The sequence below is a fragment of the Bifidobacterium goeldii genome, from assembly GCF_003951095.1.
Classification (GTDB): Bacteria; Actinomycetota; Actinomycetes; order Actinomycetales; family Bifidobacteriaceae; genus Bifidobacterium; species Bifidobacterium goeldii.
This window is the reverse complement of record NZ_QXGL01000001.1, coordinates 57,672-173,014: the sequence shown is the minus strand read 5'-3', so window position 1 is coordinate 173,014 and position 115,343 is coordinate 57,672. Positions and strand designations below refer to the sequence as shown.

The following is a 115,343-nucleotide window of genomic DNA, read 5'->3' as shown; positions in this document are numbered from 1 at the left end:
GCGCGGATACTCGGCGTGGACGATGTCACCGGTTCGCTGTCGGTCGGCAAATCCGCTGACCTGCTGGTGTTGGACGGCGATCCGCTGAAGGATCTGCGTGCATTGGAACAGCCGGCGTTGGTGGTGGCTGCGGGGCGACCGGTATTCCGGCCTACGGTGGAGCGTTTCCCCAAGATCGACGAACTGCTTGATGGGGTTTGCGCATGATCGAATAAACACGCGAATAGACACGATGGTGTCTATTCGCGTGTCCGTCAAGCGGCCAATCGTGCGCCAATAAGCGCGATCCACGCGCGGACAGCCGGCTCGATGGCCTCGTCCAGTACGAAATATCTGGCCGAATGATTCGGATACGGCATGCCTTGCGCCTTGTCGCCCGCGCCGAGCAGCAGATAGGCTCCGGGGAAACGGTCGGAGAAGAAACCGAAGTCGTCGGAGAAATTCGCCGGGCCGCTCTCTTGCACCGCATCGGGCCCAAGTGTGGCGGAAAGTTCGGCAAGAAGACGCCGTGTGATCGACTCGTCGTTGACGACCGGGTCGACGGCGCCGTATTCGAAATCAGCGTGGGCGCCATGCGCCTGCGCGATCGTGACCGTGAGCGTCTTCGCCGGTTCGCATAGCCGTTGCAGATCGTCATGCGATTGGGCGCGGATGGTGCCGGTGGCCTGCGCGGCGTCGGGAATCTGATTGGCGGCGTCACCGGCCTTGAGCGTGCCGAATGTGAGGCTCGCCGCATGGGACGGGTCGATCGCGTTCGACGGCAATGCGGCCAGCTGGCCGATGATGTCCGCGAGAATCCGGATCGGGTCGATGCCCAGATGCGGCATCGACCCGTGGGTCGACTTGCCGTGCACGGTGATACGGAACACCGCTACACCGTTCGTGGCACGCTTCGGTGGGATCAGCAGCCGGCCGGCAGGAGCGTTGATGGAATGGAACGCGTACGCCTCGTCGACGCCGTCGAACAGTGGCGAGTCGATCAGATCGACGGCGCCGCCCTCGGTTTCCTCGGCCTCCTGGAACAGAAAGCGGATCTCGCCGGTGAAGTCGCGGTGTGCGGCATACCACAGTATCGCGGCGTACAAGGCGGCCATATGCGCGTCATGGCCGCATGCGTGCATGACTCCGGGATTCTCGGAAGTCCACGGCAGGCCGGTCTCCTCTTGAATCGGCAGCGCATCCAATTCCGCACGGCACAGGAGCGTGCGGCCCGTCCCTGTGTTCTCGGCAGTGTTCTTGGCAGCATTCTTGGTGGCGGCGTTCTTGATGCCGGTGCCGGTCACGCTCGCCAGCAGACTGGTTTTGCCCAAGCGTTGCAATTCCACACCGTCGATGGCGCCGAGCAGCGATTCGAGCAGATCACGCGTTCCGGATTCCCTGTTGGACAGTTCGGGATGGCGATGAAGACGATGGCGCAGATCAATGACCTGCGCCACCAGAGAGTCGAATGATTCGCTCATGCGAGTGCTGTTCCCGCGACTCAGTGCCACACCGGCGGATACGGATCCTCGGGCAGGCGGAGCGTGGGCGCCAGATGGTTCTTGGCGCGTTCGGCCTCGAGCAGGATCGCGACGATGCCGGCGTTGCCCGCAAGATACGAGGTTCGGGCGGACACGTAGGTGGGGTCGACGCGCACGAACGCCTCCTTCCAGACGGCGTGCTCGCCTTCAAGGAACGCGTTGCCGGCCAGATGACGGGCCGAGTCGAGTGCGAATGCGAGATACTTGTCATCCTTCGTGGCGGTCCACAGGTTGACGCCGAAATGGGTGATGGCCGCACTGCCGCAGCACAGCGTATCCGTGTTCCAATAGCCCGCCGAATGCGTATGCGGGGCGCCGGTCGCCTTGAGGCCACGGTAGAGGCTGTCGCGCCAGTCGGCGTGGACCTGATCGCCGGTCACGTCGAACAGGATCTGTGCCAGTCGCGACGTGCCGGCCGGCCCATGGCAGTTGCCGAGATAGAACACATCGTTGCGCAGCGTCGTATACGGTACGAGCGCACCGTCGCCGACGGGCACGCTGATCGCCTGAAGATAGCGTTCGCCTTCAAGCGCGGCGTCGAGATACGTCTGCTTGCCGGTGATCTGGTATGCGCGAGTGAGCAGGTAGCCGACGCCGGCGGTGCCGAACTCGAAACCGGGCCATTCGGCATCCGGATGCGTGGGGTCAAGCGCCAGTCCGCGCCACGACAAGCCGCTGTCATGCTTGACGGCCTGATCGAGGATGTGGCGCGCGGCCTCGTCGATGACATCCGTGTACTTCGCTGTGCCGAAGACGGTGTCGGCCCATGCGAGCAGGACTCCGATGCCGCCGTCGAAGAGGATGCCGGACTGGTTCGACCAGTAGATACCATCCGTGTGGCGGCCGTGGCGGACGATCGCGTCGAGGATATCGAAACCGGCGTCGATCAGCGTCTGGTCTTGGGCGTTGCGGCCGACCTCGAGCAGCACGTAGGCGGGACCGCCGGCGCCGATGTAGTAGCTCCATTCGCCGCCGGAGATCTTCTCCAGTCCGGCCAGACCGGTGTGGGGCAGTTCCGGGGTGAGCGTGCCGTGGCTCCAGCGGTTGGCCAGCGAACGGGCTTGGGAGAGCGCGACGTCGAGATAGTGCTGCTCCTTCGTGTGCTGCCACAGCTGCAGGAAGGTGAGCGCCACACCGCCGTCGCCGGAGAACAGCGAATGACCGCCGGGCTCATGGGTTTCCGGCTCGTATTCCCAGTAGATGCCGTCCTTGTCCTCGCGGGCAACTGACTCAAGCCATGCGGCGCCCGAACGGGCGAGAGGAAGGAAACCGTCCAGATAGTCGAACGGATGCTCGGGATTGATGATGGCGTCTGCGGACATGATAAGGCCTTTCGGAAAAAGATACGGAATGAATGCTCCGATAAAACGGATGCGAAATGACTGATGATCAGTCGAATGATGGCGATCAGTCGTCGTAGATGGACAGGAACTGACGAATGCGCGGATCGTCGGAGTCGAAGAAGGCGTCGGCCGGTCCGTCGAAACGGATGTTGCCGTGCTCGAGAAACACGATCTTATCCGCGGTCTTGCGTGCGAAACGCAGGTTGTGCGTGACGACGACGAGCGAGGCGTCCTCGGCCGACAGTGCGGCCATGACCTTGGTGACCTCGTGCTCGAGTTCCGGGTCGAGGGCCGAGGTCGGCTCATCGAACAGCAGGTAGCGCGGATTCATCGCGAGCGCTCGGGCGATGGCGACGCGTTGCTGCTGGCCGCCGGAAAGCTGCAGCGGGTAGGCGTCGGCCTTGTCGGCCAGACCCACCTTGTCGAGCAGTGATTTCGCCGCGTCCTGCGCCTCCTGTTTGCTTTGCCCGTTGACGCGCACGGGGCCGAGCGTGATGTTGTCGATGACGCTCAGGTTCGGGAACAGATTGAAGCTCTGGAACACCATGGACGAGAGCGCGCGGATTTTGCGGATCTGACCGGCGCTCAGCCTGGCGGGGAAGCCGATGGACTCCTCGTCGATGGTGAGCGTGCCAGAATCGGGCTTTTCGAGCAGGTTCGCGCAACGCAGCAGCGTGGATTTGCCGGAACCGGAGGGTCCGAGGATCACGGTGGTCTGGTTCTGCGGCGCGGTCAGGGTCACGTCGTCCAGGGCGGTGAATCCGTTGAACGTCTTCTTGATGTGAGAAAGGGTGAGCGTCATGCCGCCTGAACCTCCACGTAGGTCGAGCTTGCCTTTTCCAGCCATGATTGGATGACGGTGAGCAGCGAGCAGATGATGATGTAGATCACAGCCGCGGTCACATACAGGATCATGGGCTGGAAGTTGCGGCCGGCGATGGTCTGGGCCGCGAAGAACATGTCGGTCATGGCGATGGTCGACACCAGCGACGTGCCTTTGAGAATGCCGATCAGATCGTTCACCAGCATGGGCAAGGCGACCCTGATGGACTGGGGGAAGAGAACGTAGCGGAACTGGTCGCGTCGGTTCAGTCCGATCACGTCCGCAGCCTCCAGCTGTCCGCGTGGAATGGAGGTGATCGCACTGCGGATGCCTTCGGAGATGAACGCTCCGGCGTTCAGCGAGAACGCGATGATCGCGGTGGTCCACTGATCCAGTTTGACCCCGATGTTGGGCAGGCCGTAGAAGATCACGAACAGGAACACCAGTTCGGGGGTTCCGCGGATGATCCACACATATGCCTCGCACAGCTTCTGCAGGATCCTGATGCCGATCCCGTGCGAGCGGGACAGGCGGATCAATGCGACGATCGTGCCGATGATCAGGCCGAAAACGAATGCGGCGACGGTCAGCGGCAGTGTCACCTGCCAAAGTCCCTGCAACAGGAACGGGAGGGATTCTTGAACGATGGGCCATACTTCCATGGACGATGCACGCCTTCTGTTGAGAGTTCCCGCCAAGAGGCCTTAGCGGGAACTGGAATGTAAACGGTGTGCTACTTGCAGTGCCTGTTACTACTTCGAGCTGGACTCCTCCTCATAGGCGTTGTCTATGACCAGCTCATTGATGGCGCAACGTAGCGGTTCGATGACTGGCCATAGATTTTGCTGATGTGTCCACCATGATGGCAAGAGAACGATGGCGTGCGCCTACAGCAGGGACAGTCCGCCGTCAACAATGACGTACTGCCCCTGTACGTAGTCGGACGCATGAGATGAGAGGTAAAGTACAGTTCCGTTCAGTTCGCCGGGTTGACCGTAACGGCCGGACGGGTTGATTTTCGCGTAGGTTTCACCGAATCCTGGCTCTTCGAAGTTGTTGGCTGTGATGCCCGTCTTGAACAAGCCCGGGCAGATCGCGTTGACTGTTACGCCGTATTTTGCATAGCGCGCAGCCAAGGCTCGGGTTAGTCCTAGGATGGCTGCTTTCGACGAATAGTATGAGTCGCGCACGTAGCGTTCGTCACTATCCACATAGAACGCGTTCACTGATGACACGTTGACGATTTTGCCCCATCCGCGACGTTTAAACCCGTCGATTACGTATTTGGTGGTGTGCAAGATGCTTTTCAAGTTCACGGCGAACACGTGATCCCATTCATCGTCAGAGAATGTTTCAGCACTATCGCGAGCGAATATGCCCGCATCGTTGAACACAATGCTGATCTCGCCGAGCTTGTTGGTCACGGCGGCGATCGCGTCGCGCACCTCGGATTCGGATGATACGTCGGTGCGGATCGCGGTCACGGAGGCACCTTTGGCCTCCAGTTCAGCGCGTACAGCATCAAGTCCATCCTCGTTGACGTCGAGTAGGGCAACGGCTGCGCCGGCGTCAGCGTAGGCACGAGCCGCATCAGCTCCGAGTCCGGATGCGGCGCCGGTCACGACGGCGACTTCGCCAGTGAGATCAAAAAGGGCGGAATGGTTTGGATTGGTCATGAAAGATTCCATTCGAAAAAAACGCGTACGCCATACGAATACGTGGATACGAGGGCGTACAAGTGGAAAAACATATGCGAAGATGCCGGGTATGCCAAAAACCGACGATCCGGTGAAATGACGGAATGAAAATCCGCGGGATGGATGCGCGCCGCATGGCGTGCGGCCGCTGGTGATTAACGCCTGGGCTCCGCGTCGGAGCGCAGGCTAGAACATTCGCGGCGAGAAGCCGAATGGAATCCTCGTCGTCTCGATGATGTGCGCAAGGTTCATGATCTTCCCCTTCGATATGAGCCTGAATGCAGATGACGGTTGATGCTGCCGAGCATACGGCATTATCGACGCTGCCGTGCGCATCCGGTTATACCCGTTGCCGATAACGGCTTATCCGACCCGCCTCGTTCGTACGTGAAAGGAATTCGGGGGTACGTGAGAACATGCAAACGTTGTCGAAACAGTAGGTCTGCGGTATGTGCAATTCTACGCGATCTCTACGCCGCGAAGCAGGGCGTGTGCGTATTCGTGCAGCTGTGCACGAGTGAGTGAATGACCGCGCAGATACGTCCAGTCGAGCACGAGCATCAGCGTGTTCGCGTAATGATCGGCAATTAGGTCGGCTGGCAGGTCGAATCGGTCACGATCGACGCAGCTGAGCATAAGCTGACGGGCATTGCGCTCGATGAACCGGTGCAAGCTGGCGAACAGCGGGCCTTCTGGCGGATTGTGCTCCAGCACCGCACGCAACATATCGGCGTTCGACTCCAGCAGATCGGCCATCGCGTCGAGCGCGACGTCCACGCGGCGTGACGATTCGACCGATGCGAGATCCGCGGAATTCGTTTGCTTGGACAGTGCGATCCAACAGTAGGTGAGCAGGTCATTGCGATCCTCGAAGTAGTTGTAGAACGTGGCGCGCGGATAGCCGGCGCGCTCGCACAGTTCGTTGACGCTGATGTCAGCAAACGACTTGGTCTGCAGCAGTTCCGTCATCGCGTCGAAGAACGCGTCAAGCGTGCGTTGCGTGCCACGCGTGAGCTTGGCGTTGAGATCTTTCTTCATGACCGCCCATCATAGTCTATCGTCCAGAATTTTACAATTGTCTAAGTCTGTGTTATTTTGACAAGTGTAAAAGTATGGACGTTTGGAAAGTTGGATATCATGACGAACGACACGACATCGACTGCGATGATCGCCGAACCACTGACCCTGCCCTGCGGTGTGACGGTGAAGAACCGGTTTTACAAATCCGCGATGAACGAGGCGCTTGCCGGGCGCGACTGCGCGCCGACCGAAGCGCACGTACGCCTGTACCGCACGTGGGCGCAAGGCGGCGCGGGCGTGCTCGTCACCGGCAATGTGATGGTCGACCACACGCAACTGGGGGAGCCCGGCAACGTCGCCGTCGAGGACGAACGCGACCTCGCGATGCTGCGCCGTTGGGCCGAGGCCGGCACCGAGAACGGCGCACATTGCTGGATGCAGATCAACCATCCCGGCAGGCAGTCGCCCATCACCATCAACCAGCACCCGCTCGCGCCGAGCGCCGGCAAAGTCGACGGCGAATACGGTCGCTTCTTCGCCGAGCCGACCGAACTGACCCGAGGCCAGATCCGCGACATCATCCGCCGGTTCGCCAACACCGCGCGCATCGCCAAAAAGGCCGGCTTTACCGGCGTGGAGATTCATGCAGCGCACGGCTACCTCATCAACCAGTTTTTGTCGCCGCTCGACAACCGGCGCACCGATGAATACGGTGGTAGCCTCGCCAATCGCGCCCGCTTCCTGTTCGACGTGTTCGATGCGGTGCGCAAGGCGGTCGGTCCTGATTTTCCGATCGCGGTGAAGCTCAACTCGTCCGACGTACCGATCGCCGTCAAGGTCAACGAGCGCGATGGCGCTCCGGGCGGCTTCAACGAAGAAGAATCCATCTGGGTTATGCGGCAGCTTGAAGCGCGTGGCGTAGACCTCATCGACATCTCCGGCGGCACCTACGCGAAACCGGTTATCCAAACCAATAGTGGCGCGGCTGAAGACCGCCGGCGCGGCGTGTACTTTACTGCCTTCGCGCGTCGTGTCAAAGGCGAATTGACCGTGCCGGTCGCGCTGACCGGCGGCTTCCGCAACGCCGCCGACATGAACCGCGCACTGAACGAAGGCATCACGCAGATGATCGGCATCGCGCGTCCCCTCGCGCTCGTGCCCGACCTGCCGAACCGCATCATCCGCGACGGCTGGCAAGGCTCCGTTGACCTGCCTCGCATCACGACCGGCATCAAGCCGCTCGACAAGACGTTCGGCGGCATTCTCGTCATCAGCTGGTTCGAGCTGCAGATGCACCGCATCGCACGCGGCCATCACCCCGATCCGCGCATCGGCGGTCTGCGCGCGCTTATGTTCGCCATCAAACAACACGGCCCGGCCGCGCTCGCCCCGCGCCGCCGCAAAGGCCGGCAGTGAAGGCGACACACTCTGAGCTGCGGTCGAACTTGCCTCATACCACAATCCGGCGCGGGACACTAGTCTGTTGTGCGATGAATCGATCCCGTAAGCTGGGACGAATGAGCGAACATACGAAGGACGAACGCACTGCGGGAGCGGCTGATATCCCGTCCGTACGCCTGCCGCAAGCCGACCGCGATGCGGAACACATGCAGGGGCATTGGGTGCTGGCCCAGCTTGGCAAACACGTGCTCAGGCCGGTTGGCGAACGGCTCACCAAGCGTATGCTTGCGCAGGTGACGATCGCCGGGCGGCGTGCGGTGGAATTCGCGCCGGGACTGGGGCGCACCACGCGGCTGATCATGGAAGCCGGGCCGGCGTCGTACGTCGGCGTCGACCGGGACGAACGGGTGGTGGACATCATCAGGCCGTTGGTGGCTTCGGTGGGCGGCACCTGTGTGCAGGCCGACGCCGCGCAGACCGGATTGCCGGATTCGTCCGCGGATGTGGTGATCGGCGAGGCGATGCTCACCATGCAGTCCGAACGCGGCAAGCGGGCGATCATCGGCGAAGCGCATCGACTGCTCGCCCCGGGCGGCCTGTACGCGATCCACGAAATGGGCCTCGCGCCGGACGATCTCGACGAATCCGTCAAGGACGCGATCCGCAAGGATCTTGCGCGTGCCATTAAAGTCAACGCCCGTCCGCTGACCGAGGCCGAATGGCGCGAACTGCTCGAATCCGCAGGCTTCGACGTGCTGTGGAGCGGCAGTGAGCCGATGGCGCTGCTGAAGATGCGCCGCAATCTGGCGGACGAGGGCGTGGCTGGTGTGCTGCGCATCATGCGCAACGTGCTGACCCACCGTGATCTGAGGGCGCGCGTCATGCAGATGCGTCGCGTGTTCAACACGTACGGGGATGCGTTGACCGGCGTCGCGTTCGTGGCGCGCCGACGATAGTGCTCGATGCGGCAGCGGATACGCTAGAAGGATGCGTGCGGTGACCGGTCGACCGCCGCATGAAGATTGACCGTATGATCATGCTGATGCCGGCTTTTTGCTGAGTCGACATCGACAGGCAGACGTTGAATATGAAGGAGTTCGATGATGAGCGAACAGACGAATAATGCGAACGAGACGCAGCAGCCCCAGGTGATGGAATTCATCGACGATCTCAAGCCACTGGTCGAAGTACAGCCCGAGGCGACCGTCTCGCGCACCGTGATGCAGGTGGAGGGCGCCAATGTGGTGCTCTTCTCCTTCGACAAGGGCCAGGAATTAAGCGAACACACCGCCGCCATGCCGGTGCTCGTGCAGTGCCTCGAAGGCCACCTTAAGGTGACCGGTGGCAGCAAGACCGTTGACCTTGTGCCGGGCGGCATCCTGCATTTCCCGACCCGGCTGCCGCATGCGGTCTACGCCGCAGAAGCATCCAAGATGATGCTCATCATGATGCGACACTGAATGTCCGTCTGGCGGAATCGTCGTTGCGCCAGACGGGACAACGATTGCCGTCGGTGATCATCCGATCGGATCGATACGTTCCGCAACGTTCCGCAACGTATCGCAATAACTTTTCGGATCGTGACATGGTGTGGTTCGACGATCGATGATCGACATGAGGACAGTATTATGGACGCGGGCTGTGCGCGGGACTAGCGTGAACCGCATGGTCATATGGGATTCCGAACAGTATCTGCGATTCAACAAGGAACACACACAACCGTCGCGCGATCTCGCCGCGCAACTGCCGCCGGACGACGGGACGGTCACGCGCGTGCTCGACATCGGCTGCGGACCGGGCAACAGCACCGCCGTACTGCGCGAACGCTACCCGCACGCGACGATCCTCGGCGTCGACAATTCGCCGGACATGATCGACACGGCGCGCGCCGCCCATCCGGACATCGACTTCGCATTGTGCGACGTGTCGAAGCCGGACGAACTGGCCGCGCTGCCGCACGACTTCGACGTGGTGTTCTCCAACGCATGCATCCAATGGGTGCCCGACCATGAACATCTCATTCCCGCGATGCTCGGCCTCCTGCGCGAAGGCGGTACGCTGGCCGTACAGACGCCGATGAACTACGAGGAGCCGATCCACCGCATCATCGCGGACCTCGTACACTCGCCGGCATACGCGGACCGGCTGCCGCAGAGCCGCGAGTTCTACAACCTCACGCCACCCGAATACTGGGAGCTGCTGCACGCGAACGCCGCGTCCTTCCGCATATGGAAGATCACGTACATGCACACGCTGCCCTCGCACAAGGCCATCATGGACTGGTATCGCGGCACCGGGCTGCGCCCGTACCTGCAGGCGTTCGCGAACGACGATGAGCGCGCGACATTTGAACGTGCGGTGTTCGACCGTGTCCGCGACGCGTATCCGACGCAGTCGGACGGCTGCATCATCTTCCCGTTCCCGAGATTCTTCTTCACCGCTGTTCGCGGGCACGCCCCGCAACAAGATACACGATGACCGCCGCCGGCATGGCGATCATCAGCATCGGATAGAACCACGCCGGATCGACCCGCTCATACAGGACGCCGCCGATGATCGGCCCCAACGCCATGCCTAGATCCAGCCCGATGTAGTACGTGCCGTTGCCGCGCCCGCCATGACCGGACCCGGCCAGACGCACGGCGGCGGACTGGCTGACCGAACTCATGATGCCGTAGGATGCCGCCATGAACACGGCGGCGACCAGCATGACCCCGTTGCCGCGCATGACCGTGAGTGCGCCGAGCGAAACCATCATGCACGCCGCGCACAACCATAGGAACCACCGGAACGAACGTCGGTCGAACAGGTTGCGCATGGCCACGCGCAACACCAGCAACGCGACCGCGTACAGCGGGAAGAACAGGCCGACATCCACCGGCAGCCGCCGTGCCTCCACATAGGTGACGATGTACGACTGCGTGGCGCAGTAGGGGATAGCGAACAACATGAACACGAACGCCACCGGAATTACGCGCACCGAAATCGTCCGTTCGACAAATCCCCGAAGACCGGTATCGGCCTGTGGCATCGCAGCCCCCGCCGTCGATGCCGTTGCCGCGTTGCGCCGCGCCATGTCGTCGTGCGCGAACGACACCAGCACAAGAGCGATGATCATCGCGGCGGCGACGACAGCGAACGTCACATGATATCCGAACTGCGAACGCAGACGGATACCGGCGGCGGGGCCGAGCGCCATGGCCAGAGCGTTGACCATGCCGTAGTACCCCATGCCCTTGCCGATATGATCCAACGGGATCAATGCGGTCAGCCAGGCCGCAAGGCATACGGACAGGCCGGAGAAGCCGATGCCGTTGACGATGCGGGCCGCCAGGATCGACGTCGCATCGGGCGAGGCCGCGTAGCCGGCGTTGGCGACGATCAGCAGCATGATCGCGACCATCGCGAACCGGCGCAGCGGGGCGTGGTCGCTGAGCCGCCCCGCCCACGGCCGGCACAGCAGCGAGACGATGTTCATCGTGCCGGCTATCGTGCCCGCCAACGTTGCGCTCGCACCCAGAGAGTGCGAGTATCCGACGATCAACGTGGTGCCCATCATGGTGCCGGCCATGTAGAAGAATGCCGCGGCCATGATGAGCGCGATGTCGACGGTCATGAATCCACGTTCGTTCGCACGTTCGGTTATGCGCTGTCTCCTTGCCATTGCCGGCATAACGACTTCCCTTCACGATATCGTCCGTCGCGTCGGATGCGATGATCGACGGATGTTTCCGATATCGCATTGTATGGTCGCCGGTTATGCGTCCGGTCTGTATCGTGACGTCTTATGGTGCTTGAGTACGCTCTTTTGGTTATAACTGATGTTGGGAATAATGCGACAGGCGCGCGCGGGACGGAGGCGGCATGTACGACAGGCGATTGGACGCCATCATCGCGGCGGAGGAATGCGGCAGTTTCAGCCGGGCGGCGCAACGGCTGCATCTGTCGGCGACCGCGGTGATCAAACAGATCGCAGGGTTCGAACACGAATACGGATTGACGTTGTTCGACCGGACCAACAACGGCGTGACCCCCACGACGTCCGGACGCGCGTTGATCGAGGACGCGCGCGGCCTGATCCGGCAAAGCGAACGGTCGCTGCAGCATGCGCGGCAACTGGAACGAACGGCGGGGGAGACGGTACGGCTCGCCGTATCCATGCTGCGTCCGGCGACCCCGCTGCTCGAACTGTGGCCGCGCGCATCGGTCTGGCTCGCGAACCAAGGACGTCACGTGAGTCTGGAGCTGGTCTCATTGGCGGACGGCCCCGACGGATTCATGACTGCGCTCGACCATCTCGGCGAGGACGTGGACATGACGGCCAACGGCTTCTCTCCGGGGCGTCGGGAGCATGACTGCAACGTGCTCAAACTGGGCGAGTATCCGCTGCGCATGGGCGTGCCCCTGTCGAATCAGCTGTCGGTCCGCTCCGGCTCGACGCTGCACTTGAGCGATCTGGAAGGCCAGCGCATCCATATTCCCGCGCCCGGCGTCAACGATGCGATGGATCGGGCGCGGGCCGTGCTGTCCGCGGTGCCGGGCGTCACGCTGATCGACATGCGGTCGTATACGTTCGACGATTTCAACGCGTGCGCGGCCAGCGGCGATCTGATCCTCGCCCGCACCTTCGGCACCGGCATCCATCCCATGATCCGCCCCATGCCGGTGGACTGGGATCTGACCATCGCCTACGGGCTGTTCTATCCCAAGGAACCGTCCGCCGCCGTCCAGGCGTTCGTGGACGCGATCGGCGCCGTGCTGCAATAGAAACGCGCCCAATGCGTATGAGGGCACTGGGCGCGTGAAAACATATGTGACGAAAGTGCTGCCGGCTGTGCTATTCGGCCAGCAGCGCCTCGCGATACCGCCGTCCGGCGTCGGCGAGCGCCGCATCGTCCAGTTCCATCGACTCGAACACGACGAACGGCTTCAACCATACGGCGTGCGTGTACCGGGCCATCATGCGGTACGGCGAGAGCACCTCGTCGATCGTCGCACCCTCGTCGACCGGCTGGTATTCGAATTGTGGACCGCCCGCGGTCGTGGCGACCATGATCTGCTTGGCCGTAAGCGCCTCGCCGTCCGTGCCGTACGCCCAGCCGTATTCGAGCACCTTGTCCTCCCACTCCTTGAGCAGCGCGGGCGCGGAGTACCAATACAGCGGAAACTGCAGCACGATGCGGTCGTGCGTCTCGACGAGCTGCTGTTCGGCGGCCACGTCGATCTTGCCGTTCGGGTAGAGCGCGTATTCGTCACGCACGGTGACGTTGCCATCGGCGTCCTGTTGCGCGGCGGCCGTGAGCGCGGCGTTCGCGCGGGAGCAGCTCAGATCGGGATGAAAGACGAGAACCAGCGTTTTCATGATGTCTCCTTCGACTGCGTTGTGGCGGTGGCGATCATATGGTTTGCGCGTATTGCCACTACTGTACCGCATGGGACGATCGATTCGGAGGACTGACGCTCGGTAGGCCCTCACCACGGCAGAGGCTTGCCGTCACGGAAGAAGCCGCCGGTCGGGCCGTCGTCGGGCAGCATGGCCGCCCACGTCACGCTTTTCGCGCTCACTTCGACCGGGCGTCCAAACATGCCCGAGCCGAACGTGTCGGTAACGTCTGGGCAAACCGCGTTGACGAGGATATGGTCGGAGGCGAGTTCCTTGGCGGTTTTGATCGTCAGGCCGTTGAGCGCGAGCTTGGAGATGCCGTAGCCGGATGCGGGGATGCCCATCGCGCCGTGCAGGAAGCCGTACTGCGGGTCGCCGTATGAGCCGGCGCCGCTGGATACGTTGACGATGCGACCGTGCTCCGACTGGCGCAGCAGCGGAATGAACTTCTGCGTCACGATCCATGTTCCGATCACGTTCGTGTCGAGCACGGCGCGCATTTCGGCGATGTCCTGCTGTTCGACGGACGCGCCGGCGCGCATGGACGCCGCATTGTTGATGAGCACGTCGAGCCGACCATATCGACGCTCAACCTCTGCGGCCGCCGCAGCGACGCTCGCCTCGTCGGTGGTGTCCATCACCACATAGCTTGCGGAGATTCCGGAGTCGATGAGCTCCTGCGTGAGATGCGCGAGCTCCGGCCGACGTGCGGCCAGGATGACGTGATAGCCGGCCTCGCCGAGCTGACGGGCGGTCTCATAGCCAAGGCCGCCCTTGCGGCCTGAACCGGTGATCAATGCGATCTGCATATGACGCTCCTTCGTAACGTGTTGTATTGCGCGGTGTTCGACTTAGAATTCGCGGCCGAGCTCGCGTGCCTTGTCGAGATACGGGGTTGCAGCAACCTGTCCGGGGGCGAACACGCCGGCGGCGAGCACGGACCCTTTGATCTTCCAGCCGAGGCTTTCGCCGAAGCACATCGTGTAGTAGCCGAGCATGTTCTTAGCGAGTACTTCCTCGGGGCTGGCGCCGGCGACCAGCAGCGCCGACTCCTTGCCGGCCAGGTCGTCGTGCGCGTCGAACGGCAGGCGATCCATCATCGCCTTGATCTGCGCCGAGAACTGCATCCAATAGGTCGGTGTGGCGATCACGATGCCGTCCGCCGCCTTCATCTGCTCCATCACGGTCGTCATGTCGTCGGCCGGCTGGTCGTAGCCGGTGAACGGCGCTATGTTCATGTCCGCGAGCGTGAGCTTGGTCGCGGTGTTGCCGGCGGCCTCGACGCCTTCGATGAATGCATCGGCGAGCATGTCGGCGTTACCGCCCTTGGTCGGGCTGCCTTGGATGACGAGAATGTGCTTGGCCATATTGACTCCTGTTCCTTTCAACGTTGCGACGGTAGTCCGTCGCGTTCTGATAAGGACAGTATGCATCAGTACATATACTTTTCGTTCTTAGAATAAAAAACTGATTTTTGTGATATGGCAGCGATGTTAGGATGAGAGATCATGAGCAAGCATGTTGAAAACACTGGGGCTGATGGCATCATCTCACCCACATGCGCGATGGGCTACGCATTCAAAGCCATCGAAGGCAAATGGAAGTTGCCAGTCATGTATGTGCTGAGCGAACGAGGCGCCGCGCGCTACAACGAGATCAAACGCGAACTCGGCATCACCAATATGATGCTGACCAACACGTTGCGTGACCTCGAAGAATACGGCCTGGTCAATCGCACTCAGTACAACGAAGTCCCACCGCGCGTCGAATACTCACTGACTGGCAACGGTTACGCGATCATCCCCGCACTCAAAGAATTTGAAAAATGGGGTCAACTCCTGCTTGACGCGCGTGATTCCACCGGCCGATCGGCATGACGCCCGCGGGCGGCTCTCTGTATGCCCGCATGGCGCCCGCACGGCCTCGATGTTCGTGCGGGCAGACCGATAGACGGGGGCGCGAAAGGGGATATCGTCAGCGGGTCGTGTCGCGGGCTGCGATGCGCTCGCAGAAACCGGTCTTGTCCGCTTCGGTGATCGGGCGCAGCACGCGGGCCGGATTGCCCACGGCGACCACACCGGCCGGGATGTCGTGCGTGACGACCGAACCCGCACCGATGACCGAGCCGCGGCCGATGGTCACGCCGCCGAGCACGGTCACATGGCCGCCCAGCCACACGCCGTCCTCGATCACGATCGGCTTGGCCTGGCACGCACCTGCTTTGCGCTCCTCGAAGTCAAGCGCGTGGTTCGTGGCGAACAGGCCGACCATCGGCGCGAGCCACACGTAGTCGCCGATCGTGATCGGCGCGTTGTCGAGCATCACGCAGTCGAAGTTGATGTATGCGTGCGATCCGATCGAGATGTTGCGGCCCATTTCGCAGCGGAAGTTCGGTTCGATGAACACGTCGTCGCCGACCTCGGCGAACAACTGTTCCATGATCACCCGGCGTTCGGTCTCCTGATCGTAGTCGAGCGCGTTGTAGGCGCGGAACAGCTTCTTGGCCTCCACGCGCTTGCGCTCGATCTCCGGGTGCGAGTCCTGATAGACCTCGCCGGCCACCATCAGGTCCCATTCAGCGCGGCCTTCGGGCGTGAGGTCCGCGGTGACGTCGTAGGTGTTCGTGGTCATGGTTGTTCGCTCCTTCGCCGAAGTTGTGTACGGTCGTACATTATAGGTGGCATACTTGATGCATCCGGATCGAATCGGATAAGCCGAACATGACCCGGGAGTTGCGCGGTCACTGTCCGGCGCGCGGATCGGACAGGCGATGGTCGAGGATCTCAAAGTCGGTGAAGGTGCGCGGGCCACCTTCGCCGGTGGGGGACTGGGCCTCGAACCCGACCTTGAGCAGTCGGTCGAACCGCATGGAGCACAGACGCGACATGAACCACTGCATGCCGTCGAAGGAGTAGTGAATCGAAAACACATCGTCAGTGCGGGCGAGCTGCAACCAGACGAAATTGCCGTGAACGGTGACGCCGTAACAGTCGTCCGAAACGCCGTCGGTCGCCACAGTGACCACCGACTTGAACCCGTAATCGCCCTGCTCGAAGCAGGCCTTCACCCAATGAGTGTCATCCTGATAGGCGAACAGTGCGCCGCCGTCGAACTTCGCCTTATGTTCGAGCGAGATCTTGGCGCGGCAGACGAAGTCGCCCGTGACCGGACGGTAGACGAAGGCCGCGTCGGCTACCACGCTGCCGTCCACAGGGTTGACGAAGAAGTCCTTGCCCGGCAGAGCATCGACGGTCAGCACGTTACAGCTGATGTTGAATGTGACGCTGTCTGAGTTTGCACACAGCATGATGGGATTCCTTTCTATCGGCGATCCGGGATTGGTGCCCGTTTACGTATCCCCGTTTGGCTGGGATGATTGATTATGATGATAATTCCGTAAGCTCTCTCAAATTCCGCTTGCTTTGGTAAAATATTGGGATGATGATTCCGAAATATAGAAGGATCATTCCATGATGGATTCACTGCGCGAAGATGTATGGAGGTGACGTGGCATGGCGAACATTGCGGTTCGGGTGAACTCCGACTATCTGGAGGACGTGCAGTACGATGATCCCACTCTGCCGATTCACTTCTGCATGGACTACTTCGACACGCTTGCTGGCCACGAGATCAACGTGCACTGGCATCGCGACTTCGAGTTCGCGATCATGCTGCGTGGCGCCTGCAACTATCATCTGGGCGGCGGCGACGCGATACGGCTCGAACAGGGCGACGGCATCTTCGTCAATTCCGAAGCGCTGCACTCGGCAGACAATCCCACGCCGGGTGCGATCATGAGCTGCGTCACGTTCTCTCCGTTGTTTTTCACCGGGCAGCCGTCCGGCACGATCTACAGCGAACACATACTGCCGGTCGTGAACCGGCCGCTCGCCGGACTACGTCTCGACGCGAGCCGAAACCGTGACATGCTTGCGGAAATACTGACGGTTACGTCGATCGGTAAACGCGAGACAACTGCGCCACTGGAATACGTCGAACATGTGGCGAGACTGTGGCGGCTGACGTTGTCGGCGATCGACAAGGTGCCGGACGAGCGACCAGACGAGATGGAACTGCTTCGCGAACGGCGCATACGCACCATGATGACGTTCATTCAACGGCATTTCGATGCCGGCATCGGTTTGCCCGACATCGCGGCCAGCGCCGGCATCGGTCGCACCGAATGCTTCCGGCTGTTCACACGTCTCGCCGGAGTTAGCCCGGGGGAGTACCTGATCTCCTACCGTCTGCGTCGGGCCGCGGCGATGCTCGTCTCCGGCGACGATTCCGTCGCGCTCATCGCCCATGTCTGCGGGTTCAACGACGCCAGCTATTTCGCCAAACGATTTCGGCAACGCTATGGATGCACGCCAAGGGAATATCGTGCCGTTGCCGGACGGGTTTCGCGGCGTTCTGTGTTGCCGGAGTGAAGATTAGAGCGTGATTGCGAAACTTGCACGTACTATTGCGCCCGCCAGATCATGCCGATGTGCGGGATGCCGTCTTCAAGGAACTCGTCGGAGACTTGCGTGAATCCGAGCTGTTCGTAAAGCCCGCGCGCATAGGTCTGCGCTTCGATATGCACGGTATTAGCGTGCGAACGTTCCTGCGCCACGCGAAGTCCTTCGCGTACGATCCGCGTTCCAAGCCCCTGCCGGCGGCGGGTCGCCAGCACACGCCCAATCGAAGCCTCCGGGAATGTGACGCCCGGATCGATCACGCGGCAATAGGCGGCGATGCCGTCCTTGTCGTGCAGAAACACATGCCAGCAACACCGGTCCGCGTCGTCGACCTCCTGATAGGCGCAATGCTGCTCCACCACGAACACCGCCACGCGCACGCGGTAGATCTCGTACAATTCCGCCGCGCTCAGTTCCTCGAATCGTTTCACCGTCAACTGCATGGCGCCAGTGTACAGGCCGACGCCGCCGTGGTCAGCAATCCCGTCCGTCGGCCGGTATGTCCGTCAATGCTGGACGATGGCAACCCGTGGCAAGCGATCGGAATGTGCATTCACCGGCGGTATGCTCGGCATCAGATGTCAATGTGTCACAGACGTTAGGCGCGGCGGCACAGCGAGGAGAGGTGGACGATCATGATCAACGTATTATGCTTTGGTGATTCCAACACCAACGGTACGAACCCTGCCGGCGGCCGTCACCCGCGCGAGGTGCGCTGGACTGGGCGGCTGCAGCGCCTGCTCGGCGACGAATGGTATGCGATCGAGGAAGGACTTGGCGGGCGCACCACCGTGTTCAACAATCCGATCGAACCGCATCGCAACGGGCTTCAGGCCTTACCGGGCGCGCTCATCACACACCGGCCGCTCGACTATGTCATCATCGCCCTCGGCACCAACGACATGAAGGCCATGTTCCATGCCGACGCTCGCGTGATCGCCGCCGGTATCGACATGCTCGTGCGCGAGGTGAAGATCACCGACAACCGCGGGGCGCCGACGCCGCGCATCGTCATCGTTTCGCCGATTTACATCAAACCCGGTATCTCGACCAGCGGGTTCATCGGCTTCGACGAGGATGCGGTGGAACTGTCGCACCGGCTGGCGGGGGAGTACCGGCAGGTGGCCGAGCGCGAAGACTGCCTGTTCCTTGACGCTGCACAGGTGGCTGAGGCCAGCAACCTCGACCGGCTGCACATGGACGACGAGAATCACGCCAAGTTCGCCGACGCGATGGCACGGATACTGCTCGACGATCGGGACAGGCGCCGCTGACGCTCGGCGCCGGATGGCTGCTGCGGGACAGGCAACGCCGAATTGCCATACGTGCAGGGCATGGCTGGCCATTGGCCAAGGTCATTGGCTTCATCCCGGAACATGCTGTGTAATGGATGGTGGATGTCGTACGGGCACATGCCTAAGACGCATAGCCTTCGAAACGTCAGCAAAGGAGCGGTATGGAATACACCAAACTCGGCAACAGCGATGTGACCGTGTCCCGTATCTGCATGGGGTGCATGGGATTCGGCGACACGACCAAGGGACATCATTCGTGGATACTCGACGCTGACCGGTCGCGCGAGATCATCCAGTACGGATTCGAGCACGGCATCACGTTCTACGACACGGCCATCGGCTATGCGGACGGTACCAGCGAGGAATACGTCGGCCGCGCGCTGCGATCGATCGCCGCCAAACGCGAGGACTATCAGATCGCTACCAAGTTCCTGCCGCGCACGGACGCCGAGCGCGAAGCCGGCGTGACCGGACAGGAGCACGTGGCACGCAACCTTGACGCAAGCCTCAAACACCTCGGCCTCGACTATGTGGACCTGTACATCTGCCACATGTGGGACTACCACACCGACATGGCAGAGATCATGGAAGGCATGAACGAGGCCGTCAAGGCCGGCAAGGCGCGCGCCATCGGCATCTCCAACTGCTACGCCTACCAGCTCGCCAAAATGAACAATCTCGCTCAAACCAACGGCTGGGCCAAGTTCGTGTCCATTCAAAGCCACTACAACCTCATCGCCCGCGAAGACGAACGCGAACTGACCAAACTGTGCCGTGAAGACAACATCGCCATGACCCCGTACAGTGCGCTCGCCGCCGGCCGACTATCTCGTCTGCCCGGTGCGGAGAAAACCAAGCGACTGGTCGAGGATCAGGTGGCGCACTCCAAGTACGACGCCACTGAAGTGCAGGACGACGTGATCATCGAACGCGTGGCTGAAATCGCGCAACGGCACGACACGTCGATGACCGCCGTATCGCTCGCATGGCTGCTCACCAAAGTGGCCGCACCCGTGGTCGGCATGACCAAGCCGCACCATGTCGACGGCGCGCTCGATGCCGTGAACCTCACGCTCACGGACGAGGAAATCGCCTACTTGGAGGAGCCGTATGTGCCGCACAAGCTCGTCGGCGTCATGGCCTTCAACCATTAAGCATTCGCCTGATCTCGCGCAAGCCTCCGATGACACATCGGGGGCTTGTTCGTATTCGTCGCCGAATGCCTGCTCGTGCGACTCATGGCCCAAGACTCGCGAGCCGCGGGCGGAACGCTACCGTTCGTGCGAGAACCGAACGTGTATCTCGGCACGCTGATGATCTCACCAACGAGATCAAACCGGGCGGTCACTGTGACCCGGCGGCGCTCGCCGAATCGATTGATGTGGAGCCGTACGACGTGGTGTTCGTCGGCTACCCGCTGTGGTGGGAGACCGCGCCGCGCGTGGTGCGCACGTTCCTCGAAAGCGCGGACTGGGCTGGCAAGACCATCGTGACGTTCGCCACGTCCGGTTCCAGTACGCGCGGCGCCGACGGCGTGCAGCTGCACGATTCCGCACCCGACGCCCGGTGGGGTGCCGGGCCGTCGCATCGTCGCCTCCGAAAGCGAGACCAAGCTCGCCCAGTGGGTCGACGGTCTGAATCTGTTGTGAATCGGATCAGTCGCGCACGGTGAAGCCGGCGTCTACGATGCGCTCCTGCATGCCCTTGGCGATAGACAGGCAGCGGGCACGTGGGATGGTGATCGAGTCAAGCGTGCGGTTGATCTCAGCCAGTTCATCCGGTGTGAACGTGACGGCCGCGCCGCCGAGGTTCTGCCACAGGCGGTCGATGCGCTTGGTGCCGGGAATTATGAGCGGAACTACAAGATTGAGCTTGATACTTATCACCACAGCACGTCGATTGGGGCAGTGGTTTTGTTTTTTTCGATGATGAGGCATATCTCGTCGGGGGATTCCTTGCAGCCACGGCGCAACCATAGCCAGATGATCGAGGAGACGGCGGAGACGAGGATTTCCATCGCATAGTCAACGGGAATACCGTTATAGCTGGCCTGCGGCTGGGCGCCGAACCGTTTGGCCTGCGCGACAATGAGCTTCTTGAGCACTGCTTTGACTCGATCGTACAGTTGCATGTCGTTGCCGGATTGCGATACCGCGTCGAAGAACGCGTAGTCTTTTTTGATATATCGCAGTGCCTCGGCGATGGCACGGGTTTGGAACGCGTCACAGATTGCCTTGCCAGTGCGCGTCGTAATCCGATCATCCATCTCAGCGTTGGCGATGAGGATCTCGGTTAGATCATCGATAGTGTCGTCGATGAGCTGTTGACGCAGGTCGAACTTATCGACGTAATGCATGTAGAACGTGCCACGGTTAATGTCGGCAGTGCGAGCGATGTCGCTCACGGTCATCGCATCGAAGCCTTTTGTCTTGACGAGCGTGGTGAACGCAGCCTTGATTTTGGCTTCTGTCTTCGTATTGCGCTTGGCCGGCGCGGATGACGGCGCGGCGGTGGATGTCGTTTCGGTTGCCATGGATGCTCCTTGAATTGATATGTCCGGATGATCCGACGAAGGATGATACTGACCGATATTCTATCAACACGTTGTCTGATTAACGACAAAATCAACAGTATTTGATGATCTGTTTAATCTGGACAGATTGTTTAAAACCGTTGATTGACTTGGGTTTTCAGCTGTTCCTACCATTGCGGCAGTTAAATCAACATGTTGTTTATTCAATATGTGGCAAATGACTATATCAAACACATGACTACCCCTCAGCCGGCTATGCCGGCAGCTCCCTGACAAGGGGAGCCAAGAGGCGCGAAAGGAGTATCGAACATGGCCTATATCGAAATGGTGCACAGCTTTAAGCGCTATCACATGGGAGACACGACCATCACCGCTAATAACGACGTGAGCTTCGGCATCGAGAAGGGCGAGCTGGCGATCATCCTCGGTTCATCCGGTGCCGGCAAATCGACGGTGCTCAACATCCTTGGCGGTATGGATACGAATTCCGCCGGACAGGTCATCATTGACGGTAAGGACATCTCGAACTACACCGCTCATCAGCTCACCGACTATCGCCGCTATGACATCGGCTTCGTGTTCCAGTTCTACAATCTTGTCGCCAATCTGACCGCTAAGGAGAACGTCGAACTCGCCTCCGAAATCGTGAAGGACGCGCAGGACCCGGTACAAACGCTCATCGACGTTGGGTTGAAGGACCGCATCAACAACTTCCCGGCACAGCTGTCCGGCGGCGAACAGCAGCGCGTCGCCATTGCACGAGCCGTCGCCAAGAATCCGAAGATCCTGCTGTGTGACGAGCCGACTGGCGCGCTCGACTACAACACCGGCAAACAGGTGCTGCAGATCTTGCAGGATCAAAGCCGCAAAAAGGGCGCGACCGTGGTCATCGTTACCCACAATTCGGCCATCGCGCCGATAGCCGACCGTGTCATCCATATGCACGACGCGCGCGTCAAATCAATCGACATCAACGAACACCCAATGGATATCAAGGACTTGGAGTGGTGACCATGACCGATTTCGCACACTTCGCCGAAACTGACGATGCGCGACACGCGAACACCGCCGCGCATCGCACCGCTAAACGCGAACGCCGCAACGGCGCCGCATCCCGCAAACGCATGTTGTGGAAGGACATACGCGTCACGCTTTCCAAGTCGAAGGGCCGGTTCATCTCGATCGTCAGTCTCATGATGCTCGGTTCGTTCGCGCTCGTCGGCCTGTTCGCAACCGGCCCCGACATGCAGGCGACCGGCACCTCCTTTTACACTACGAATAATCTCGCCGACGTGACCGTGATCAGCGACTATGGCTTAAGCAAGACGGACGAGAAGATCATCCGCGATACCGCTGGCGTGCGCCAGGCGGAATTCGGCTACTTCAAGGACGTAACGATCAAAGGCAGCAATCACAGCCTACGCATCTACTCCAAGCCTGAGGGCGTCTCCGGATACCGAGTGGTCGAAGGGCGGATGCCGGACAAAACCGGCGAAATCGCGCTCGATTCCGCTGAACGCGACCGGTACGCGATCGACAGCACGGTTAAGGTTACCGAATTGCCCGACATTGCCGGCGACACCATTCTTAAGCAGACCGAATACACGGTGGTTGGCTTCGTCGATGCCAGCGAAATCGTCTCCAATCTCAACATGGGCCAGTCCACGGCAGGCACTGGTGAGCTCGACGGCTACGGCGTTGTCGTGCCGGACACGTTCGACTCGGACGTGACGATGATCGGCCGCGTGACCTTCAATGACACGCAGCACGTCGACTATTGGACGAGTGAGTACCGCGACCGTGTGCAAGCGCATAAGGATACGCTCACCAAACGTCTCGCCGGCCAACCCAAGGCGCGCGAGGCCTCGATCCGCGAAGATCGCCGCGAGCAAATCGACAAGGCGCAAACCAAGGTCGACGATGCGAAACAGCAGCTTACGGACGCCGAACAACAGCTTACGGACGCGAAAACACAGATCGAAGCCGCCAAGGACCAGAAAACACAAGGCGAAATCACCGCCGTGGACCAGGCGGCCGCTGCACTGGCCGAACTGTCCGGCGCCACAGCGCAAATCGCTTCGGCCGGCTCACAAATCACCGCCGGTCAGACGCAGCTCACAGCCGGCGCCCAACAGCTCACGCAAGGTCAGGACCAGCTCGACTCATCATGGCAGCAACTCACGCAGGCCAAAACACAGCTCGACATGGCACGTAAAGCGCTTGAAGATGCTCAAACTGTGCTCGATAAAACCGGTGCGATGCTGCAAGCCTGGTCGAACACCGGCATTGCTGGCAACACCTACGAGAGTGTCAAAACGCAATACGATAAGGCGCTCGCCGCTTACAATGATGCCGTCGCGCAATACAACAACCAGCTGAATGCCTACAACAACGCGCTGCAGCAATGGAACAACGGCGCCGCACAACTCGCTCAAGGCACTGAGGAATATCAGAGGAATGCGGCTGCTCTCGCCGACGCCTCCAAGCAGCTCGCCGTCAAGCAGAGCGAGCTCGGTCAGGCCGTTTCCAAGGCGCCATCCGGCACCTCGGGCGGAGGCGTTTCGGATGGCGCCGCGCAGCTCATCCAAGGCCAGCGCGACATCGAGAAGGCCGAAGATGAGTACAACGCCAAACTTCAGGAATTCAACGCCGCGAAACCCGCCGCCGAGCAGAAGATCGCTGCGGCCGAACACGATATCGAGCTCGCCCGCGAAAAGATCGACACACTCGAAGTGCCCGCCTATTCGATCGACGGCCGACGCGAAGGACTCACCTCGAACGGCTACCGCGTGTACGAGATCATCGCGAACATCGTCGGCAAGCTCGCCATGATATTCCCCGTGTTTCTCTACTTCGTCGCCGCACTCGTTACCTTCTCCACGATGGGCCGCATGGTTGACGAGGAACGCGTCAACTCTGGCACGTTGAAGGCACTCGGCTATGGCAACGCAGACATTCTCAAGAAGTTCGTCGTGTACGGTTTCGCAGCCTCCACCGTCGGTACGATTTTGGGTGTTGCCGCTGGGCATACAATTTTGCCGCTCATCGTCTACCACGCGTACAGCGACGGGTTCACGATGCCAGTCATCGAACTGAAGTTCCACCCGGTTGTCACGGTGGTCGCATTCCTGCTCGCCTGGGTGAGCGCTGTCGTACCGGCCATGCTTGCTGCAGCACGCGAACTCAGAGACAAGCCCGCTGCGCTCCTACTGCCCAAGCCACCCGCGAACGGTTCGAAGATCTTCCTCGAACAACTCGGCTTCATCTGGAACCGGCTCAGCTTCACGCGCAAGGTCACCGCCAGGAATCTCTTCCGTTACAAGACGCGCGGATTCATGACGATCTTCGGCGTGATGGGTGCCGTGTCACTACTTGTCGCAGGACTCGGCGTGCAAGGTTCGATCAACCAGATCAGCGAACGCCAGTTCGACGAAGTGATTCACTACGACATGATCGTCGCCGAAAAATCCGACAACAACGACGAACAGCGCGACGCCGTCGCCAAGACAATGACCGACAAGGCCGTGGACCAGTCGATGCCGATCCGCTACGAGGAACTGACTAAAACCGCCGGCAAACAAGGTGATAAGCAGTCGATCACGCTGATCGTCACCGACGATGCGTACAACTTCAACGACTACGTGACCCTGCGCTCGCGCGTGGGGCATAAGCCGCAGATTCTCACCGATCGCGGCGCTGTCATCTCCGAACGCATGGCTTCGATGCTCGGCGCAACAACCGGCGACACGATCCATGTCACCGGAGAGGACGGCGCCGACCGCTCCGTGCGCGTCGACGGTGTGAGCGAGGCGTATATCGGACACTTCATGTACATGTCGTCAGGCGGCTACGAGCACGTGTTCGGCAAGGATTACCAGTCGAATGCTTACCTCGTTAACCTTAAGGATGATTCGATCGAGAACGCCGAGAAGCAGGGCGCTCGGTTCATGAAGAATGACGGCGTGCGCGGCGTGGTGCAGAACACCACGATGAAAAACCAGGTTGCCACGATCGTCGACTCACTCAACCAGATCATGGAGGTGCTTGTGCTTGTGGCTGGCATGCTTGCCGTGGTGATCTTGTACAACCTCACGAATCTGAATGTGTCCGAACGCATCCGCGAACTGTCGACCATCAAGGTGCTCGGCTTCCACTCGAACGAGACAACCATGTATATCTATCGCGAAACGATCGTGCTGTCTGCGATCGGTATCCTCGCCGGCTACGGGTTCGGCGCGGGCCTGCACCGGTACATCATTACCGAGGTGCCGCCGGACGAGGTCATGTTCGACCCGGCGCTTGGCTGGCCGGCGTTCGTAGTGCCCGCTGCGCTCGTTGCCGTTGTACTGGGCGCGCTCGGCGTGGTCGTCTACCAGCAGCTCAAGAACGTAGACATGCTCGCCGCTCTCAAATCAGTCGAGTGATGAATCGTGCACCGCAAAAGAAAGTTCAATTCATGTTGCCAACATGTGACATGAATTGAACTTTCGGTGTTTCTGGTGAATATGCAGTGGTATGGTTTGAACCAATGGTTTTTGAACTTTGAACTTTCCGGGATCGGGGGAGTGACGTGGAAAGTTTCTCAACACGATTAAAGACGGCGATGAGCGCTCGTCATCTCAAACAGGTAGACATCGTTCACGCAGCTCAACAAGCTGGAGTCAAGCTGGGTAAAAGTCACATTAGCCAATATGTTAGCGGCAAGACAATACCGCGCAGTGAAATCCTCAGCTTCTTAGCCAAAACACTAGATGTTGACGAACAATGGCTACTTGGTCACAACCCGTCATTCCACTCAGCATCGCAAACTGCCGCGTCACCAACTGCAGCACAATCAACCTCATCGGCAACCATTCACGAACCATCAACCATCCTGTCGGAAGAAGGAATCCCCATGCGTCAGTTCCACAAATCCACCAAACTCGACAACGTGTTGTACGACGTGCGAGGCCCGGTTGTTGACGAAGCAGCACGCATGGAAGAAGCAGGCATGCACGTGTTGAAACTCAACATCGGCAACCCTGCACCATTTGGCTTCCGCACGCCTGACGAAGTCGTCTACGATATGGCTCGCCAGTTGACCGATACGGAAGGCTATTCCGCATCCAAGGGACTATTCTCTGCGCGCAAAGCCATCATGCAGTACGCGCAGCTGAAAAACATCCCCAACGTTGGCATCGAGGACATTTACACCGGCAATGGCGTGAGCGAGCTGATCAACCTGTCCATGTCCGCCCTGCTCGATGACGGCGACGAGGTGCTCGTGCCCAGCCCGGATTATCCACTGTGGACCGCATGTGTGAATCTCGCCGGCGGCACCGCCGTGCACTACACCTGCGATGAGCAGTCCGAATGGTATCCAGACATCGACGACATGCGCGCGAAAATCACCGATCGCACAGTCGCCATCGTGCTCATCAATCCGAACAACCCAACCGGCGCACTCTACCCGCCGGAGGTGCTTCAGCAGATTGTCGACCTCGCCCGCGAACACCAGCTCATGATCTTCTCCGACGAGATCTACGACCGTCTCGTCATGGACGGCCTCAAACACGTTTCGATCGCTTCAATGGCCCCCGACCTGTTCTGCGTAACCTTCTCCGGCCTGTCGAAATCCCACATGATCGCCGGATACCGCGTCGGCTGGATGATCCTCAGCGGCAACAAGCGCATTGCCAAGGATTACATCGAAGGCATCAACATGCTTACCAATATGCGCATTTGCTCAAACGTGCCTGCACAGTCGATCGTACAAACCGCGCTCGGCGGCCACCAAAGCGTCAACGATTACATTGTGCCCGGCGGCCGCCTATGCGAACAGCGCGACTATATTTACGAGGCGCTCAACTCAATTGATGGCATCACCGCAGTGAAACCAAAAGCCGCATTCTACATCTTCCCGAAAATCGACGTCAAAAAGTTCAATATCACCGACGACGAGCAATTCGCACTCGATTTACTCCACGACGAACGCATCCTGATCACACGAGGCGGCGGATTCAACTGGCAGGAGCCAGACCACTTCCGCATCGTCTACTTGCCGCGCATCGAAGTGCTCAAAGACGCCGTCGACAAGCTCGCCGATTTCCTGCGCTACTACAGGCAGTAGTAAACGGTTTATAACTGCGCAGTCGAACCGTGTTGTCTGTTCATAAAACGGGCAAAATCAACTGATTCTGCGTAACATAAACATGATGCCTGGTTCCCTAATAATCCATAGGGAATCAGGCATCTTTATTAAACGCGTAGATCAAACAATCAATAAGCTGATAGCAGCGTTGAACTCCGTTATTCCTTTACGAGGTATCGATCGTTATCCCTATCTAGTCTCACGCTCGTCAGGAAATAATCATCCGATTCAGCATCGATCGTACTTGGAGCACGCATTCCAGCCGGATACAATGTCCACGTGTGATCGCCATACTCGGTGCTAGTTGTTTTCCAAGTAGCAGTACCATCCGTCCTTGCCGCATAAGACCCAGACACATAAGTGCCATAATCAAAAATCCTATTGACTGCAGGATTACCGTCATAGCCTTTCACTGAACAATCATTTTGAACAATAAACGTAGAAATACCTTGCGGATCATAGTAGCTTCCAGCCAATGCCGTACAACGCGACGCATCCTGCTTCGCCGTATACGTCGAAACCGAATCATTCACCTTCACAATCAACGCAGAAAGATCACCCGTAGCCTGGTCCATAGCCTTAGTGTCCGAACCATCCTTCAACTTCTCAGCCTTATCAACAGCCTGCTGAAGAGCAGTGAGCGTACTTTCATCATCCACCTTGCCCTTCGCACTTTCCAACAAAGCGCTCGCATCCTTAAGCTTGGTTTCCAAAGCCGTTTGTGAATCCTTAAGTTTGACCGTCGTCATTTCCTTGTTCAATTGAGCGGTCAATGTGTCATGCTTAGAACGCCAGTCGCGCAAGCGATCTGTTGTTTGCTTGAGCGTCTCCGCGTCTGTATCTGCAGAGCATTGCAAGTCAGGCAACGGGAGTTGATCGTAAGAGTCGAGCGTATCTCCCAGAGTTTGCAGCGTTGCTTTATCAGCTTCGCTTGATGAATACACTTGTTGAGCACTCTTATAGGTTTTGTCATCCGTTTTGCTGGCCTTGTTAGCGTCAGCAAGCACGCTGGTGCAATCTGCTAGCGCACGCTGTTGCTGTGTATGTCGATACCAGACGAAGCCGGCACAGCCTGCAGCAATGAGTACGGCGACGATGACTGCGATAATAACGACACGCAAACGCTTAGCTTTGCGTTTTGGATCCGATGCCGGTGCCGGCGCGAACGAAGGAGCAGGGGCCGGCATGGGTGGAATAGATTGTGCGGGGTATGCTGGTGCAGCCGGCTGCGGCATGGCTTGCGGCTCTACTGCCGGAGTCTCAGTAGCCATTGGCTGAAGCTGATCTACTGCAACTGGCTGAACTGCTGGCTGGTCGGGGAGACGCTGCCCGCATTTCATACAAAACTTATTGTCATCACTATTCGATGAACCACATGCGGAGCATATCTTCATTGTCTTCTCCTTGCAGGTTTACTAGATCCGTTGTTGATGGTTGCCCGAAAAAGCGCCACACCCCAACGGATGAGAATGACTTAACCTTAAGCCAAACTAGAGCCGGCAAAACGCTCAGTCTCGAAACATCAACAAACACTCTGATCACAATATGTACTCGAACAAGCGACTTGCATAACGTGTACCATCTGACAAATACCAGCGACGAATATAGTTAGTGCACGTGGCTGTTCTTTCATTGATAATTGCGGCGATATTTTTACTGGCTGTAGGTATGGCGATCACCTATCACGTGCATTATGAGTTGATACAACCATGAGTTGGAGCGATCGAAGCAATGGAATGCTCACGTCGCTGTACTGCAACAATTCACCGGGTTATATAGGCCAAAATGTGTGTCTATTTTGGTTTGTTAGGTCTTAGAACTATTGGTTTCGCGCCGGGTTGAATGTGGGTAGCGGGGACTGTAGAGTCAGTCAGAATGTGTGCCAGTCTGGAAGTGTGGGATAGCTTTTCGGCACGCGATGGCATTTTGGGGGATTTTGCCATCGCGTGCGAGGCGTTTTGTGCACGCGATGGATATTGATCGATATATTGCCATCTCATGCGGTAAAAACAAGGGCATGGGATGGTATTTGAGGGTTGTTTTGCCATCTCGTGCAGATCGGCATCGCATGCGATGGCATACGAACTGATATTTCCATCCTGTGCGGTAAGGAAGCGAACGCAAGCGGCCGCAACATGCAATAGGGGTGGAGCAGCTTCGATACCTAGTTGCGCAGACGCTCAAAACGGTAGTGCGGTCATCGGGTAAAATCAGGTAAAGTCGGGCGAGTGGTCCGATACCGGCGTGTCGATCTTGAAAATTGGATCGCAGAAAACACTGTCATACCGACCCGCTAACTGCCACCTTGGTGCAGTCATGTCCCCCGATAGTCCCCCGAAACGCAGAAAACGGAATTCGAAGGTCTTGAAAACCTTGGAATTCCGCCGTTCTGGTCGGACCAGCGGGATTTGAACCCGCGACCCCTTGACCCCCAGTCAAGTGCGCTACCAAACTGCGCTATGGTCCGATGTTGCAATAAACAACACTGGAATAAACTACCAGACGAATAAAAAAACGCAAATCGGCGTGTTCTTCATCGCAACCAGCTCATCGACACTTGCTGTCAATACACACGTCTCGCATGCGTCGTTGCCCATCATGGCAACGACGATTACACTGGGAGCCATTGTTGACATGCACCCCCGTATGGAAAGGGATACTGGTTCCGTGAGCGACGTTTTCGAGCATTCAGCGCGTAAGATGCGCGAGAAGGGCATGAGCGAGGTGTCCATTGCACAGTTCCATCATCTGTACGATGTGTGGTCTAACAATAGCGACAACACGTGGATTCGTGAACGCGATGTAGAGCCGCTAACTGGCGTGCCTAGCTTCCACGATGTCTATCAGACTATTGATCATGATCAAGCGGTTCACGCGTTTTCTAAAACGGCCTTCCTTAAGCTCAATGGTGGTCTCGGTACATCCATGGGTTTGCAGCGAGCCAAATCGTTACTACCGGTTCGTCGTCATAAAGCACGCCAAATGCGGTTTATCGACATCATTCTTGGCCAGGTGCTTACTGCGCGCACGCGTCTAGATGTCAAGCTTCCAGTCACGTTTATGAACTCGTTCCGTACATCGGCGGATACGATGAAAGTACTGAAGCATCACCGTAAATTCCATCAGAGTGATGTGCCGCTGGAAATCATCCAGCATCAAGAGCCGAAAATCGATGTCGCAACTGGTGAACCAGTGTCGTGGCCAGCTGACCCTGAGCTGGAGTGGTGCCCGCCCGGGCATGGCGACCTGTTCTCCACGCTGTGGGAGTCTGGTTTGCTGGATACGTTGCAAGAACGTGGTTTTGAATATCTGTTTATTTCCAATTCAGATAATCTTGGCGCGCGTCCTTCGCGTACGCTTGCTCAATATTTTGAAAACACTGGCGCACCGTTCATGGTGGAAGTGGCCACGCGTACGTATGCAGACCGTAAGGGTGGTCATATTGTGCGCGATCGGCATACGGGTAGGCTGATTTTGCGCGAGATGTCGCAGGTTCATCCTGACGATAAACGCGATGCGCAAGATATTGCTCGTCACCCGTATTTCAACACGAATAATATTTGGGTGCGTATTGATGCGCTTCGAGACATGCTTGCTCAGTATGATGGCGTGCTGCCATTGCCAGTAATTATCAATGCAAAGACTGTGGATCCTACCAATCCTGATTCAACGCCAGTGGTCCAATTAGAGACTGCGATGGGAGCAGCGATTGGTTTATTTGACGGTGCGATCTGCGTGCAAGTAGATCGTATGCGCTTCTTGCCAGTGAAAACCACTAATGATTTGTTCATTATGCGTTCGGATCGGTTCCATTTAACGGACTCGTATGAGATGGAGGATGGCAACTATATCTTCCCGAATGTTGATCTTGATCAGCGCTACTACAAGAATATTGAGGACTTCAACGAGCGATTCCCGTATGGTGTTCCATCGCTGGCTGCTGCAAACTCGGTAACTATTAAGGGCGACTGGACGTTCGGCAGGGATGTTGTCATGTTTGCTGACGCCACTCTAGAAGATCGCGAAGAGCCTAGTTACGTACCAAACGGTGAATACGTAGGCCCACTGGGCATTGAACCTGACGAGTGGGTGTGAGGCATTTAGCTCACAGAACATTGCGCCGTATTGATTGCTAAGTAATCAATGTAATCACTACGGCGCAAATCACCGTAAATACAATGCCCCCTACGCCGCAATGTCCAAAAGAAAAAAGAATTTACGGATGATTTTTGGCGAAATACCGTTTATCGCCGCAAAAAACCTCTATCATAGAGGTTGGCGCACGTGAGCGTGCACACTTGATATTGAATGTTAACGATACGTGAGGACTAATGGCAGAGGGAACCAACGGAAGGCGACGCTTCTCCGACAAATGGGGAAAGCATGAGTTGGACGTGCTGGCTGTATTATCGTCAGCGTTCCCACAATGGTTAACTTCCCGTCAGATTGCGCAACGCGTAAAGGCTTACGCAGATTCTTACGGTGAGCTTGCAGATCAGGCTGCAAAGGCTGCATTCGCTAAGCAATTCCAACGCGACCGCGCTAAGCTCGCGGCAATGGGTATTGCTATTGAGTCGCGTCAACCTGAGTACTCTTCAAAATCTGAAGGTCAGGATTTCGCTTCTTATCGTCTTCAACTTGGCGATGAACCGCGCATCCGTCTGCGTTTCGAACAGGATGATTTGCCGGTACTAGCTGCTGCGAACTATTTGGCACGTTCTATTTCCGTGTCTTCAACGCAGGCTCAGCCGGTTCCTCAGCACACGTCGCGTACATCGCCGCGCGTGCCGCAAACGCCAATTCCTGGACTTGGCTTGGACTCAATCGCGCCTGGATTGGGAACTCAAACTATCCCGCCGACACTGATGAAGGTTATTGATTCGCGCCGTTTTGCTGCGACTGTAGATGTTGATGGCGAGAACATCAACGTGGCTTACACCGATTCTGATGATCTGGCGATGTTCGTTCTTGAACATCCTGGTGCAACGATTGTCAGCCCGCAAGAAGCTGTTGACGCGTTTAATCGCCGTCTTGATGCAGCAACCAAGCTGGTGTTAGCTGACGAGTCAGCAAGCGCGAATAGTGCCACCGTGGTGTCGCCGACGATCTCCAGTAAAACGCCTGAGCCTGATGAAGCGGATGCGAAAAAGAGCCATCCGAAGAAGTCTGGCCCCTCATTCCAGACAGGCAGCGAAGTAGACCGTCGACTGCGCCTGATGCTGTTCCTTTCGGCGCATCTTGGTGAAGAGTTTTCTCTGGCTGAACTGGCTGAGCGGTTTATTGGCAAGCCTAAGTCTGACGATGAGTTGAAGAAGTTCGTCAACATCATTCACAAGGACATCAATACGCTGACCACAGTGTCTGATGATGGTGAAATGGCAGGAAGCCAGTTCTTCGATATTGACTGGTCTCTGCTTGACGCTGAAGGCATTGTTTCCGCTACGAACTCGCTGGGCTTGGAGCGTTTGGCGGGTATTTCGCCGCAGTATTTGAGCATGTTGACCGCGTCGGTAAGCTATTTGGCTCATTCGCCATTGTTGCCGGACACGCAGCGTGCGAAAGCCGCATCACTGTATCAGCGGTTGCGTCAGCTGGTGAAGCCTGGTGAAACTCCTTGGCTGAGTTTGACTGGCTATGAGTTGGAGCCGCACAGTTTCTCTGTGGTAAAGCGTGCAATTTCTACCGAGTCTCTGTTGGATATGGAATATACCGACGGCGCTGGTAGGACTCGCCGCAAGATTGTTGCGCCTTCTAAGATCTTTGTGGATGAGGGCGTGTATTACGCAGCCGTGTGGACTGATGTGCTTGATGCCACTCCAGCTGATCGTCGGAAGTTTGTTTCGCGCGATCATCTCATTAACAAGGCCAATGGAAAGCCTCGTACATGGCAGGTGCTGCGTTTGGCGCGCATTGAACATGCTGAGGTTGTTGAGCCTATCAAGCATGTTGATGTTCCTGATATGCCCGTAGGGGAGTTGCGCAAGTGGAGCTTTGACAATGGTACGCCCGCCGTGTTTATCACTGACGAGCCGGATTTGTCGTTTGTTCGCTCGCTGCCGGGGGCAACGGTTGAGCCTTGTCAATCAGGCGAAAAAGTGCATCTTATTGTCTCGTCTGACTCTTGGTTCGTGGCGTTCTGTATTGCACACGCTCGTCATATCACTGCTGTTGCGCCGGATACACTGCGTACGATGATCAACGCTCGTGCTACGCGTGAGCTCAGTGTTGGGCAGCATGACGATACTGGCACTCAAACTGCGTAAGGAGCGTAACCATGCCTTGGTGGATTTGGCTCTTGCTTGCGCTCTTTATGCTGACAATGATCGTCATTGGATGCGTTTACGTCGTTATGCGCGGGGTAAAGGCTCTGCATGTTATTGGTGACGTTGGTGCGCGTATGGGCCGCTCGCTGGATGCCATGTCTCAATCTGACACCAGCGAGCAACATAGCGAGCCACCATTGTTCACGCAGCCGCTGCGAATCGCAACTGATCGGTACGAGCGCGCACATATTCGGGTGATTGAGCGTAAGGATGCGCAACGTGTTCGTCATGCTCACCGTTGGGCGGTATGGTCGCATTTCAACGACTAACAGAGTCAGTAGAGCGGCAAATTCTTGTTGCTCTACTGACTGACGCGATGCCGGTGAACGTGTATACAAGCTGCTGCGCTAAGCAACTCGATTAACAAGCATTGGGGGAGAGATGGCACGTCATCATCGCACTTCGCAAAACGATGCGAGTCGGGCTCTTTCGCCGGCTCAACGATATGCATCGTTCCGGCGGCGTCAAGAACAGAACCGTTCGTTAGCGGCGCAGTTTGCTGACAAGTTGCCATTTGATTTGGATGATTTTCAGCGTGACGCTATTGACGCGTTGGAACATGACAGTAATGTGCTTGTTGCAGCTCCCACTGGCGCCGGCAAAACGGTCGTTGCTGATTTCGCAATGTTTCTCGCGCGCGAGCATAATGTCAAAGCGTTTTATACGACACCAATTAAGGCGCTCAGCAATCAGAAATACCATGATTTAGTCGCCATGTATGGGCCTGACAATGTTGGTCTGCTCACTGGCGATACGTCGATTAACTCTGAAGCAGACATCGTCGTTATGACTACCGAAGTGTTGCGTAACATGCTCTATGAGCATTCGTCAACGCTTCATGCACTGCGATACGTCATTCTTGATGAAGTGCACTATCTAGCAGACCGGTTCCGCGGGCCTGTCTGGGAAGAAGTGATTATTCACTTGCCGGATAGTGTGCGGATTATTGGCTTGTCAGCGACTGTATCCAATGTTGAAGATTTCTCACGTTGGATTGAATCAGTGCGTGGCACTACCAAGCTCGTGGTTTCAGAACGCCGACCAGTGCCGCTTGAACAGCATGTGTTAGTACAGGCGGATGCTGATACTGAACCGGAATTGTTCGATCTGTACCGCCGTGATGATCATGGCGAGCAAACTACAAAATTGAACGCGCAGTTGGTTGATAGGCTTGACCAATTGGATCGCCGTGCTGCACGGAGACGTGGTGAAGAGCGACCTCGTAAAGGTCATGGCAAGGCAGGATCCCGCGGCGGTAGGCGTCCTGATATTCAGCGATACACGCCACGTCGTTGGGCTGTTGTCGATGAGCTCAATTATTTGGATATGCTGCCTGGCATTTATTTCATTTTTTCGCGCAATGGCTGCGATCAAGCAGTTGAGCAATGCATCAATGCTGGTCTCGAATTGACAAACGAAGATGAGATGCGACGCATTCGTCAAATCGTTGATGAGATGGTCGAAGGCCAGATGAGCCAAGAGGATCTTAAAGCGCTTGGCTTCTCTAAGTTCCGTTTTGCACTTGAAGAGGGCTTTGCTTCGCATCACGCTGGCATGGTGGCACTATTCCGCCAGATTGTCGAACGATTGTTCGAAGAAGGTCTGGTAAAAATGGTGTTCGCCACTGAAACATTGGCGCTCGGTATCAATATGCCAGCACGCTGCGTAATTGTTGAGAAGCTTGAAAAGTTTGATGGTACCGGGCATGTGCCGCTTACGCCGGGGGAGTTCACCCAGTTAACCGGCCGTGCTGGCCGACGCGGTATCGATACGATTGGGCATGCCATTGTTGTTGACCATCGCGGTTTTGTACCAGCGACTGCTGCAGCATTGTCCAGTAAGCGCGTGTATCCGCTGCATTCTAGCTTCCATGCGACGTTCAATATGGCAGTGAATTTGTTGAACTCCAGTGATTATGAAACTACGCGAGTCACACTCGACCATTCGTTCGCACAGTGGGAAGCGAATGAGTCAGCATGGCAGTTGGAATCGCAGATGACAACGCTGCGTCACGCTCTTGCAGGATACGAACAAGCGTTCCATTGCGAGCACGGTGACTTTGCCGAATTGATGCGTATCCGTATGCGCTTGTCTGACTTAGAAAAAAATGAACGTCGCCGTCTGAAGCAAACTGCATTCCGTTCAGATCAAGAGCGTAGTACCGCATTCCGCAATCTCGATAAACGTATTGCCGAGCTCAAAGCACAAGATCGGCATCATCCGTGCCGTAATTGCCCTGACTTACAGCAGCATCTTAAATGGGGTCATCGTTGGGTGCGCGAGACGCGCGAATATGAACGCGTGCAGCGTCGCTACGAATCCCGCACTGGATCAGTTGCCCGCCAATTTGATCAGATTTGCTTTATTCTCGTGCAGCTTGGTTATCTCAAACGGCATGGTGACGATGGGCATGGCACTGCTGATATGAGACTGACCGAGCGCGGCCAACTGTTGCGCCATATTTATAGTGAGCAAGATTTAGTACTTGCACAAGCTATTGAAGAGGGCATTTTTGACGGTTTGGATGAGCGAGAGCTTGCCTCTGTGCTCTCATCGCTCGTGTTTGAAGCGCGCGGCGGCATTGGGGGAGAGCCACGGTATTGGCCTGGCGGCGCGCAAGGGCCGGTTGCCAGTACCGCACGCGCGTTGGAGAACGTTCATGCACGCATTGCCATGATGTGTGAAGATGGTGGTCTTGACGAGTTAGCAAAGCTTGATTTTGGTATCGCCGACATCATATACGAGTGGGCAGATGGTGATGCTTTAGCCTCAGTGTTAAAGGATCGCGATCTTACTGGCGGTGATTTTGTGCGTAATGCGAAACGTCTGTCAGATATTTTGCAGCAAATCGCCACTGCGGAAGTGTATATGCCCCACGAGGATAAGCCGCTCGCTCAAGTTGCACATCAAGCGATGAAGGCAGTCAACCGAGGAATTGTAGCTTATTCGGGAGTTGACTGACCAGCATAATGCAGATTTATCAAATGGGAATAAGTTACACGTCCGAGCTGTTTTGTAGCGTAATACGGTTAGGTCATAAGGAGGATCCATGGCGGAACGCAGTCTGAGAGGCATGAGCATCGGAGCGAAGTCGCTCGAATCCGATGATAACGTCGATTTTGCGGCGCGCAGTGAGGTAGCGTACATCTGCCCGAAGGGACATCGTACCATTCTGCCGTTTGCAGAGGGTGCAGAGATTCCTGACGAGTGGGAATGCCGTTGCGGTAGCACGGCACATCGCGAAGGCGAAGGCGACGAGGAGGCTAACGAGATTACCAAGCCGACTCGTACGCACTGGGATATGCTGCTGGAGCGTCGTTCTGAAGATGAGTTGAAAAAGCTGCTCGAGAAGCGTTTGCAGATGCATCGCGAAGGTTGGATTCCTGATTACGAGTGAGCGTAATATGTGCTAACTCATAACGCATGGTGAACAACATGTGACATTATGCCCGGTCAATACGACCGGGCATAATCGTCGATGGACCCAGCAAAACAACACAGGGGAGAAGGCCATGTCTCAGCATCCAAAGAATGTTGTGCTTCTTGATCTTGATGGCACGCTTACCCAATCCGATCCTGGCATCATCGCCTGCGCGAAAAAAGCTTTTGAAGGACTTGGACTGCCAGTGCCCGATGATGAGGAAATGCACCGATTTATCGGACCTGCCATTATTGAATCGCTTAAGCGTAATGGCGTACCTGATGATCAACTTGACCGCGGTGTAGAGATTTATCGCGAGTATTACACTGACAAAGCTGTGTTCGATGATCCGAATAATCCCGGGCGCAAAGTTCCAGGTCGTTTCTACAACAGCGTGTATCAGGGCATTCCTGAACAGCTTGCTGCTTTACGCGCTGATGGTTTTTATCTTGCTGTCGCTACTTGCAAACCTGAATATCAGGCTGTACCTGTATGTGAGCATTTTCATCTTGACACGATGGTTGATGGTATTTATGGCGCAAGCCGTGACAATTCACGTCTCGATAAAGACCAGGTTATTCGATATTGCTTCGACAAAATCGGCTTTGATGCTCAAGCTGGCGATCGCGCATTGATGGTTGGCGATCGTTGGACTGACGTCGATGGAGCAATTGCATGTGGACTTGATTGTCTTGGATGCCGCTGGGGTTACGCTGAGCCTGACGAACTTGAGCAGCACGGTGCGTATCGCATCATTGACCATGTGAGCGAATTGCACGACGCTGTTGCACAATACTTTGCATAACAAGGCGTACCAGTCAACGGGATACGTGTGGTAGATATGCCGGCGTATCCTTTTTCTTTACTGTGTTTCTAATTCCGATAAGGTAGGTTATGTCAAAAAAAGATTTGCTAATCTCACGCCCTCACCAATATCTACGCCATCTCAACTTATCGAAGCGCCCCACGAAGCTTACGTTCAATCAACGTAATATCCGCTCGACGCGCCTGCACATACATAAGCATCAATTCGACAAAAACAAGAACAATAACTGTCGCTGATCCAATAACAAGATGCTGAGTATAGAAGGCATGAACTGCAGGAGTTATCTCTTCTCCGAGCAAAATAAACGTGATAAAGGGGATACCTGCGAGTAGCACAGACACCACTTGCGCGATAATAACATTCCAGCTGACCAGCTCAACTTCGGGGTGCTTCTCCCCTGTGCCAAATCGGCATCGCACAATACAAATTGCGCATACTATAAGCATCCAGATAACTGCGAACACCCATAACGCGAATGGCAGTACATCAGTCAACGTTAGTATCATGCAGCCTCACGTTCAGCATGTTGTAGAGCGAGCTTACGACGTAAACGCGCAGCAGTTAGTTCATCTATCGGACGGCCTACAGTCCGGCGCGACGGTGTTGTTGTTAGGTCAACATAATCTTCGTGTTCGAGCGCATCTTGGATTTGATGCCACAATGATCCTACCGATACGCCAAACACTGCTTTGCCGCTCTGCAACAGTTCAAGCATTTGGTCGCTCGTGGTACATTCATGGACAGTTTCACCATCACACATGATGGTGATAGATGCCAACTGTTCTGTAGTGCGCTGCGTAAGAAAACCAATAGCTGTAGTCACGTTTTGCAAATTGACGCCAGCATCAAGCAGGCGCTTAGACACCGCAAGAATCACAACATCTTTAAACGAATACAAGCGGCGCGATCCCGAGCCGTGAGACGGCGTGATTGACGGTTCTACAATCTGTTTACGCGCCCAATAATCCAACTGGCGATAGGTAATACCTGCTACTTTGGATGCTACTGTGCCACGATATCCACGTTTTTCATCACGCGTATCGACATCGCTGAATAATTCACCTTGCACAGCATTGGGGAAGCTCGAATCAACATATTGAGACGGCACATGCAAGTGCAGTGCCGAATGTGCATCTACGTTGACCATCGCACTCCCCCATTCCCACACAGCTGCGGTCACATGAATGCGACCGCAAACCTTAACGGGTCAATTGCATTCGCATCATGAAACAACTGCAGACTTGGTGAAGAATACCAAACGGAATTTGCCGATCATGATTTCATCGCCATTGTGCAATTCTTTATGATCTACACGTTGACGATTCACATACGTACCGTTCAAACTGCCAGAATCATAGACAGTAAACGTGTCACCCGTGCGGCGGAATACCGCATGCGCGCGTGATACCGTCGAATCGTCAAGCAGGATGTCAGCACGGGAGTCACGCCCCACCGTCACTTCATCCTCATCCAGCAAGTAGCGCGAACCGGATACCGCTCCCCTAGTAGAGATCAGCAACGCCGTGCCGCTCGACAGTCGTGCGATAGTCTCAAGATCTTCCGTGGTCAAAGGACGATCGCCGGTGGACGTAATCGGAATATGAATAGCGGGCAGACCAATAATGGTCGTCTCGCCTGCACTTGGAATCGGATCTGTCATATCGGCCATTCTATAGGTTTTTCCTTGATTTCGTGCAATCGGCACGCGTTGAGCGAGATATCACCGCTGGGAAAGCAATGTAGACACGGCAGTACTCGCCAAGCGCAGGCCCATCATTGCACTGTTTTTGCATACTGATATTCGACGGGTGTACGCGTCTGCTCAATAGTAATTGAGTCGGACGTCGTGACCGTCACGCGCGCACCATATTTGACTTTTAAGCTTGAACCAACGCCACCAGCGATATTAACCGCGTTCTGCAAATTTTGCGGGTCTCCGATAGCAAGCACATGGTATGGCGTGCTCAACGTTATACCATCGCATTCCAATCCTTCTGAAGTGTCAGCAATATACGTTGAGGTGACCACTCGCACATCATTGATAGCCATTACTTCAGCGCCAGCGTTACGCAATTCTTCAATGAGCTTAAACATTGTAGCTGCGTCGACCGCGGTCTTTGACCCTTGTGTAATGGTAATAGAAACACCTTTACCAGAAGCTGGCAGGCGCCCCGCAAGAATACCGCTCGTTTCTTCGTTCTGCTTGGCGATTTTTTCCGCTTCTTGGGTTTTATTCGCTGCAGCTTTAATGGATTCAAGCTGACTGGTCAGTTCTGCTTTACGCTGCTCAAGGTTCTGCACTTGCGTACCAGTTTCACTGATCAGACGCGTTAATTCATCCTCGCTCAACGTCTCATACGTAGCATTCGTATTGTTGAGCTGAATCATATAGCCAAAACCCAGCAATGCGCACATAACCAAAATCAGCACACTGGTTACTAGGCGCATTTGCACTGTTCGGCCGTCGAACAGGCGTTTTGGTTTTTTGCGTACTACTGGAAAAGACCCAGTCTGAAGACTGTCGTTTTCACGATCCTGTGCCTGCTGTGTGTGCAGCTGCGTCAACACATCTGGCGAATGCCTGCGTCTCGTCATAGCGCATCAGCCCCTAAAGATGAAGCGTCGAATAGCTGACACATTCGAGAAGATACGGATGCCGAGCACAACGATAACAGCCGTTTGCAACTGCGAGCCAACGCCAAGCTGATTACCAAGAAGCACCAACAGTGTCGCTGTAACGACATTAGAAATAAACGAGATCACAAACACTTTATCGGAAAAGCTACGTTCAAAATAAGCACGCGCAGCACCCAATAGCGCGTCGAGCGCGGCTACCACCATGATCGGCAAATATGGTTGCAACAGGATAGGAATATCCGGCTTCACAAACAGGCCGACTACAACGCCGATAATGAGTCCCAGTACCGCTGCCATCTACTCGAGTCCTTTCGCATACGTCAAATCGCCGGATGCTGCAGCTTCCAGTGTAATCGACTTGGTCTCGCTTACTTGCGGATAAATACCCGCTTGCGCGAAGGAATCATACAGTGACTTTTGCGTTTGTTTGCTTACCGATTGTGCAAGCTGCGTACTATTACCGATCGCTTCAATCGTGTATGGGCTAGTAACGGGAGTAACGCCCACCAAAATATTCGATCCTGCTTTACGTACAGAAGTCTGCACACCAAGGCGATTACCATTGATAGCAATTGCTTCAGCGCCTGACTGCCATAGCAGTCGCACCAGCAATCGCAAATCAGCGTCAGTTACCACACGAATTTGTGACGATGAATTCTCGCGCGCAGACGAGCCAGCACTGTCGCCATTAGCAGCGATCGGGTCCGCGATAGTGAGCGTAATTCCTTCACCTTCAACCGCTAACGCACCATTAGTCATTTCATCAGTAATGAGCGTCGGATTGTCAGTCGTAGCACCAAGTTTCTTCGATTCTGCATCAATTTGCGCGCGTAGAGAGGTGACGTCTTGAGTAATACTTTCTGCTTGCGCTTTCGTCTCCCGCAGCTCACTGGCCAAACTCTGCCGCACAATCTTACGCGGGTCAGAATGCAAGCTTTGAATGAACAAGCATCCGTAAAAGCCCACGCCCACGCAAATAATGAACACAATAACGCGCGTTGCCCATATAGACCACACAGAACGGCCGCGTTGGCGAGTACCCAATCGGGAATCCGAAAACATTGGATCCATCGGGCGATTTGTTAGATCGTCAATAAGCTTGAGCGAATCGTCAGGTAGTTTGCGACGACGCCGCGTCGTCCCCCCGCCCACAGATGGGCTTTCCGCATGACGCGAATCCGCTTGTGCAACAGAAGCGGAGAATACTGCACGCCGTTTAACAGGCGTACGGTCCGGCGGAACAGGGAACGACAGCGGCGTCATCGGCTCACTCATGGCTCCGCTTCTCCTTGATGAGCAGACCAAGACCTTGCTTGCTGTAGATGTAGCCAGCCACCCAGTACAAGCCAACGCCCCAAACGCCAGCTGCCATTGCTGCAAGATGAAGCAGGTCAACAAGTGGGTTTGTCCAAATATCGCAAAAGATCAGTGCCACGATGGAAACCATCAGCATAAACGTGCCAGCTTTGCCAACGAAATGCACTGGCAGCGGACCGTAGTCGTATTGAGCAAGCAGAATAACCAGCAAGAGCATCCACACATCACGGGCCGCGATGATGATAATCATCCACCAAGGTATGATGCCAGCTAATCCCAAGGCAAGCACGCTACAGATAATCAACAATCGGTCAGCAATTGGGTCAAGGAGCTGACCGATTTTACTTACTTGATTACAAGCACGCGCAATAATGCCATCAAGACTGTCAGTGATCGACGATACAGCGAGCACAATTAACGCTGGCACCATCTGATGACGTGCAACCAGCCATGTTATGACCGGAATCGAAGCGATACGCAGCACACTGATCAGGTTGGGAACAGTGAAATAAATATCCCGTGGTTCGGGACTGTACTTCTGCGAGAACCGCTCTTTAATCCGGTTTCGGTACTTCTGGGTGGACTTTTGAATGCTCATCAAATACAAGACTACAGGACTGTCTACATATGTAAAACGTACAACTATATGCGCGAGGCTTGCAGTGCAGTTACGATAATGCCTCGGGCGCCGACTTCATACAACTGATCCATCAGCTGGTTCACCTTGGCTTTGGGAACCATAACACGCACTGCGTTCCATTGCTTATCATGCAGCGGAGAAATTGTCGGGCTTTCGAAGCCAGGAGTCACTGCAACAGCTGCAGCAACCTTGTTCACTGGAATATCGTAATCCATAAGAACATAGCGCTGCGCAGTAAGCACACCTTGCAGACGACGGCTGAGCACCGTAAGACGATCGTCATTCGGCTCGAGTCGAGGTGAACGGATGAGTACCGCTTCAGAATGCATAATTGGATCGGCAAAGATACGAAGCCCCGCATTGCGAAGCGTAGTACCAGTAGAAACAACGTCGGCGATAAGATCAGCGACACCGAGCTGCACCGAGGATTCGACTGCGCCATCAAGGTGAATGGTCTCAGCTTCGATACCGTGTTCTACGAGATAATCGTGAACAAGCTTGTCAAACGAGGTCGCTACGCGCTTGCCTTGAATATCTTCCAATGTGTTGAGGTCAGACTCATTCGGCGCAGCAAAACGGAATGTTGAGGCACCGAAGCCAAGCTGCATGTGTTCCTTCGCTTCAGTACCAGAATTGAGCAGCAGATCATGGCCGGTAATACCAACGTCGATCGTTCCGCGGCCAACGTACACCGCAATATCCAGCGGGCGAAGATAGAACAGCTCCACTTCGTTGTCTGGATCCTGAACCACCAGCTGGCGTGGATTTGAACGCAGACGGTAGCCCGCCTCGGACAGCATATTCCACGCAGGTTCTGACAGCATGCCCTTATTCGGCACAGCAATTCTCAGCATTGGTATCTCCTCAACGTTCCGGGGACGGTTCTACGGTTCTTATATGGTTCAGTTGGATTTCTGCGTGGCTCGAGCTATAGCCCCCAAATCCATAGCTCAAGCCACCAACAGGTCACAGGTGCTTGTACACGTCTTCGAGAGTGAGGCCCTTGTTGATCATCATCACTTGCAGGTGATAGATCAGCTGGCTCATTTCCTCAGCAGTGCGATCAGCGCCTTCGTATTCGGCAGCAATCCAAGTTTCGCCTGCTTCTTCCACAATCTTCTTGCCGATGAAATGCGTGCCCTTGGCAAGTTCATCAACGGTCAAGGAGCCAGCCTGCTGAGTCGCAGCTTTCTCGCTCAATTCAGCAAACAAGGATTCAAAGGTTTTCATGTTGTGCTTATCCTTCACACGTATGCCGGTCGCACAATGATACTGCCGCGACCGGCGTTGTTAGTATCGTCGTCGCTTACCGCTCATCAGTCGCGGTATGCGGCTTCAGCCTTCTCGCGAATCTCGTCGATAGCCTGAGCAGGGCTGTCAGCACCATACACGGCCGAACCAGCCACCAGCACATCAGCGCCAGCTTCGGCAACGATGTGCGCAGTCTTCGGGCTGACACCACCATCAACCTGAATCTTGGTGGTCAGGCCGCGACGAGTGATCTCATCGCGCAGACGACGAACCTTGGCCATCTGGTTGTCAAGGAACTTCTGGCCGCCGAAGCCTGGCTCAACGGTCATAATAAGCACCATGTCAAACTCATCAAGGATGTCGAAGATCGGTTCAACCGGTTCTGCGGGGCGTACAGCAAAGCAAGCCTTGCAGCCCATATCGCGCAGCTGACGAGCCAAACGAACCGGAGCGTGAGTCGCACCCATGTGGAATGAGACAGAAGCAGCACCGAGCTTGGCATATTCAGGAGCCCAACGGTCTGGGTCTTCGATCATCAGATGCACGTCAACCGGAAGATCGGTGACCTGGCAAATACGGCCCACAATTGGCTCGCCAAGAGTCAGGTTCGGAACAAAATGGTGATCCATCACGTCGACGTGAACGAGGTCAGCATTAGCAATAGCCTTGAGATCGCGCTCAAGGTTGCAAAAATCGGCGGACAGAATGCTAGGAGCGATATCGATATGCTTGGTCATGGGTCTCATTCTATGGTGGCTGAACGACGAGGCGACGCTTCATTCCAACTACCGGAGCGTCGCCAAGCGAACGATGGGTGAATTATCAGTGATAGATTGCGCAGCACCGCAATCTATATTTGGTCCACGACGTGGATTAGTGACGTGCTTTCTTATCGTTGGCTTGCTCTTCAGCAATCCGCTGACGTTCAAGCTCATCGGCGGTAACTGCAGTCAACCGATTACTGAGATCACGCGTATTGGCACCAACGCGCCACAGTACAACGAACAACACGCATCCGAGAATAAACACGATAATTGCTGTCCACACATTGATGCGAAGGCCCAGAATAATCGTCGAATAGTTGATTCGGATACTCTCAATCCACGTACGACCTAATCCATACCACATCATGTACATTGCGAACTGCTGACCGGTTTTCAGTACGTCAATCAACTTGCGGCCTAGCCACACGATAATTGCAGCACCGATCAGGTTCCAGATCATCTCGTACAAGAATGTCGGATGGAACAGCGTGCCAGTTGGGCAAGGCTGACCGTTGTAGCAGATCTCCGTCTTACCAATTGCATCAGCGTCGTTGAGCTTGAGGCCCCAAGGCAGCGTGGTTGGCTTGCCGTACAGCTCCTGGTTAAACCAGTTGCCGAGTCGACCAATGGCTTGAGCAACCATGAGTGCTGGAGCAATGCAATCAGCCAAAAGCGCAAACGGATAGTGCTTATGGCGGCACCACAAGAATGCGGCCAGGGCACCCACCGAAATGCCACCGAAAATAGCCATACCGCCTTCCCACACTTTTACGATGTTGAGAAGGTTACCGGTAGGCGGGAAATATGCACTTGGCGTAGTAATGCAGTGGTATAGGCGGGCACCGACCAGACCGGACGGTACCGCAACAAGCGTCGTGTCCAGTATCTGGTCGAACGTGCCACCGAAGCGCTTCCATCGGACAGTGAGGATCCACACAGCGAACACGATGCCGATCAAAATACAGATCGCATACATGTGAATCGTCACTGGGCCGATGGTGAACTTCGAAAAGGTCGGAGATGGAATATAAGCCAGATTCATACCCAAATGCTAACGCGCGTTGTGGATGCCCTCAGCGAGCGACTCGGCCTTAGCTGCAAGATCTTTCAAACCTGCAGCTGGTTCCTTTGCAGTCCGATCATCATCGTTAAGCAACGTGTGCACGAGTGCAGAGCCCACGATGACACCGTCGGCGTACGCACCAACCTTTGCGCCCTGCTCAGGAGTAGACACGCCAATGCCAACGCACACGTTCTTCGCGCCAGCTTTGCGAGTACGTGCAACGAGCGTCTCTGGGGATGCGTCGATGGAAGCACGTTCGCCAGTCACGCCCATGCGAGCAGCAGCGTATACGAAGCCACGAGCGTTACGAGAAACTACTTCGAGACGCTCATCAGCCGAATCTGGCGACACCAGGAAAATGCGGTCAAGGCCATGGCGGTCGGAAGCTTCAATCCACTCCCCTGCCTCATCTGGGATCAAATCCGGGGTGATGAGACCTGCGCCACCAGCGTTCTCAAAATCGCGGGCGAAACATTCAACACCGTAATGGTAGATAAGATTCCAGTAGCTCATGATAAGCGGCACACCGCCAGCGTTTGCCACAGTTTCAACGGCCTTGAATACGCCATGAATGCTTTCGCCATTGTTCAGTGCGATCTGGCTAGCGGCCTGAATGACCGGACCGTCCATCACCGGGTCGGAGTACGGCAGGCCAATTTCGACCGCGTCAACGCCGTGTTCGACCATTGTGCGCAATGCATCAAGCGAAACATCCGGGTTCGGGAAGCCGTACGGCAGGTAGCCGATGAATGCCGGCTTGTTTTCAGCTTTGAACGCGTCAAACATCGCCTCGGTACGGCTGGGCTTGTGGCTAATGCCGAGAGGCTGACCGGACGGTGTAGTTGTAGTGTTTGCAGTGTTCGTCATAATGTCGTTCTCCTCGATCCTCAGGCCACGTTATTGCCGTGCGCGCCGGTGACGTCAAGTGCAGCTGCCTGCTCGTCAGTCAGATAACCAAACCACTTGCCAGCGGTGGCCATATCCTTGTCGCCACGACCAGAAATGTTGATGATCATCACAGCCTTGTCGTAGCCCTTCGCCTTCAGATCAGCAGCGGCCTTGTATGCGCCAGCAACTGCGTGCGAGCTTTCGATAGCCGGGATAATACCTTCGGTCTGGCTCAGATCGCGGAACGCATTCATAGCTTCTTCATCGGTAGCCCAGCTGTAGTTCACACGGCCAATATCCTTGAGCCATGCGTGCTCTGGGCCAACGGACGCGTAGTCGAGGCCCGCCGAGATCGAATACGTGTCCAGCGTCTGGCCTTCATCGGTTTCCAGCAGGTAGCTCTTAGCACCCTGGAACATGCCCAGCTGGCCAGTGCCTGGTGCGAAACGAATCGCGTGCTTGCCGGATTCAGGGCCGTTGCCACCGGCCTCGTAGCCGTACAGGTTCACGCGCTCGTCATCGAGGAATGCGTTCATTACGCCGATGGCGTTCGAGCCGCCGCCGACGCACGCGCAGATCGCGTCCGGATGATCAATACCGTACCAATCGCGCAGCTGCTCCTTGGCTTCCTCGCCGATGATCTTCTGGAAGTCGCGAACCATCGCCGGGAACGGGTGAGGACCAGCAACTGTACCGAGCAGGTAGTGGGTGTCCTTGACGTTGGTAACCCAGTCGCGCAGCGCCTCGTTGATCGCGTCCTTGAGGATACGATCGCCGAGCGTAACCTCCACGACTTCTGCGCCGAGCATGCGCATACGGGCGACGTTGAGCGCCTGACGACGAGCATCAATCTGACCCATGTAAATACGGCACTTGAGGCCGAGCATCGCGCACACGGTAGCAGTAGCCACACCGTGCTGACCAGCACCAGTCTCAGCGATCACGCGCGTCTTACCCATGCGCTTGACGAGCAGCGCCTGGCCAAGCGCGTTATTGATCTTATGCGCACCGGTATGGTTAAGATCCTCACGCTTGAGGAAAATACGCGCGTCAAGACCGGTCTTAGCCTTAACGAGTTCCGCGAAACGAGGCGCCTCGGTCAACGGAGACGGGCGGCCGACATAGCGCTGCTGCAGCGTCATGAACTCCTTGTGGAATTCGGGATCTGCCTTGGCCTCATCGTAGACGCGTTCCAGCTCGTCCAACGCGGTAATCAACGCTTCGGGCACATAACGACCGCCGAACTGACCCCAGTACGGTCCCTGATGTTCGCTTAACGGAGTGGTTTCAGATGCTTTCACTCTTGCTCCTGCCTTTACTAGTCGTTCCACTGCAAGTTCATGATCGGCAGCCGTAGCTACGCCTTCTCCCACCAGCACCGCATCGGCCCCAGCACGACCATAGTCCTCGACCTCAACAGCGCCGAACACGCCAGATTCAGCAACGCGAATTACGTCATCGGGCAGATTGGCAGCCAATTCGTTGTATTTATTGACATCAACTTTAAGATCTTTGAGATTGCGCGCATTGATGCCAATGACCTTTGCGCCAGCGGCAATCGCGCGTTCGATTTCTTCGCGCGTATGCGTCTCTACAAGCGCTGTCATGTTCAACTCGTGTGCAAGATCAAGCAGATGCTTCAGTTTTTCATCATCCAATGCAGCAACAATCAGCAGCACTAGATCAGCACCGTGAGCGCGTGCCTCAAAAATCTGATAATCAGTAACAATAAAATCCTTGCGCAATACTGGAATATGTACTGCAGCGCGAACCTTGTCGAGATCATCAAGCGAACCAAGAAAACGACGTCCCTCAGTGAGCACAGAAATAGCGCTTGCACCGCCCGCCTCATATTCGCGAGCTAGCGCCGCCGGATCAGGAATGTCGCTCAAATGACCTTTGGACGGAGAAGCGCGCTTAATTTCGGCGATCACCGGGATGCCATCTGCGCGCTTAAGCCATCGCTTCGCATCGATTGGGGCCGGAGCTGCCAATGCAGCCTTCCGCACATCTTCGAGCGATACGATGCTTTCACGGGTACGCTGATCTTCCAGTGCGCCCGCTACCAATTCGTCCAAAACCGACATGATCCTCCCTTAAGTGTGTGGTCGATCATGCGTCACTGTAAGTCAGCGAGCTTGCCCAGCGTTCATACTGTCCTACATTCTGGGCGGTTCCCTTATCAATAGAGTCAATAGCCCGTTATGTGCAATTAGCGCAGTTCAGGATCAGCAAACCTTCGATTGTCCAATAATGGCAAAGCAACTCGCGCAGATTCGAGAACATCGCGGCGTAGTAACGCATCAATCATGCTCGCGTTGGCATCATCGGCTTGTGCGATAACGTTACCCATTGGATCAATGATGCGGCTTAAACCAATATTGCGGTTACTGACTTCGCTGCATGCCAACACATAGCACGTATTCTCCACTGCTCTTGCTGCAGTCATCAATTCCCAGTGCCGTTGTTTATATTCACCGCGTACCCACGCGGCGCTTACTGCAATCACTTCAGCGCCACGCGCCGCTAATGACCTTGCCATTTCGGGGAAACGTACGTCGTAGCATGTCATTACGCCTACGCGCCAGCCGTCAATATCTACAACTGGCGGCAGTTCATCTCCGGGGCGCACCATATCGGATTCACGGGTTGCAAACGCGTCGTAAAGATGCAGTTTGTCATACGTGTACGCGATCTTGCCACCGCTCACTACAACAAACACATTAGAAACCCGACGATCAGGTTCGCCTGCTGCCATGCGCCCCGGCATATCAGTAGGCAGTGTGTGCCGTACGTTGTGTACTGCATTCGTTCCTTCAGGCAGGATATGAATCGTACCCATGAGGGTGATGCCGTGCATAGCGCTGATCCGCCGTAGTTTACGAACGAAAGGGCTGTTCATTGGCTGTGCATGCTCAACAGTACAACGATCATCATTGCCGTCACGAGCAATCAACCCTTCAGGTAGCAGCAATAAGCGAGCTCCGCGACGTGCAGCTTTGGATGCATAGTTATCGATGATATTGAGGTTATGTTCCGGGTCGCGCTGAACTGTGAATTGTGCAACCGCAACCTGCAAATATGCAGTCTGTTCCGAAGTGAAGTTGCTGTATCGGTCGAGTCTTGTTATAGGCGAATCGAACATGGTCATGCCACGAACCATAGCATGCGTATCAACTGCTAGGGCTGTATTTGAGCCCGTACTATACACAGTTGTGCATGCTACGGCGCGGCGCACATCCCCATTCGTGAAACTCAGCGACCGTAGAACAAACGTTCTACAATATCGCGGCATTTACGCATTGCTCCCAGCAGATCATTTTCAAAGTGCTGGCCTCGATGCGCGTCATAGCCGAGATACACAGCAATACCGCCAAGCGAGTAGATATCGTCAGGAAGAATGTCCGCCTGCGTAACACGTCCATTCCACAGATAATTGCCATTACGCGCTGCTGTGCACATACGCCACGTTTTGCGCAACAACATCGCATCAGCTTTGTCAATAAACCGACGACGTTCAAGCTCATCAAGCGCTTCCAATGTCGAGTTCAGCCGCAGTGACGCATTGTCGCCTGCATGCTGCAATTGCAGCAGTTGCACGGTCCACTCCACATCTGACAAGCCACCTTTGCCGAGCTTTAAATGCCGTTCACGACGTACGCCACGCGGCAGACGTTCTGCTTCCATACGAGCTTTGAGCTTGCGAATTTCGCCCAACTGAGCGTCAGTGAGTGGCTGCACCGGGTAGCGCAGTGGGTCCGCGATTTCGTGCAGAAAATCTTCCGCCAATGTGCGGTCACCAGCAGCGTATCGTGCGCGCAGCAACGCTTGATGCTCCCATGTGCTTGCCCATGACGTGTAGTATTCCCGGCATGAAGCGTACGAGCGAATAAGCGGACCATTCTTACCCTCGGGTCGAAGATCAAGATCCACTTCAATCTTTGGCTCAAGCGTAGTCGGCCCCTGCAATATCTGACGCAGTACATCGGTTACTTTACGAGCGAACACATTAGCTTGCCCATCGTCAGCGCCTTCAACTGGACGATACAGGAGGATCATATCCGCGTCGGAGCTGAAATTGACTTCACGACCGCCATATCGTCCCATCGCAATTGCTGCGATCGTTGCCGGCGCACTGGTAAGCTGCATCTGCGCTTGTTGCCAGCGAATCGACCATGTTAGTGCTGCTTCGATAATCGCGTCGTATACATCAGTCATGCCTTTGAGGCAAGCGTCATCATCCATCACGCCGCTCATCCACGCCAGGCCAATTCGTTCGATTTCATGACGGCGCATTGCGCGCATTGAAGTCGCAAAATCATTGATATTCTGCGCATTACGTGCCAGCGATGACTCGCATTGAATATCCAAGCTAGCGCGTGTGCGTGCCACAAGCTGTTCGTCATGCCCTAGCCAAGTAACTGATTCAACTGATTTGTTGAGCGCGTCGCCAAGAAAACGCGAGTTGGACAAGATATGGCATAAGCGCTGTGCAGCTGATGTTGAATCGCGCAAGAAGCCCAGATACTCACTTTCTGTACCAAAGCGTTCTTCAAGCTTGCGCCAATTCAGTAAGCCCATATCAGGATTTTGCCCCTGACCGAGCCATTGAAGTACAGCCGGTAGCAAAATACGATTGATTTTCGAAGCGCGAGAAACGCCAGCTGTAAGTGCTGCAACATGACGCATAGCAGCCTGTGGATCTTCAAATCCGATTGAAGCGAAACGTTCTTGTGCGGCTTGCTCAGTGAGGGCAATGTCGTCGCCGTCGCTTGTAGCAGCGATCGGCAGCATTGGACGATAGTAGATATCCATGTGCAGGCGGCGTACTTCGCGCCTAGTCTCGTCATATTTGGCGACAAGTTCTTCAGGGTGCATGCGGAATGCGCGCGCAAGACGACGCAGCTCAAGATTCTGATTGAGCTGTTCAACGTTAATGTCTCGTTTGCGCTCCAAACCGCCAAGATTTGCAGCTCCCATGTCAGGAAACAGATGCGTACGTTTCAATGCCCACATCTGTTGACGATGTTCCATGACTCGTTCAAAACGGTAATCCCATGCGAGACGGGCAGCTTGACGGCGCGATACATAACCGCCGTCTGACAAGCGTTGTAAGGATTCCAACGTCGAACTCGTGCGTAACGTTTCATCGGTACGTCCATGAACAAGCTGCAACATTTGCACGGTGAATTCAACGTCGCGCAGGCCTCCACGACCAAGCTTGATTTCACGGTCTTTTAAAGGCGCTGGAATAAGGTCTTCCACACGTTTACGCATCTGTTGACAGTCGTACACAAAGTTGTCGCGCTTGGAGGCGCTCCAGACAAACGGTCTCGTCATAGTCATGTACGATCGTCCAAGTTCGGGATCGCCCGCAACTGGTCGCGCTTTCAACAGAGCCTGAAACTCCCAGTTTTCCGCCCACTGCTCGTAATACGCTTGATGCGATTCCAATGTACGCACTAGCGAGCCATCTTTGCCCTCGGGGCGAAGTCCACCGTCAATCTGCCATAGTGTTGGTTCTGCAACGCCCATGATCACAGACTGGCATACACGCTGCAGCAGCGTGCCCATCTTCGTACCAATGCGATACAACAGTTGACGACTAGTGTTTTTATCCGCCGGCTCAACAACATAAATGAGATCTACGTCTGACACATAATTGAGCTCTTGCGCGCCGAGCTTGCCCATGCCAATAATCGCAAAGCGGCAATGCTCGCTGCCATCAACTTCATGACGTGCAATGGCTAACGCACCTTCAAGTGCCGCATCAGCTAGATCAGATAATTCGCTACTAATCCGCGGCTGCAATGCAATCGGATCGTCCGCGGTCGTATCCTGCGCAATAATCGCCGCCAACTGTTTGCGGTACGAACGCCGCAGCGCCGTAGTTGCTTCAGCGAGCGGCATCGATGAACATGGATGATCTTCGTCAGCAGGATCAGCACCAATCGCCTCCAACACGTACGCGCGGCGTTGTGCTCGATTAAACAAGTGACTATTGCAATGATCTACTGCTGCAGCTTCCACTAAGTCAGGGCGGAATCGCATGAGTTTGCCCATTGCATCGGAGACGCCAAGCACAGCAATGAGACGCCTAAACGACTTATCGTCAGGCATAACACCGGTTATCTCATTTCCTTGACTTACCAGCGCATTAACAATATCAACGAGATTGCGCAACGCAACATCAGGATCGCCAACTCGCTGTAGGGCATCAAGCAATAACTCGAGTTGGCTGTGATCACATCCATTAGCAGCAAGAGATGCAAACATCGAACGTGCACCGTCAAGATCCTGCAACCCCGCGTGGATTAACTCACGTGCACTTGCCTCAAAGTTTCCCGTAGCAACCATACGTTCCAATGTACAAGATCATACGGGTCTGCGTGCGCATGTACCAGAATTTATATGCTTCTATTCGGTTCGCACGAACGTAACAGTTACCTGCATTGTCACTATCCTCCAGCGAGCAACAATACGAGTACAACGCACTTGGCGGCCTGCTTATGTTGTGTAAAGATAACGCACAACATAAGCAGGCCGCCAAGAAATGCGGTCATTCAGAATTTCCAGAATCACTGCTCCAAATTATTACTAAACAACGGCTGGACGTCATGCCAAATACGTCGTGCAGTAGCCGCACGATTCATCGTATACAGGTGAATACCATCGACATCGTTAGCCACAAGATTCGTGATCTGCTGAGCCGCAAAATTGATACCGGCTGCGCGCAACGACGGCAGGTCATCACCCCATTTATCAAGCATCGCGGTCACAGCTTTAGGAATACGCGTATTGTTCTTCGACGCCATCGAATATACCGACTTCGCGGAAGTCACTGGCATAATACCTGCTTCAATCGGAACAGTAATGCCCGCAGCGCGTGCTTTTTCCAGAAAACGATAGAAGTCAGCATTGTCATAAAACAGCTGAGAGATCAAATGCGAAGCGCCAGCATCAACCTTTGCTTTGAGATGAATAATGTCCTCATCCAATGACTCTGACTCCGTATGACCTTCCGGATAGCAGGCAGCGAGGATTTTCAAATCTGGTTTACGTTCACGAATGTACGTGATGAGATCACTGGCATGATTGAATACGCCAACCGGCTCACAGCCATCAAGATGATCGCCACGCAGTGCCAGGACGCCACCAACTTTCGCTTTTTCAAACAGGTCTAGAGCCTCGTCAATACGCTCAGTATCGGAGTACAGCGCTGTCAGGTGAGCTACGGTGGGAATCTGGTAATCCTGGCGAATCGTATTGGCAATACGCGCTGTAGCGGTACGATCAGCATGCGTACCATGCCCATAGGTCACCGAAATAAAGTCAGGTTTAAGGCCTTCAAGGCCGTCGAGCGCATCATAGATTGTGCCAATCGGAGCGTCACGCTTCGGTGGGAAAACCTCGAGCGAAAAAATCGGTTTATGCATGGTTGATGCTCCTTGCCATAACTGGCTTTGCAATGAACTTAGGAAGGCTCCCCTTGCCAGCGTGAAGCGTCGATATCGACGGTCTTCACCCTAGCAAGGGGAGCCAATGTGTACACGCAGAATGTACGTATCAGGCGAGGCGGGCGCGCACTGCCTTGGCAGCAGCCACCAAATGCTCGAGGCTCGGCCATGTTTCGGCGTTGCCACGAGTCTTCAGACCGCAGTCAGGGTTAATCCACACCTTTTCGACGTCCATCTTCTTGAGGATTTCGCCGATACGCTCTTCGATTTCCTGCTCGGAAGGAATACGCGGCGAGTGGATGTCGTAGACGCCCGGGCCTGCCTCGGTCTCGAAGTGTGCATCGTGGATCGCGTCGAGCACCACCAGATCGCCACGAGATGCTTCGAAGGAGATCACGTCAGCATCCATTGCGTCGATGTCGCGGATGATGTCGTTAAACTCCGAGTAGCACATGTGCGTGTGAATCTGCGTAGTCGGCTTGACGCCAGAGTGCACGAGACGGAATGCCGGAATAGCCCAGTCGAGATACTTCTTGTGCCAGTCGGTCTTGCGCAGCGGCAGCTTCTCGCGCAGTGCGGCTTCGTCGATCTGAATGACCTTGATGCCGGCGGCTTCGAGGTCGAGCACCTCGTCGCGAATCGCCAGCGCAAGCTGCTGAGTCTGCTGTTCGTGGGTGATGTCTTCACGCGGCCAAGACCAGTTGAGGATGGTGACCGGACCGGTGAGCATGCCCTTCATGACGTGGTTCGTGCGGCTCTGCGCGTATGCGGACCATTCGACGGTGATCGGCTTGGCGCGGGAGACGTCGCCCCACACGATCGGAGGCTTGACGCAGCGGGTGCCGTAAGACTGCACCCACGCGTTCTTGGTGAACAGGAAGCCGTTAAGGTTCTGGCCGAAGTATTCGACCATGTCGTTACGTTCAAATTCGCCGTGAACGAGAACGTCGAGACCGATCTCTTCCTGGTGCTTGATGCAAGCGTCGATCTGAGCCTTGATGAACTCGTCGTATGCTTCCTTGGTGATCTCGCCCTTGCGCAGGCGAGCACGTTCAGCGCGGATTTCCTTGGTTTGCGGGAAGGAGCCGATCGTAGTGGTTGGCAGCAGCGGCAGGCCAAGCACTTCGCGCTGTTCCTTCTGACGCTCAGCGCGGGCTGGCTGACGCACGAAGTCTGCGTCAGTGAGCTTAGCGATACGCTCTGCAACGGCAGGGTCAGCTGCAACACGCGTACCGTCGAACAGCGCCTGGTTAGCAGCAAGTTCAGCGGATGCCTTCTTCACATCGTCGTCAGCATCGGCCAGCTTAGCGATCTCGACCAGTTCGCCGACCTTTTCGACAGCGAACGCGAAGTGCTTGAGCACAGCTGGGTCGAGTGCGGTCTCACCTTCGGTGCTGAACGGTACGTGCAGCAGGGAGGATGCGGTGGACACGGCCACGTTCGGGGTGACCTGCTTGAGTGCGTCGATCAAGCCGAGGCTCACGGCGTAGTTGTTGCGCCAAATGTTGCGGCCGTTAACCACGCCGGCGAAGATCGTCGTCGCGGAGTTGACGCCGTACTGCTGGACGGCAGCAAGATTCTCATCCTTGCCTTCGTTCAGGTCGAGGCCGATACCGTCGAAGCCGAGCAGGTTAACAGTCTCGTACACGTCGGCAATGTGGCCGAAGTACGTGTTGAGCAGCACCTTAACCTTGCCGTCACGAGCCGGCAGGATCTTCGTGTACAGGGTCTTGAACAGTTCGACGTCGCCCGGCTCCTTGTCGAGCACGAGGTACGGCTCGTCGATCTGTACCCATGCAGCACCAAGCTCAGCGAACTTGGTGAGCACTTCGGCGTACACAGCAGCAACCGCGTTCACCAAGCCCTTGTCGTATTCGATCTCCTCGGCCTGATCGTTGCGAGCGAGCTTCAAGAACGTGTACGGGCCGATGAGCACCGGCTTAGTGTCGATACCAAGCGCCTTGGCCTCGTTGAACTCATCGAACGGCTTAGTGCCGTTGAGCTTGATTTCAGTGGACGGCTCAATTTCTGGCACGAGATAGTGGTAGTTGGTGGTGAACCACTTCTTCATTGGCAGAGCGGTCACATCACCCTTGTCGCCCTGATAGCCGCGGGCCATCGCAAACAGCGTTTCTTCCGGGTTTTCGAAAGCGAGACGCTTGTAACGCTGCGGGATCACGTTGAGCAGGATTGCCGTGTCCAACATCTGATCGTAGTAGCTGAAGTCATTGCTGGGGATCAAAGCAACACCAGCGTCAGCCTGCAGCTTCCAGTGCTTGGCACGCAGCTCCTTGGCAGTGCCGCGCACATCGTCGAGAGAAGCGGCGCCCTTCCAATACGCTTCGATGATCTTCTTCAGTTCACGATTCTGTCCGATGCGGGGAAACCCCGAGACGGAAGTGAAAGCAGGCATGAATCCTCCAATAAGTCGACAGTAACCCGCTCAGACTATCAAACTTCACCGAAACAGAGGTCATCAGCCGCGCTAGGGTGTCGTTATAGACGGTATTTATAACGGCACTGCATAGCTATCACATATTGTTAATCAAAATCTTTAGGCGTAAGAACAGCAAGCAGCTCAACCTCATGCACTTGCCACTTGGAAAACGGTACGTCAGAGCCGAAAATAACCATGCTGGCCGGTGATAATCCTAAATTAAGACGGTCTAAATGACGCGCATCTGAATCAGCGGAAGCAAGCCATTGACTTGCAATCGATACGGTCGGCTCATGGCCAAGAATCATGAGAACCCGGTTATTATCTCTTGTGGAAGCAAGCTCATCAAAAATCGCTTGCATACCACCATCGTAGAGGCTCTGCCGGTAATCAACCTTCGGATCGTCGCCAAACGTTTTGAGCATTTTATCTAGTGTTTGGCGCGCGCGTGTAGCACTCGAGCAGACAATACGATCAGGGACTAGTCGCATATCGACTAATCCTTTAGACACTGTCTTCGCTTGTTTTGCACCTTTGTCAGTGATTTCTCTCGCAATATCGCCACCGCTATTAAACGGTTCTGTTTTTGCGTGACGCATAACGATCAACACATGATCGAATGCTTTCGCACTCTTGGCAATCTTGCCGAGTTTTACTGCCATGATGCCCCTTTTTCAATGCGTCACGAGCCGCCCCCATAACGCTGCACTTATTATGGCCGACGAAGGTGAACTGTCCACCCGCGTGTTGCATCTTTCTCGCGGTGAGACGAATTATTCTTTTCGCTATACGCGCCTATCATCGGCCATCAGCCAGTTCGCCATGGTAATTCAGCAGTTTCGCAAACCACTAGCACACTAAAGCTGTGAAACTTGGGCGTCTAGATCGCGCAATACTTTACGAAGCTTGCGATCGGAAATATCACGCAATTCAAGATCTTCAAGCTGCTGAGCGCGCTCATCATCGGTCAGCGAATCAATGTCAGTAGTCGTATCCTTAGTAATTCGATCGCGCTTTTTGAGCGCAGTAAATCCTTCTGCCATTGCGCGAGCAACAACAAGAAAACCGGTATGACCGATCATCTGGTGATCTGGGCGCACGGCCAACCCTTGCGCTTTCCAACTCCGTTCAAGCGTTTCTTGAATATCTGGCTCAGTCCAATGCCCGGATTCACGCAATGCTTCGACCAGTCGCGTCATCTGCGTAGTAGTAGTGATATAGCAGATGAGCACACCACCTGGGGCAATTACGCGATACGCCTGTTCGAGCCGATTCCACGGATCGAGCATGTCAAGCATAATGCGATCGAATTCGTGTTCAGGCAAAGTTGCCGCTACTGAATCAAAATCGCCAGTTTTCAAATCCCACCATGCTGGTTTTTCGCCGTAATACAAGGTTGCGTTTGCTTCAGCCACACGCGCAAAGTCAGGGCGCAGCTCAATCGTAGTAAGATGACCGTTCTCCCCCACTGCGTCAAGCAAATTAAGACTCATTGCACCAGAACCAGCACCGGATTCAAGCACATTGAATCCACGTCGAATGTCACCCAGCTGGATTACTTGCGCAATATCCTTTGGGTACATGATTTGCGCGCCGCGCGGCATTGACAGTACATAGTCAGCCATGCGAGGGCGCATAACTGCATAATTCCAGCCGCCAATCGCACGCGCTGCCTTCCACGGTTTACTAGCGTCACGTTCAGGATGCACTTGGTTGACTTGCGCTTCTCGCTTTGCAGTAACCGTGGTAATAACCACGCCTTCTGTTTGACCAATAACATCATCATGCAAAATCAAACCATGCTCGGTTTGCGTGGAGCCGCCGGCAACCAGCTGGTCGGTGATCTTCTTACCCTTGCGATCAGTAAACTGTACTTTTTCGCCGGCGCGCAATACTCCGCGACGTTCCTGCATGATGAGTTTCTCCTTATGATCACATTCCTCAAAACCGTTACAGTCTAAAGCATGGCCTGCCTTCAGCATGAGACATCAAGGTCCACTTTTTTCTTCAGTTTTCTTCAGTGCCGGTATTTACGCGCCGCATGCCATTTGCTCGCATTGCTCCAGCCTCGCCGCCGAGAGCTATTCGATTCGAATTGTGTCTGGGGCTTTGGACGCCTAATAAGCTCCAGTCCATCACAATCCTCGGGTACCCAGTCGGCATGATGGACACGGAAGGCGCAATGCTGTTCGTTACGCGCGGAGTACACCATGATCACACGCCCGTCACGAATGAGCTCGACGATGCGCTCCCATAGCCAGTCACGCACCTTCGCGCTCACATGACCGACGAATACGCCCGCCGATATCTCCAGCAACCACCGGGAACATGCCTCGTTCCGGTGTCGTCGGTGACAGTGATGGCATTGTCAGCACGGTTGATCACGCAATGTTCGAAATAAGCGAACGACAGGCGGTCCTCGGCACGTACCAGCTCACCGAGTTCGGGCGGCGGCGTGCCGGGAACCGTGCGCCCGGCACTCATGACTGTGGTTTCCGGATCGGTGCGATAGTCATCAGACCGCAGCCGAATCCTTTGGCACGGCCGATGCCGTGGCAGAGTGTATGACGGAATAGATCAGCATCAGTTACTGTCAAACGGCCATCAAACACTGCTGTAGCCAGCGTGACCGTCTGACCGTCGCGCTGGAACCGTTCGCGGTGACGCTGACTGACGATCACTGACGGGTCACCATTGTCATCGAGCATTATCGAGAAGCCGTGTGTTTCGGCGCGAGCAATAAGCCAGTTGCGTTGCTGTTCGGCGGTGACGTGGCCTTGGATCGTGCCAATAATACCTTCGCCGTTCGCCTTGGGTCGGAGGCCCTTGTCGACGCGCGCTTTGCGCACCGGATTGGCGCGCAACCGGAACTGCCATTGCTGACCGACTGCGATGCGGGACAGCAACGGCGTGTAGTCTTTGCTTTCCCACTGTGCTTGCATCGGCCAGCCAGCCTGTTCGATGATGTGCGTGAAATCGGGGGCCTGCGGGCTGACGACGTACAACCAGACGCTATGATCCTGCGGCAAGGTATCCAGCCTCCATAGAATACGGCCTTCCTCACCGTCGCGTACGCTACCGGGTGGGAACGCACTCTCCACTGCCGCATGAGTGCGATACGGCGACGTTATCAGCTGCCTCGCACCTTCCCTAGCCGTGTTCAACGGTACTCGTGAAATGAACATGCGATTCACTCCTATGCAAAGTTCATGGGGTCGTCAGCCCCGGTGGAGTCGAAGCTCGGCGGCACAGTGCCCAATCTTTGATGACCATCAGACATGTCTGATCCGTGAGCACCGCCTGCAATGCCAGGATTATCAATCCGATATCGATGGACCGCACGGCCCGCATACCGGCGATCCTTCTGACTGAAAGTCATCGGCAGATCGGCCTGTGTAGCAGCCGGTTCGTTTTCATCCGCGTCGCATACAACTTCCAACCACGGAGACGGATACCGACGTCGATACCATGCCGAAGCATGCCATGGTTCACGTTCCAGCGCCTGTCGCACACCCTCGTATTCGTCATGTACTCCCAACGTCACGGGAAAATGTTAAGCGTGGAGATCTCGTACAGGGGATCATCCCCGCGTATGCGGGGAACACCCATTGTTGTTGTCAGTTGTTTTCAATTGTTACCATTTCCATTCATCGGGATCATCCCCGCGTATGCGGGGAACACCCGTGCAAGCGGAGGCGTTGGATACGGCGATCGGGATAATTTCTTATTGTCCCACAGCCAATACAAGCCCTCAACGGAGGAATGAACCTGGTCACACTGACGATGCCCGGACAAACATCATCCTCACCATAAACGGCGCGCAAAAGTAAGCTACACCTTCAGCAACGTCCCATCGCGAACGATTATTATGATCAGCTGCGCGGGGTATGGACTGAAGCGGGTAATGTTGATATGCCTGATTTTGCGCATACTGATCTGATTGACCCGGATCGTGTGCTCTGGCAGCAGCAAAGCGGCTTCTCAAACACGGACTTTAACGGTTTGACTTTCAAGCAGGTTAAAGAAGGCCAGAGTCGTGCGGGCATGACCATCAATGACCTGTGGCCAAGCCTTGATAACGTGGATGATGCGCAGCAGTTCATTGCTGACATGATTAACACGTCTGGTCGGCTTACCATGCAGCGCAACATTCGTATTGATCCGACTAAGCCGAAGTGGGCGCGCGTGTGCGGTGGTATCAAGCCGCGCGCGTTTTGTGTCATGCTCGCTTCGCGTGGTTTTGCTTATAACAGTGAGGAAACCGCGTCGTTCGGCGGCAGTTTCCACGATGGACACGCCATTGCGCCGTCGTGCCCAGCTGGGGCAAAAACAGTATCCTGCTCGCAAAACAAGCCGAATGGAAAGGTATGTATGATCAGGCCGCGCAATCCGCGCGGCACGCCAGGGAGAAGATGACGCCGGAGACGCTCTGCGCGTGGCTACGTTACAATTTCCCAGGTTTGCTCAAGGACGGTGTCGTGTTCGACCCGGACATGCGCATCCCCAAAGGTAGCGAGATCGAAAAACAGCTTGGGCACCTGCACACGCTGCGCATGAACCAGCTGCTCAAGCAGGCTGCGAAGTCACATCCTGACACCGTGCGTCTTTGGGCCAAGCACGCCGGCGAATACTATATCATCAACACGAAATACACGGGAACCGCCGAATTCGATCCCAAGGCCGGTGGTATCCGTGTCAACCTGAAGAAGATCGGTCTCGACGGCAAAAGAAATCGTGCCTATGAAACCATGTTTCATGAGACATCACATATGCTTGATTGGATACTGGGAGATTCACGCCAATACGGTTCCTACGGCTATCACACAGCGGAGTTCCCGATGCTGCTGCAGAATGATGCTGTCGCATTGCATAAGACAGCGAAGAAAGAACTGATCAGGGAACGGCCAAATCTTTTGATGGAGGTAGCTCAATACGATGCGTACTTGAAGAGGAATAGTCGTCTGAATCGTGCCCAGTTGAAAAGACTGTATGACGAAGGAATTATCCAAGGTGATTACATGCAGTTCTATGGCAGCGGCCACGCGGGCGTACTACGGACAGTGCTCTCCAATTGGAGAAGCTCCATCGAGGCTGAGCCTACTGACCAACAGATTCTTACCCGAATGAGGAAAAAAGTCCACGAAGGAATGCTCGATACTGATGGTGCTGTGGATGACATGATTTTCGCTCAATACGACGGATACAGGGGTTTTGTTTGGCATCCGCCGAGAGATCCGAAGAATCCTATCGAGACGAAATATTTCAAATCTGGCATGATGAGGTCGGCCGAGGCGTGGGCTGAAATGTTAGCAGCCCAGATCGCGAACCCGCAGGCGTGGAATCATATACAGAAATGGTTCCCGCAATCATCTAAACTATTAGATGAGATGATACAGGAGGCGTTCAATGGGTGACGACACACTCTTCAAGGAATTTTGCAAAGAAGGCGAAAGCATGCCACTGAGCGATCTTCTGGAAGAGTACGCCAACGTATTTGATGCAGCATTCTTCATTATGGGGGAGGACGGTCCGTATGTTAGCGATAAGGAATTACGAGACTGGCTGAACTGGTGTGTTTTCTACGGTAAACCGCGTGACGAATACCCGCTCGTCAACCGGGATTAGCCCATAATCATTTTTTTGTTTTAACCACCCGCATGGGTGGTTTTTTTATGCCCGAAACGGGCCCCGTATCAACCTAGGAGGAACTATGGCCGAAGAAGCCAACGCCACAACCGACCAGTCGCAGGACGCGAGCGAGCCGCACGGTGAGCAGTCTACGGATTGGGAGGCTAAGTATCGTGAGGCTATTTCTCACTCTCGTGAGTGGGAGAAGCGTACAAAGGATAATAAGGCTGCGGCTGATGAGCTGGAACAGCTCAAGGAATCGCAGATGAGTGAACAGCAGAAGGCTGAGGCGCGTACTACGAAGCTCCAGAAGGAGCTCGACCAGCTGAAGACTGGGAAGCAGCAGAACGCGTGGCGCTCACAAGTAGCCAATGAATCAGGATTGCCGGCAACACTCATCGTTGGTGATTCACTCGAAGCTATGCAGGAGCACGCGAAGGCTATCAACGAGTACATGGCAGCAAAGGCAGGACGCCGAACGATCATCCCCGCGCATGCGGGGAACACCTCGACCGCGATATCGCTGAATACAACAACATGGAATCATTCGCTGTTGACTCAAATCTTTGAATCGGTTATGAATCTCCGCCAGTTCAATTCCCTTGGCGGCTAATGCCGCCTTTGTGACCAGTGGCCTTGAATGGCTGAGCATGAGAGACAGCTACGCCCGAACCTTGACGAACATTCATGCCTCCGCGCAAAACGTGTTCCACGCCTTGCCCATTGCGTCGCCGGGCTCCTACCCGAGCTACATTGATGCCTTTAGCAGCAAGCGCTCGCGCCCACCGCTCATCGCTAGTGCTAGGAGTGCTGGAAGCACTGGAAGCACTAGCGTGCTTTTTCGATGATGTCATACGCGCGGAGTATCCCACTGCGGTTTCCAAGAGTATTGCATGTCGTAAGCAGAAGCCCAGAACATGTATTCATGCTCTACACCGGTGACGAAGATATCCGTCAGTTCAGCCTTACGTTCCTCGCTGAGACCTGCAGCAAGTCGCTCAATATGCTCAATAAGCCATGCGGAACTACTCCAAAACTCCTCCGTCTTGTACATATCAACCCAGCTCTTGTACGGATTCGTCTCGAGCGTATCAGCAAACTCAGCAGCAAGACGCTGACCATAGTCGGCGTACACCCAAGCGCATGGCAGTACTGCAACCAGAACATCTACGAGAGGATTGCCGTAGGCGATTGAAAGAATGTTAGAAGTGTAAGCGCGAGCGAACGCAGACTGGCGTACTGAATTCATTTCTTCAGCGCTAATACCGTAGCTAGCCATATATTCGCGGTGCATGGCAGATTCTACGTTGAAAATGGCGTTCTGCACGTTAGCCATGAATCGCATGATCTCTGGATCTTGCGTCTTAGTAAGCGCGAGTGCGTGAACTTTTGCGTAATCGTTGAGGTAACGATAATCCTGCAGTAGGTAGAAGGCGAATTTTTCACGAGCTAATGTACCGTTGCCAAGTTCTCGTATGAACGGCTGCTGATAGCCTTCCTCCCAAACTTGGTTGGCTGCTTCACGCAAATGTTGTGCGAATGGTGGCAAATGGTTAAGCGTGATGGGTCCGAATTCTGCTGCGTTGAATGTTGTGGCACAAGCATTGCATGACATGATGATTGCTCCCTTCGATGGTGTTGGCCAACAGGTTCCAAGGGTCAGGATCAGCCTTTCTCAACTCTCCGAGATGGTCACAATGTGGCGAGCAGCATACGCGATATCAACGTCGTATGAGCATGCTTTCGGAGGGTTCCCCTGCAACGTCGTTTATTATACGTTGTGTTAGGCAATCGGTCGAGACTTTACTGATAACCGTATCGATTAGTGTGCGCGATGTTCCAATATTTGACGGATGCGAGCTGCGATATCTGGATTGCGCAGTGACGTCAGTGACGGGAAGATACGGAGCAATCGGCGCTGCTGCCAGCTGAGGGAACGGGTAAGCATCTCATCGGCCATGTCGATACGCGTATCAATAGCTTCGATTTGTTCGAGCTTGCGCATTTTGATTTGTTCACAGATACGAGCGAGTCGAGAGTCGAAGCTGTGCAAGCCAGCTTGTGTGATTGCCCAATCCACTACAGTGGCTGCACACAATACAATCGCAAGAGTCAAGACTACGAGATCCGACCATGTTTCCACGATGGATATCATCCATGGTTGGACTACAAGCACTACCATTGCAGCACCGAAGCCGAATGCTAGAAAACCATTGAGATACACTCGTCCGTTGATATTGAACGGTTTGCCGGTGTAATCCCAGAATCGTACATGGTAGAGCTTTTCGATAACCCATGACGATGCATACTCCAGTGTGCAAGCGATCACACCACTGGCAAGAAACAATGCAACTGGATTGTGCACGTCGTGCAGCATTGCTAATACCAGCAGGGCACCGAACCCGTATATCGGACAGATTGGGCCGTTGAGCATACCGCGATCCTCAAATCGTTTGCGTAACACTACGCTAAGCATGGTCTCCCATATCCAACCGGCAAATGAGTATGCCGTCCAATAGAGAAACCATTGCCCTGCTGTAAGCAGCATCGTCATGCGTCGCTCCCACACTCTATTGCTGGTTTCCAAACGTTTGTCACCAGATCATCAATCAGAATAAACAAACGTTCTCTAGACAAGAGTCAATTCCACAAAAACCTTTGCAATCAGCTCTCAGCTCAAACGCGTTCGCAGCACGTACAGTGACGGCATGTAATAAGGCACAATACATGCTATATCCTTGCCCATTTGGGTAGAACATAACAGCAAAGGAGCGATTATGACGCTTATGGAACCGCCGGCAATACCTACGCGCAAAGCCCATGATGGTCTAGAACTGCCAGCCATCGGATTCGGCACGTACAAGGTCAATGGCTTTGCTGGAGTAGAGGCGATCAAGTCAGCATTGGAGGTTGGTTATCGTCTCATTGATTCCGCATTCAACTATGAAAACGAGGGCATCGTCGGCAAGGCAATCCGTGAATCGGATGTGCCGCGCGAAGATATCATCGTCGCCTCGAAGCTGCCTGGCCGCCATCATCAGTATGATCAGGCGCGCACCACTATTGAGGAGTCGGTGGCGCGCATGGGCCTCGACTACATCGACCTGTATCTCATCCATTGGCCGAATCCTTCGCAGGGCCAGTTCGTAGAGGCGTGGCAGGCGCTGGTCGATGCGCAAAAGCAAGGCATCGTAAAGCATATCGGCGTGAGCAATTTCCTGCCCGGTCATATTGATCTGCTCATTCGCGCCACGGGCGTCACGCCGGCAGTCAACCAGATCGAACTGCATCCGTTCTTCCAGCAGAACGAGCAGCGCGCTTACGATGAGGCGCATGGCATCATCACTGAAGCGTGGAGTCCTCTTGGCCGCGCGAACCAGATGCTCAAGGATCCGACCATCGTGCGTATCGCCGACAAGCACGGCGTCTCCCCCGTTGCCGCGATCCTGCGCTGGCATTTGCAGCTAGGCGATGTGACGATTCCGAAGTCGATGCATCGCGAACGCCAACGCGCGAACCTTGATCTAACCGGTTTCGCACTGGACGAGCAGGATATGCGTGACATCGCTGCCATGGACAATCCCGAAGGCTACTCGTTCGCACAAAACCCGCGCTGGCACGAAGAGGCCTAAACTCCATTACTTCGACGGTATGGGCGTGAAGTTAAAAAACTCCATGCCCATACTGCTATAACTTATTGCAGCTTCATCACACTGCGTAGGCGGACCAGCGGCCGTGGGTGTGTGTGACTTCGATGGGCATGCCGAATAGGTCGGAAAGACGTTCGTCAGTCAAGCCTTCTTCAAGCGGACCGGAGTAGACGATGGTGCCGGCGCCGGGGTTACCCATCGAGTCGACGCCCTCATCGGTGGCATCTTCTGCAGGAATGGGCTTGCGGCCCATGATGGCGATGTGGTCGAATCCAGCGGGAATCTCCTCAAGCCTGTGCGTGACGAGCACAACAGCGCGGTTGGAATCCTCCTGGCCGATGCGGCTCAACGTGCGCATCACCTGTTCGCGGCCACCCAAGTCAAGACCGGTGGTCGGCTCGTCCATGATGAGCAGCTCTGGGTTACCCATCAGTGCGCGAGCGATGAGCACACGCGTGCGCTCGCCTTCCGACAGGCGCCACATCTGCTTGCCTTCAAGATATCCGACGCGGAAGTCGCGCAATAGCCCGCGGGCACGCTCATATTCCTCATCCGTGTACGTGTCCTGCCAGCGTCCGGTCACGGCGGACAGGCCGGTGACCACGGCGTCGAGCGGATCCTCGAAATCAGGGAATTGGCGGCCCAGATCGGCGGAGGCGAGGCCGATGCGCGTGCGCAGTTTGAACACGTCGTATTTGCCGAGCTGATGGCCGAGAATGAACACACGGCCTTCGGAGGGGAAGGTACGCGTGGCGAGCATGCCCACCGCGGTGGATTTGCCGATGCCGTTCGGTCCGAACAACACCCAGCGCTCGCCCGCCTTGATGGACAGGTTCACGTCGGTGATGATGACGCGGCGGTTGCGGCGGAATTCAACGTCTTCAAGACGCAGGACTTCGGTAGGCATGTGTAGTTCCTTTACTGAAACGACTGAAATATACAAAAACGGGCCTGTTCCCTGCGTAGGGAGCAGGCCCGTCATACTGCTGAATCGTTACTTGTGCTCGTCGAGTACAGACTGATAGACCTTGACGGTTTCGTCAGCGATCGACTCCCAGCTGAACACGTCGCGGGCACGCTCGTAACCGGCCTGCCCCATCTTCTTACGAAGCTCAGGGTCAGCCATGATCTTGTTGATCGCGTCGGCCATATCGTGCACGAACTTGTCCGGGTTGGTCGGCGTGCCAGTACCATCGTGCAACTGCTCGATCGGCACAAGATAGCCAGTTTCACCGTCCACAACAACCTCAGGGATACCGCCAGTAGCGGATGCAACAACCGGCAGACCGCAGGCCATCGCCTCAAGGTTGACGATACCAAGCGGCTCATAGATGCTCGGGCAGATGAACGCGTCACAACCATGCTCCAACGCGCTCAGCTCATTCTTCGGCAGCATCTCTTCAATCCAAATGATGTTACCGCGCTTCTTATCAAGCTCAGCAAAGGAGTTCTTGACCTCTTCCATGATCTCCGGTGTGTCCGGAGCACCAGCACACAGTACGATCTGAATGCTCGGGTCTACGAAGTGCAGCGCCTTCAGCAGATACGGCAGACCCTTCTGGCGAGTAATACGACCCACGAACAGCAGTGTCGGCTTCGAACGGTCAATATGGTAACGATCAAATACGCCCCAACCTGGGTCATCATCAGCCGGCGTAGCAAACTCGGACATCGTAATGCCGTTGTATACAACAACAACCTTATCCGGGTCAAGATCCGGATAAGCGGTAAGAATATCGTTGCGCATACCTTTGGAAACGGCGATCACACGGTCAGCGTGCTCGTAAGCGTCTTTCTCTGCCCAAGAGCTCAGGTTGTAACCGCCACCAAGCTGCTCGCGCTTCCACGGGCGGAACGGTTCCAGCGAATGCGCGGTGATCACCAACGGCGTACCATGCAGCATCTTGGCCATGTAGCCTGCAAGGCAGGCATACCACGTGTGTGCGTGAATAATGTCCGCGTCGACATCGTTGGCGATCTGCAAATCCACGCCGAAAGTCTTAATCGCTCCGTTAGCATCCTTGAGCTCGGCAGGCGTATTGTAGCCAACAACGTTCAGGCTGCCTTTGGCTTCTGCCGCGTTCGGAATCTCAGGAATGTCAGCCTCTGTGCGTGGGCCGTCGAACGCGCGCACGGTTACATCAATGCGCTCAGCAAGGACTTTCGACAACTGTTCAGCATGAACGCCGGCTCCACCATAAACGTGCGGCGGATACTCTCTTGTTAACAGATCGACTCTCATCTGACTAGCTCTCCTTCGTGCGTCAGGATAAACAAGACATCTTCTACTTTAGGGCACCATATAACGAAAAACGCACAACCGCCGCGTTCGTGTTGCGACTGTTGTGCGTTTTCACTGAAGTAGATCAGACTGCTGTACCGTTCTCATCCAGATTTGGATTGTTTCGATAGTTACCAGCGGTAAAGAACAAGCTCAATACGCCGATAACAAAAACTACCGATACGCTAATCACTAGCCACATCGGATGGCTAGGAAGCCACATAATCACGCAAAACGCGATGCCAGCAAGCACGATGAGAATCCAGCTGACCACGCGGAACCATTGACGCATGGAGTGTGGTGCTTTAAACGCCTTAGGATCGCGATAGTTTGGATTTGCTTCGAATACTGATTCGACAGCATCGTCCGCTTCAGTACGGGCGCTCGGCTTCCATGGGCCGTTATCGTCAATACCTTCTTGCAGGCGACGAGACTTTTCCTGCAACGCATACTCGTCAATCAGACCAGCACGGCGGCCGCCCGTCCTGTCATACTGCTGGGGCACTCCCCTGCGCTCATTCCTCGCAGCCTTGCGACGTTCTGCGCGATTCGGCATATTATTGCTCCTCTTATGTCTATCGGGCGAATAACACTGTCCACTACTGTACCTCGGGGTCATCTCATGACGTGTTATTGCCACAACGGCTACATAGAAAACACCATAGAAAAAGCGGAGACACCGCTACAGTGCAGCAGCGTGCGTCTCCGCTTATTTCAGTGTGTTTACATTCAGCGGGTTCGTGGCAATGCCATCGGACGCTGAGAGGCAACAATCGGTGCTGGCAGCTCAGTGTTACCGGTCAGGTACTCGTCGACAGCAGCTGCGCAAGAACGTCCCTCAGAGATTGCCCACACGACAAGGCTCTGACCACGGCCAGCATCTCCAGCAACAAACACGCCATCCTGCGAGGTGGCGAACTTGTCATTACGTGCCACGTTGCCGCGGCCATCAAGTTCAACCGGCAGCTGGTCAACCAGCGTAGTGGTGTCCGGGTGCAGGAAGCCAACGGAGATGAGTACAAGGTCAGCGGGCAGAATACGTTCAGTACCGGGCTGACGCGTGAACGGACCGTTTTCGCCTGGAGCAACGTCAACAACCTTCAGACCAGTCACATGACCGTTTTCATCAGCCACGAAGCCCTCGGTTGCAGTCGAGTTCTCAACGTGCACCTTTGCCTGTTCCTCTTCGGAGCCAACAAAGTTCACCGAATCGGTGCTGTACACGTACGTGCCGCCTTCTTCCATTGAAGAAGTCTTCTGGTAGAGGCGCGCGAACGTCGGCCACGGCTGGTTGTCGGGGCGCGAGGACGGTTCCTTCGGCATGATCTGTAGCACAGTCACGTCCTTAGCACCTTGACGAATGGACGTACCGAGGCAGTCGGAACCGGTGTCGCCACCACCAATGATGACAACGTGCTTGTCCTTGGCGGTGATATCGTGCACCGGCTTAACGCCATACACGCGGCGAGTCGCATCAGGCAGGAACTCCATTGCGAAGTGAATGCCCTGAAGCTCACGACCTGGGATCTTCATGTCACGCGGCACAGTAGAACCGATAGCAACAACAACCGCATCGTAGCGCGAACGCAGATCATCCCAGCTGATGTCCTTGCCGATTTCTACGCCAGTACGGAAGCGCGTGCCTTCAGCTTCCATCTGCTTGACACGACGGTCGAGCAGTCGCTTATCGAGCTTGAAGTTCGGGATGCCGTAGCGCATCAGGCCACCGATCGCGTCATCACGCTCGTACACAACGACCGTATGACCAGCGCGGGTCAGCTGCTGCGCGCAAGCCAAGCCTGCAGGGCCGGAGCCGACGACTGCGACAGTCTGATCAGTCAAACGCTGCGGCGGCAAGGGCTTCACATAGTCGAGATCCCAAGCCTGATCGATAATCGTGCACTCGTCGTTCTTGATCATCGTCGGCGGCTGATGAATACCCAGCACGCAAGCCTGCTCGCACAAAGCCGGGCAAATACGACCGGTCACTTCAGGGAAGTTGTTAGTGGTAGAAAGCCTGTTGTAGGCATCTTCCCACTTCTCCTGGCGTACGAGATCGTTAAATTCAGGGATGATGTTACCCAGCGGGCAGCCGGTCATACAGAACGGAGTACCGCAGTCCATGCAGCGGGCAGCCTGCTCGGTTGTCCATGGTTGCAGACCGGACTCAGCGTGCACATCGAGCCAGTCTTTAATACGCTCGGCGACCGGGCGCTCTGCGAGTTCTTGGCGGGTACGGACCTTCAGGAATCCACGAGGATCTCCCATGTCAGCGCGCTCCTTCCATCACGTGCTCGTACACCTGTTCCCAGGCACCGGGCGCATTGAAATCAATGTTGTCTTCTTCGGCCTGCTTCATGGCTTCAGTCATGGCCAGATAATGCTCAGGCACCACGCGAGTGAAGCGCAGCACGTTCTCATCCCAGTTGGCCAACAGTTCAGCTGCGAACGCCGAACCAGTCTCCTCGGCATGACGCTTGACGAGATCGCGCACAATCGGCGCGGTCGTCTCATCGAGCTGCTGGAACAGCAGTGCGCCACTGTCACGCCCCTCAGGGTTGACCTGCTTCATATCGAGGTCGAGCACGTAAGCGTTACCGCCGGAGAAGCCTGCACCGAAGTTGCGGCCAGTAGGACCAAGCACCACAACAGTGCCGCCTGTCATGTATTCGCAACCGTGGTCACCCACGCCTTCGACGACGAATGTAGCGCCAGAGTTACGCACGGCAAAACGTTCGCCAGCGCGACCTGCGACGAACATCTCACCGGAGGTTGCGCCGAAGCCGGTCACGTTACCCGCAATGACGTTCTCATGCGGATCAAACGTCACGCCATCCTCAGGGCGCACGATCAGACGACCGCCAGACAAGCCCTTGCCGGCGTAATCGTTGACTTCGCCGTAGACGCGAATCGTCTCGCCGCTGGGGATGAACGCGCCAATGGACTGGCCACCAGCACCGTGGAACGTCATGTCGATCGTGTCATCCGGCAAGCCTTCAGCACCGTAACGACGAGTGATCTCGTAGCCAACCATCGTGCCGAGCGTACGGTTCACGTTGCGAATCGGCATTTCGATACGCACCGGCTCCTTGTTCTCGAGCGCAGGCTGAGCCAGTTCGATGAGCTTATTGTCCAGCGCCTTTTCGAGCTCGTGGTTCTGCGGCTCCGTGTTGTGCAGGATCGTGCCAGGTACCGGGCCGGGCTGCATGAGCACGTTCGTCAGGTCAACGCCATCGGACTTCCAGCGCTTGATCGCTTCGTTCTGGTCGAGGCACTCAACGTGGCCCACGGCCTCTTCGAGCGTACGGAAGCCAAGCTCGGCGAGAATCTCACGCACTTCCTCTGCGATGTACATGAAGAAGTTGATCACCGACTCAGGCTTGCCGCGGAAGCGGGCGCGCAGCTCCGGATCCTGCGTAGCAATACCCTGCGGGCACGTGTTCTTCTGGCATGCGCGCATCATGACACAGCCTTCGACGATCAGCGCAGCAGTTGCAAAACCGAATTCCTCAGCGCCAAGCAGCGCAGCAATAACCACATCGCGACCAGTCTTCAGCTCGCCGTCGCACTGCACAACGATGCGGGAGCGCAGGCCGTTCAAAATCAGCGTCTGCTGGGTTTCGGACAGACCAATCTCCCACGGGGTGCCCGCATGGCGGATTGCGTTAAGCGGAGCCGCGCCAGTACCACCGTCGTAGCCGGAGATCAGCACCACGTCGGCATGGCACTTGGCCACGCCGGCCGCGATCGTGCCGACACCGAACTCGGAGACGAGCTTGACGTGGATGCGCGCCTTCGGGTTCGCCATCTTCGCGTCGTTGATCAGCTGCTTCAAGTCCTCAATCGAGTAGATATCGTGGTGCGGCGGCGGGGAGATCAGCTCCACACCTGGGGTAGCGTGACGCACCTTAGCAATCCACGGCGGAACCTTTGCACCAGGCAAGTGACCACCTTCACCAGGCTTAGCACCCTGAGCAAGCTTGATCTGCAGGTCAGTAGCGTGGACCAGATAGTCGCTGGTAACACCGAAGCGAGCGGATGCAATCTGCTTGATACGGCTGTAGCGCAGCGGATCCTCGATGCGGTCGTCGGATTCGCCACCCTCACCAGAGTTGGAACGAGCACCGATCGTGTTCATCGCAATAGCGAGCGTTTCGTGAGCTTCCTGCGAGATGGAACCATAGCTCATTGCACCAGTGGAGAAGCGCTTGACAATCTCGCTAGCTGGCTCGACCTCGGAGATGTCGATCGGCTTGCGATCGTGCTTGAACTTCATCAGGCCGCGCAGGGTCATGATGCGGTTCGACGTGTCGTTGATGTGTGCCGAATACTTCTTGAACATCTGGTAGTCGCCGCGAGCGGTCGACTGCTGGAGCAGGAAGATCGCCTCGGGGTCGTTGAGATGGTCTTCGCCGGTACGGCGCCACTTGTATTCGCCACCGGTTTCGAGGTTCATGTGCGGGGTTGCCGTCCACTGGTTTGGATAAGCAACGCGATGGCGGATCGCCACTTCTTCGGCGAGCTCGTCAAGACCAACACCACCAACCTGAGAAACAGTGCCAGTGAAGTACTTGTCAACCGTGGCCTTGTTCAAGCCCACTGCTTCGAACAGTTGCGCGCCACGATAGCTCATGATTGTGGAGACGCCCATCTTCGACATGATCTTGAGCACGCCAGTAGAAAGCGCCTTCGTAAGGTTCTTCACGGCGGTCGGTCCGTCAACCTTCAGGTAGCCAGTGCGGGCCAAATCCTCAACGGATTCGAAAGCAAGATATGGGTTCACGCAAGCTGCACCATACGCGATAAGCAATGCTACATGGTGCACTTCGCGCACATCGCCGGCTTCAACAGCCATAGAAATCTGCGTACGCGTGTGACGGCGCAGAAGGTGGTGCTGCACTGCCGCAGTGAGCAGCAGCGACGGAATCGGACCCCACGTGTGGTTGGAATCACGATCGGACAGCACAATAAAGTTGCTGCCACCCTCGATCGCCTCATCAACTTCTGCGAAGATCTCTTCAAGACGCTCTTCAAGTGCCTTGCCGCCACCAGCGACCTGGTACAGGCCCTTGACGATAAACGGACGGTAGTAGCCGCCGAGCACCTTAGCACGGTCGAGACGCTTCAGCTGAGCCATCTCGTCAGAGTTAATGACTGGCAGCGGAATGAGGATCTTCTTAGCATGCAGCTCAGAATCCTCAAGCAGGTTCGGCTCCGGGCCGATCGCGGATTCGAGCGAGGTGACAATCTCCTCGCGCTCCCAGTCCAGCGGCGGGTTAGTCACCTGCGCGAACTTCTGGTGGAAGTAGTCGAACAGCATACGGCTGCGCTTGGAAAGCACCGGAAGCGGGTTATCGTTACCCATTGAACCGAGCGGCTCTTTACCAGTGTTAGCCATTGGGGTGAGCAGAAGTTTAAGATCTTCTTCGGTGTAGCCGAATGCGCGCTGGCGACGCTGCACAGACTGGCCGGAGTGACTCACGTGCTCGCGCTTCGGCAAGTCGCTCAACTCCACCGAGTTGCCTTCCACCCACTTGCGGTACGGGTGCTGGGAAGCAAGATTCTTCTTGATTTCCTCGTCGGGGATAATGCGGCCTTCTGCCGTGTCCACGAGGAACATCTTGCCAGGCTCAAGGCGACCCTTGGAAACCACGTGTGCATCGTCAATCTCTGGCAGTACGCCAGCCTCGGAGGCAAGCACAATATAGCCGTCGTCGGTGAGCTGCCAGCGGCCAGGACGGAAGCCGTTACGGTCGAGCAACGCGCCCACCTGCGTGCCGTCAGTGAAAATAATGTCTGCCGGGCCATCCCACGGCTCGATCAGCGTGTTGTTGTACTCGTAGAACGCGCGCACGTCAGGATCGAGCTGATCATTGTTCTCCCAAGCCGGCGGCAGCATCATCGAAATCGCGTGCGGCAGGGAGCGGCCGGCAAGGTGCAGCAACTCGAGGCATTCGTCGAAGGTGCCGGAATCCGAGTATCCGGGCGTGGTGATCGGCAGCAGCGACTTGAATTCGCCGAGCAGTTCGGAGCTCAAGCGGCCTTCACGCGCAGACAGCCAGTTGCGGTTGCCCTGAATCGTGTTGATCTCACCGTTGTGTGCGAGCAGACGGAACGGCTGGGCAAGCGGCCAGCTCGGGAACGTGTTGGTAGAGAAGCGCGAGTGCACGATGGCGATCACAGCCTTCATGCGTTCGTCGCTGAGGTCGGGGAAGAACGGTGTGAGCTGCATCGTGGTAAGCATGCCCTTGTACGTGATCGTGCGGGCAGACAGCGATGCGAAGTAGATGCCGACCTCATGTTCGACGCGCTTGCGGATGCGGAACGTCTTGCGATCGAGTTCGATACCGGCGAGCTTGCTCTCCGGGTCAGCAACAATCAGCGTCTTGAAGCTCGGCATTGAAGCAAGAGCCTGCAAGCCAAGACCATCAGGATTGGTTGGCACTACACGCCAAGCAAGAACTTCAAGGCCCTCTTCGCGCACGATTTTCGCGATAGCCTGCTCCTGCTGACCAGAAGTAGCGATGTCACGGTCAAGGAAAGCAATGCCAGCAGCGTAGTGACCTGCTTCAGGTAGCTCAACGCCAGCCGTAGCACGCATGAACTCGTCCGGCATGCTCATCAAGATGCCAGCACCATCACCCGTGTTCTCTTCAGCGCCAACCGCACCACGGTGGTTGAGGTTAACGAGTACTTCAATAGCGTCATCAATAATCTTGCGCTCAGGGCGCTTGTTGAGCGTAGTGACCATGCCCACGCCGCAGGCATCGTGTTCAGCGTTCGGGTCGTATAGACCTTGTGATTGATGAATGCTCAGGTCGAGCGGGGCGTGGAAAGTCACCGAAACCACCTTCGTATCGTTTTGGCAGGGTCTTAGGGGCTCTGCGGTTCTTTGGCTAATGCGTAGGACAGCGTACCGCCCGGGTATGTCAGATATGTTTCCCTGTCCATATACCGAGTCGGCGGAAAAGTCAAGAGTCATTTTAAACGATTTGGCGAACAATTTAGGAACGCTCCCGCGTGCCGGTTCCGCCCCCACTCCACACTGCGCAATATGAGCGCAATATGAGCGCGCCATATACAGCTCCGCCCTCCCCTATTACCGTTGAAATAACGCACAATAAAGGAGGGCGGAGAGTCAGTATTGACTACTGCTGCAACGTAACGCCGCAGTATGGCTTCGAGCTACTTACGCTTCTTCTTTTCGCGAATGTTCACTGAAATCTGAATCGGCGTACCTTCGAAACCAAATTCATCGCGCAACGAGCGTTCGATGAATCGACGATAGCCATGCTCAAGAAAACCAGTGGCGAAGATCACAAAACGCGGTGGACGAGTCGACGCTTGCGTAGCGAACAGAATGCGCGGCTGCTTACCACCCCTCAACGGATGCGGGTGCGCAGCTTGAATCTGTCCAAGGAACGCATTGAGCTTGCCCGTAGGAATACGCTTATCCCATGATGTCAACGCATCACGCATCGCATTGGCCAAACGATTCGTATGCCAGCCCGTCTTCGCCGACAAGTTCACGCGCTGTGCCCACGTAACACGATTGAATTCGGTTTGCCACAGGCGTTCCAAACGCTGGCGCCCGAATTCGTCCATCAAATCCCACTTGTTGAACACGAGCACAATGGCACGTCCAGCGTCCACAGCTTGGCTCATCACCTTGAGATCCTGATCAGAGATCGGCTGCGAGGCGTCGAACAGTACCAAAGCGAGTTCAGAACGCTCGATCGCCGCTTGGGTACGCAGCGACGAATAGTAATCTGCGCCAGACACCTTGTGCAGACGACGCTTAATACCGGCCGTATCAATAAACAGCCAATCTTCACCGTCGACTTTCACAATCTCATCGACTGGATCGCGCGTGGTGCCAGCCAAATCGTTCACCACGGAACGTTGCTCGCCGGCCAGCTGGTTCAGCAGCGACGATTTACCCACATTCGGACGTCCAACCAGAGCGATTCGACGCAGATGCGATGGCGTGAGGAATCCAGACGTCTTCTCAGCTTTGCGCAGAGAGTCAAGCGCCGCATCCAACAGGTCACCGACTCCCCTACCGTGCATGGCAGAAATACCGTACGGTTCGCCTAGACCCAGCTTCCAGAATTCAGCAGTCAAATATTCGCTGGCACCATCATCCACTTTATTCACGGCAAGTGTGACAGGCTTGCCACTCGCGCGCAGCATTCTGACAATGCGCTCATCCGTGTCAGTTAAGCCAATCTGACCATCAACTACAAACACGACAGCATCCGACAGCTGCACCGCGATCTGCGCTTGCGAAGCGATAGCGGATTCAATGCCTTCAACATCAGCTTCCCAACCGCCAGTATCAACGAGCTTGAAGTCCGTGCCAGCCCATTCAGCGTCATAGCTCACGCGATCACGCGTAACGCCAGGCGTGTCTTCAACTACGGCAGCACGACGGCCAAGAATACGATTGACTAGGGTTGACTTGCCAACATTCGGACGGCCAACAATAGCAAGCACGCCCACTGCCTTCGGCGCAGGCGCACTCTGCTGAGCGTCAGAACGCGAATCGGCGATAAGCATCGCATCTTCATCTTCAAGCTCGTAATCCTGAAGATTAGCCGCGTACTGCTCATACTCCTGCTCTTCGACCGCATCCTCAACCAGCGTGATAAGCGCGGTCAGTGTCTGTTCGAACGTCAAGTCAGAATTGTCGAGAGTGGTTACGCCATCGGCAGCAGTCAAGAAGCTCGTTACCTGCGAATCTGCGCGGTCGCGAGCAGCAACATCCTCGCCACCTACACCAGCAGTATCCGCGCTCTGACCATTGCGGCGCGCCTGACGGACCTCTTCGCGAGCCGTCAGCAGTACGCGCACTTCAGCATCCGGGGCGACGACAGTAGTAATGTCACGTCCTTCAGCCACAACACCCAAACCGCCAGAGAAGGACTCTGGCTGATCTTCGCGAGCAATATATGCACGCTGTGCGGCAATCAGTACGCGGCGCACTGGGATAATGCCGGAAACCTTCGAAACGTGCGTTGATACTTCAGAGGAACGAATTGCTTCGCTGATATCCTCACCATCAGCGCTTACGCGAGGATCGTCAGGATCAACGGAAATATCAAAGTGGTCACCAGTGAAGAACTCGCCAACGGTTTCCGTGACTTGACGTTCATCAATCTCTTCGGCGTCCAGGTCGATGCCCTGCTTCAGGCACCACCATGCGCATGCTCGATACATAGCGCCGGTATCAAGGTAGGCGTAGCCGAAGTGACGTGCCAGTGCTTTAGACGTGGAGGATTTGCCAACTCCCGCCGGGCCGTCAATCGCAACTCGGATCACAGTCCCACCGCCTTCTGCAGAGAACGCACCTCCACCTGTGACAGCACGCGATATGAACCTGGCTTGAGATCGCCAAGCTTAATCGGGCCGATCTGCGTACGAACCAGACGCTTCACAGGGAAGCCAATAGCTCCAAAAATACGGCGCACAATACGATTCTTACCGGAGTGCAGCACAACCTTCACGATGGTCGTATCGCGGTTCGAATCGATAATTGCACAATGGTCGAGGCGAATCAGACCATCATCAAGCTGCACACCCTGCGTGACCAAGCGACGGCATACGTTACCGCCAATTTTGCCCTGCAGCGTGGCAATATACGTTTTCTCTACCTCATAGCGAGGGTGCATGACATGCTGGCTGAGCTCACCATCATTGGTCATGAGGATCAGGCCTTCGGAATCATAATCCAAACGGCCCATGTGGAACACGCGATCATACTTGTCGCCAATAATGTCAGCGAGCGTGAAACGACCCTTGGGGTCATCCATCGTGCTGAGTACCTTCTTAGGCTTATTGAGGGCAAGCGTCACATGATTTGGGTTAAGGTGGACGCGTGAACCATCGACGCGAATCTGATGGTGCGCAGGGTCAACGCGAGTACCAAGTTCAGTAACCAATTCACCGTCGACTTCTACGCGACCGTCGGTGATCATCTCTTCGCACTTGCGTCGTGAGCCGAATCCTGCCTGAGCCAGCAGCTTCTGCAGACGGATTCCTTCATTCGTATCTTCATGCGCCTTCATAGCGCGGGAATATGCGTTTGGCATCGTTCTCCCAACGTGGCCGGAAATACTGGCATATATCAATTAGGGGCGATCACGCCGTAAGGCGCATCGTCATACTGTGAAAATCACAACCTATCTATTATACCGTGACGGCGGACTGCTGGTAAACTAGCAGCGTTCGGCGGGGTGAAACCCGCGACGCGACATCCTACGCGATATCTAAGGAACACAACATATGACTGAATTCATGGCCGAAACGGCTGAAACGCAGAACGTCACACGGCACGAAGTTCACACTCTCGATCAGCGCCGGGGGGCGCAATCACCGATCTTGCGTGTTGGTGCAGAGTTTGCAGGCAGCTTCCTCATTTGCTTTGCTATTTATGTACTGAGCTCATTCGGCATTGCTATTTACGGACTTGATTTGGCAGCTCTCGCTCTTGGAACTGCATTGATCTATACCGCTGTTACCACAGTATTTGCCTCACTGTCCGGCGGACAGTTTAACCCTGCGGTTACTGTTGCTGCAATGTTGACCGGCAAGACCAACGTGCCTACAGGCGTGCTCTATGTTATCGCCCAGGTGCTCGGTGGCCTCGGCGCCGGCGCGGTGCTGCGCTTTGTGCTGCCGACTTCAGATTCAGTGACTGCTAAGACGTGGATGACTCCTGTAGTAAATGGTTTTGACGCAGGTTCCGTATCCAACTCCACTATCAGCCAAGCTGGTTTGAGCTTTGGTATCACGCTGGCAATCATTGTTGAGGTTGTTGCTTCAGTGATTATTGTTGCTTGCGCAATGCGTTTGACTGACAATGATGGTCGTCCGACTCACGGTTATGCGCTGGCAATGGGTGTTACGTATGGCGCAGGCGCTGCGATTAGCTATCCGATTACTGGAGCTGCATTGAACCCGGCACGTGCAACTGGTATTGCGGTGTTTGCCCAGAACCAGGGATTGACCACGCAGCCACTCTCTCAGCTGTGGGTGTTCTGGGTTGCTCCGGTTTTAGCTGCAGCCATCGTAGCGTTGGCAATGATTATTGCTGAAATTGTTACGACGCGTACGCCAAAGAAGAAGGCTGCTCACGATGAATCGGCCGATGCTACGCAAACAGATGAAGTGCCCGCTGACGGCGAAATCAGCGAATCATCTGATGATAACGGGGCTGATAGCGAAAGCACCAAGTCGATCGACGTAACCTCAGGCGAGGAAGCGTAGTAGTTCTGGCGCGAAATACAGCAAAAGCAGTCCGAGTCCTAAACCGATGCCAATAATGGCGTCGAATGCTACAGAACGGACTTTCCAAGGACTACGAGCGCGCAGAATAAGACGTAGTAGTCCAGTAATAATGGCCGCGACGGCGATGATAACCGTCGCGGCCATCGTATATCCAAGCACTGCTGTCACTGCTGCGACAACAACCACGCCTGCTACAATCCATTCAAACCAAGGCTTGCCTTCATTGGCTTCGGAAACGAATGGATGCTTGTGCATGGGGCCTCTTTCGATCTTGCATCGTCATGGTGGACGAATACGTAACATTGTGTTGGCTAAAACGGTGCTGTCGTGCATCTTACACGGCATTGCAGCATAACGCATGTGGATATAGCAAAGGGCTCTCCCCCAACCTGTTCTCAGTGCATCATCACATGCGATGTGATATCTGCACTACAACAGGTAAGCGAAAGAACCCTTCACCTGTAGATAACTGCTCGCAGCTGTCACGCTCAACCTGCTGTCAAGCTACGAATAGCCTGACAGCTACGACTCCGTCGATCAGTGGAAGAAGTGGCGAGTACCAGTCAGGTACATGGTTACGCCAGCCTTCTTTGCAGCTTCGATGACTTCCTCATCGCGAATAGAACCGCCAGGCTGCACAATAGCTTTCACACCCGCGTCAATAAGCACCTGCGCGCCATCAGCGAATGGGAAGAATGCGTCAGAGGCAGCCACAGAACCGGCTGCGCGGTCAGCACCGTCAGCCAGCGTGTTGGCGCGTTCGACGGCCAGATGGCAGGAGTCCACGCGGTTGACCTGACCCATGCCAATACCGACCGTAGCCTGATCATGAGCGAGCAGGATAGCGTTGGACTTCACGCAGCGGATTGCACGCCATGCGAACACCAGATCCTTCAGGGTGTCAGCATCGGCAGCTTCGCCAGCTACCAGCTTCCACGAATCCGGGTCATCACCCACAGCGTTGATCAGATCGGTGTCCTGCACGAGCAGGCCGCCATCAATCTGGCGGATGGCCTCGTGGCCCTTTGGCGGTTCAGCCACCTTGAGGATGCGCAGGTTCTTCTTCTTGGTCTGCAGCAGTTCCAGTGCAGCCGGCTCATAGTCGGGAGCGACGATGACCTCAGTGAAGATCGGGCGTACGCTTTCAGCCATTTCGAGCGTCACCGTGGTGTTGCAGGCGATCACGCCACCGTATGCGCTCATCGGATCGCAAGCATGAGCCTTCTTGTGAGCTTCGGCCGCGGTAGCGCCGATGGCCAAACCGCACGGGTTGTTGTGCTTGACCACTGCGACAGCAATGGAAGGAGCCATATCCCATACAGTGCGCCATGCAGCGTCTGCGTCGACGTAATTGTTGTAGCTCATTGGCTTGCCGCCGAGCTGCTCGGCGTGCGCGAAACCAGTCTGGTTGAGCGGGTCAACGTACAGTGCAGCCTGCTGGTGAGAGTTCTCACCGTAACGCAGCGTGTGTGCACGGTCCCACGTGCGAGTGAACTGTGCCGGGAACTTGGCGGAGTCGACTTCGGTGCCCTGATCATCATGATCGATTTCGGCAGCGTCAAGCGAAGCAGGCTTAGGCCAGTGCTTGGCAGTCCACTCGTTGATGGTTGCATCGTAGGCGGCAGTGTGAGCGAAAGCCTTAGCGGCAAGCCACTTGCGTTCCTCGAGAGAGAAGCCAGTGCCGTCGGCCACGCGGGCAGCAACCAGCGCATAGTCAGCCGGATCAGTAACGATAGCTACGGTGGCATGATTCTTTGCTGCACCACGAACCATGGAAGGACCACCGATGTCGATCTTTTCGATGGTTGCAGCCTCATCAGCACCGGAGCGCACGGTATCCGCGAACGGATACAGGTTGACGACCACCAGATCGAATGGCTTGATGCCGAATTCTTCGAGCTGCTTGGCATGCTCAGGGTTGGTCATATCGGCCAGAATGCCGGCATGAATATACGGGTGCAAGGTCTTCACACGGCCGTCAAGGCACTCGGGGAAGCCCGTAACGTCGGATACTTCAGTGACCTTAACGCCCAGTTCAGCGAGTTTCTTGGCAGTGGAACCGGTGGAAACGACCTCGGTTCCGGCCTTCACGAACGCTTCGGCCAGGACCTCGATGCCTTCCTTATGAAAGACTGACACCAGAGCCCGTCGTATCGGTCGATTCGTGTTGGTCATCGTGTTCCTCCTTGGTTGTTTCTTCTGTGGTTGTAGTCTTTGTTTCGTCAATAACGTTGCTAGATCCGCCTACGAGACGCGGTTTGTTACGATTGTCAGCGTCATCATGGTCTGATGAATGCTGACTCTTCTGGTCTCCAACGCCTTTCGCTGCGCGAATACGCCGTGAGATCCAGCGTATCCCGAAAACAAAAGCGACACCAACCAGCATGATAAGCCACGCGGCGAATAGGCCAGTTGCACTAGGGCGAGCACATACTTGTGTCGAACGAATGACATCAACGCCAACGTTCTTTAGTCGCTCACTGCCAAGTGAACCATTCGAAATAATGAACATCAATGATGATGATAGGGACACGATGACACTGGTAAGGCAGAAGCCGCCAACTGGGTAGGCAAGCTCAACGATCAGCGCGCGGCGATCAACAGGATCAGCGGCAGACCCCAATGTGATGTGAAATCCTGATTTCAGCAATATCGCTGCAAGACCAGCGATCAAACCCGTTGCTAACGGAATCATTACGAGGATCAGGCGTACAACATCGCTACTCACAGGCTGAGGGAATAAGCCAAATGCAGGTACCGCTGGCAAAGAACGCGATTGGCCAATCCACAACGTGAATTCAGCAAGATCACCAATGGCAAAACCCGCGCCAAACAACCATGAAATTGCCCAAATGCACAAGTTCGGCAGCCAAGCAAGTGAGGCAATAGTGGTGAGAATGCGGGATCCGGTTTCCATGCCATTGAAATCGAAGAGTTTGCTCATGGCCGCATGACCGGATACGATCCACACAATCACAGTGATGATGCCAGCCAGCACAAACACTGCCATGATAATCAACGCAAGCATGACACCGATACGCACTGTGCGACGAACATCTTGAGAGACATGCGCGTGAATAAAACCACGCAGTGACGCAAGAAGCGGCGACCCTGGCAATGCTGCAATAGCAAACCCAAGCGTGAACAGTACCGCACTTTTCAGCCCGATGATGGCAGTATTATCCATCAATCCAACTGTCAAACCACGAGTCAGTAGCAGGGTAAGCACTATCCATGTCACGAGACCAGATACATATGAGCGTGCATCCGTACTAATACGCCGCGCTAGCGACGCTACCAGTGCAATAAGCAAAAAAGTAAGCAGCAGCGGCGTAATCGAGAGCGACAGCGAGTCAGTAGTAAACCCAACTCCTTGGCTAAGAAGCACAACAGCCTGCGTGAGCGGTACGGTGGCGACAGAAAGATTGTCACCGCCCTCTTCCATAGAGATAACTAACAGCATAAGGGCCAGAAAGCAGCCGAGTGCGATAGCGTAAATCGCCATCGTTGCTACAGCTACAATCGGCCCTTTAATCCAAGCACGCAGTTTTGCCATCATGCCAGGGAGCGCTTGGCCAACACCTCACGCATGATATCAGCGGTCTGCCCAGGGGTTCGACCCACGGGGATGCCCACGGCTTCCAACGCTTCTTTCTTATCCTGCGCAGTGCCTTTACCGCCAGACACGATAGCGCCAGCATGGCCCATCTGCTTGCCTTCCGGCGCGGTGAAACCAGCAATGTATGCGACAACCGGCTTAGTCATGTGTTCAGCAGCCCATTGTGCGGCATCTTGCTCAGCACTACCGCCGATTTCGCCGATCATGACAACTGCCTTCGTGTCGTCATCACGTTCGAATTCCTGCAGTGCTTCAAGCAACGTTGTGCCAACGATCGGATCGCCGCCTGCACCAAGGCATGCAGTGAAACCGATATCGGACAGTTCACCCATGAGCTGATAGGTGAGCGTGCCGGACTTGGACACCAGTCCGAGTGGGCCACGGCCGACAATACCGTCAGGGATGATACCGAGGTTGACACCGTGCTCGCCTTCCTGCTTGGGAAGGGTCATCAAACCTGGGCAGTTCGGTCCAACGATACGAATACCGCGGCTCAATGCGAGTTCAACAAAGTAAGCGCTATCGGCAACCGGAATACCTTCAGTAATAACAACAATAAGTTCAATACCGGCTTCAACCGCTTCCACAACAGCATTGCGAGCAAATCGTGGTGGAACGAACACGACACTTGCTTTTGCACCCGTGGCTTCTTTCGCATCAGCGCAGGTAGCGTAAACGGGGATATCGATATCTTCGCCGTTCTTAGCGCCAGCGAACGTCACCGATGTTCCAGCCTTGCGTGGATTAACACCACCAACAATGTTGGTGCCTGCACGCAGCATGCGCGCAGTATGTGTCATGCCCTGATGACCGGTCATGCCCTGTACGATGACTGGCGCGCCATCTTCAATAAATGCGGTCATCTTAGGCCTCCTTCGCAGTGAGTGCGGCAGCCGCCAACTTTGCTGCCTGCCAGGCAGCCTGTTCCATAGTGTCTTCGACGTGCAAATTCGGGTTATGCGCGTCAGCGAGAATCTTCAATCCCTGAGCTGCCGCATTACCGTCGAAGCGAACAACAAGCGGCTTAGACCCGCCAAGCTCATCAATGGCTTCGAGAATACCCTTCGCTACTTGTTCGCAAGACGTAATACCGCCGTACACGTTGATGAATACTGATTCAACCTGTGGATCAGACAAAACAATCGACAGGCTGTCACGCATCACTTCAGCTGATGCGCCACCACCAATATCCAAGAAGTTCGCTGGCTTAACATCAGTGCCCTGGTCTTTGCCGGCTCCCCATACTGCGTCCAGCGAGCTCATTACCAAGCCTGCGCCATTGCCGATCACACCGACTTGGCCATGAAGGTGTACATAGTGCAAACCATGCTCAGCAGCGCGACGTTCAAAGTCATCGGACTGCATCGGATCGTCAAAACGCTTCCAGCCATCGTGACGGAATGCAGCATTGCCATCAAGAGAAATCTTGGCGTCCAACGCACACAATGACTTACTCGCCTCATCATCCGGATCACCAATCTTGGCGAGCGGATTGATCTCCACGAGTGTTGCGTCATTGTCTTTGAAGCACTTCCACATTTTCAGCAAGATCGACGCAGCCTGCTCAGCATCAGCATGGTAAAAACCGATCTGATCAGCCATCTGACGAGCTGCTTCCATATCAAAATCACCAAGCGCGTTGATATGCAAACGCTTTACCGATTCAGGGTGCTCCTTGGCGATCTCTTCAACCTCAGTGCCGCCATTAGCCGTAGCGAGCACATCAAAATCACGCGAAGTACGGTCCACAGAGATAGAGACGTAGTATTCGTGCAGGATGTTCTTAGCCTCGGCAACCAGCACACCATTCACCTTGTGCCCGTGAATGGTCATCGGCAGGATGCTTTCAGAGATCAGAATAGCCTCATCGCGGTTGTGCGCAATCTTGACACCACCCGCCTGCCCACGGTGACCAATCTTCACCTGAGCTTTGATAACACAGGGGTATCCGAGACGATCAGCTGCCTCGGCTACTTCGTGGGAATTCTGCGCGTAAATCGCTTGTGGCGCAGGGATATCCTGCTCGGCGAGCAGCTCCCTAGCCTGGTATTCATAAAGATCCATTGCTCTCGTTACCTACTTCTCAAATACTGTTCGACAATGGCAATACCGCACACATGACCGCAGGGGTGGCGCGACATCGCAGGTGTGCATCATGCCGGCATCGACACTAGGGTTGCCGTCGGCAGTCCGCCCAGCTTATCCAACCCATCAAGGCCAGTCAGGCCCATGACGAAGCTGAAGCCAACGACTTGACCGCCGCCTGCCTGAATCAAGTCCATAGCTGCCTTCGCGGTGCCGCCGGTGGCGATCAGGTCGTCAACGATGAGGACCCTCTTGCCACCTTGCACGCAGTCGGATTCGATCTCGACCTTTTCGGTGCCGTATTCAAGATCATATTCCTCGCCGATGGTCTCGGGAGGGAGCTTGCCGGCCTTGCGGATCGCAATAAATCCCTTGCCAAGGCGTGCAGCAAGAGCCGGGCCGAAGAGGAAACCACGCGCTTCCAGACCGGCGACCGCGTCGAACGAGTCAGCCGGAATCGGCAGCGTCTCCTCAAGTGCCGTCATGAGAATGCCAAGCGCTTTAGCATCAGCGAGTACCGGCATGAAGTCGCGGAATTTGATTCCCTCCTTGGGGAATCCCGGAATCGTTCTGATCAGCGAAACCAGATATTCAGCGTCTGCCTGACCGACCTTGCTGAGATCTTCGATGGTGATATCGGACTGTGTCATCTTGTGCCGCCTGTCGATTCAACTGGATACGTATTTGCGTATTGGGCGCGGGTCAGCCGGCGCCCTTCGGGCTGTCAAGCGGGCGAACGGGTCAGGGTGTAATACCATGCCTATTCACCCGCTAGCGTTCATTCGGATTTGTTACTTGGCGTCCGCCTCGGCGATAGCCGTACCGGCGTCCGCAGCCGTGACCGCGGTATCGACCGGAACCTGCGCCTGATCCTTATCGTCGTCATCCTTCGGCAGCGGGTTGCCATTCTCGTCAACCTCATCGTCGTGGATGAATGCCGGACGCGTGTATTCCTTGTTGATCGCACGGAAGCTGAAGCGCATCTTGGAGCCCTCAGAGTCAATAACGATCTCCTCATACTCGGTATCGACCGAGACAACCTTGCCGATAACGCCACCAATAGTGATGACCTCAGTGCCAGGTGCAAGGTTGGCACGGAAGTCCCGGATGTCAGCCTGCTGCTTCTTGCTCTTACGCTGCTGCACCATCATCATGACAATCATGAGGACGATGAAAACAAGCATGACAAGCATTGTGGGATCCATGAAAACTCCTTATTGATGCGGGTGAACACGAACGGATGTCGGTCAACAAATACCTTATGTTAGAAGAGCTTGCTGACATCATCTTTGGGCACAAGCCCCAAATGAGCCCATGCCTTTTCGGTAGCAACCCTTCCCTTTGGTGTACGAATCAGGAAACCTTCGCGCACCAAATATGGTTCACATACCGTTTCAACGGTCTCTGATTCTTCACCTACCATAGCGGACAGTGTGTTGAGTCCAACTGGGCCACCATTGAATTGTTTGACAACAGCGTTGAGCACAGCAATATCAAGCCGATCAAGCCCTTCAGCATCAATCTGGTACAACTCAAGTGCAGCCTTAACATCAGCTGGCTCTACGCTTGATAAGTCGTGAACAATAGCCCAGTCGCGTACACGGCGCAGCAAGCGGTTTGCAATACGCGGTGTACCACGGGAGCGCACCGCCATTTCGTGCGCTGACTCCTCCCCCAAGTGCACGCCCAATACTCCAGCTGAACGCTCGATCAGCTTTTCCAATTCCTCATGCGGGTAGAAGTCCAAGTGCGCAGTGAAACCGAAACGAGCACGCAACGGAGATGGCAACATGCCCTCACGCGTGGTAGCACCAATCACGGTAAACCGAGGCAGTGTAAGTGGAATAGAAGTTGCGCCCGGTCCCTTACCAACCATCACATCGACGCGGAAATCTTCCATTGCAATATAGAGCAACTCTTCAGCCGCTCGTGGCAATCGATGGATCTCGTCAATAAACAGTACTTCGCCCGAATCAAGTGAGCTCAGAATGGAAGCAAGATCACCAGCATGCTGAATAGCCGGACCAGAAGTCACACGAATTGGCACATTCAGCTCATTCGCAACAATCATCGCCAATGTAGTTTTGCCAAGGCCGGGAGGGCCAGCAAGCAAAATATGATCCGGCGGAACGTCACGTTTGCGAGCAGCATCAAGGAATAGCTGCAGCTGAGCCTTCAATAACGGCTGGCCAATAAAGCCATCAAGTGCATGCGGGCGCAGTTCCTCATCACTGACCGGTTCATTACCAATTGGTGCAGCAGAAACCATGCGCAACGATTCCTCGTTAGCACCAGTATTGGCTTGTGCGTCATATTCCATATCAGCAGTATTCGTAAGTGTTGGCATAGTCGTAGATCACCGTCCTCGGTCAAGGGAGGTAAGTGCAAGTTTGAGTACACGCGGTACATCATCCGTAGCAAGCGGAAGCGCAATATTGTCGCGCGCACATACTGATTCGACAGCGCTTTGCGCATCCGGTTGACGCCAGCCTAGCGACATCAAGCCTTCAACTACTTGCAGTAAGTTTGGATCCCCCGCTGCACGACGACGAGAAGCTGTGCCTTGCACTCCCGATTCAATAGCATCGAGATCAATAGACCCTTTCAGCTCGAGAATAATCTTTTGTGCGCCTTTTTTACCGAGACCAGGGGCTTTTGCTAGCGCAGTAGCATCGCCATCAGCTACAGCATGAGCGAGTCGATCTGGTGGCAACGTTGACAGAAGCGACAATGCGACCTTTGGGCCAATACCGCTTACTTTTTGTAATTGCAAAAACATTCGCTTCGATGCCGGAGATAGAAATCCAAATAACGTAATAGCATCCTGCGAAACATTCAACGACGTATAGATTTTTGTCTCTTGCCCAGCATGCAGAGATGATAAATCAGCGGAAGGCATACGTACTTCGTATCCGACACCACCAACTTCAATCAGAGCGCAGTCCACACTCACTTCAGCGACTATCCCGCGCAACATTCCTATCATGGTGCCCCCTGACGATCATAGATCGAACATCTGTTCTACTACGATATCTGATAGTCACGACCTGTCGCTTTACATTCCACGGTCAGCACTATGCCGACGACGTGAACGCTGCGCAGCCATCGCCCATTGACGCTGAGCAGGAGTCAAATGCTGTTCGCGCTCCCCTCCCTGCAATGCTCCAGCCGGGCGCAAAGCGTGACAAATTGCAATAGCCAAAGCATCAGCTGCATCAGCTGGAGTTGGCGGCTCATTCAATCCAAGGATCCGCGCCACCATACGTTCCATCTGTGGCTTTTCTGCCTTGCCATTACCTGTGATAGCAAGCTTTGACTCAGTCGGCGTATGCAATGCCACCGGAATGCCGCGTTGCGCAGCAGCTAACATTGCCATACCCGCCGCTTGTGCAGTACCAAGCACTGTATTGCGGTTTTCTTGAGCAAATACGCGTTCGATGGAGACCGTATCTGGAGCAAAACGCTCGATCTTAGCAACCAGACCGTTATAAATAGCCAATAATCGCAAATCTTGCGACATGTCTGGTGACGAACGCACTACATCGACGTGAATAAACGAAAGCCGGCGATGAGCGCCGGCTTCGATCACGCCGACCCCGCAGCGAGTAAGCCCGGGGTCAACGCCAAGAATAATCACTGAACGATTACTCCTCGTCAAGCTGGGCCATAACCTCATCAGAGGCGGTCCAGTTGGAGTAGATGTTCTGCACATCGTCCAGATCATCGAGGTTGTCAATGAGCTTGGACACCTTGCGAGCATCTTCAAGCGTCAGCTCGACCTCGTTCTTCGGACGCATCACCATATCGGCGGAATCGTAGTCGAAACCAGCGTCCTGCAGAGCCTTACGCACAGTGTGCAGATCAGACGGATCAGTGATCACGGTGAACACGTCACCATCATCGATCACGTCCTCAGCACCCGCGTCGCCGGCCTTCTCGAACAGATCGTCGAAATCAACGCCTTCGCTCGGAACCTCAATCTGGCCCTTGCGTTCGAAGTTGAAGGACACCGAGCCGGAGGTCGCCAGCGAACCATTGCCCTTGGTCAGGGTGGAACGCACTTCAGCAGCAGCACGGTTACGGTTATCGGTCAAGCATTCAATGATCAGACCAACGCCTGCAGGTGCGTAGCCCTCGTAGACGATGTCTTCATAGTTAGCGCCACCCGCTTCTTCACCGGAGCCACGCTTGACAGCGCGCTTGATGTTGTCGGCCGGCATAGAAGCCTTCTTGGCCTTGTAAATAGCGTCGTACAGAGACGGGTTACCGTCCGGATCGCCGCCGCCCATACGAGCTGCGATTTCAATGTTCTTGATGAGCTTGGCGAAGAGCTTGCCGCGCTTGGCGTCGATGGCGGCCTTCTTGTGCTTGGTGGTCGCCCACTTGGAATGACCTGACATAATGCTCCTAGCAGGTATGCGAATAAACTGACAAACGAAACTATCTTAAAGCGGTTAGCCGACAACGCTCAATACATACCCTGCAATAGGGCTGAGCAGCACACCGCTTGTATATGACTGAGATATAAATCACTCACACTTAATGCTGAACATCGCTAGGCAATCCGAAGTCTGCTGCAAGACGTTGGAATGCTTCAGCGTATGCAGCGCGCTGGTCGCCAAGCAAAATTGGCATGGTACGCGTTTGCGCAACAATCGGCATAAAGTTCGCGTCACCGTTCCATCGTGGCACCACATGCTGATGCAAGTGAGCAGCAACGCCAGCTCCTGCGACTTCTCCTTGGTTGATACCAATATTCCAACCATCAGGATGCGAAACTTCTTTCATCACCGTCATCGCCAAAGTTGTTGCTTTTTCAAATTCAAACAATTCAGCGTCATCAAGATCGGTGATCATGCCAACGTGACGATATGGGCAGATCATAAGATGCCCCACGTTATATGGGTATAGATTCATAATCGCAAACACAAACGTGCCGCGCCATGCAATCAGCCCATCTTCGTCAGATTTCTTTGGCCCAGCACAGAAAGGACATTCTTTGGTTTTTGGCTGAGTGGGACGGTTCTCGCTGTTACGCAGCACATAGGTCATACGCTGCGGAGTCCACAGTCGTTCAACAGTGTCCTCTTGCGGCGGAAACTCGGCAGGGTTGTCGATGCGCACGTCACCAGTATCCATCGAATATTCCTTCCTCACCAATGATTCAGCAAAAAGCTAGGCGGTTTCAACACTTGGCATAGCTGTTACGCGTTGAAACCGCCTATGTTTATGCACCAGAATAGATCAATCGGCTAGATCAGTCCTCAGCCGGTGCAGCCACAGCGGCCTTGAAGTCGTCTGCGGAGTTGACCTGGACGCGCTTCTTGATGACATCGAGGATCTGCTCGCGAGCCTGATCGACCGGCACGCCGTTGAGCTGGCTGCCGTCGCGGAAGCGGAAGCTGACCGCGTTGTTCTTCATGTCCTCTTCGCCGACGATGAGGATGAACGGCGTCTTGGACTTGGAAGCGTTGCGGATCTTCTTGCCGAAGCGATCATCAGAGTAATCGATCTCGCAGCGGACCATCTCGTCCTCAAGGGACTTGACGAAGCCAGCCAGGTGCGGCGCGAACTCGTCGGCGACCGGGATGCCGAGCACCTGCACCGGGGCGAGCCACACCGGGAACGCGCCCGCGTAGTGCTCAAGCAGCACGGCGAAGAAGCGTTCGATGGAGCCGAACAGTGCACGGTGGATCATGACCGGGCGCTGGTGAGTGCCGTCAGCTGCGATGTACTCAAGCTGGAAGCGCTCAGGCAGGTTGAAGTCGAGCTGAATGGTCGACACCTGCCAGGTGCGGCCGATTGCGTCGCGAGCCTGCACGGAGATCTTCGGACCGTAGAATGCAGCGCCACCCGGGTCAGCCACGAGGTTCAGGCCAGAATCCTTAGCAACCTCAGCAAGCGTGTTGGTTGCTTCCTCCCAGATCTCATCGCTACCGACGTACTTGTGCTCATCCTTGGTGGACAGCTCGAGGTAGAAGTCGTCCAGACCAAAGTCGCGCAGCACCTTGAGCACGAAGGTGAGCAGGTTGGTCAGCTCGCCCTTCATCTGCTCACGGGTGCAGTAGATGTGGGAATCGTCCTGAGTCAAGCCACGCACGCGGGTCAAACCGTGGACTTCGCCGGACTTCTCGTAACGGTACACGGTACCGAACTCGAACAGGCGCAGCGGCAGTTCCTTGTAGGAACGCTGACGCGACTTGAAGATCAGGTTGTGCATCGGGCAGTTCATCGGCTTCAAGTAGTAATCGAAGCCCTGCTTGGTGATGTTGCCGTTCTCGTCGCGCTCCTCGTCCAGGCGCATGGCCGGGTACATGGAGTCCTTGTACCAGTGCAGGTGGCCAGAGGTCTCGTACAGGCCGCCCTTGGTGATGTGCGGGGTCTGCACGAAGCTGTAGTGGTACTTGCGGTGCATTTCACGCGAATAGTCTTCCATCGCGTTAATAACCGCAGCACCCTTCGGGTGGAACACAGCCAGGCCAGGTCCGATCTCCTCCGGGAAGGAGAACAGGTCCATTTCAGCGCCGAGCTTGCGGTGATCGCGCTTAGCAGCCTCTTCCAAGCGAGTCTGGTAAGCCTTCAGATCTTCCTTAGTGGCCCATGCGGTGCCATAAATGCGCTGCATGGTCGGGTTCTTCTCATTGCCACGCCAGTAGGCTGCAGCAGAACGCTCGATCTTGAATGCCTTAATGAAGTGCGTGTTCGGCAGGTGTGGTCCGCGGCACAGGTCCTTCCACACGACATTGCCATCACGATCAACGTTGTCGTAGAAGCTGAGCTCCTTGCCGGAGATCTCAGTAGCGGTAGACGGGTCGAGGTGTGCTTCCTTATCCTCGATCAGTTCAATCTTGAAAGGCTGATCTGCTTCTTCCTTGAGCGCCTCTTCTTCGGTAACAACGCGGCGGCGGAAGGACTGAGCGGACTTGATAATCCGCTGCATGTGTTTCTCAATGTTCTTTAGGTCGTCCGGCGTGAACGGCTGGTCAACCTGGAAGTCGTAGTAGAAGCCATCCTTGATGATCGGGCCGACGCCGAGCTTAGCGTTCGGGAACAGTTCCTGCACAGCCTGAGCCATGACATGCGTTGCGGAGTGGCGCATAATGCCAAGGCCGTCCTCAGAATCGATTGCGACGGATTCAACCGTGTCGCCGTCGTTGAGCGGCGTGTACAGGTCACGCAGTTCGCCATTGAGGCGCACAGCGATGATGTTCTTGTCGTCCGCGAACAGTTCAGTGCCGGTGGTGGTAGCTTCCACCTCCTTCGCTTCGCCGTTGACTGTAATGGAGATGGAGCTTAACGCCATGATGTGTCCTTTGCTATCGGGGTCCGCGTTACTAATGTGCAGGCCTGGACTGGTTAATCAACACGGGACACGATAGGAATGAGTGCCGACAAAATCAACACGCGTAACGTGGGGAGGATGCCAGCACCGCGAAATGCGGAAAAACGAAAAAAGCCTCCCGAAGGAGGCTTGATCTGGAGCGGACAACGGGACTCGAACCCGCGGTCTCAACCTTGGCAAGGTTGCGCTTTACCAACTAAGCTATGTCCGCAAAGGATTCCGCCGTGAGAAGCGGATTCCAGTGGAGCTAAGGGGATTCGAACCCCTGACCCTCTCCATGCCATGGAGATGCGCTACCAGCTGCGCTATAGCCCCGGATTACACCACTAACGTGGCTTGTGGGCGATGTAGGAATCGAACCTACGACCCCTTCGGTGTGAACGAAGTGCGCTAGCCGCTGCGCCAATCGCCCGGAAATACTCTCTGTAATTATGTAATTACTCAACCGGAGTTTCCTCCGGCTTGAGTGGGCGATACAAGATTCGAACTTGTGACCCCTTCCGTGTCAGGGAAGTGCGCTACCACTGCGCCAACCGCCCGGGTCTTTCCTTGAGATTCCGGATTGCTCCGTTCACCCAAGAGGTGGGTACGAGAGTCGAACTCGTCTATACGGCTTTGCAGGCCGCTGCCTAACCGCTTGGCTAACCCACCGTAAGGTCGTCAACTCCTCGGACCTTAGAGCGGACAACGGGACTCGAACCCGCGGTCTCAACCTTGGCAAGGTTGCGCTTTACCAACTAAGCTATGTCCGCGATGCTTTCCGTAGCGGCTTGCCGCTGCCTGAGCACGAGTAACTACTATAACGACATGTTTGTAGTTTGCCAAATCGAGCCCTCTCTTCGGCGTGTCGCGCCTTGAAAACAGCCCCTCAAAGCACCCTAAAAACGTTGGAAAATAGCCAAAAACGAGCCCTCATGCTTCACCAATGGCAAAAGCTGCCCTTTCGCCCTCCATCAGCCGATACATTAGAAGCATGAGTGAAGAAGCCAACGCACACGGCACGATCATGATTGCCGCTTTTGAGGGATGGAATGATGCTTGCCAAGCAGCGACGAACGTCGTACGCCACTTGGTGTCGCATTATGAGTCTCGCGAAGTTCGACATATTCGTTGCGATGGATACTACGACTATCAGGTCGCGCGCCCGATGCTGTGCAATGTCACTGGACGGCGTCGCATCTTATGGCCGCAAACAACGTTCTACGAGATTGACGTGGCTGCCGACAAGCATATTTACGCGCAAATAGCGCCAGAGCCAAACTATCGGTGGCTTGATTACTGCCGCCAGAGCATGCACATTGCTGAAGAACTTGACGTAACCAGCATGGTGACACTTGGCTCCATGTTTGCTGATTGCCCGCATACGCGTCCGCTACCCCTGGATGTGAGCAATGGAGATTGCCAATGCGACATGGATCGTGAATACAGTGGCCCCGTCGGCATTCCGACAGTGCTGAACACGATGGCTGAGGAAGAAGGATTCAACGTCACGTCAATGTGGGTGTCAATCCCCCAGTATCTCGGCAGTGATGAATGCGCACAGGGTACTATGCGCATACTCGGCCGACTCTCACGCATTATCGGCGTTGATCTTGATTGTGGTGATCTCAATGACCGCGCTGAACAATGGAAAGCGCAAGCTGACATGCTCATGCGCTGCAATGACGATCTTGCTGATTATGTACATCATCTGGAACATGATTACGACATGAAGGCAAAAGCGCGTCAGGTAGCCGATTTCGGAGCCCCTGCTGCTGAGCAGTTGGTGCGCGAGGCTGAAGCATTTTTACGCGGTCACACTGACTAAATCATCACTAGCCGGTTCCTTTCATCGAATACGAAACAGGGGATGTTCGCAACGCGCGAGCATCCCCTGTTTTGTTGAAGAACTTCAGCTACTTCAATAAGCTGCCGAGCACGGCAAACTCCTATCCGAGTACTGTGCTGAACGTAGTGACAAGTTCAGCTGCTGCCTTGGTAGCCGACTGTTCGTACGGGTGCAACACGCCGACAATAAGCAGCAACGCAACGACTACTGCCAAACCGATACGGTAGATCGCAAACGCCTTGTACGAGAACGTGGAAACGAACTTCAAGAAGCCAATAATCACGATATAGCCGAGGAAGAAGCTCACGATCGTCGCTACAATCGTCGGCCCCCAACCCGGGAACATCGCGTCACTCTTGTAATCGCGCACAGCTTTAACCGCCTCAAGCAGGCCCGATCCTACAACCGCAGGAATAGCCATGAGGAAGCTCAAACGCACTGCTGCCTCACGGGTGTAGCCAAGTGCACGACCAACAGTGATCGTGCCGCCAGAACGCGACACGCCTGGAATAAGTGCCATAGACTGGCCAAGACCGAAGAGGAACGCATCGCGACCAGTCATGCTATCCATGGTTTTGCTCTGACGCGCACGGTCATCAACAACCCACAGCAGGATGCCGAATACGAGCAGCACAGTTGTAGTAATCCACAGATTACGCAGTGTCGTTTCGATAACGTTTTGCAGCGTAAAGCCCAAAATCACAATCGGAATAGAACCAATAATGACATTCCATCCAAGTGTTGCCCACTTGTCGCCACGGCCCATGCGAGAGCGCCAATCCGTGCCATTCTTACCAAACAGGCAAGCAAACCAGTGGCTGAGAATGTTGAAAATATCCCGACGGAAGTACAGAATCACCGCCAGCTCGGTACCAATTTGAATGATTGCGGTGAAGGCAGCACCCGGGTCACGGCCGCCCAGCATAAGATCGCCAATAATGCGAATATGCGCACTGGACGACACAGGAAGGTACTCAGTGAGCGCCTGCACAATGCCCAGAACAATCGCTGTAAAGAAATCCATATTCTTGATTCGCCTTGTATCTGCTTGTAGGTTGTCGTTTTACCGTGCCCTAGCGTACTCAACCGTCCCTAATAATGGTCAAAGCTTCGCATTGTCGCGCAGAAATCCCACAATGAAACACGGATGACACTATGCGTTTCATTGCGCCGCGATACGGCTGCACGGCGCAACACAGTGCAGGAGGAACTATGGCTAAGTATCGTAAATCACGCATGTGGGCGCCACAAGGATTCTTTGAATGCGAAGGACGCGGCCTGCAATGGCTGGCACAAGCACAGGATCGCGGTGGTACACGTGTTGTAGACGTGTATGAGTGGGGCAAAGACTATCTCGACATTGAGCGAGTTGAATCATGCTCGCCGACGGTACAAGCTGCACGTGAATTTGGTGCTTCTCTTGCGCGAACGCATGATGCTGGCGCTGAATATTTTGGCTCTGCACCAGACGGATACACTGGCACATGCTACTTCGGACCATTGCAGGATCCTGTGCCGATGGATACCGGTACGTGGACTGACCCTGCTACGTATTACGCGCAAGGTCGTCTGCTGCCCATGGTGCAGCTGGGTATTCGCCGCGGTACGCTCAAGCAAGGCGATTTGGAGCTCACTGTGCGCGTTATTGACCGTCTGCCAGATCTGCTGGGACGCGCCGCTGACGATAAGCCTGCACGCGTGCATGGTGATTTGTGGAGTGGCAATGTGATGTGGACTGCTGATTCAGGACACTGTGAGGCTGTACTGATTGACCCGGCAGCACATGGCGGGCACCGCGAGGAGGATCTTGCGATGCTGCACTTGTTTGGTATGAGCTATTTAAGTGACATTATGGAAGGCTATCAGTCAGTGCACCCGCTGAAAGCCGGTTGGCAGGATCGCATTACGCTGTGGCAGCTGTACCCGATTGCTGGCCACTGTGTGTTCTTTGGTGGAGGCTACGTCAGCGAATACCGCTCAATGTGCCGCTCGCTACTGTGAGGCTAGGTTCTGTGCGTTGTTAGGAACAGCCAGACAAGCAGAACAATCGATATAACAATGGCGGTCTTCTTCACGAGTTTGTGAAGAAGACCGCCATTATGCATTCAGATCAGCGTTCGCTTAGCTCAATGCATCTTTGAGCTTAGAGAAGAAACCTTTACGTGGTCCCGCCGTAGCCGGGCGAGAGCTTTGCGATACATGCGTTGCGTCAGCATCATGGCTGGCAGCAAAACGTTCAATAAGATCGCGTTCTGCATCGCTTACCTTCGTAGGAATACGCACGCTAATGTGCGCGATGAGATCACCGCGCTCCCCTGCTTGGCGCAGCTTCGACACGCCGAGATTCTTCAGCGTGATCGTATCTTCCGGCTGGCACCCGGCAGGGATGGTAATGGTCTGTTTGCCATCAAACGTATCAATATCAAGATCGTGGCCCAGTACAGCCCAGCTCATTGGCACCTGCACCCAGCAGTGCAAGTCGTCGCCATTGCGAGTGAACTGCTTGTCTGGGCGAATGCGCACGTCTACATACAGATCGCCGGCAGCACCGCCGCCTTCGCCTACTTCACCTTGATTAGCTAGACGTAGGCGCGAATCATCGGAGATACCTGCAGGAATGGTGATACCGACTTCGCGAGTGGCGCGAACGCGACCATGGCCCATGCACGAAGGACATGGATCGGTGATGATCGTGCCGTGGCCTTCGCAGCGCTCGCACGGCGCAGAAGTCATCATCTGACCGAGCATGGTACGCACTACTTTTTGACGGAATCCTTGGCCATGGCAGTCCGGGCATGTTGTAGGCTGCGAACCGCCCTTTGCACCAGAACCACCGCACACTTGGCATAAACCGAACGTGTTGATCTTGACGTGTGCCGTGCCGCCAAATACTGCAGTCTTCAGATCGATAGTCGTACTTGCCAGAGCATCACGCCCGGGCTGAGTGCGTGGGACAGGCCCTTGAGCGCCACCAGAGAAAGCACCGCCAAAGAATTGGCCGAAGATGTCGCCCATATCTCCCATATTGCCGAATGGCGAAGCTCCATATGCGCCAGCACCTGGCTGATTAGGATCTACGCCAGAATCGTACATGCGGCGCTTATCGGGGTCGGACAATACTTCGTAGGCATTGTTGACCTCTTTGAACTTGTCCTCATACTCGGGGCCAGCAATATCAGGATGGTATTTACGGCTCATCTTGCGATAAGCCTTCTTAATCTCTTCCTCGCTAGCCGAGCGTTCAATACCCAGCACCTCGTAGTAATCTGCCACTGCCTGTTCCTTTTCGTTATTGTTCGCGCCAGTCATTGTGCCATAAGGCTGGGTCAGCCTGTATACCCGTCGCCAGACTGTTGGGACAAGGATTCGGTGAGATACCGCGCTACGGCACGTACTGCAGCGATGGTTGTTGCATAATCCATGTGAGTTGGGCCTATAGAGCCAACAAAAGCGACCGGCTCTGCCGACGTTGTTTCCGCTACGGATTGTGTTTCCGATAGCTCTCCGGTTGTCTGTTCATCAGCACGTGCAGTAGGCTCAGCGCTGCCACTGTTGTCTGCTTGCTTGCCGTACCCACTGGTGACTACGGAAGCGTGCAGTAAACCTGGCGTGTGGGTTTCAGAGCCAATAGCAACACCAACTCCGCCAGCAACTGTTGTTTGAGACAGTGTAGTCATGAGCTTCATGAGCACAACTTGTTCTTCGAGTGCATCAAAAAGTGGCGCTAAATCATCAGCATCACTTTGGTGTGCGAGCCGTGATGCTCCAGCCATGTAGAGATCACTCGCCCGCTCATCGTCACCTATCGCATCAAGCACATCAGCGAGCCCTGTGAGCAGCCCTGCGCCATCACTGCGCGTAGATGCCATTGTGCGTACCCGTTCTGCAGCCTGCGCAAAGGTCATACCAGTACATTGCGCATTAACAGCGTTGCTCAAGTCCGACAGCAAGTCTGCTGACGGTTGTGGCGACATAGCTAATGTGTGTTGCGCAACGCCGCCAGTGTCTGTAATAACGACAATAAGTAGTACTGCAACGGAGACTGGCACGATTTCGACATGTCGTAGGGTTGCTTTTGCCATAGATGGTGATGCAACGACGGCTACTTGCCCTGTGATCTGAGATAGCAGTCTTGCCGCACGGCGCAATGTGTCTTGTAAGTTGACTGATCCTGCAAGGAACGTGCTAATACCGCGTTTTTGTGCTGCGGATAATGGCATGACTCCCGACAGTCTATCGACAAAATACCGGTAGCCTTTTTCTGTAGGAATGCGGCCAGCGGAAGTGTGCGGCTGAATAAGATAGCCTTCGTCTTCGAGTGCAGCCATGTCGTTGCGAATGGTCGCGGAGCTGACACCTAAATCATGAGATTTAGCCAGCGATGTGGAACCAATAGGCTCTTGCGAGCGAATATAATCTTCGACGATGGCGCGCAGCACCAGCATGCGTCGTGTCTGCGCCATATGCGTCTCCTTTATATATGTCTATATATATTGCTGTGTTCGTGTGCTTGGTGCATTCAATGTGCCCTTTAGCAGCGAGAACAATCCGTTCTTTTGTATTGTATTAGCACTCTATGGTCACGAGTGCTAATGCGTTCGTCCTCGGAGGATTTCCTTCAACACGCCTTATGTAGAGCTTTCACTCTCCGTACGGGATGACTACACGCTGAAAAATTGTTAAACAACGAGCGAACACTCAAAAATGTGAGCGCTAACAGAACAAAACGTACCAAAACACGCCAAAAACGCAAAAGGAAGTCTTTTCGCAAGGCTACTATGTAAGAGCAATGTGAGGGTACGCATGATCCGGCACAAGCCGGGGCGCGTGGTGCCCGAAGTATTGGAAGGAAAATTACAGACATGACCGAATTCAAGGAAACCGAACTGGACGAGCGCGCCATCAAGATGGCCAAGGTCCTTTCGGCTGATGCGGTCGAGAACGCGGGAAGCGGCCACCCCGGCTCCCCGGTCTCGCTGGCGCCGATCGCCTACACGCTCTACCAGCATTTCATCAAGCATGATCCGAACGACCCCAAGTGGGAAGGTCGCGATCGCTTCATCCTTTCCGGTGGCCACGCCTCCCTCACCCAGTACGTCCAGCTCTACTTCTCCGGCTACGGCCTGACCCTGGACGACCTCAAGCACTTCCGTGGTGGCGCTGACACTCGCACCCCGGGCCACCCGGAGTACGGTCTGACCCCAGGCATCGAAATGACCACCGGTCCGCTGGGCCAGGGCTTCGCTTCCGCTATCGGCTTCGCTTACGGCGAACGTTTCCAGCGTGGTCTGCTTGATCCGGAAACCCCGAAGGAAGACTCCCCGTTCTACCACAAGATCTGGGTTATCTGCGGTGAAGGCGACATCGAGGAAGGTATCTCCGGCGAGGCTGCTTCCCTGGCTGCTAACCAGAAGCTCGGCAACATCACCGTGATCTTCGATGCAAACCGCATCCAGATCGAAGGCGACACCAACCTGGTGCTGGCTGAGGATGTGCTCAAGCGCTTCCAGGCCTACGGCTGGTACACCGACGAGTTCAGCTTCATTCAGCCTGACGGCTCCTACAAGGAGGACGTCGAGGGCCTGGCTGACGTGATTGCCAAGGCTCAGGCTGCCGCTCCGGATCAGCCGAAGCTCATCAAGGTCGACACCCTCATCGCATGGCCGACCCCGGGCAAGACCAACGATCCGTCCTCCCACGGCTCCAAGCTGGGTGCTGAGGCTGTCGCTGGCCTCAAGAAGCTGCTCGGCTACGATCCGGAAGAGTCCTTCCACGTCGACGAGGAAGCCCTCGCACACGCTCGCAAGGTTGCTGAGCGCGGTCTCGAGGCTCACAAGGCTTGGGACGAGAAGTTCGACGCTTGGCGCAAGGCCAACCCGGACAAGGCTGCACTGTACGACCGTCTGAAGGCTGGCGAGCTGCCGGAAGGCTTCGACAAGGCTCTCGACGATCTCGAGGCTACCTTCGAAGTTGGCAAGGGCGTTGCTACCCGTGGCGCTTCTGGCTCTGTCCTCAACGCTATCGCTGCTGTTATGCCGGAACTGTGGGGCGGCTCCGCCGACCTCGGTGGCTCCAACAAGACCGACCTCAAGGGTGCTGCTACCTTCGCTCCGGCGGAGTGCGCTACCAAGCAGTGGCCGGTGTGCAACGAGTTCGGCCGTCAGCTGCACTTCGGCGTGCGTGAGTTCACCATGGGCTGCATCACCAACGGTATCCTGCTGGGCTCCTACACTCGTCCGTTCGGTGGCACCTTCTTCATGTTCTCCGACTACGAGCGCTCCGCCGTCCGTCTGGCCGCCCTCATGGAGATCCCGAACCTGTACATCTGGTCCCACGACTCCGTCGCTGTGGGCGAAGATGGCCCGACCCACCAGCCGGTTGAGCACCTGGCTTCCTTCCGTGCAATCCCGCAGCTCGAGGTTGTGCGCCCGGCCGATGCTTTCGAAACCGCTGAGGCTTACCGCTACTTCTTCGAGAAGAAGAACACGCTGCCGACCGCTATGGTGCTGACCCGTCAGGGCGTGCCGGTGCTCGCTGAGACTGCCGCCAAGGCTAAGGAAGGCGTCAAGAAGGGCGCTTACGTGCTCGTCGACACCGAGGGCACTCCGGACGTCATCATCATGGCTTCTGGTTCTGAAGTTCAGTGGGCTGTCTCCGCTGCCAAGACCCTGGCTGAGAAGGGTGTCAAGGCCCGCGTGGTCTCCTTCCCGTCCATGGAGTGGTTCGAGGAGCAGGACGCCGAATACAAGGAGGCCGTGCTTCCGGCTGCCGTCAAGGCTCGCGTGTCCGTCGAGGCTGGCGTGGCGATGCCGTGGTACAAGTACCTCGGTTCCTACGGCAAGCCGGTGTCCATCGAGCAGTTCGGTCTGCAGGGTGACGGCGCTCAGAACATGATCGACCTCGGCATCACTGCTGAGCACGTGGTCGAAGCTGCTGAGGCCTCCATCGCTGAGGCGAACGCCTGATCCACTACTCATAACCTCGTGCGGGCTGTTGAATGATCACACGCCCGCACGGGGTTAACGTAAAGATGTATCGGCTCCCCTTTCGAGGGGCGACGTCAGGTTTAGCCTGATTTGGGAAAGCACGCTTGAGCCCACTGACCCAAATCCTGTACAACGGGGCGGCGCTTCTCGCACAAGAAAGAGGAACCGAGGGCGAAATCTCACAAGGAGAATAACAAATATGACTGAAGCAACTCAGCGCACGTCTGACAACGGCGTTTCCATTTGGCTGGACGATCTGTCCCGCTCCCGCATCGAGTCCGGCTCCCTGCAGGACCTCATCGCCAACAAGAACGTTGTCGGTGTGACCACCAACCCGTCCATCTTCCAGAAGGCTCTGAGCCAGGTCGGCCCGTACGACGCACAGCTCAAGGAGCTGGGCAAGGTCGACGTGGAGACCGCAGTGCGCGAGCTCACCACCACCGACGTGCGTAACGCCACCGATATCTTCCGTGAGATCGCTGAGGCTACCGACTTCGTCGATGGCCGCGTCTCCATCGAAGTTGACCCGCGTCTGGCTCACGAGACCGAAGCCACCGAGAAGCAGGCTGTGGAACTGTGGGAGAAGGTCAACCGCCCGAACGCAATGATCAAGATCCCGGCAACCCTCGAAGGCCTGCCGGCAATCACCGCTACCCTGGCTAAGGGCATCTCCGTGAACGTCACCCTGATCTTCTCGCTCGAGCGCTACGAGCAGGTCATCGACGCTTACATCGAGGGCATCGCTCAGGCTGCTGCTAACGGCCACGACCTGAAGCACATCGGCTCCGTCGCTTCCTTCTTCGTCTCCCGCGTGGACACCGCTGTGGACAAGCTGCTGGAAGCTAACGGCTCCGATGAAGCCAAGGCTCTCGAAGGCAAGGCTGCTGTGGCTAACGCTCGCCTCGCTTACGAGCTGTTCGAGAAGAAGTTCGCTTCTGATCCGCGCTGGGCTGACCTGGCTGCCAAGGGCGCTAAGGTTCAGCGTCCGCTGTGGGCTTCCACCGGCACCAAGAACCCGGCTTACTCCGATTGCAAGTACGTTGACGAGCTGGTTGCTCCGCACATCGTCAACACCATGCCGGAGAAGACCCTGAACGCTCTGGCCGATCACGGCAACGGCGCTCCGTCCATCGAGGGCACCTACGAAGAGTCCCACGCCATCATCAACAAGCTGGCTGAGCTGGGCATCAACCTCAAGGATGTCACCGACAAGCTGGAGGCCGACGGTGTCGCTGCCTTCATCAAGTCTTGGGACTCCGTGCTGGCTGACGTGCAGTCCGGCATCGACCGCGTGAACGCCTGATTCGCGTTTCACAACGTCACCGGCAGTCACTGACTGACTAGTTGATTGAAGCTCCCGATCCGTTTGGGTCGGGAGCTTCTTCATTCTCGCTCACTGCCATCTTCCGACGTATCCGGTAAGGTTAATGCCCGCAGTGTAAACAGCAGCGTAAGCATGCACGATTGAAGGCAACAACCCAGTAGAAGGGCATCACCATGACATTAACTACACGCCAACGTCTAGTAATGACGTTCACGTTTTTCTCGATGTTCTTCGGTGCTGGAAATCTTATTTTTCCACCATTTGTTGGCGCGCAAGCCGGTTCGGCAGCGCTCCCGGCAGCAGCTGGTTTTATTGTTTCTGCAGTGGGTTTACCGATTCTTGGTGTTATTGCTGTCACTTTTGCTGGTGGTTTTGATGCACTTGCCGGGCGAGTGTCTCACAAGTTTGCGTTGCTACTCGGCGTAGCAATCATTTTGACAATTGGCCCGTGCTTTGCAATCCCCCGTACCGCGACTACATCATTTGAAATGATGGTTACACCGTTCGTCGCGAGCACGGCCATTGTGCCTGCGCGACTTGTATATTCGCTGGTATTCTTCGTACTTGCATACCTGTTTGCGCAGCATCCAGAAAAACTGTCAAAAGTGCTTGGGCGGTTTATGGGCCCGCTACTACTCGTGCTCATTGCCGTGATTTTTATTGCCTGCCTCATCCACGGCATTGGTACAGCAAGTCAACCCAGCGGCAATTATGCAAACGGACAATTAGCTCGCGGATTCCTTGACGGATATCAAACTATGGATCTGCTGGCTGCATTGTATTTCGGTATTGTCATCTCAGCGAACATTCGCGACGCGCATATTGATGATGAGTCGCAAGTACGCCGCGAAACTGCATTCGCTGGTATCGGTACTGGAGTACTGCTCGTTATTATTTACGGCGTACTCAGTTACGTTGGTGTTGTTTCTGGCGCAATCGCTGCAATTGATGCTCAGCATGACACTGGTGCTACGGTGCTTACTAATCTCACATCATCAGTATTCGGCACAGCTGGTACTGCGTTCCTCGGTATTGTGTTCGTTGTCGCCTGTCTCAACGTGTGTACTGGTCTCATTTGCACGTGTGCGACGTATTTTCATGAGCGATTCCGCACCATTGCTGGCCATACAGTGAGCTACCGCACGTGGCAGGTGATATTCACCGTGTTCAGTTTTGCCGTTTCGAACGCTGGATTAAGCGTGATTATCAAAGTGTCAGTGCCAGTACTTGCAGCGCTGTATCCAATCTCAATCGTGCTCGTACTTCTTGCGTTGACTCATCAGGTACTCGGAGAACGATTCCCGCGCGTGTATTTCTGGGCAGTACTGCTTGTTGCCATCGTCTCATTTGCAACCTGCGTGGCAAGTCTAACCACAGTGTTTGGCGGTTCACTGCCATGGTTGGAGGCCGCATTATCATGGCTACCATGGCACGCCTATCAATTGGGCTGGTTGGCGCCTGCAGTACTCGGCATATTGATTGGTGTCGCTGATTCGATCGTGCGGCGAACGCGCCGATAGGCGATAGCGAACAAAACACCAGCAACAATGCCAGACGTCGCATCGGAAATCGGCTCCGCGATGAACACACCGTTGACGCCGATCCAATGCGGCAATATCAATGCGAGCGGCACAAGCAGAATAATCTTGCGCAAAATCGCTAGAAAAATCGACAGTCGTGCCTGTCCCATACCAACCAGTGCACATTGCGCGCCCATCTGAATGCCGAAAATTCCCCATCCGCATACAAAAATCGGCATCATCTGCGTAACGATTGCGATGACATCTGGCTTGCTGGTAAACCATGTAGCAAAACAGTTAGGGAACGCAGCCAGTAGAGAAACTAGTGCTGTTGCAGAGATAATCTGCGTAACAAATGCCATGCGAATCGCTTCCCGCACACGGCTCATGTTGCGTGCGCCGAAATTAAACCCGATAATCGGCTGAATACCTTGCTGGAAGCCCGCAGTCAATACGCTCACAATCTGCATGAGCGAAGTAATAATCGTGATGGCAGTAACGTAATCATCGCCACCATACTGTTGCAGTCCCACGTTAAACACGACGTTGATAAGACACTCGGTAATCTGCATGATAAATGGTGCAAGGCCAAGCGACAGTACAGGCACAATAAGCTGATCGCAGCGAATATTAGCTAGTCGCAGTCGGATTGTGCTGCGGCCAGAGGATAGGAACCAGACAATCCATAGTGTTGAGATCATCTGTGCAATAACGTTTGCGACAGCCGCTCCCCTTACACCCCAACCGAGTACAAAAATGCATAACGGGTCCAGTGCGATGCTCACGCCAGTGCCAATAAGTACAGACACCATTGCTACTGCGGTTTTGCCTTGCGCGGAAATGAAATTATTGAGTCCAAGCGTCAGCTGTACAAACACGGTGCCACATAAATACACGGTGATGAAATCAAGTGCATACCCGATGGTGGCTTCGCTGGCGCCAAACGCAAGTAGAATTGGCCGTTTGGTCAGCTGCAGCACGATGGTGAGCGTTACAGCAATTATCAACAAGAATGCGGTACTCGTGCCAAGAATACGTTCAGCTTTTTTGAAATTGCCACGGCCAAGTTCAATAGACGCGCGTGGCGCTCCCCCGGCGCCGATTAACGATGCGAACGCGGTAACAGCTAGTAGAATCGGAAAACAAATCCCGACGCCAGTCATCGCTTCATTACCGACATGCGGAATATGGCCAATAAATAGTCGGTCGATAATCGTATATGAAGCGTTTGCGCCTTGCGCGACAATCGTCGATACTGACATCGTCAGCGCAAGACGCACTACCGGTTGAGAGCCAAGCCTTGCATCCATTGTGCTTGCCGTCATAATCCCAATGGTCCTATAGTTTCTGACCAACCACGATTGGTAACTACAGCAAATGCTCCTCAAGCCAACGTGCTACACCATCATCGTTATTCGAGGTGCAGATTTCGCTCGCAATATCAAGCACGGCCGGATTAGCATTCGCTACAGCAACTGAGCATCCAGATTCTTGCATCATTGCGATATCGATCGTATCGTCGCCAAACGTAACCGTCTGGTCAAGCGATACTCCAAAACGGTCACACACCATACGCAATGCATGCTCTTTATTAGCTTGTGGGCTCATGAGCATCCACATAGTTCCTTCAGAAATATGCACGTCAAAATCATCAGGAACAAGCGTTTCCAGTCGCTTCCACTGTGCTTCATCAGGGAAAATAGTGATTTTGTCAGCGAGGCCTGCAGGAATATCACTGTCAGAAAAATCCGTATACCGCCACGTTTGCGTTTTCCAATACACGCTAACGTCAAAGTTGGTGTATCGCACGTCATCCATAACAATGCCAATTTTCAAAGTCGGCATTTCAGCTAGAAACATGCGGCACACTTCACAAGCACGCGTTGACGCAAAACCGATTTTGACAAGATGACCTTCAGCAGCAGGTTTCGCACCAGTCAGCAACTCGAAGTCAGAATGCGTCGGATCGAAGTCGATAAGTGCACCGTTAAGGTAGATCACAGCATCTGCCGGTAGCTTCTGCGCGAACGCGAGCCCTGTGCTTACTGGTCGTGCTGTAGCGATCGCGAAACGGTAGCCGGCATCGTGCACGCGCTGGATCGTGTCAATGGATTGCTGCGTAATGAATCGTTCTTCAAACGTAGCACCATCATGCAATAGTGTGCCGTCGAGGTCAGCAACAACTAATCGAATATGATCTGCGCGACTAGCGGGCGTGGATGTTACTGATGGTGTATTGGTCGGCGTCATACTCACAGCAGACCCTCGCAATACGAGCGGATCAGTTCAGCAGAATGATGCAGTTTTGCAAGCTCATCATCAGTCAAATCGAGTTCAACGATTTCGTTTGCACCGTTGGCGCGCAGTTCGGTAGGCACGCCGAGGAACACGTCATGCTCACCATATTCGCCGTCCAGCAGTGTAGAAACAGGCACAATACGACGTTCATCCCACAGAATCGTCTGCACAATACCGGCAACCGTGGAGGCGATGCCATAATTCGTACCGTGTTTAGCGGCAACGATCTCATTGCCACGAATGCGTACTTTCTTCTCGATCTGCGCGGTGGAAATCGACGAGAAGCGATCCTGATTGTCAGCAAGGAAGCGCGCGAACGGCTTGCCGCCCAGCGAAACAGTTGACCATGCTGCGAACTGGGAATCGCCATGCTCGCCCATCACGAAACCGCCAACGTTGCGCGGGTCGAGACCAGTTTCTTCACCGATGATGGTCTTCAAACGTGACGTATCGAGCGCGGTACCAGTTCCGAGAACTTGTGTGCGTGGCAAGCCAGAACGCTTCCACGCGTACCAGGCCATCACATCAACCGGGTTAGAAACCATGACGATTACGCCATCGAAACCGGATGCCATGACGTTGTCGACAACATCGCCAACAAGGCCGACAGTGAAACCGAGTTCTGCAAGTCGAGTTGAGCCTGCTGGAGGCTTACGGCCAACAGTGATGACCACGATATCGGCATCTTTGCAGTCTGCATAATCGCCGGCATGCACTTTTACATGACGATCTTGGAACTCACTACCATCATCAAGATCGTGAGCTTCGCCTAATGCTTTGTCAGCGAAATGATCAATCAGTACGAGTTCATTGCACAAACCGTGGGTAACAATGGCGAACGCTGCAGTTGCTCCCACTTGACCAGTGCCGACGATAACAACTTTGTTGCGGTTCATAGTGACCATGACGTGTTTCTCCTATTTCATGAAAAGAGCCATGATCAACCGGGATTTACCCGGGATCATGGCTCGAATACGATCACGCTATGCGATCAAACAAGGTGATATCAGACGAGGTTGAACTTGGTCATCAGGCCGAGAGCGATGATAATCGCAACCCACAGCAGAGCAATAATAACCGTCCAACGGTTCAAGTTCTTCTCTGCAACACCCGAAGTACCAGCGTTCTGCGTCAGACCGCCACCGAACATGTCGGACAGGCCGCCGCCCTTACCCTTGTGCATAAGGATGAGCAGTGTCAACAGGATGGACAGGATGACAACGATGACATCGAGAACGATCTTCACAATCTGCACGGAACAACCTCCAGTAAAAATTTCACTGAGACACAAGCATAGCGCAGGGCATTGAAAAACGCTTGCGCGCGCCGAATCGCGAGCAGGCTTACCCCACTCTCGACGTTACGAGCGGCGTATTGCACGCGTGGACGTGGCTTTGAGTGTCAAACGAGCAATTTTCGCCATTTCATCAGCATCTAGAGATGCGCCACCGATAAGGAATCCATCAACGTCAGGCTCTTCAATCAGTTGGACTGCATTGCGCGACGTGACGGAGCCACCGTACAGAATGCGCACGGTATCAGCGACTTGCGCATCAAATGTTTCGCGCAAATCATCGCGGATCGCTTGCGCAGCCTCCTGCGCGGTGTCTGGGGTTGCAACCATACCAGTGCCAATAGCCCACACGGGTTCATATGCGATGATGAGGCGAGCGGCTTCTTCATCGGATAGATCGCGAGTCACATCATGCACTTGGCCGACAGCAAAATCGAGTTCAATACCCTGCCGTCGTTCTTCAAAGCTTTCACCAACGCACAGAATCGGTTGCATGCCGGCAGCGAGTACTGCTCGTACCTGATCGACAATGTTTGCATCATCTTCAGGATGATATTTGCGACGTTCAGAATGCCCCACGATCACATATGAGCATCCCAAATGAGCGATCATGTCAGCGGAGACATCGCCAGTAAATGCGCCTTGTGTAGTAACTGAAACTGATTGCGCACCGTAACGGATTTTCAATCGATCAGCTTCAACCAGTACCTGCACAGAGCGCAACGATGTAAACGAAGGCATAAGCGCGATTTCACAACGTGAATAGTCGAAGCGCGCATCACGTAGCAGCCACACGAGTTTCTGCACGAAATACGTGGCTTCGAGATGATCGAAGTTCATCTTCCAATTGCCCGCAATGAGCGGAATGCGCTTGGATGCCATGTCTCGTTTCTCCTTCAGAGATCACAGTGGCTCCCCTTGTCAGGGGAGCCACTGGAGTGTATTGCCGCGAAGGGGTAAATACTACTCGAGTACCTTCAGGCCCGGCAGCTCCTTGCCCTCAAGGAACTCGAGGGAAGCGCCACCACCGGTGGAGATGTGCGAGAAACCATCCTCCGGGAAGCCGAGGTTGCGCACTGCGGAAGCGGAGTCGCCGCCACCGACGATGGTGAATGCGCCAGCCTTGGTAGCGTCAACGAGGCCCTGAGCCACAGCCTTGGTGCCATCAGCGAAGGCAGCGATCTCGAACACGCCCATCGGGCCGTTCCACACGACAGTCTTGGAGTCAACGATCTTGTCGTGGAACAGCTTCTGGGACTCCGGGCCAATGTCGAGGCCCATCTTGTCAGCCGGGATAGCGTCAGCCGGAACAACTTCCGGAGCGACGTCGGCGTCGGACTTCGGGAAGCCCGGGTTCACAACGATATCGGTCGGCAGCACGAGCTCAACGCCGTTCTTCTCAGCGGTCTCAATGTAGCCCTTGACCTTGTCAAGCTGGTCCTCTTCGAGCAGGGAGGTGCCGACCTCGTAGCCCTTGGCCTTGAGGAAGGTGAACACCATGCCGCCGCCGATGACGAGGCGGTTGGCCTTGTCGAGCAGGTTCTCGATCACTCCGAGCTTGTCGGAGACCTTGGAACCGCCGAGCACGACGGTGAACGGACGCTCCGGGTTCTCGGTAGCCTTGGACAGAGCTTTAACTTCCTTCTCCACCAGCAGGCCAGCAGCAGCCGGCAGATCGGCAGCCACGTCGTAGTTGGAGCCCTGAGCACGGTGGACCACGCCGAAGCCATCAGAGACGAATGCCTCACCGAGGGCAGCGATCTTCTTGGCGTATGCAGCACGCTCGGCCGGATCCTTGCTGGTCTCCTCCGGGTTGAAGCGCACGTTCTCAAGCAGCACCACGTCGCCGTCGTTCATGGCAGCAACCTTGGCCTGAGCATCCTCACCGTAGGTATCCTTAGCCAGCGGCACCGTGATGCCGAGCAGCTCACCGAGGCGAGCAGCAACCGGAGCCAGGGACAGCTCGGGGACGACCTTGCCCTTCGGACGGCCGAGGTGAGCCATCAAAATGACCTTGGCGCCTTCTTCGCGCAGCGTCTTAATGGTCGGCAGCGCAGCCTTGATACGGCCGTCATCAGTGATGGTGGTGCCGTCCAGCGGGACGTTGAAATCAGCGCGAACCAGAACGCGCTTGCCCTTGAGATCTCCAAGATCCTTGAGTGTCTTCATGTGTATCCTTTCCTATCCGCTTGCGCGGGGAATGGCCGGTTTTAGCCACTTTGAATAATACAAGCGATACAGAACAATCACCAGTGTGACACAGCATGCACAACAGGAACATGCAGGATTGTGCAACATGCAAAGAAGGGTTACGTCCACATCGCGGACGTAACCCTGAACAATATGTGTGCAATACCGAGTGAGCTTATTCAGCCGGCTGTGCGTCTGGCTCGGCAGCTGCCTGAGTAGATGACTGCGGCTTATCTTGCGTCGCCTTTTGAGCGCGCGCCTTCTCAGTCTTATCAGCAAGCTGCAAGAGTCGCCTGATACGACCAGCAATAGCATCCTTGGTGATTGGCGGATCTGCAAGACGACCCAGTTCTTCAAGGCTGGCATCGCCATGATCCAAACGCAACTGGCCTGCTGCCTTGAGATTATCTGGAATATCATCACCGAGAATCTCAAACGCCCTACGAACTTTTTCACTCGCTTCTGCAGCAGCTTTAGCCGATCGACGCATATTCGCATCGTCGAAATTAGCCAAGCGGTTAGCTTTACCGCGCGCCTCACCGTCGGATCGCTTTCCGGTCCATTCGCGTGCAGAATGCGGAGCACCCATCAGAATAAGCATGCGCTCAATAGCATCTGGGTCCTTGAGCGTAATGCGCTCAGAGCTGCGCAACTGGCGTGGCTTAGCAGTGATACCCAGTCGACGAGCGGCACCAGCCAAAGCCAGAGCAGCCTCATTGCACGGGCAAGTGACCTCAAGGAAGCTTGCCTTACCAGGATCAGATAAAGCACCATGCGCCAAGAATGCACCGCGCCAAGCAGCTTTTACTTGAGCAATGTTGCCATTGATAATCTCAGCAGGAAGACCAAGTACAAGATGCTTACGACGATCGAGCAGACCTGTCTGCAACGCCAGCGCAGCGCCACCACGATCAACCTGAATTACGTAGCGCTGAACCACAGCCCCACTAGGTGTCGGACGGGACACCTGGGTCATCGTCGCCTCGTGCCCATAGAGATCCCTGATCGCATTCTGCAACCACTGGGCAGCGTCAAGGGAATCAAACTGCGCCTGCACGATGATCTGGCGTTGGACGAGTCGCAGGCCACCGCCAAAACGAATCATGGAAGTCGCCTGCGCCTTCCGGGCAGCAGGGAGCTCATTATCGATTGCGGCCAGCTCACTTTTGACATCATCCAGAAGAGCCAAGAGCCAACCTCCTATGTCCCGTTCTCCTCAAATGCTTCGGTCCGGCCGAGCATTCTGCCCCTTAGCCTACCGGCTTTCTGTGATACCCAATAACTTGGACAACGTTCAGCCATTGTATCGGATGTTGGATACCGCTCTCTCGTATAGCGAACTTACAATAGGCTTCTATCAACCACGGTTACGGTGCAGCTCTCGGGCAGAAACCGTGACAGAAAGCCCATGTGAACGCAAACGTTTTGCAAGCTCTTCGCTCATCGCTACAGAACGATGTTGCCCACCGGTGCAACCGATTGCAATAGTGACAAAGTGCTTGTCTTCTTGCGAGTAACCGTCAAGCGCAACAAGGATCGCTTTCTCGTACGAATCGAGGAAATCCTTAGCGCCCGGGCTAGAAAGCACATAATCAGACACTGGCTTGTCTTGGCCGTTCAACTCACGCAGTGCTGGCACCCAGAAAGGATTCGGCAGGAAGCGCACGTCCGCAACAAAGTCTGCATCCATTGGCACACCATATTTGAATCCAAAGCTGAATATGTGAACAGCAACAGTAGTAGGCCCAGAGCCCAGCATCGCCTCATACAGTTTCGTTGACAGCTGATGAATGCTCAACTTAGACGTGTCAATCACCATGTCAGCTCGCTCTTTGAGATTCGCAAGCAGACTACGTTCCTCAAGAATGCCATCAATAAGACGATTGCCATGCTGCAACGGGTGCGGACGACGAACTGACTCGTAACGTTTAATCAGCACATCGTTACTCGCATCAAGGAAAAGGATGCGTGTTTTCACACCGAGGTCATCAAGATGGCTCAGCACTGCTGCTAGATCGTCGAAGTATGAGCGCGATCGTACATCAATAACAGCAGCGAGCTGATGGACACCCTTCGGACCAGACGTGGTCATCATGTCAACAAGCGGAACCAGTAGCTTGGGTGGCAAGTTGTCCACCACATACCAGCCCATATCTTCTACACAATCAGCAGCATGTGAACGGCCTGCGCCGGACATGCCAGTAATCAGCAAGACTTCAAACTCATTCGCGGGAGCTGGGCGATCACCGGATTGATCATCAGTGCCGCTTTGATGTGTGTTTTCAGCCGCTCCCACTGCCCCATGTTCTGCCTGGCTCATCACAACGCCTCCTCAAGCGCACGCCTCATAGGCGGTTCTAGCACGTTCATCAAATCATCATTGGATACGCTGCCTTCAGTCATGAGCATCACTTGAAGTACGGCCTGCCATAGCAGCATCTCCTCGCCGCCAATACCCAAGCCTCCTTGTGAGCTCCAAGCGCGCAATAAGGCGCTGGGACGTGGGTCATACACCACGTCAAGCAGAATGCCTTGGGGGGAGAATGCGCTGTTTGCACCGATAGCTTCAGCTATCGCATCACCAGCATGGCCAGGGATAGTGCTGATCACCATATCTGCCGTGCGCATCGCTTCAAGAGATTCGTCACCAATAGGTAGTTCGCGGTAGGAAATATTCGGTTCATCTTCCACGATGTTCGGCAACTGTGGGTTCTTTCCTGGGTGCCTTGCTGCCACAGTGATGTGCTTGTTTGGCTGATCATTGGACAGCATTACTGTGCAAGCGGCAACAGCTGATGCGGCAGTGTTACCGTTACCAATAACTACAGCATTGGTTGCGCCGGCCCAACGCTCTGGTTGGCCGATAGATTCAAGCGTGTGACCGAATGCGAGCACAATACCCATCACGTCAGTGTTGTACAGGCTGATTGCGGGCAACCCATTGCTGTTTGTCACCGACCAATCGAATACTGCCGTGTTTGCTACCTTGAGCCGTTGTGCCCAAATGTTTGCCGGCGTACCGTACGGTTGAATAGTTTTCTTCAGTGGCATGGTAAGACTGAGACCACGCCAACGTGGATCAAGCCCGTGCAAAAACGCGTCAAGATCTGCTTCGCCAACTTCATGACGATCATAAAGCCAATCGTCAAGTCCTAATGCACGATAGGCTGCCATGTGCAGTACCGGAGACAACGAGTGCGCAATCGGCTTGCCAAGCACAGCACAACGGTGATTGATCTGGGTCATGGCCTCTCCTTCTCAAACTTCTCTTCCATCCTAATAGTAAGGATGGTTAACGCGATGCTTCGTTTGATGTTGCAGCCGATGCATGGTCATCATCTTGAGGATGGAGCGCTTGGAAAATCGTCTCTGCTTTCGCTTGTCCAATACCCTTCACACTTCGCAAGTCTTCGATACTGGCTTCGCGCATAGCTCTCACTGATCCAAAATGAGCAAGCAAACGCTTCTGATAGGTTTGCCCCACACCTGGAATGTCATCCAATGCTGAACGCAATGCGCCCTTGCGGCGAATCTGGCGATGATAGGTGATGGCAAAACGATGCGATTCATCACGTACTCGTTGTAACAGGTACATGCCTTCAGACTGGCGTTTCAGGATGATTGGATAGTCATCATCTGGAACCCATACTTCTTCAAGACGCTTTGCTAAACCGCATACGGCTACGTCAGTAACGCCACAGTCAGCCATTGCTTTCGCTGCCGCCATTACTTGAGGTTTGCCACCATCGACGACGACTAAGTTTGGCTTATACGCAAACTTACGCCGATTCGTGTTTTGCTGAACCGGCGAATCATTATGCTCTGCATGCTCATCCGCCTGTGTTTCAGCAGTGCTTGCCGCGTTTGCAGCACGGCGCTCATCATCGATACTGTCGCCAGAGTCACCAGCAATATTGCCATGTCGAAAACGACGACTCAGTGTCTCATACAAAGCACTCAAATCATCAAGAGCGCCTTTACCATCATTGCCACGGATCGCAAACCGGCGGTATTCAGACTTTTTCGCAATTGCATCCTCAAATACCACCATTGAGGCCACCTGGAATGCTCCACCGACGGTGTTGGAGATGTCATAGCATTCGATGCGCAGCGGCGCCTGGTCAAGCCCAAGCGCGTCCGCAACATCGTTCATTGCTGCAGTACGCGCTCCAATATCGCTGATGCGACTCATTTTGCTGCGCTGCAATGCTTGATTCGCATTGTCGTTCGCACGGTCCATCAGCGCTTTTTTCTCACCACGGCTCGCAATTCGAATCGTCACCGCAGCACCACGCAAACTACTCAGCCATGCTTCAAGCTCACTGCGACGCGCAGGTTCAACCGGAACGATTACTTCGCGCGGCACAGGAGCAATAGGAGCCAGCAAATCCGCGCGCCCAGTCTGCTCTTGCCGTTCACGACGCGTCCTTGTAGCCTGTGCTCGCGCAACGCTATTAGTCGCCGTCAATGTCTGCGTAGACCCAATAGCATCGCGACGCTCTTCAACCACACTGCCGCCAATACGCGCAACTGGAGACGAACCTTCAAGTTCTTCCCCGAGTTCATGCTGTGAGAGTTCATCGTCGCGCGCGCCAGCATACACTTGTACGATGAGGTCAGCGATGAGCTCCTCATCAGTTACATCTTCGACGCGTTCAACACTCCAGTTACGTTCGCCACGAATCGAACCATCACGCACATAAAACGCATGAACTGACGCCTCAAGTTCATCACCAGCCAAGCCGAATACGTCCGCGTCAACATCTTGGTCAAACACGACAGCATTCTGTTGCATCACCGTGTTGAGCATCTGAATCTCGTCACGGAGCCGTGCAGCTTTTTCGAACTCAAGCTCGGCGCTCGCTTTCTTCATGTCACGAGTGAGCTGCGCGATATATGAGCGTCCAAGCCGGCCAGTCATCACACCGACTAACCGTTCGCACATGCGCCGATGCTCTTGACTGTCGATACGCCCAACGCAAGGCGCTGAACACTTGCCGATTGAGGCGAGTAAGCACGGACGACCGGTCATTTGCGCTTTATGAAATGCGTTCGTGGTACATGTGCGCACGGGGAAAGTGCGCAGCAATTTGTCTAACGATTGGCGCAGTTCCCATACTTTCGCGTAAGGGCCAAAGTACCGGGTGTCATGACGTTTACGACTGCGGGTTACCCATACGCGCGGAATGCGTTCTCCTGATGAGATCGCCAAATATGGATATGTTTTGTCGTCGCGGAACTGCACATTGAACCGAGGGTCGAACTCTTTGATCCACGTGTATTCGAGTGTTAACGCCTCAAGCTCGGTACCGACGACCGTCCATTCGAGACTGCGCGCGGTGAGCACCATCGTCTGCGTGCGCGGATGGAGTAGATACAG

The 115,343-nt window shown here is 55.2% G+C and carries 104 protein-coding genes, 7 tRNA genes and 1 pseudogene (2 of these 112 cut by a window edge); 31 read left to right on the top strand and 81 right to left on the bottom strand.

Translation table 11 applies throughout. From position 1 onward, the window contains the following. A protein-coding gene (locus D2E25_RS00820; protein WP_125979161.1) for a metal-dependent hydrolase family protein crosses the window boundary here: on the top strand, positions 1–207 show its 3' end. It extends 1,137 nt beyond the left edge of the window; only the last 207 of its 1,344 coding nucleotides appear in the window; its start codon lies off the left edge, out of view; it ends in the stop codon at positions 205–207. Positions 208–254: 47 nt separating this feature from the next. Here the strand turns inward: D2E25_RS00820 and D2E25_RS00815 are convergent, their stop codons facing one another. From D2E25_RS00815 to D2E25_RS00790, 6 genes are all read right to left on the bottom strand, one after another. After that, positions 255–1,460: a M20 metallopeptidase family protein gene (locus D2E25_RS00815; RefSeq protein ID WP_125979160.1), complete on the bottom strand. Its 1,206-nt coding sequence runs from the start codon at positions 1,458–1,460 to the stop codon at positions 255–257. Between the two features lie 20 nt (positions 1,461–1,480). Then, complete coding sequence (locus tag D2E25_RS00810) at positions 1,481–2,842, bottom strand: lanthionine synthetase LanC family protein (protein ID WP_125979159.1); 1,362 nt, start codon at positions 2,840–2,842, stop codon at positions 1,481–1,483. Positions 2,843–2,927: 85 nt separating this feature from the next. Continuing rightward, positions 2,928–3,665, bottom strand: a complete 738-nt coding sequence (locus D2E25_RS00805) for an amino acid ABC transporter ATP-binding protein (RefSeq protein ID WP_125979158.1) — start codon at positions 3,663–3,665, stop codon at positions 2,928–2,930. Further along, entirely contained in the window at positions 3,662–4,348 is a 687-nt protein-coding gene (locus D2E25_RS00800; RefSeq protein WP_125979157.1) for an amino acid ABC transporter permease, read from the bottom strand. The genes D2E25_RS00805 and D2E25_RS00800 overlap by 4 nt, the downstream gene beginning before the upstream one ends. A 225-nt stretch (positions 4,349–4,573) precedes the next feature. Continuing rightward, positions 4,574–5,362 carry an SDR family NAD(P)-dependent oxidoreductase gene (locus D2E25_RS00795; RefSeq protein WP_125979156.1) on the bottom strand — a complete coding sequence of 263 codons (789 nt, stop codon included), beginning with the start codon at positions 5,360–5,362 and terminating at the stop codon, positions 4,574–4,576. A 480-nt stretch (positions 5,363–5,842) separates the two neighbouring features. Next, positions 5,843–6,421, bottom strand: a complete 579-nt coding sequence (locus D2E25_RS00790) for a TetR/AcrR family transcriptional regulator (RefSeq protein WP_125979155.1) — start codon at positions 6,419–6,421, stop codon at positions 5,843–5,845. A 99-nt stretch (positions 6,422–6,520) separates the two neighbouring features. Here D2E25_RS00790 and D2E25_RS00785 point away from each other — a divergent pair, with 99 nt between their 5' ends. The 4 genes from D2E25_RS00785 (at position 6,521) to D2E25_RS00770 (ending at position 10,282) form a co-directional block, all read left to right on the top strand. After that, complete coding sequence (locus tag D2E25_RS00785) at positions 6,521–7,819, top strand: NADH:flavin oxidoreductase/NADH oxidase family protein (protein ID WP_125979154.1); 1,299 nt, start codon at positions 6,521–6,523, stop codon at positions 7,817–7,819. A 101-nt stretch (positions 7,820–7,920) separates the two neighbouring features. Further along, on the top strand, positions 7,921–8,760 hold the full coding sequence (locus D2E25_RS00780) for a class I SAM-dependent methyltransferase (protein ID WP_125979153.1): 840 nt from the start codon (positions 7,921–7,923) through the stop codon (positions 8,758–8,760). Between the two features lie 144 nt (positions 8,761–8,904). Next, positions 8,905–9,264, top strand: a complete 360-nt coding sequence (locus tag D2E25_RS00775) for a cupin domain-containing protein (protein ID WP_125979152.1) — start codon at positions 8,905–8,907, stop codon at positions 9,262–9,264. 205 nt (positions 9,265–9,469) lie between these two features. Continuing rightward, positions 9,470–10,282, top strand: coding sequence for a methyltransferase domain-containing protein (locus D2E25_RS00770; protein ID WP_125979151.1), 813 nt, complete (start codon positions 9,470–9,472; stop codon positions 10,280–10,282). On the opposite strand, the gene D2E25_RS00765 is transcribed toward D2E25_RS00770, so the two are convergent. After that, the gene (locus D2E25_RS00765) at positions 10,239–11,420 is read right to left on the bottom strand and encodes an MFS transporter (RefSeq protein ID WP_164514645.1); all 1,182 of its coding nucleotides are present in this window, start codon (positions 11,418–11,420) and stop codon (positions 10,239–10,241) included. The genes D2E25_RS00770 and D2E25_RS00765 overlap by 44 nt on opposite strands. 248 nt (positions 11,421–11,668) lie before the next feature. On the opposite strand from D2E25_RS00765, the gene D2E25_RS00760 reads away from it, so the two are divergent. Beyond that, positions 11,669–12,571 (top strand): LysR family transcriptional regulator, encoded by a 903-nt coding sequence (locus tag D2E25_RS00760; protein ID WP_125979149.1) that lies wholly within the window; start codon positions 11,669–11,671, stop codon positions 12,569–12,571. Between the two features lie 70 nt (positions 12,572–12,641). On the opposite strand, the gene D2E25_RS00755 is transcribed toward D2E25_RS00760, so the two are convergent. The 3 genes from D2E25_RS00755 to D2E25_RS00745 form a co-directional block, all read right to left on the bottom strand. Further along, entirely contained in the window at positions 12,642–13,166 is a 525-nt protein-coding gene (locus D2E25_RS00755; RefSeq protein WP_125979148.1) for an NAD(P)H-dependent oxidoreductase, read from the bottom strand. 110 nt (positions 13,167–13,276) lie between these two features. Beyond that, positions 13,277–13,996 (bottom strand): SDR family NAD(P)-dependent oxidoreductase, encoded by a 720-nt coding sequence (locus tag D2E25_RS00750; RefSeq protein ID WP_125979147.1) that lies wholly within the window; start codon positions 13,994–13,996, stop codon positions 13,277–13,279. A gap of 42 nt (positions 13,997–14,038) precedes the next feature. Further along, complete coding sequence (locus D2E25_RS00745; protein WP_164514644.1) at positions 14,039–14,554, bottom strand: flavodoxin family protein; 516 nt, start codon at positions 14,552–14,554, stop codon at positions 14,039–14,041. A gap of 141 nt (positions 14,555–14,695) precedes the next feature. On the opposite strand from D2E25_RS00745, the gene D2E25_RS00740 reads away from it, so the two are divergent. Next, complete coding sequence (locus D2E25_RS00740; RefSeq protein ID WP_125979145.1) at positions 14,696–15,064, top strand: winged helix-turn-helix transcriptional regulator; 369 nt, start codon at positions 14,696–14,698, stop codon at positions 15,062–15,064. Between the two features lie 97 nt (positions 15,065–15,161). Here the strand turns inward: D2E25_RS00740 and D2E25_RS00735 are convergent, their stop codons facing one another. After that, positions 15,162–15,818 (bottom strand): sugar O-acetyltransferase, encoded by a 657-nt coding sequence (locus D2E25_RS00735; protein WP_125979144.1) that lies wholly within the window; start codon positions 15,816–15,818, stop codon positions 15,162–15,164. Positions 15,819–15,927: 109 nt separating this feature from the next. Then, positions 15,928–16,494, bottom strand: a complete 567-nt coding sequence (locus D2E25_RS00730) for a DUF1349 domain-containing protein (RefSeq protein WP_125979143.1) — start codon at positions 16,492–16,494, stop codon at positions 15,928–15,930. A 205-nt stretch (positions 16,495–16,699) separates the two neighbouring features. Between D2E25_RS00730 and D2E25_RS00725 the strand changes: the two genes are divergently transcribed. After that, the gene (locus D2E25_RS00725) at positions 16,700–17,617 is read left to right on the top strand and encodes an AraC family transcriptional regulator (protein WP_125979142.1); all 918 of its coding nucleotides are present in this window, start codon (positions 16,700–16,702) and stop codon (positions 17,615–17,617) included. A 32-nt stretch (positions 17,618–17,649) separates the two neighbouring features. On the opposite strand, the gene D2E25_RS00720 is transcribed toward D2E25_RS00725, so the two are convergent. Continuing rightward, positions 17,650–18,090, bottom strand: coding sequence for a GNAT family N-acetyltransferase (locus D2E25_RS00720; protein WP_125979141.1), 441 nt, complete (start codon positions 18,088–18,090; stop codon positions 17,650–17,652). Between the two features lie 192 nt (positions 18,091–18,282). Between D2E25_RS00720 and D2E25_RS00715 the strand changes: the two genes are divergently transcribed. The 3 genes from D2E25_RS00715 to D2E25_RS00705 all read left to right on the top strand — a co-directional run bounded on the left by D2E25_RS00715 (position 18,283) and on the right by D2E25_RS00705 (position 20,614). Continuing rightward, the gene (locus D2E25_RS00715) at positions 18,283–18,921 is read left to right on the top strand and encodes an SGNH/GDSL hydrolase family protein (protein ID WP_125979140.1); all 639 of its coding nucleotides are present in this window, start codon (positions 18,283–18,285) and stop codon (positions 18,919–18,921) included. A 182-nt stretch (positions 18,922–19,103) separates the two neighbouring features. Further along, complete coding sequence (locus tag D2E25_RS00710; RefSeq protein WP_125979139.1) at positions 19,104–20,096, top strand: aldo/keto reductase; 993 nt, start codon at positions 19,104–19,106, stop codon at positions 20,094–20,096. Positions 20,097–20,161: 65 nt separating this feature from the next. Further along, positions 20,162–20,614, top strand: a complete 453-nt coding sequence (locus tag D2E25_RS00705; protein WP_241216893.1) for a flavodoxin — start codon at positions 20,162–20,164, stop codon at positions 20,612–20,614. Here the strand turns inward: D2E25_RS00705 and D2E25_RS00700 are convergent. Both D2E25_RS00700 and D2E25_RS00695 read right to left on the bottom strand, forming a co-directional pair. Beyond that, positions 20,598–20,831: a hypothetical protein gene (locus tag D2E25_RS00700; protein WP_125979138.1), complete on the bottom strand. Its 234-nt coding sequence runs from the start codon at positions 20,829–20,831 to the stop codon at positions 20,598–20,600. The genes D2E25_RS00705 and D2E25_RS00700 overlap by 17 nt on opposite strands. After that, positions 20,825–21,475 carry a TetR/AcrR family transcriptional regulator gene (locus D2E25_RS00695; protein WP_125979137.1) on the bottom strand — a complete coding sequence of 217 codons (651 nt, stop codon included), beginning with the start codon at positions 21,473–21,475 and terminating at the stop codon, positions 20,825–20,827. Before D2E25_RS00695 ends, D2E25_RS00700 begins: the two co-directional genes overlap by 7 nt. A 309-nt stretch (positions 21,476–21,784) precedes the next feature. Between D2E25_RS00695 and D2E25_RS00690 the strand changes: the two genes are divergently transcribed. From D2E25_RS00690 to D2E25_RS00680, 3 genes are all read left to right on the top strand, one after another. Further along, positions 21,785–22,486, top strand: a complete 702-nt coding sequence (locus D2E25_RS00690; RefSeq protein ID WP_125979136.1) for an ABC transporter ATP-binding protein — start codon at positions 21,785–21,787, stop codon at positions 22,484–22,486. Positions 22,487–22,488: 2 nt separating this feature from the next. Then, on the top strand, positions 22,489–25,899 hold the full coding sequence (locus D2E25_RS00685; RefSeq protein WP_241216892.1) for an ABC transporter permease: 3,411 nt from the start codon (positions 22,489–22,491) through the stop codon (positions 25,897–25,899). Between the two features lie 179 nt (positions 25,900–26,078). Continuing rightward, entirely contained in the window at positions 26,079–27,584 is a 1,506-nt protein-coding gene (locus D2E25_RS00680) for an aminotransferase class I/II-fold pyridoxal phosphate-dependent enzyme (protein ID WP_164514643.1), read from the top strand. 179 nt (positions 27,585–27,763) lie between these two features. On the opposite strand, the gene D2E25_RS00675 is transcribed toward D2E25_RS00680, so the two are convergent. Both D2E25_RS00675 and D2E25_RS00670 read right to left on the bottom strand, forming a co-directional pair. Next, a complete protein-coding gene (locus D2E25_RS00675) occupies positions 27,764–28,999 on the bottom strand; it encodes a zinc-ribbon domain-containing protein (protein ID WP_125979134.1) in 1,236 nt (411 codons plus the stop codon). A gap of 996 nt (positions 29,000–29,995) precedes the next feature. Next, a tRNA-Pro gene (locus D2E25_RS00670) sits at positions 29,996–30,072 on the bottom strand. A gap of 167 nt (positions 30,073–30,239) precedes the next feature. Here D2E25_RS00670 and D2E25_RS00665 point away from each other — a divergent pair. The 6 genes from D2E25_RS00665 to D2E25_RS00640 all read left to right on the top strand — a co-directional run bounded on the left by D2E25_RS00665 (position 30,240) and on the right by D2E25_RS00640 (position 38,154). Next, a complete protein-coding gene (locus D2E25_RS00665) occupies positions 30,240–31,700 on the top strand; it encodes a UTP--glucose-1-phosphate uridylyltransferase (protein ID WP_125979746.1) in 1,461 nt (486 codons plus the stop codon). Between the two features lie 236 nt (positions 31,701–31,936). After that, entirely contained in the window at positions 31,937–33,868 is a 1,932-nt protein-coding gene (locus tag D2E25_RS00660; protein ID WP_125979133.1) for a helix-turn-helix transcriptional regulator, read from the top strand. Between the two features lie 11 nt (positions 33,869–33,879). After that, a complete protein-coding gene (locus D2E25_RS00655) occupies positions 33,880–34,197 on the top strand; it encodes a hypothetical protein (protein ID WP_125979132.1) in 318 nt (105 codons plus the stop codon). A 112-nt stretch (positions 34,198–34,309) separates the two neighbouring features. Continuing rightward, the gene (locus D2E25_RS00650; RefSeq protein ID WP_125979131.1) at positions 34,310–36,889 is read left to right on the top strand and encodes a DEAD/DEAH box helicase; all 2,580 of its coding nucleotides are present in this window, start codon (positions 34,310–34,312) and stop codon (positions 36,887–36,889) included. Between the two features lie 88 nt (positions 36,890–36,977). Then, positions 36,978–37,325 carry an RNA polymerase-binding protein RbpA gene (locus D2E25_RS00645; RefSeq protein ID WP_125979130.1) on the top strand — a complete coding sequence of 116 codons (348 nt, stop codon included), beginning with the start codon at positions 36,978–36,980 and terminating at the stop codon, positions 37,323–37,325. A 115-nt stretch (positions 37,326–37,440) separates the two neighbouring features. Continuing rightward, positions 37,441–38,154 (top strand): HAD hydrolase-like protein, encoded by a 714-nt coding sequence (locus tag D2E25_RS00640; RefSeq protein WP_125979129.1) that lies wholly within the window; start codon positions 37,441–37,443, stop codon positions 38,152–38,154. Positions 38,155–38,300: 146 nt separating this feature from the next. On the opposite strand, the gene D2E25_RS00635 is transcribed toward D2E25_RS00640, so the two are convergent. The 23 genes from D2E25_RS00635 to D2E25_RS00525 all read right to left on the bottom strand — a co-directional run bounded on the left by D2E25_RS00635 (position 38,301) and on the right by D2E25_RS00525 (position 60,173). Then, positions 38,301–38,669 (bottom strand): C4-dicarboxylate ABC transporter, encoded by a 369-nt coding sequence (locus D2E25_RS00635; RefSeq protein ID WP_125979128.1) that lies wholly within the window; start codon positions 38,667–38,669, stop codon positions 38,301–38,303. An 8-nt stretch (positions 38,670–38,677) separates the two neighbouring features. Further along, positions 38,678–39,322, bottom strand: coding sequence for a MerR family transcriptional regulator (locus D2E25_RS00630; protein WP_125979127.1), 645 nt, complete (start codon positions 39,320–39,322; stop codon positions 38,678–38,680). A 75-nt stretch (positions 39,323–39,397) separates the two neighbouring features. After that, complete coding sequence (locus D2E25_RS00625; RefSeq protein WP_125979744.1) at positions 39,398–39,835, bottom strand: FHA domain-containing protein; 438 nt, start codon at positions 39,833–39,835, stop codon at positions 39,398–39,400. Between the two features lie 113 nt (positions 39,836–39,948). After that, positions 39,949–40,770 carry a DUF881 domain-containing protein gene (locus D2E25_RS00620; protein WP_125979126.1) on the bottom strand — a complete coding sequence of 274 codons (822 nt, stop codon included), beginning with the start codon at positions 40,768–40,770 and terminating at the stop codon, positions 39,949–39,951. Between the two features lie 6 nt (positions 40,771–40,776). Continuing rightward, entirely contained in the window at positions 40,777–41,109 is a 333-nt protein-coding gene (locus tag D2E25_RS00615) for a small basic family protein (protein WP_125979125.1), read from the bottom strand. Next, entirely contained in the window at positions 41,110–42,087 is a 978-nt protein-coding gene (locus D2E25_RS00610) for a DUF881 domain-containing protein (protein ID WP_125979124.1), read from the bottom strand. Further along, on the bottom strand, positions 42,080–42,727 hold the full coding sequence (locus tag D2E25_RS00605; RefSeq protein ID WP_125979123.1) for a CDP-alcohol phosphatidyltransferase family protein: 648 nt from the start codon (positions 42,725–42,727) through the stop codon (positions 42,080–42,082). The genes D2E25_RS00610 and D2E25_RS00605 overlap by 8 nt, the downstream gene beginning before the upstream one ends. Before the next feature lie 44 nt (positions 42,728–42,771). Further along, on the bottom strand, positions 42,772–43,623 hold the full coding sequence (hisG, locus tag D2E25_RS00600; RefSeq protein ID WP_125979122.1) for an ATP phosphoribosyltransferase: 852 nt from the start codon (positions 43,621–43,623) through the stop codon (positions 42,772–42,774). A gap of 112 nt (positions 43,624–43,735) precedes the next feature. Then, positions 43,736–43,999, bottom strand: coding sequence for a phosphoribosyl-ATP diphosphatase (locus D2E25_RS00595; RefSeq protein WP_125979121.1), 264 nt, complete (start codon positions 43,997–43,999; stop codon positions 43,736–43,738). Between the two features lie 86 nt (positions 44,000–44,085). Then, positions 44,086–44,766 carry a ribulose-phosphate 3-epimerase gene (gene rpe, locus D2E25_RS00590; RefSeq protein WP_206430709.1) on the bottom strand — a complete coding sequence of 227 codons (681 nt, stop codon included), beginning with the start codon at positions 44,764–44,766 and terminating at the stop codon, positions 44,086–44,088. A 127-nt stretch (positions 44,767–44,893) separates the two neighbouring features. Next, positions 44,894–45,826: a prolipoprotein diacylglyceryl transferase gene (lgt, locus tag D2E25_RS00585; RefSeq protein WP_125979119.1), complete on the bottom strand. Its 933-nt coding sequence runs from the start codon at positions 45,824–45,826 to the stop codon at positions 44,894–44,896. Between the two features lie 9 nt (positions 45,827–45,835). After that, on the bottom strand, positions 45,836–46,714 hold the full coding sequence (gene trpA, locus D2E25_RS00580; protein ID WP_125979118.1) for a tryptophan synthase subunit alpha: 879 nt from the start codon (positions 46,712–46,714) through the stop codon (positions 45,836–45,838). Between the two features lie 20 nt (positions 46,715–46,734). Continuing rightward, on the bottom strand, positions 46,735–48,822 hold the full coding sequence (locus D2E25_RS00575) for a bifunctional indole-3-glycerol phosphate synthase/tryptophan synthase subunit beta (protein WP_125979117.1): 2,088 nt from the start codon (positions 48,820–48,822) through the stop codon (positions 46,735–46,737). Between the two features lie 125 nt (positions 48,823–48,947). Further along, a complete protein-coding gene (locus D2E25_RS00570) occupies positions 48,948–49,880 on the bottom strand; it encodes a nitrilase-related carbon-nitrogen hydrolase (protein ID WP_125979742.1) in 933 nt (310 codons plus the stop codon). A 110-nt stretch (positions 49,881–49,990) separates the two neighbouring features. After that, entirely contained in the window at positions 49,991–53,092 is a 3,102-nt protein-coding gene (locus D2E25_RS00565) for a bifunctional [glutamine synthetase] adenylyltransferase/[glutamine synthetase]-adenylyl-L-tyrosine phosphorylase (RefSeq protein ID WP_125979116.1), read from the bottom strand. A gap of 221 nt (positions 53,093–53,313) precedes the next feature. Further along, complete coding sequence (metF, locus tag D2E25_RS00560; RefSeq protein WP_125979115.1) at positions 53,314–54,171, bottom strand: methylenetetrahydrofolate reductase [NAD(P)H]; 858 nt, start codon at positions 54,169–54,171, stop codon at positions 53,314–53,316. Positions 54,172–54,301: 130 nt separating this feature from the next. Continuing rightward, positions 54,302–56,605: a 5-methyltetrahydropteroyltriglutamate--homocysteine S-methyltransferase gene (metE, locus tag D2E25_RS00555; protein ID WP_125979114.1), complete on the bottom strand. Its 2,304-nt coding sequence runs from the start codon at positions 56,603–56,605 to the stop codon at positions 54,302–54,304. A gap of 128 nt (positions 56,606–56,733) precedes the next feature. Further along, positions 56,734–57,291, bottom strand: coding sequence for a SixA phosphatase family protein (locus tag D2E25_RS00550; protein WP_125979113.1), 558 nt, complete (start codon positions 57,289–57,291; stop codon positions 56,734–56,736). 195 nt (positions 57,292–57,486) lie between these two features. After that, positions 57,487–58,542, bottom strand: coding sequence for a tRNA (adenine-N1)-methyltransferase (locus D2E25_RS00545; protein ID WP_125979112.1), 1,056 nt, complete (start codon positions 58,540–58,542; stop codon positions 57,487–57,489). Between the two features lie 104 nt (positions 58,543–58,646). Then, a complete protein-coding gene (locus tag D2E25_RS00540) occupies positions 58,647–58,898 on the bottom strand; it encodes a type I-E CRISPR-associated endoribonuclease Cas2 (protein ID WP_241216961.1) in 252 nt (83 codons plus the stop codon). Positions 58,899–58,906: 8 nt separating this feature from the next. Next, positions 58,907–59,113 (bottom strand): hypothetical protein, encoded by a 207-nt coding sequence (locus tag D2E25_RS00535; protein WP_241216890.1) that lies wholly within the window; start codon positions 59,111–59,113, stop codon positions 58,907–58,909. Next, a complete protein-coding gene (gene cas6e / locus D2E25_RS00530) occupies positions 59,110–59,814 on the bottom strand; it encodes a type I-E CRISPR-associated protein Cas6/Cse3/CasE (protein ID WP_125979110.1) in 705 nt (234 codons plus the stop codon). The genes D2E25_RS00535 and cas6e overlap by 4 nt, the downstream gene beginning before the upstream one ends. An 11-nt stretch (positions 59,815–59,825) precedes the next feature. Continuing rightward, a complete protein-coding gene (locus D2E25_RS00525; RefSeq protein WP_125979109.1) occupies positions 59,826–60,173 on the bottom strand; it encodes a hypothetical protein in 348 nt (115 codons plus the stop codon). Positions 60,174–60,541: 368 nt separating this feature from the next. Between D2E25_RS00525 and D2E25_RS00520 the strand changes: the two genes are divergently transcribed. From D2E25_RS00520 to D2E25_RS00505, 4 genes are all read left to right on the top strand, one after another. Continuing rightward, on the top strand, positions 60,542–61,045 hold the full coding sequence (locus tag D2E25_RS00520) for a VG15 protein (protein WP_125979108.1): 504 nt from the start codon (positions 60,542–60,544) through the stop codon (positions 61,043–61,045). Continuing rightward, on the top strand, positions 60,997–62,043 hold the full coding sequence (locus tag D2E25_RS00515) for a hypothetical protein (RefSeq protein ID WP_164514642.1): 1,047 nt from the start codon (positions 60,997–60,999) through the stop codon (positions 62,041–62,043). Before D2E25_RS00520 ends, D2E25_RS00515 begins: the two co-directional genes overlap by 49 nt. After that, positions 62,036–62,254 (top strand): hypothetical protein, encoded by a 219-nt coding sequence (locus D2E25_RS00510; RefSeq protein ID WP_125979106.1) that lies wholly within the window; start codon positions 62,036–62,038, stop codon positions 62,252–62,254. Before D2E25_RS00515 ends, D2E25_RS00510 begins: the two co-directional genes overlap by 8 nt. A gap of 85 nt (positions 62,255–62,339) precedes the next feature. After that, positions 62,340–62,870: a helicase gene (locus tag D2E25_RS00505; RefSeq protein ID WP_125979105.1), complete on the top strand. Its 531-nt coding sequence runs from the start codon at positions 62,340–62,342 to the stop codon at positions 62,868–62,870. Positions 62,871–63,107: 237 nt separating this feature from the next. On the opposite strand, the gene tenA is transcribed toward D2E25_RS00505, so the two are convergent. Together tenA and D2E25_RS00490 are read right to left on the bottom strand one after the other, a co-directional pair. Continuing rightward, complete coding sequence (gene tenA, locus D2E25_RS00495) at positions 63,108–63,872, bottom strand: thiaminase II (protein ID WP_125979103.1); 765 nt, start codon at positions 63,870–63,872, stop codon at positions 63,108–63,110. Between the two features lie 207 nt (positions 63,873–64,079). Further along, complete coding sequence (locus tag D2E25_RS00490) at positions 64,080–64,811, bottom strand: putative ABC transporter permease (RefSeq protein WP_125979102.1); 732 nt, start codon at positions 64,809–64,811, stop codon at positions 64,080–64,082. 223 nt (positions 64,812–65,034) lie between these two features. Here D2E25_RS00490 and D2E25_RS00485 point away from each other — a divergent pair, with 223 nt between their 5' ends. Beyond that, positions 65,035–65,889 carry an aldo/keto reductase gene (locus tag D2E25_RS00485; protein ID WP_125979101.1) on the top strand — a complete coding sequence of 285 codons (855 nt, stop codon included), beginning with the start codon at positions 65,035–65,037 and terminating at the stop codon, positions 65,887–65,889. 396 nt (positions 65,890–66,285) lie between these two features. Here D2E25_RS00485 and D2E25_RS10850 read toward each other — a convergent pair. The 7 genes and pseudogenes from D2E25_RS10850 to D2E25_RS00450 form a co-directional block, all read right to left on the bottom strand. Next, a pseudogene (locus D2E25_RS10850) lies at positions 66,286–66,814 on the bottom strand (ABC transporter ATP-binding protein); the annotation flags it as partial. An 87-nt stretch (positions 66,815–66,901) separates the two neighbouring features. After that, positions 66,902–68,149 (bottom strand): glycogen synthase, encoded by a 1,248-nt coding sequence (gene glgA, locus D2E25_RS00475; protein WP_125979099.1) that lies wholly within the window; start codon positions 68,147–68,149, stop codon positions 66,902–66,904. A gap of 124 nt (positions 68,150–68,273) precedes the next feature. Next, positions 68,274–68,744 carry a tripartite tricarboxylate transporter TctB family protein gene (locus tag D2E25_RS00470; protein ID WP_125979098.1) on the bottom strand — a complete coding sequence of 157 codons (471 nt, stop codon included), beginning with the start codon at positions 68,742–68,744 and terminating at the stop codon, positions 68,274–68,276. 173 nt (positions 68,745–68,917) lie between these two features. After that, positions 68,918–70,456, bottom strand: coding sequence for a glutamate synthase subunit beta (locus D2E25_RS00465; RefSeq protein ID WP_125979097.1), 1,539 nt, complete (start codon positions 70,454–70,456; stop codon positions 68,918–68,920). Position 70,457: 1 nt separating this feature from the next. Continuing rightward, positions 70,458–75,029 (bottom strand): glutamate synthase large subunit, encoded by a 4,572-nt coding sequence (gene gltB / locus D2E25_RS00460; protein WP_125979096.1) that lies wholly within the window; start codon positions 75,027–75,029, stop codon positions 70,458–70,460. A gap of 344 nt (positions 75,030–75,373) precedes the next feature. After that, on the bottom strand, positions 75,374–77,509 hold the full coding sequence (der, locus tag D2E25_RS00455) for a bifunctional cytidylate kinase/GTPase Der (RefSeq protein ID WP_125979095.1): 2,136 nt from the start codon (positions 77,507–77,509) through the stop codon (positions 75,374–75,376). Beyond that, positions 77,506–78,279, bottom strand: a complete 774-nt coding sequence (locus D2E25_RS00450; protein WP_125979094.1) for a pseudouridine synthase — start codon at positions 78,277–78,279, stop codon at positions 77,506–77,508. Before D2E25_RS00450 ends, der begins: the two co-directional genes overlap by 4 nt. A 193-nt stretch (positions 78,280–78,472) precedes the next feature. Here D2E25_RS00450 and D2E25_RS00445 point away from each other — a divergent pair, with 193 nt between their 5' ends. Next, positions 78,473–79,456, top strand: a complete 984-nt coding sequence (locus D2E25_RS00445) for an MIP/aquaporin family protein (RefSeq protein WP_241216889.1) — start codon at positions 78,473–78,475, stop codon at positions 79,454–79,456. On the opposite strand, the gene D2E25_RS00440 is transcribed toward D2E25_RS00445, so the two are convergent. The 19 genes from D2E25_RS00440 to D2E25_RS00350 all read right to left on the bottom strand — a co-directional run bounded on the left by D2E25_RS00440 (position 79,439) and on the right by D2E25_RS00350 (position 93,275). Beyond that, positions 79,439–79,732 (bottom strand): DUF3017 domain-containing protein, encoded by a 294-nt coding sequence (locus D2E25_RS00440; RefSeq protein ID WP_125979093.1) that lies wholly within the window; start codon positions 79,730–79,732, stop codon positions 79,439–79,441. The genes D2E25_RS00445 and D2E25_RS00440 overlap by 18 nt on opposite strands. A 282-nt stretch (positions 79,733–80,014) precedes the next feature. Then, positions 80,015–81,652, bottom strand: a complete 1,638-nt coding sequence (gene purH, locus D2E25_RS00435) for a bifunctional phosphoribosylaminoimidazolecarboxamide formyltransferase/IMP cyclohydrolase (protein WP_125979092.1) — start codon at positions 81,650–81,652, stop codon at positions 80,015–80,017. Next, positions 81,600–83,036, bottom strand: coding sequence for a cell division protein PerM (locus D2E25_RS00430; protein ID WP_125979091.1), 1,437 nt, complete (start codon positions 83,034–83,036; stop codon positions 81,600–81,602). Before D2E25_RS00430 ends, purH begins: the two co-directional genes overlap by 53 nt. Next, the gene (gene sucD / locus D2E25_RS00425) at positions 83,033–83,959 is read right to left on the bottom strand and encodes a succinate--CoA ligase subunit alpha (RefSeq protein ID WP_125979090.1); all 927 of its coding nucleotides are present in this window, start codon (positions 83,957–83,959) and stop codon (positions 83,033–83,035) included. The genes D2E25_RS00430 and sucD overlap by 4 nt, the downstream gene beginning before the upstream one ends. 1 nt (position 83,960) lies before the next feature. Then, positions 83,961–85,160: an ADP-forming succinate--CoA ligase subunit beta gene (gene sucC / locus D2E25_RS00420; RefSeq protein ID WP_125979089.1), complete on the bottom strand. Its 1,200-nt coding sequence runs from the start codon at positions 85,158–85,160 to the stop codon at positions 83,961–83,963. An 89-nt stretch (positions 85,161–85,249) separates the two neighbouring features. Continuing rightward, a complete protein-coding gene (locus D2E25_RS00415; RefSeq protein WP_125979088.1) occupies positions 85,250–85,831 on the bottom strand; it encodes an adenine phosphoribosyltransferase in 582 nt (193 codons plus the stop codon). A 141-nt stretch (positions 85,832–85,972) separates the two neighbouring features. Next, positions 85,973–86,386 (bottom strand): preprotein translocase subunit YajC, encoded by a 414-nt coding sequence (locus D2E25_RS00410; protein ID WP_125979087.1) that lies wholly within the window; start codon positions 86,384–86,386, stop codon positions 85,973–85,975. 59 nt (positions 86,387–86,445) lie between these two features. Next, a complete protein-coding gene (gene ruvB / locus D2E25_RS00405; RefSeq protein ID WP_125979086.1) occupies positions 86,446–87,528 on the bottom strand; it encodes a Holliday junction branch migration DNA helicase RuvB in 1,083 nt (360 codons plus the stop codon). 9 nt (positions 87,529–87,537) lie between these two features. Continuing rightward, a complete protein-coding gene (ruvA, locus tag D2E25_RS00400) occupies positions 87,538–88,167 on the bottom strand; it encodes a Holliday junction branch migration protein RuvA (protein WP_125979085.1) in 630 nt (209 codons plus the stop codon). Positions 88,168–88,236: 69 nt separating this feature from the next. After that, positions 88,237–88,818 carry a crossover junction endodeoxyribonuclease RuvC gene (ruvC, locus tag D2E25_RS00395; protein ID WP_125979084.1) on the bottom strand — a complete coding sequence of 194 codons (582 nt, stop codon included), beginning with the start codon at positions 88,816–88,818 and terminating at the stop codon, positions 88,237–88,239. Positions 88,819–88,825: 7 nt separating this feature from the next. Then, positions 88,826–89,581 (bottom strand): YebC/PmpR family DNA-binding transcriptional regulator, encoded by a 756-nt coding sequence (locus D2E25_RS00390; RefSeq protein WP_125979083.1) that lies wholly within the window; start codon positions 89,579–89,581, stop codon positions 88,826–88,828. A 139-nt stretch (positions 89,582–89,720) separates the two neighbouring features. Then, positions 89,721–90,320: an HIT family protein gene (locus D2E25_RS00385; RefSeq protein ID WP_125979082.1), complete on the bottom strand. Its 600-nt coding sequence runs from the start codon at positions 90,318–90,320 to the stop codon at positions 89,721–89,723. 118 nt (positions 90,321–90,438) lie between these two features. Next, the gene (gene thrS / locus D2E25_RS00380; RefSeq protein WP_125979081.1) at positions 90,439–92,484 is read right to left on the bottom strand and encodes a threonine--tRNA ligase; all 2,046 of its coding nucleotides are present in this window, start codon (positions 92,482–92,484) and stop codon (positions 90,439–90,441) included. A gap of 174 nt (positions 92,485–92,658) precedes the next feature. Further along, positions 92,659–92,734, bottom strand: a tRNA-Gly gene (locus tag D2E25_RS00375). Positions 92,735–92,765: 31 nt separating this feature from the next. After that, positions 92,766–92,838: transfer RNA gene (locus D2E25_RS00370), tRNA-Ala, on the bottom strand. A 24-nt stretch (positions 92,839–92,862) separates the two neighbouring features. Continuing rightward, a tRNA-Val gene (locus D2E25_RS00365) sits at positions 92,863–92,935 on the bottom strand. A gap of 55 nt (positions 92,936–92,990) precedes the next feature. Further along, positions 92,991–93,062, bottom strand: a tRNA-Val gene (locus tag D2E25_RS00360). A gap of 41 nt (positions 93,063–93,103) precedes the next feature. Further along, positions 93,104–93,174, bottom strand: a tRNA-Cys gene (locus D2E25_RS00355). Positions 93,175–93,202: 28 nt separating this feature from the next. After that, positions 93,203–93,275, bottom strand: a tRNA-Gly gene (locus D2E25_RS00350). A 221-nt stretch (positions 93,276–93,496) separates the two neighbouring features. Here D2E25_RS00350 and D2E25_RS00345 point away from each other — a divergent pair. Next, a complete protein-coding gene (locus D2E25_RS00345; protein WP_164514641.1) occupies positions 93,497–94,330 on the top strand; it encodes a PAC2 family protein in 834 nt (277 codons plus the stop codon). A 121-nt stretch (positions 94,331–94,451) separates the two neighbouring features. Here D2E25_RS00345 and uppP read toward each other — a convergent pair whose 3' ends face one another. Further along, positions 94,452–95,375, bottom strand: a complete 924-nt coding sequence (gene uppP / locus D2E25_RS00340; RefSeq protein ID WP_125979080.1) for an undecaprenyl-diphosphatase UppP — start codon at positions 95,373–95,375, stop codon at positions 94,452–94,454. Positions 95,376–95,563: 188 nt separating this feature from the next. Here uppP and D2E25_RS00335 point away from each other — a divergent pair, with 188 nt between their 5' ends. Continuing rightward, on the top strand, positions 95,564–96,352 hold the full coding sequence (locus tag D2E25_RS00335; protein WP_125979079.1) for a fructosamine kinase family protein: 789 nt from the start codon (positions 95,564–95,566) through the stop codon (positions 96,350–96,352). A gap of 120 nt (positions 96,353–96,472) precedes the next feature. Here the strand turns inward: D2E25_RS00335 and dnaJ are convergent, their stop codons facing one another. Beyond that, positions 96,473–97,624, bottom strand: a complete 1,152-nt coding sequence (dnaJ, locus tag D2E25_RS00330; RefSeq protein ID WP_125979078.1) for a molecular chaperone DnaJ — start codon at positions 97,622–97,624, stop codon at positions 96,473–96,475. A 53-nt stretch (positions 97,625–97,677) separates the two neighbouring features. Beyond that, positions 97,678–98,814, bottom strand: a complete 1,137-nt coding sequence (gene hrcA, locus D2E25_RS00325) for a heat-inducible transcriptional repressor HrcA (protein WP_125979077.1) — start codon at positions 98,812–98,814, stop codon at positions 97,678–97,680. A 399-nt stretch (positions 98,815–99,213) separates the two neighbouring features. Here hrcA and tkt point away from each other — a divergent pair, with 399 nt between their 5' ends. The 3 genes from tkt to brnQ all read left to right on the top strand — a co-directional run bounded on the left by tkt (position 99,214) and on the right by brnQ (position 104,181). Next, positions 99,214–101,316 (top strand): transketolase, encoded by a 2,103-nt coding sequence (tkt, locus tag D2E25_RS00320; protein ID WP_125979076.1) that lies wholly within the window; start codon positions 99,214–99,216, stop codon positions 101,314–101,316. 220 nt (positions 101,317–101,536) lie between these two features. Beyond that, positions 101,537–102,640, top strand: a complete 1,104-nt coding sequence (gene tal / locus D2E25_RS00315) for a transaldolase (protein ID WP_125979075.1) — start codon at positions 101,537–101,539, stop codon at positions 102,638–102,640. Positions 102,641–102,834: 194 nt separating this feature from the next. Beyond that, on the top strand, positions 102,835–104,181 hold the full coding sequence (gene brnQ, locus D2E25_RS00310; RefSeq protein ID WP_125979074.1) for a branched-chain amino acid transport system II carrier protein: 1,347 nt from the start codon (positions 102,835–102,837) through the stop codon (positions 104,179–104,181). On the opposite strand, the gene D2E25_RS00305 is transcribed toward brnQ, so the two are convergent. The 10 genes from D2E25_RS00305 to uvrC form a co-directional block, all read right to left on the bottom strand. After that, entirely contained in the window at positions 104,100–105,506 is a 1,407-nt protein-coding gene (locus tag D2E25_RS00305; RefSeq protein ID WP_125979073.1) for an MATE family efflux transporter, read from the bottom strand. The two genes, brnQ and D2E25_RS00305, sit on opposite strands and share 82 nt — an antisense overlap. A 43-nt stretch (positions 105,507–105,549) precedes the next feature. Beyond that, positions 105,550–106,431, bottom strand: coding sequence for an HAD family hydrolase (locus D2E25_RS00300; protein ID WP_125979072.1), 882 nt, complete (start codon positions 106,429–106,431; stop codon positions 105,550–105,552). 2 nt (positions 106,432–106,433) lie between these two features. Next, positions 106,434–107,384, bottom strand: a complete 951-nt coding sequence (locus D2E25_RS00295) for an L-lactate dehydrogenase (protein WP_125979071.1) — start codon at positions 107,382–107,384, stop codon at positions 106,434–106,436. A gap of 101 nt (positions 107,385–107,485) precedes the next feature. Beyond that, positions 107,486–107,734 (bottom strand): preprotein translocase subunit SecG, encoded by a 249-nt coding sequence (gene secG, locus D2E25_RS00290; RefSeq protein WP_125979070.1) that lies wholly within the window; start codon positions 107,732–107,734, stop codon positions 107,486–107,488. A 105-nt stretch (positions 107,735–107,839) separates the two neighbouring features. Continuing rightward, the gene (gene tpiA / locus D2E25_RS00285; protein ID WP_125979069.1) at positions 107,840–108,655 is read right to left on the bottom strand and encodes a triose-phosphate isomerase; all 816 of its coding nucleotides are present in this window, start codon (positions 108,653–108,655) and stop codon (positions 107,840–107,842) included. An 81-nt stretch (positions 108,656–108,736) separates the two neighbouring features. After that, positions 108,737–109,942, bottom strand: coding sequence for a phosphoglycerate kinase (locus D2E25_RS00280; protein WP_125979068.1), 1,206 nt, complete (start codon positions 109,940–109,942; stop codon positions 108,737–108,739). A 196-nt stretch (positions 109,943–110,138) separates the two neighbouring features. Next, positions 110,139–111,152, bottom strand: a complete 1,014-nt coding sequence (gene whiA / locus D2E25_RS00275; protein ID WP_125979067.1) for a DNA-binding protein WhiA — start codon at positions 111,150–111,152, stop codon at positions 110,139–110,141. Positions 111,153–111,320: 168 nt separating this feature from the next. Further along, a complete protein-coding gene (gene rapZ / locus D2E25_RS00270; RefSeq protein ID WP_125979066.1) occupies positions 111,321–112,283 on the bottom strand; it encodes an RNase adapter RapZ in 963 nt (320 codons plus the stop codon). Continuing rightward, entirely contained in the window at positions 112,283–113,209 is a 927-nt protein-coding gene (locus D2E25_RS00265) for a shikimate dehydrogenase family protein (RefSeq protein WP_125979065.1), read from the bottom strand. Before D2E25_RS00265 ends, rapZ begins: the two co-directional genes overlap by 1 nt. Positions 113,210–113,255: 46 nt before the next feature. After that, positions 113,256–115,343: the 3' portion of an excinuclease ABC subunit UvrC gene (uvrC, locus tag D2E25_RS00260; RefSeq protein WP_125979064.1), read on the bottom strand. Its footprint extends 270 nt past the window's final position; only the last 2,088 of its 2,358 coding nucleotides appear in the window; the start codon falls outside the window, past its right edge — the gene reads right to left on this strand; its stop codon occupies positions 113,256–113,258.

Excerpts from the sequence above, each read along its gene's own strand:
- D2E25_RS00440 (WP_125979093.1), bottom strand. The coding sequence starts at position 79,732 with ATGCACAAGCATCCATTCGTTTCCGAAGCCAATGAAGGCAAGCCTTGG.
- ruvA (WP_125979085.1), bottom strand. The coding sequence starts at position 88,167 with ATGATAGGAATGTTGCGCGGGATAGTCGCTGAAGTGAGTGTGGACTGC.
- D2E25_RS00505 (WP_125979105.1), top strand. The coding sequence starts at position 62,340 with ATGGCCGAAGAAGCCAACGCCACAACCGACCAGTCGCAGGACGCGAGC.
- D2E25_RS00705 (WP_241216893.1), top strand. The coding sequence starts at position 20,162 with ATGCCTGCTCGTGCGACTCATGGCCCAAGACTCGCGAGCCGCGGGCGG.
- D2E25_RS00810 (WP_125979159.1), bottom strand. The coding sequence starts at position 2,842 with ATGTCCGCAGACGCCATCATCAATCCCGAGCATCCGTTCGACTATCTG.
- thrS (WP_125979081.1), bottom strand. The coding sequence starts at position 92,484 with ATGGCGTTAAGCTCCATCTCCATTACAGTCAACGGCGAAGCGAAGGAG.
- purH (WP_125979092.1), bottom strand. The coding sequence starts at position 81,652 with ATGACCAACACGAATCGACCGATACGACGGGCTCTGGTGTCAGTCTTT.
- D2E25_RS00490 (WP_125979102.1), bottom strand. The coding sequence starts at position 64,811 with ATGACGATGCTGCTTACAGCAGGGCAATGGTTTCTCTATTGGACGGCA.
- D2E25_RS00385 (WP_125979082.1), bottom strand. The coding sequence starts at position 90,320 with ATGGATACTGGTGACGTGCGCATCGACAACCCTGCCGAGTTTCCGCCG.
- ruvB (WP_125979086.1), bottom strand. The coding sequence starts at position 87,528 with ATGCCAACACTTACGAATACTGCTGATATGGAATATGACGCACAAGCC.
- D2E25_RS00645 (WP_125979130.1), top strand. The coding sequence starts at position 36,978 with ATGGCGGAACGCAGTCTGAGAGGCATGAGCATCGGAGCGAAGTCGCTC.
- D2E25_RS00305 (WP_125979073.1), bottom strand. The coding sequence starts at position 105,506 with ATGACGGCAAGCACAATGGATGCAAGGCTTGGCTCTCAACCGGTAGTG.
- D2E25_RS00800 (WP_125979157.1), bottom strand. The coding sequence starts at position 4,348 with ATGGAAGTATGGCCCATCGTTCAAGAATCCCTCCCGTTCCTGTTGCAG.
- tkt (WP_125979076.1), top strand. The coding sequence starts at position 99,214 with ATGACCGAATTCAAGGAAACCGAACTGGACGAGCGCGCCATCAAGATG.
- D2E25_RS00485 (WP_125979101.1), top strand. The coding sequence starts at position 65,035 with ATGACGCTTATGGAACCGCCGGCAATACCTACGCGCAAAGCCCATGAT.
- D2E25_RS00640 (WP_125979129.1), top strand. The coding sequence starts at position 37,441 with ATGTCTCAGCATCCAAAGAATGTTGTGCTTCTTGATCTTGATGGCACG.
- D2E25_RS00595 (WP_125979121.1), bottom strand. The coding sequence starts at position 43,999 with ATGAAAACCTTTGAATCCTTGTTTGCTGAATTGAGCGAGAAAGCTGCG.
- lgt (WP_125979119.1), bottom strand. The coding sequence starts at position 45,826 with ATGAATCTGGCTTATATTCCATCTCCGACCTTTTCGAAGTTCACCATC.
- metF (WP_125979115.1), bottom strand. The coding sequence starts at position 54,171 with ATGCATAAACCGATTTTTTCGCTCGAGGTTTTCCCACCGAAGCGTGAC.
- D2E25_RS00335 (WP_125979079.1), top strand. The coding sequence starts at position 95,564 with ATGGCTAAGTATCGTAAATCACGCATGTGGGCGCCACAAGGATTCTTT.
- D2E25_RS00685 (WP_241216892.1), top strand. The coding sequence starts at position 22,489 with ATGACCGATTTCGCACACTTCGCCGAAACTGACGATGCGCGACACGCG.
- D2E25_RS00780 (WP_125979153.1), top strand. The coding sequence starts at position 7,921 with ATGAGCGAACATACGAAGGACGAACGCACTGCGGGAGCGGCTGATATC.
- D2E25_RS00565 (WP_125979116.1), bottom strand. The coding sequence starts at position 53,092 with ATGGTTGCTACGGGAAACTTTGAGGCAAGTGCACGTGAGTTAATCCAC.
- hisG (WP_125979122.1), bottom strand. The coding sequence starts at position 43,623 with ATGCTGAGAATTGCTGTGCCGAATAAGGGCATGCTGTCAGAACCTGCG.
- D2E25_RS00575 (WP_125979117.1), bottom strand. The coding sequence starts at position 48,822 with ATGTCGGTTTTGGACGAATTGGTAGCGGGCGCACTGGAAGATCAGCGT.
- D2E25_RS00470 (WP_125979098.1), bottom strand. The coding sequence starts at position 68,744 with ATGCCGAATCGCGCAGAACGTCGCAAGGCTGCGAGGAATGAGCGCAGG.
- tpiA (WP_125979069.1), bottom strand. The coding sequence starts at position 108,655 with ATGGCATCCAAGCGCATTCCGCTCATTGCGGGCAATTGGAAGATGAAC.
- uppP (WP_125979080.1), bottom strand. The coding sequence starts at position 95,375 with ATGGATTTCTTTACAGCGATTGTTCTGGGCATTGTGCAGGCGCTCACT.
- tal (WP_125979075.1), top strand. The coding sequence starts at position 101,537 with ATGACTGAAGCAACTCAGCGCACGTCTGACAACGGCGTTTCCATTTGG.
- D2E25_RS00715 (WP_125979140.1), top strand. The coding sequence starts at position 18,283 with ATGATCAACGTATTATGCTTTGGTGATTCCAACACCAACGGTACGAAC.
- D2E25_RS00770 (WP_125979151.1), top strand. The coding sequence starts at position 9,470 with ATGGTCATATGGGATTCCGAACAGTATCTGCGATTCAACAAGGAACAC.
- D2E25_RS00465 (WP_125979097.1), bottom strand. The coding sequence starts at position 70,456 with ATGGGAGATCCTCGTGGATTCCTGAAGGTCCGTACCCGCCAAGAACTC.
- D2E25_RS00720 (WP_125979141.1), bottom strand. The coding sequence starts at position 18,090 with ATGCAGTTGACGGTGAAACGATTCGAGGAACTGAGCGCGGCGGAATTG.
- D2E25_RS00740 (WP_125979145.1), top strand. The coding sequence starts at position 14,696 with ATGAGCAAGCATGTTGAAAACACTGGGGCTGATGGCATCATCTCACCC.
- D2E25_RS00760 (WP_125979149.1), top strand. The coding sequence starts at position 11,669 with ATGTACGACAGGCGATTGGACGCCATCATCGCGGCGGAGGAATGCGGC.
- D2E25_RS00655 (WP_125979132.1), top strand. The coding sequence starts at position 33,880 with ATGCCTTGGTGGATTTGGCTCTTGCTTGCGCTCTTTATGCTGACAATG.
- D2E25_RS00805 (WP_125979158.1), bottom strand. The coding sequence starts at position 3,665 with ATGACGCTCACCCTTTCTCACATCAAGAAGACGTTCAACGGATTCACC.
- D2E25_RS00650 (WP_125979131.1), top strand. The coding sequence starts at position 34,310 with ATGGCACGTCATCATCGCACTTCGCAAAACGATGCGAGTCGGGCTCTT.
- D2E25_RS00725 (WP_125979142.1), top strand. The coding sequence starts at position 16,700 with ATGGCGAACATTGCGGTTCGGGTGAACTCCGACTATCTGGAGGACGTG.
- D2E25_RS00630 (WP_125979127.1), bottom strand. The coding sequence starts at position 39,322 with ATGGTCAACGTAGATGCACATTCGGCACTGCACTTGCATGTGCCGTCT.
- D2E25_RS00615 (WP_125979125.1), bottom strand. The coding sequence starts at position 41,109 with ATGGCAGCGGTACTGGGACTCATTATCGGCGTTGTAGTCGGCCTGTTT.
- brnQ (WP_125979074.1), top strand. The coding sequence starts at position 102,835 with ATGACATTAACTACACGCCAACGTCTAGTAATGACGTTCACGTTTTTC.
- D2E25_RS00710 (WP_125979139.1), top strand. The coding sequence starts at position 19,104 with ATGGAATACACCAAACTCGGCAACAGCGATGTGACCGTGTCCCGTATC.
- D2E25_RS00295 (WP_125979071.1), bottom strand. The coding sequence starts at position 107,384 with ATGGTCACTATGAACCGCAACAAAGTTGTTATCGTCGGCACTGGTCAA.
- D2E25_RS00300 (WP_125979072.1), bottom strand. The coding sequence starts at position 106,431 with ATGACGCCGACCAATACACCATCAGTAACATCCACGCCCGCTAGTCGC.
- D2E25_RS00795 (WP_125979156.1), bottom strand. The coding sequence starts at position 5,362 with ATGACCAATCCAAACCATTCCGCCCTTTTTGATCTCACTGGCGAAGTC.
- D2E25_RS00620 (WP_125979126.1), bottom strand. The coding sequence starts at position 40,770 with ATGACGAGACGCAGGCATTCGCCAGATGTGTTGACGCAGCTGCACACA.
- D2E25_RS00675 (WP_125979134.1), bottom strand. The coding sequence starts at position 28,999 with ATGAAGATATGCTCCGCATGTGGTTCATCGAATAGTGATGACAATAAG.
- D2E25_RS00450 (WP_125979094.1), bottom strand. The coding sequence starts at position 78,279 with ATGCCAAACGCATATTCCCGCGCTATGAAGGCGCATGAAGATACGAAT.
- D2E25_RS00550 (WP_125979113.1), bottom strand. The coding sequence starts at position 57,291 with ATGGCAGTAAAACTCGGCAAGATTGCCAAGAGTGCGAAAGCATTCGAT.
- D2E25_RS00390 (WP_125979083.1), bottom strand. The coding sequence starts at position 89,581 with ATGTCAGGTCATTCCAAGTGGGCGACCACCAAGCACAAGAAGGCCGCC.
- tenA (WP_125979103.1), bottom strand. The coding sequence starts at position 63,872 with ATGTCATGCAATGCTTGTGCCACAACATTCAACGCAGCAGAATTCGGA.
- D2E25_RS00625 (WP_125979744.1), bottom strand. The coding sequence starts at position 39,835 with ATGACAGATCCGATTCCAAGTGCAGGCGAGACGACCATTATTGGTCTG.
- metE (WP_125979114.1), bottom strand. The coding sequence starts at position 56,605 with ATGCCTGCTTTCACTTCCGTCTCGGGGTTTCCCCGCATCGGACAGAAT.
- rapZ (WP_125979066.1), bottom strand. The coding sequence starts at position 112,283 with ATGAGCCAGGCAGAACATGGGGCAGTGGGAGCGGCTGAAAACACACAT.
- D2E25_RS00510 (WP_125979106.1), top strand. The coding sequence starts at position 62,036 with ATGGGTGACGACACACTCTTCAAGGAATTTTGCAAAGAAGGCGAAAGC.
- D2E25_RS00690 (WP_125979136.1), top strand. The coding sequence starts at position 21,785 with ATGGCCTATATCGAAATGGTGCACAGCTTTAAGCGCTATCACATGGGA.
- D2E25_RS00735 (WP_125979144.1), bottom strand. The coding sequence starts at position 15,818 with ATGACCACGAACACCTACGACGTCACCGCGGACCTCACGCCCGAAGGC.
- D2E25_RS00660 (WP_125979133.1), top strand. The coding sequence starts at position 31,937 with ATGGCAGAGGGAACCAACGGAAGGCGACGCTTCTCCGACAAATGGGGA.
- D2E25_RS00515 (WP_164514642.1), top strand. The coding sequence starts at position 60,997 with ATGTATGATCAGGCCGCGCAATCCGCGCGGCACGCCAGGGAGAAGATG.
- D2E25_RS00745 (WP_164514644.1), bottom strand. The coding sequence starts at position 14,554 with ATGGCCAAGCACATTCTCGTCATCCAAGGCAGCCCGACCAAGGGCGGT.
- D2E25_RS00730 (WP_125979143.1), bottom strand. The coding sequence starts at position 16,494 with ATGCTGTGTGCAAACTCAGACAGCGTCACATTCAACATCAGCTGTAAC.
- D2E25_RS00785 (WP_125979154.1), top strand. The coding sequence starts at position 6,521 with ATGACGAACGACACGACATCGACTGCGATGATCGCCGAACCACTGACC.
- sucC (WP_125979089.1), bottom strand. The coding sequence starts at position 85,160 with ATGGATCTTTATGAATACCAGGCTAGGGAGCTGCTCGCCGAGCAGGAT.
- D2E25_RS00665 (WP_125979746.1), top strand. The coding sequence starts at position 30,240 with ATGCACCCCCGTATGGAAAGGGATACTGGTTCCGTGAGCGACGTTTTC.
- D2E25_RS00570 (WP_125979742.1), bottom strand. The coding sequence starts at position 49,880 with ATGTTCGATTCGCCTATAACAAGACTCGACCGATACAGCAACTTCACT.
- D2E25_RS00610 (WP_125979124.1), bottom strand. The coding sequence starts at position 42,087 with ATGAGTGAGCCGATGACGCCGCTGTCGTTCCCTGTTCCGCCGGACCGT.
- D2E25_RS00520 (WP_125979108.1), top strand. The coding sequence starts at position 60,542 with ATGCCTGATTTTGCGCATACTGATCTGATTGACCCGGATCGTGTGCTC.
- D2E25_RS00765 (WP_164514645.1), bottom strand. The coding sequence starts at position 11,420 with ATGACCGTCGACATCGCGCTCATCATGGCCGCGGCATTCTTCTACATG.
- sucD (WP_125979090.1), bottom strand. The coding sequence starts at position 83,959 with ATGACCGCATTTATTGAAGATGGCGCGCCAGTCATCGTACAGGGCATG.
- D2E25_RS00415 (WP_125979088.1), bottom strand. The coding sequence starts at position 85,831 with ATGACACAGTCCGATATCACCATCGAAGATCTCAGCAAGGTCGGTCAG.
- D2E25_RS00695 (WP_125979137.1), bottom strand. The coding sequence starts at position 21,475 with ATGGCAACCGAAACGACATCCACCGCCGCGCCGTCATCCGCGCCGGCC.
- D2E25_RS00750 (WP_125979147.1), bottom strand. The coding sequence starts at position 13,996 with ATGCAGATCGCATTGATCACCGGTTCAGGCCGCAAGGGCGGCCTTGGC.
- D2E25_RS00790 (WP_125979155.1), bottom strand. The coding sequence starts at position 6,421 with ATGAAGAAAGATCTCAACGCCAAGCTCACGCGTGGCACGCAACGCACG.
- D2E25_RS00430 (WP_125979091.1), bottom strand. The coding sequence starts at position 83,036 with ATGATGGCAAAACTGCGTGCTTGGATTAAAGGGCCGATTGTAGCTGTA.
- cas6e (WP_125979110.1), bottom strand. The coding sequence starts at position 59,814 with ATGTTCATTTCACGAGTACCGTTGAACACGGCTAGGGAAGGTGCGAGG.
- D2E25_RS00545 (WP_125979112.1), bottom strand. The coding sequence starts at position 58,542 with ATGCAGGAACGTCGCGGAGTATTGCGCGCCGGCGAAAAAGTACAGTTT.
- D2E25_RS00410 (WP_125979087.1), bottom strand. The coding sequence starts at position 86,386 with ATGGATCCCACAATGCTTGTCATGCTTGTTTTCATCGTCCTCATGATT.
- D2E25_RS00265 (WP_125979065.1), bottom strand. The coding sequence starts at position 113,209 with ATGACCCAGATCAATCACCGTTGTGCTGTGCTTGGCAAGCCGATTGCG.
- trpA (WP_125979118.1), bottom strand. The coding sequence starts at position 46,714 with ATGACGAACACTGCAAACACTACAACTACACCGTCCGGTCAGCCTCTC.
- D2E25_RS00445 (WP_241216889.1), top strand. The coding sequence starts at position 78,473 with ATGACTGAATTCATGGCCGAAACGGCTGAAACGCAGAACGTCACACGG.
- glgA (WP_125979099.1), bottom strand. The coding sequence starts at position 68,149 with ATGAGAGTCGATCTGTTAACAAGAGAGTATCCGCCGCACGTTTATGGT.
- D2E25_RS00535 (WP_241216890.1), bottom strand. The coding sequence starts at position 59,113 with ATGAGTGCCGGGCGCACGGTTCCCGGCACGCCGCCGCCCGAACTCGGT.
- D2E25_RS00680 (WP_164514643.1), top strand. The coding sequence starts at position 26,079 with ATGAGCGCTCGTCATCTCAAACAGGTAGACATCGTTCACGCAGCTCAA.
- D2E25_RS00345 (WP_164514641.1), top strand. The coding sequence starts at position 93,497 with ATGAGTGAAGAAGCCAACGCACACGGCACGATCATGATTGCCGCTTTT.
- D2E25_RS00605 (WP_125979123.1), bottom strand. The coding sequence starts at position 42,727 with ATGAGCATTCAAAAGTCCACCCAGAAGTACCGAAACCGGATTAAAGAG.
- hrcA (WP_125979077.1), bottom strand. The coding sequence starts at position 98,814 with ATGGCGCAGACACGACGCATGCTGGTGCTGCGCGCCATCGTCGAAGAT.
- D2E25_RS00815 (WP_125979160.1), bottom strand. The coding sequence starts at position 1,460 with ATGAGCGAATCATTCGACTCTCTGGTGGCGCAGGTCATTGATCTGCGC.
- D2E25_RS00775 (WP_125979152.1), top strand. The coding sequence starts at position 8,905 with ATGATGAGCGAACAGACGAATAATGCGAACGAGACGCAGCAGCCCCAG.
- D2E25_RS00755 (WP_125979148.1), bottom strand. The coding sequence starts at position 13,166 with ATGAAAACGCTGGTTCTCGTCTTTCATCCCGATCTGAGCTGCTCCCGC.
- D2E25_RS00280 (WP_125979068.1), bottom strand. The coding sequence starts at position 109,942 with ATGAAGACACTCAAGGATCTTGGAGATCTCAAGGGCAAGCGCGTTCTG.
- rpe (WP_206430709.1), bottom strand. The coding sequence starts at position 44,766 with ATGAGACCCATGACCAAGCATATCGATATCGCTCCTAGCATTCTGTCC.